Source organism: Devosia nitrariae (genome assembly GCF_030160115.1).
Classification (GTDB): domain Bacteria; phylum Pseudomonadota; class Alphaproteobacteria; order Rhizobiales; family Devosiaceae; genus Devosia; species Devosia nitrariae.
This window is the reverse complement of record NZ_BSNS01000001.1, coordinates 1-108,950: the sequence shown is the minus strand read 5'-3', so window position 1 is coordinate 108,950 and position 108,950 is coordinate 1. Positions and strand designations below refer to the sequence as shown.

118 protein-coding genes and 1 pseudogene are annotated in these 108,950 nt (G+C 63.9%); 68 read left to right on the top strand and 51 right to left on the bottom strand.

Annotated features, from left to right (window positions below; all coding sequences use genetic code 11):
* Window positions 1–47: 47 nt before the first annotated feature.
* Window positions 48–959, bottom strand: coding sequence for a KPN_02809 family neutral zinc metallopeptidase (gene ypfJ, locus QQK18_RS00595; RefSeq protein WP_284338330.1), 912 nt, complete (start codon window positions 957–959; stop codon window positions 48–50).
* Between the two features lie 118 nt (window positions 960–1,077).
* Between ypfJ and QQK18_RS00590 the strand changes: the two genes are divergently transcribed.
* Together QQK18_RS00590 and QQK18_RS00585 are read left to right on the top strand one after the other, a co-directional pair.
* Window positions 1,078–1,827 (top strand): SDR family NAD(P)-dependent oxidoreductase, encoded by a 750-nt coding sequence (locus QQK18_RS00590; protein WP_284338329.1) that lies wholly within the window; start codon window positions 1,078–1,080, stop codon window positions 1,825–1,827.
* A 157-nt stretch (window positions 1,828–1,984) separates the two neighbouring features.
* Window positions 1,985–3,967 carry a bifunctional 2',3'-cyclic-nucleotide 2'-phosphodiesterase/3'-nucleotidase gene (locus QQK18_RS00585; RefSeq protein ID WP_284338328.1) on the top strand — a complete coding sequence of 661 codons (1,983 nt, stop codon included), beginning with the start codon at window positions 1,985–1,987 and terminating at the stop codon, window positions 3,965–3,967.
* A gap of 54 nt (window positions 3,968–4,021) precedes the next feature.
* On the opposite strand, the gene QQK18_RS00580 is transcribed toward QQK18_RS00585, so the two are convergent.
* The 3 genes and pseudogenes from QQK18_RS00580 to QQK18_RS00575 all read right to left on the bottom strand — a co-directional run bounded on the left by QQK18_RS00580 (window position 4,022) and on the right by QQK18_RS00575 (window position 5,568).
* Window positions 4,022–4,273, bottom strand: a complete 252-nt coding sequence (locus QQK18_RS00580; protein WP_284338327.1) for a hypothetical protein — start codon at window positions 4,271–4,273, stop codon at window positions 4,022–4,024.
* An 11-nt stretch (window positions 4,274–4,284) separates the two neighbouring features.
* Window positions 4,285–4,962: pseudogene (locus QQK18_RS27480) on the bottom strand (serine hydrolase domain-containing protein); the annotation flags it as partial.
* Window positions 4,963–5,379: 417 nt separating this feature from the next.
* Window positions 5,380–5,568 (bottom strand): hypothetical protein, encoded by a 189-nt coding sequence (locus QQK18_RS00575; RefSeq protein WP_284338326.1) that lies wholly within the window; start codon window positions 5,566–5,568, stop codon window positions 5,380–5,382.
* 286 nt (window positions 5,569–5,854) lie between these two features.
* Here QQK18_RS00575 and cfa point away from each other — a divergent pair, with 286 nt between their 5' ends.
* Window positions 5,855–6,967 (top strand): cyclopropane fatty acyl phospholipid synthase, encoded by a 1,113-nt coding sequence (cfa, locus tag QQK18_RS00570; protein ID WP_284338325.1) that lies wholly within the window; start codon window positions 5,855–5,857, stop codon window positions 6,965–6,967.
* Window positions 6,968–6,986: 19 nt separating this feature from the next.
* Here cfa and QQK18_RS00565 read toward each other — a convergent pair whose 3' ends face one another.
* Window positions 6,987–8,153 carry an MFS transporter gene (locus tag QQK18_RS00565; protein WP_284338324.1) on the bottom strand — a complete coding sequence of 389 codons (1,167 nt, stop codon included), beginning with the start codon at window positions 8,151–8,153 and terminating at the stop codon, window positions 6,987–6,989.
* A gap of 168 nt (window positions 8,154–8,321) precedes the next feature.
* Here QQK18_RS00565 and QQK18_RS00560 point away from each other — a divergent pair, with 168 nt between their 5' ends.
* From QQK18_RS00560 to QQK18_RS00545, 4 genes are all read left to right on the top strand, one after another.
* On the top strand, window positions 8,322–8,651 hold the full coding sequence (locus QQK18_RS00560; protein WP_284338339.1) for an ArsR/SmtB family transcription factor: 330 nt from the start codon (window positions 8,322–8,324) through the stop codon (window positions 8,649–8,651).
* Window positions 8,652–8,760: 109 nt separating this feature from the next.
* Window positions 8,761–9,525 carry an ABC transporter ATP-binding protein gene (locus tag QQK18_RS00555; RefSeq protein ID WP_284338323.1) on the top strand — a complete coding sequence of 255 codons (765 nt, stop codon included), beginning with the start codon at window positions 8,761–8,763 and terminating at the stop codon, window positions 9,523–9,525.
* A complete protein-coding gene (locus QQK18_RS00550) occupies window positions 9,522–11,054 on the top strand; it encodes a permease (RefSeq protein WP_284338322.1) in 1,533 nt (510 codons plus the stop codon). Before QQK18_RS00555 ends, QQK18_RS00550 begins: the two co-directional genes overlap by 4 nt.
* 13 nt (window positions 11,055–11,067) lie before the next feature.
* Entirely contained in the window at window positions 11,068–11,529 is a 462-nt protein-coding gene (locus QQK18_RS00545; RefSeq protein ID WP_284338321.1) for a GNAT family N-acetyltransferase, read from the top strand.
* A 21-nt stretch (window positions 11,530–11,550) separates the two neighbouring features.
* Here the strand turns inward: QQK18_RS00545 and QQK18_RS00540 are convergent, their stop codons facing one another.
* A complete protein-coding gene (locus tag QQK18_RS00540) occupies window positions 11,551–11,763 on the bottom strand; it encodes a hypothetical protein (RefSeq protein ID WP_284338320.1) in 213 nt (70 codons plus the stop codon).
* A gap of 167 nt (window positions 11,764–11,930) precedes the next feature.
* On the opposite strand from QQK18_RS00540, the gene yddG reads away from it, so the two are divergent.
* Window positions 11,931–12,881, top strand: a complete 951-nt coding sequence (yddG, locus tag QQK18_RS00535; RefSeq protein WP_284338319.1) for an aromatic amino acid exporter YddG — start codon at window positions 11,931–11,933, stop codon at window positions 12,879–12,881.
* 21 nt (window positions 12,882–12,902) lie between these two features.
* Here yddG and QQK18_RS00530 read toward each other — a convergent pair whose 3' ends face one another.
* The gene (locus QQK18_RS00530) at window positions 12,903–13,742 is read right to left on the bottom strand and encodes an aldo/keto reductase (RefSeq protein WP_284338318.1); all 840 of its coding nucleotides are present in this window, start codon (window positions 13,740–13,742) and stop codon (window positions 12,903–12,905) included.
* A gap of 205 nt (window positions 13,743–13,947) precedes the next feature.
* On the opposite strand from QQK18_RS00530, the gene clpS reads away from it, so the two are divergent.
* A complete protein-coding gene (gene clpS, locus QQK18_RS00525) occupies window positions 13,948–14,253 on the top strand; it encodes an ATP-dependent Clp protease adapter ClpS (RefSeq protein WP_284338317.1) in 306 nt (101 codons plus the stop codon).
* A gap of 13 nt (window positions 14,254–14,266) precedes the next feature.
* Here clpS and QQK18_RS00520 read toward each other — a convergent pair whose 3' ends face one another.
* On the bottom strand, window positions 14,267–14,539 hold the full coding sequence (locus tag QQK18_RS00520; protein WP_284338316.1) for a DUF2277 domain-containing protein: 273 nt from the start codon (window positions 14,537–14,539) through the stop codon (window positions 14,267–14,269).
* 77 nt (window positions 14,540–14,616) lie between these two features.
* Window positions 14,617–14,790 carry a DUF1328 domain-containing protein gene (locus QQK18_RS00515; protein WP_284338315.1) on the bottom strand — a complete coding sequence of 58 codons (174 nt, stop codon included), beginning with the start codon at window positions 14,788–14,790 and terminating at the stop codon, window positions 14,617–14,619.
* A 265-nt stretch (window positions 14,791–15,055) separates the two neighbouring features.
* On the opposite strand from QQK18_RS00515, the gene carB reads away from it, so the two are divergent.
* Window positions 15,056–18,367 carry a carbamoyl-phosphate synthase large subunit gene (carB, locus tag QQK18_RS00510; RefSeq protein ID WP_284338314.1) on the top strand — a complete coding sequence of 1,104 codons (3,312 nt, stop codon included), beginning with the start codon at window positions 15,056–15,058 and terminating at the stop codon, window positions 18,365–18,367.
* Window positions 18,368–18,383: 16 nt separating this feature from the next.
* Here carB and QQK18_RS00505 read toward each other — a convergent pair whose 3' ends face one another.
* Genes QQK18_RS00505 through QQK18_RS00495 form a run of 3 tightly spaced genes read right to left on the bottom strand, consistent with a single transcriptional unit; the run spans window position 18,384 to window position 19,789 of the window.
* Window positions 18,384–18,959 carry a TetR/AcrR family transcriptional regulator gene (locus tag QQK18_RS00505; RefSeq protein WP_284338313.1) on the bottom strand — a complete coding sequence of 192 codons (576 nt, stop codon included), beginning with the start codon at window positions 18,957–18,959 and terminating at the stop codon, window positions 18,384–18,386.
* A gap of 9 nt (window positions 18,960–18,968) precedes the next feature.
* Window positions 18,969–19,211: an SDR family oxidoreductase gene (locus QQK18_RS00500; RefSeq protein WP_284338312.1), complete on the bottom strand. Its 243-nt coding sequence runs from the start codon at window positions 19,209–19,211 to the stop codon at window positions 18,969–18,971.
* Window positions 19,208–19,789, bottom strand: a complete 582-nt coding sequence (locus QQK18_RS00495) for an SDR family NAD(P)-dependent oxidoreductase (protein ID WP_284338311.1) — start codon at window positions 19,787–19,789, stop codon at window positions 19,208–19,210. Before QQK18_RS00495 ends, QQK18_RS00500 begins: the two co-directional genes overlap by 4 nt.
* A 286-nt stretch (window positions 19,790–20,075) precedes the next feature.
* Here QQK18_RS00495 and QQK18_RS00490 point away from each other — a divergent pair, with 286 nt between their 5' ends.
* The gene (locus QQK18_RS00490; RefSeq protein ID WP_284338310.1) at window positions 20,076–20,363 is read left to right on the top strand and encodes a hypothetical protein; all 288 of its coding nucleotides are present in this window, start codon (window positions 20,076–20,078) and stop codon (window positions 20,361–20,363) included.
* 32 nt (window positions 20,364–20,395) lie between these two features.
* On the opposite strand, the gene ltaE is transcribed toward QQK18_RS00490, so the two are convergent.
* Both ltaE and QQK18_RS00480 read right to left on the bottom strand, forming a co-directional pair.
* Window positions 20,396–21,430 carry a low-specificity L-threonine aldolase gene (gene ltaE / locus QQK18_RS00485; protein ID WP_284338309.1) on the bottom strand — a complete coding sequence of 345 codons (1,035 nt, stop codon included), beginning with the start codon at window positions 21,428–21,430 and terminating at the stop codon, window positions 20,396–20,398.
* A gap of 61 nt (window positions 21,431–21,491) precedes the next feature.
* Window positions 21,492–22,487, bottom strand: a complete 996-nt coding sequence (locus QQK18_RS00480; protein WP_284338308.1) for a class I SAM-dependent methyltransferase — start codon at window positions 22,485–22,487, stop codon at window positions 21,492–21,494.
* A gap of 475 nt (window positions 22,488–22,962) precedes the next feature.
* Between QQK18_RS00480 and QQK18_RS00475 the strand changes: the two genes are divergently transcribed.
* Complete coding sequence (locus QQK18_RS00475) at window positions 22,963–23,172, top strand: cold-shock protein (RefSeq protein WP_046106902.1); 210 nt, start codon at window positions 22,963–22,965, stop codon at window positions 23,170–23,172.
* 271 nt (window positions 23,173–23,443) lie between these two features.
* Window positions 23,444–23,653: a cold-shock protein gene (locus tag QQK18_RS00470; RefSeq protein ID WP_284338307.1), complete on the top strand. Its 210-nt coding sequence runs from the start codon at window positions 23,444–23,446 to the stop codon at window positions 23,651–23,653.
* Window positions 23,654–23,717: 64 nt separating this feature from the next.
* Here QQK18_RS00470 and QQK18_RS00465 read toward each other — a convergent pair whose 3' ends face one another.
* Window positions 23,718–24,866: a PQQ-dependent sugar dehydrogenase gene (locus QQK18_RS00465; RefSeq protein ID WP_284338306.1), complete on the bottom strand. Its 1,149-nt coding sequence runs from the start codon at window positions 24,864–24,866 to the stop codon at window positions 23,718–23,720.
* Between the two features lie 283 nt (window positions 24,867–25,149).
* Between QQK18_RS00465 and greA the strand changes: the two genes are divergently transcribed.
* From greA to QQK18_RS00445, 4 genes are all read left to right on the top strand, one after another.
* Window positions 25,150–25,623 (top strand): transcription elongation factor GreA, encoded by a 474-nt coding sequence (gene greA, locus QQK18_RS00460; protein WP_284338305.1) that lies wholly within the window; start codon window positions 25,150–25,152, stop codon window positions 25,621–25,623.
* 179 nt (window positions 25,624–25,802) lie between these two features.
* The gene (gene trxB, locus QQK18_RS00455; protein WP_284338304.1) at window positions 25,803–26,753 is read left to right on the top strand and encodes a thioredoxin-disulfide reductase; all 951 of its coding nucleotides are present in this window, start codon (window positions 25,803–25,805) and stop codon (window positions 26,751–26,753) included.
* 67 nt (window positions 26,754–26,820) lie between these two features.
* Window positions 26,821–27,714, top strand: coding sequence for a LysR family transcriptional regulator (locus QQK18_RS00450; RefSeq protein WP_284338303.1), 894 nt, complete (start codon window positions 26,821–26,823; stop codon window positions 27,712–27,714).
* Between the two features lie 17 nt (window positions 27,715–27,731).
* Window positions 27,732–28,241 (top strand): YqhG/Tai3 family protein, encoded by a 510-nt coding sequence (locus QQK18_RS00445; RefSeq protein ID WP_284338302.1) that lies wholly within the window; start codon window positions 27,732–27,734, stop codon window positions 28,239–28,241.
* Here QQK18_RS00445 and QQK18_RS00440 read toward each other — a convergent pair.
* Together QQK18_RS00440 and QQK18_RS00435 are read right to left on the bottom strand one after the other, a co-directional pair.
* Window positions 28,204–29,073 carry an SDR family NAD(P)-dependent oxidoreductase gene (locus tag QQK18_RS00440; RefSeq protein ID WP_284338301.1) on the bottom strand — a complete coding sequence of 290 codons (870 nt, stop codon included), beginning with the start codon at window positions 29,071–29,073 and terminating at the stop codon, window positions 28,204–28,206. The two genes, QQK18_RS00445 and QQK18_RS00440, sit on opposite strands and share 38 nt — an antisense overlap.
* Before the next feature lie 1,092 nt (window positions 29,074–30,165).
* Window positions 30,166–30,720 carry a 2'-5' RNA ligase family protein gene (locus QQK18_RS00435; RefSeq protein ID WP_284338300.1) on the bottom strand — a complete coding sequence of 185 codons (555 nt, stop codon included), beginning with the start codon at window positions 30,718–30,720 and terminating at the stop codon, window positions 30,166–30,168.
* A gap of 309 nt (window positions 30,721–31,029) precedes the next feature.
* On the opposite strand from QQK18_RS00435, the gene QQK18_RS00430 reads away from it, so the two are divergent.
* Window positions 31,030–32,148 carry a hypothetical protein gene (locus QQK18_RS00430; RefSeq protein WP_284338299.1) on the top strand — a complete coding sequence of 373 codons (1,119 nt, stop codon included), beginning with the start codon at window positions 31,030–31,032 and terminating at the stop codon, window positions 32,146–32,148.
* 57 nt (window positions 32,149–32,205) lie between these two features.
* Here the strand turns inward: QQK18_RS00430 and QQK18_RS00425 are convergent, their stop codons facing one another.
* Entirely contained in the window at window positions 32,206–33,408 is a 1,203-nt protein-coding gene (locus tag QQK18_RS00425; protein WP_284338298.1) for a pyridoxal phosphate-dependent aminotransferase, read from the bottom strand.
* Between the two features lie 338 nt (window positions 33,409–33,746).
* Between QQK18_RS00425 and QQK18_RS00420 the strand changes: the two genes are divergently transcribed.
* From QQK18_RS00420 to QQK18_RS00410, 3 genes are read left to right on the top strand one after another with little or no spacing between them, the layout of a single operon-like run.
* On the top strand, window positions 33,747–34,745 hold the full coding sequence (locus QQK18_RS00420; RefSeq protein ID WP_284338297.1) for an ABC transporter ATP-binding protein: 999 nt from the start codon (window positions 33,747–33,749) through the stop codon (window positions 34,743–34,745).
* On the top strand, window positions 34,742–35,545 hold the full coding sequence (locus tag QQK18_RS00415; protein WP_284338296.1) for an ABC transporter permease: 804 nt from the start codon (window positions 34,742–34,744) through the stop codon (window positions 35,543–35,545). Before QQK18_RS00420 ends, QQK18_RS00415 begins: the two co-directional genes overlap by 4 nt.
* Window position 35,546: 1 nt before the next feature.
* Window positions 35,547–36,347, top strand: a complete 801-nt coding sequence (locus tag QQK18_RS00410; RefSeq protein ID WP_284338295.1) for an ABC transporter permease — start codon at window positions 35,547–35,549, stop codon at window positions 36,345–36,347.
* A 65-nt stretch (window positions 36,348–36,412) separates the two neighbouring features.
* On the opposite strand, the gene QQK18_RS00405 is transcribed toward QQK18_RS00410, so the two are convergent.
* The 4 genes from QQK18_RS00405 to QQK18_RS00390 form a co-directional block, all read right to left on the bottom strand.
* Window positions 36,413–36,817, bottom strand: a complete 405-nt coding sequence (locus QQK18_RS00405; RefSeq protein ID WP_284338294.1) for a curlin — start codon at window positions 36,815–36,817, stop codon at window positions 36,413–36,415.
* Window positions 36,818–37,110: 293 nt separating this feature from the next.
* Window positions 37,111–37,497, bottom strand: coding sequence for a curli-like amyloid fiber formation chaperone CsgH (gene csgH, locus QQK18_RS00400; RefSeq protein WP_284338293.1), 387 nt, complete (start codon window positions 37,495–37,497; stop codon window positions 37,111–37,113).
* 86 nt (window positions 37,498–37,583) lie between these two features.
* Window positions 37,584–38,021, bottom strand: coding sequence for a curlin (locus tag QQK18_RS00395; RefSeq protein ID WP_284338292.1), 438 nt, complete (start codon window positions 38,019–38,021; stop codon window positions 37,584–37,586).
* Window positions 38,022–38,144: 123 nt separating this feature from the next.
* The gene (locus tag QQK18_RS00390; protein ID WP_284338291.1) at window positions 38,145–39,248 is read right to left on the bottom strand and encodes a helix-turn-helix transcriptional regulator; all 1,104 of its coding nucleotides are present in this window, start codon (window positions 39,246–39,248) and stop codon (window positions 38,145–38,147) included.
* A gap of 135 nt (window positions 39,249–39,383) precedes the next feature.
* Between QQK18_RS00390 and QQK18_RS00385 the strand changes: the two genes are divergently transcribed.
* On the top strand, window positions 39,384–39,527 hold the full coding sequence (locus QQK18_RS00385; protein ID WP_284338290.1) for a hypothetical protein: 144 nt from the start codon (window positions 39,384–39,386) through the stop codon (window positions 39,525–39,527).
* Window positions 39,528–39,763: 236 nt separating this feature from the next.
* On the opposite strand, the gene QQK18_RS00380 is transcribed toward QQK18_RS00385, so the two are convergent.
* A complete protein-coding gene (locus tag QQK18_RS00380; protein ID WP_284338289.1) occupies window positions 39,764–40,822 on the bottom strand; it encodes a LacI family DNA-binding transcriptional regulator in 1,059 nt (352 codons plus the stop codon).
* A 205-nt stretch (window positions 40,823–41,027) separates the two neighbouring features.
* Between QQK18_RS00380 and QQK18_RS00375 the strand changes: the two genes are divergently transcribed.
* Complete coding sequence (locus QQK18_RS00375) at window positions 41,028–41,228, top strand: hypothetical protein (RefSeq protein WP_284338288.1); 201 nt, start codon at window positions 41,028–41,030, stop codon at window positions 41,226–41,228.
* Window positions 41,229–41,298: 70 nt separating this feature from the next.
* Here the strand turns inward: QQK18_RS00375 and QQK18_RS00370 are convergent, their stop codons facing one another.
* Window positions 41,299–41,883, bottom strand: coding sequence for a TetR/AcrR family transcriptional regulator (locus QQK18_RS00370; protein WP_284338287.1), 585 nt, complete (start codon window positions 41,881–41,883; stop codon window positions 41,299–41,301).
* A gap of 147 nt (window positions 41,884–42,030) precedes the next feature.
* Between QQK18_RS00370 and QQK18_RS00365 the strand changes: the two genes are divergently transcribed.
* A complete protein-coding gene (locus tag QQK18_RS00365) occupies window positions 42,031–42,519 on the top strand; it encodes a hypothetical protein (RefSeq protein ID WP_284338286.1) in 489 nt (162 codons plus the stop codon).
* Window positions 42,516–43,523, top strand: a complete 1,008-nt coding sequence (locus QQK18_RS00360; protein ID WP_284338285.1) for a saccharopine dehydrogenase NADP-binding domain-containing protein — start codon at window positions 42,516–42,518, stop codon at window positions 43,521–43,523. Before QQK18_RS00365 ends, QQK18_RS00360 begins: the two co-directional genes overlap by 4 nt.
* On the opposite strand, the gene QQK18_RS00355 is transcribed toward QQK18_RS00360, so the two are convergent.
* On the bottom strand, window positions 43,520–43,939 hold the full coding sequence (locus tag QQK18_RS00355) for a DUF4864 domain-containing protein (protein ID WP_284338284.1): 420 nt from the start codon (window positions 43,937–43,939) through the stop codon (window positions 43,520–43,522). The two genes, QQK18_RS00360 and QQK18_RS00355, sit on opposite strands and share 4 nt — an antisense overlap.
* Window positions 43,940–44,076: 137 nt before the next feature.
* On the opposite strand from QQK18_RS00355, the gene QQK18_RS00350 reads away from it, so the two are divergent.
* Window positions 44,077–44,394, top strand: a complete 318-nt coding sequence (locus QQK18_RS00350; protein WP_284338283.1) for a hypothetical protein — start codon at window positions 44,077–44,079, stop codon at window positions 44,392–44,394.
* Window positions 44,395–44,516: 122 nt separating this feature from the next.
* Here the strand turns inward: QQK18_RS00350 and QQK18_RS00345 are convergent, their stop codons facing one another.
* Window positions 44,517–44,867 (bottom strand): hypothetical protein, encoded by a 351-nt coding sequence (locus QQK18_RS00345; protein WP_284338282.1) that lies wholly within the window; start codon window positions 44,865–44,867, stop codon window positions 44,517–44,519.
* A 260-nt stretch (window positions 44,868–45,127) separates the two neighbouring features.
* On the opposite strand from QQK18_RS00345, the gene QQK18_RS00340 reads away from it, so the two are divergent.
* Both QQK18_RS00340 and QQK18_RS00335 read left to right on the top strand, forming a co-directional pair.
* The gene (locus tag QQK18_RS00340; RefSeq protein ID WP_284338281.1) at window positions 45,128–45,556 is read left to right on the top strand and encodes a CBS domain-containing protein; all 429 of its coding nucleotides are present in this window, start codon (window positions 45,128–45,130) and stop codon (window positions 45,554–45,556) included.
* 19 nt (window positions 45,557–45,575) lie between these two features.
* Entirely contained in the window at window positions 45,576–45,980 is a 405-nt protein-coding gene (locus tag QQK18_RS00335; RefSeq protein WP_284338280.1) for an OsmC family protein, read from the top strand.
* 4 nt (window positions 45,981–45,984) lie between these two features.
* On the opposite strand, the gene QQK18_RS00330 is transcribed toward QQK18_RS00335, so the two are convergent.
* Complete coding sequence (locus tag QQK18_RS00330) at window positions 45,985–46,710, bottom strand: SDR family oxidoreductase (RefSeq protein ID WP_284338279.1); 726 nt, start codon at window positions 46,708–46,710, stop codon at window positions 45,985–45,987.
* Window positions 46,711–46,851: 141 nt separating this feature from the next.
* Between QQK18_RS00330 and QQK18_RS00325 the strand changes: the two genes are divergently transcribed.
* Complete coding sequence (locus QQK18_RS00325) at window positions 46,852–47,439, top strand: peptidase inhibitor family I36 protein (RefSeq protein ID WP_284338278.1); 588 nt, start codon at window positions 46,852–46,854, stop codon at window positions 47,437–47,439.
* Window positions 47,439–47,837: a GNAT family N-acetyltransferase gene (locus QQK18_RS00320; protein ID WP_284338277.1), complete on the top strand. Its 399-nt coding sequence runs from the start codon at window positions 47,439–47,441 to the stop codon at window positions 47,835–47,837. Before QQK18_RS00325 ends, QQK18_RS00320 begins: the two co-directional genes overlap by 1 nt.
* 295 nt (window positions 47,838–48,132) lie before the next feature.
* On the opposite strand, the gene QQK18_RS00315 is transcribed toward QQK18_RS00320, so the two are convergent.
* From QQK18_RS00315 to QQK18_RS00295, 5 genes are all read right to left on the bottom strand, one after another.
* On the bottom strand, window positions 48,133–48,342 hold the full coding sequence (locus tag QQK18_RS00315; RefSeq protein WP_284338276.1) for a hypothetical protein: 210 nt from the start codon (window positions 48,340–48,342) through the stop codon (window positions 48,133–48,135).
* 108 nt (window positions 48,343–48,450) lie between these two features.
* Window positions 48,451–49,209 carry a LytR/AlgR family response regulator transcription factor gene (locus QQK18_RS00310; protein ID WP_284338275.1) on the bottom strand — a complete coding sequence of 253 codons (759 nt, stop codon included), beginning with the start codon at window positions 49,207–49,209 and terminating at the stop codon, window positions 48,451–48,453.
* The gene (locus QQK18_RS00305) at window positions 49,206–50,429 is read right to left on the bottom strand and encodes a histidine kinase (protein ID WP_284338274.1); all 1,224 of its coding nucleotides are present in this window, start codon (window positions 50,427–50,429) and stop codon (window positions 49,206–49,208) included. Before QQK18_RS00305 ends, QQK18_RS00310 begins: the two co-directional genes overlap by 4 nt.
* A gap of 123 nt (window positions 50,430–50,552) precedes the next feature.
* Window positions 50,553–51,122: a dihydrofolate reductase family protein gene (locus QQK18_RS00300; RefSeq protein WP_284338273.1), complete on the bottom strand. Its 570-nt coding sequence runs from the start codon at window positions 51,120–51,122 to the stop codon at window positions 50,553–50,555.
* 3 nt (window positions 51,123–51,125) lie between these two features.
* Window positions 51,126–51,677, bottom strand: a complete 552-nt coding sequence (locus QQK18_RS00295) for a dihydrofolate reductase family protein (protein ID WP_284338272.1) — start codon at window positions 51,675–51,677, stop codon at window positions 51,126–51,128.
* 100 nt (window positions 51,678–51,777) lie between these two features.
* Here QQK18_RS00295 and QQK18_RS00290 point away from each other — a divergent pair, with 100 nt between their 5' ends.
* On the top strand, window positions 51,778–52,278 hold the full coding sequence (locus QQK18_RS00290; RefSeq protein WP_284338271.1) for a winged helix-turn-helix transcriptional regulator: 501 nt from the start codon (window positions 51,778–51,780) through the stop codon (window positions 52,276–52,278).
* A 352-nt stretch (window positions 52,279–52,630) separates the two neighbouring features.
* Here QQK18_RS00290 and QQK18_RS00285 read toward each other — a convergent pair whose 3' ends face one another.
* Window positions 52,631–53,611, bottom strand: a complete 981-nt coding sequence (locus QQK18_RS00285) for an aldo/keto reductase (RefSeq protein WP_284338270.1) — start codon at window positions 53,609–53,611, stop codon at window positions 52,631–52,633.
* Between the two features lie 315 nt (window positions 53,612–53,926).
* On the opposite strand from QQK18_RS00285, the gene QQK18_RS00280 reads away from it, so the two are divergent.
* The 4 genes from QQK18_RS00280 (at window position 53,927) to QQK18_RS00265 (ending at window position 56,420) form a co-directional block, all read left to right on the top strand.
* On the top strand, window positions 53,927–54,328 hold the full coding sequence (locus QQK18_RS00280) for a hypothetical protein (RefSeq protein ID WP_284338269.1): 402 nt from the start codon (window positions 53,927–53,929) through the stop codon (window positions 54,326–54,328).
* Window positions 54,329–54,534: 206 nt separating this feature from the next.
* Window positions 54,535–54,885 (top strand): ArsR/SmtB family transcription factor, encoded by a 351-nt coding sequence (locus QQK18_RS00275; protein WP_284338268.1) that lies wholly within the window; start codon window positions 54,535–54,537, stop codon window positions 54,883–54,885.
* The gene (locus QQK18_RS00270) at window positions 54,869–55,357 is read left to right on the top strand and encodes an SRPBCC family protein (RefSeq protein ID WP_284338267.1); all 489 of its coding nucleotides are present in this window, start codon (window positions 54,869–54,871) and stop codon (window positions 55,355–55,357) included. The genes QQK18_RS00275 and QQK18_RS00270 overlap by 17 nt, the downstream gene beginning before the upstream one ends.
* Window positions 55,358–55,631: 274 nt before the next feature.
* On the top strand, window positions 55,632–56,420 hold the full coding sequence (locus tag QQK18_RS00265) for an SDR family NAD(P)-dependent oxidoreductase (protein ID WP_284338266.1): 789 nt from the start codon (window positions 55,632–55,634) through the stop codon (window positions 56,418–56,420).
* Between the two features lie 61 nt (window positions 56,421–56,481).
* On the opposite strand, the gene QQK18_RS00260 is transcribed toward QQK18_RS00265, so the two are convergent.
* Window positions 56,482–57,375 carry an NmrA/HSCARG family protein gene (locus QQK18_RS00260; protein WP_284338265.1) on the bottom strand — a complete coding sequence of 298 codons (894 nt, stop codon included), beginning with the start codon at window positions 57,373–57,375 and terminating at the stop codon, window positions 56,482–56,484.
* 98 nt (window positions 57,376–57,473) lie between these two features.
* On the opposite strand from QQK18_RS00260, the gene QQK18_RS00255 reads away from it, so the two are divergent.
* Window positions 57,474–58,409 carry a LysR family transcriptional regulator gene (locus QQK18_RS00255; RefSeq protein WP_284338264.1) on the top strand — a complete coding sequence of 312 codons (936 nt, stop codon included), beginning with the start codon at window positions 57,474–57,476 and terminating at the stop codon, window positions 58,407–58,409.
* 41 nt (window positions 58,410–58,450) lie between these two features.
* On the opposite strand, the gene QQK18_RS00250 is transcribed toward QQK18_RS00255, so the two are convergent.
* On the bottom strand, window positions 58,451–59,593 hold the full coding sequence (locus QQK18_RS00250) for an FAD-dependent monooxygenase (protein WP_284338263.1): 1,143 nt from the start codon (window positions 59,591–59,593) through the stop codon (window positions 58,451–58,453).
* Between the two features lie 88 nt (window positions 59,594–59,681).
* Here QQK18_RS00250 and QQK18_RS00245 point away from each other — a divergent pair, with 88 nt between their 5' ends.
* From QQK18_RS00245 to QQK18_RS00200, 10 genes are all read left to right on the top strand, one after another.
* The gene (locus tag QQK18_RS00245) at window positions 59,682–60,239 is read left to right on the top strand and encodes a TetR/AcrR family transcriptional regulator (protein ID WP_284338262.1); all 558 of its coding nucleotides are present in this window, start codon (window positions 59,682–59,684) and stop codon (window positions 60,237–60,239) included.
* A gap of 366 nt (window positions 60,240–60,605) precedes the next feature.
* Window positions 60,606–61,028: an SAM-dependent methyltransferase gene (locus QQK18_RS00240; RefSeq protein ID WP_284338261.1), complete on the top strand. Its 423-nt coding sequence runs from the start codon at window positions 60,606–60,608 to the stop codon at window positions 61,026–61,028.
* A gap of 61 nt (window positions 61,029–61,089) precedes the next feature.
* Window positions 61,090–61,458, top strand: coding sequence for a MarR family winged helix-turn-helix transcriptional regulator (locus tag QQK18_RS00235; protein ID WP_284338260.1), 369 nt, complete (start codon window positions 61,090–61,092; stop codon window positions 61,456–61,458).
* A 44-nt stretch (window positions 61,459–61,502) separates the two neighbouring features.
* Window positions 61,503–62,207 (top strand): DUF8737 domain-containing protein, encoded by a 705-nt coding sequence (locus QQK18_RS00230; RefSeq protein WP_284338259.1) that lies wholly within the window; start codon window positions 61,503–61,505, stop codon window positions 62,205–62,207.
* Window positions 62,208–62,604: 397 nt separating this feature from the next.
* Window positions 62,605–62,985 (top strand): VOC family protein, encoded by a 381-nt coding sequence (locus QQK18_RS00225; RefSeq protein ID WP_284338258.1) that lies wholly within the window; start codon window positions 62,605–62,607, stop codon window positions 62,983–62,985.
* 170 nt (window positions 62,986–63,155) lie between these two features.
* Window positions 63,156–65,756, top strand: coding sequence for an excinuclease ABC subunit UvrB (gene uvrB / locus QQK18_RS00220; protein ID WP_284338257.1), 2,601 nt, complete (start codon window positions 63,156–63,158; stop codon window positions 65,754–65,756).
* A gap of 491 nt (window positions 65,757–66,247) precedes the next feature.
* Window positions 66,248–67,345, top strand: coding sequence for a DUF262 domain-containing protein (locus QQK18_RS00215; protein ID WP_284338256.1), 1,098 nt, complete (start codon window positions 66,248–66,250; stop codon window positions 67,343–67,345).
* 5 nt (window positions 67,346–67,350) lie between these two features.
* Complete coding sequence (locus tag QQK18_RS00210) at window positions 67,351–68,049, top strand: MAE_28990/MAE_18760 family HEPN-like nuclease (protein ID WP_284338255.1); 699 nt, start codon at window positions 67,351–67,353, stop codon at window positions 68,047–68,049.
* A gap of 385 nt (window positions 68,050–68,434) precedes the next feature.
* Window positions 68,435–68,917: a pyridoxamine 5'-phosphate oxidase family protein gene (locus tag QQK18_RS00205; RefSeq protein ID WP_284338254.1), complete on the top strand. Its 483-nt coding sequence runs from the start codon at window positions 68,435–68,437 to the stop codon at window positions 68,915–68,917.
* A 128-nt stretch (window positions 68,918–69,045) separates the two neighbouring features.
* Window positions 69,046–69,417 (top strand): SH3 domain-containing protein, encoded by a 372-nt coding sequence (locus QQK18_RS00200; RefSeq protein ID WP_284338253.1) that lies wholly within the window; start codon window positions 69,046–69,048, stop codon window positions 69,415–69,417.
* A 447-nt stretch (window positions 69,418–69,864) separates the two neighbouring features.
* Here the strand turns inward: QQK18_RS00200 and hemH are convergent, their stop codons facing one another.
* From hemH to QQK18_RS00180, 4 genes are all read right to left on the bottom strand, one after another.
* On the bottom strand, window positions 69,865–70,884 hold the full coding sequence (hemH, locus tag QQK18_RS00195; protein ID WP_284338252.1) for a ferrochelatase: 1,020 nt from the start codon (window positions 70,882–70,884) through the stop codon (window positions 69,865–69,867).
* A gap of 394 nt (window positions 70,885–71,278) precedes the next feature.
* Window positions 71,279–72,913, bottom strand: coding sequence for a HoxN/HupN/NixA family nickel/cobalt transporter (locus tag QQK18_RS00190; protein WP_284338251.1), 1,635 nt, complete (start codon window positions 72,911–72,913; stop codon window positions 71,279–71,281).
* Window positions 72,914–72,941: 28 nt separating this feature from the next.
* The gene (locus QQK18_RS00185; protein ID WP_284338250.1) at window positions 72,942–73,841 is read right to left on the bottom strand and encodes a LysR family transcriptional regulator; all 900 of its coding nucleotides are present in this window, start codon (window positions 73,839–73,841) and stop codon (window positions 72,942–72,944) included.
* Window positions 73,838–74,635 (bottom strand): creatininase family protein, encoded by a 798-nt coding sequence (locus QQK18_RS00180; RefSeq protein WP_284338249.1) that lies wholly within the window; start codon window positions 74,633–74,635, stop codon window positions 73,838–73,840. Before QQK18_RS00180 ends, QQK18_RS00185 begins: the two co-directional genes overlap by 4 nt.
* A gap of 146 nt (window positions 74,636–74,781) precedes the next feature.
* Here QQK18_RS00180 and QQK18_RS00175 point away from each other — a divergent pair, with 146 nt between their 5' ends.
* Both QQK18_RS00175 and QQK18_RS00170 read left to right on the top strand, forming a co-directional pair.
* A complete protein-coding gene (locus tag QQK18_RS00175) occupies window positions 74,782–75,204 on the top strand; it encodes a hypothetical protein (protein WP_284338248.1) in 423 nt (140 codons plus the stop codon).
* A gap of 63 nt (window positions 75,205–75,267) precedes the next feature.
* Window positions 75,268–75,816, top strand: coding sequence for an SH3 domain-containing protein (locus QQK18_RS00170; RefSeq protein ID WP_284338247.1), 549 nt, complete (start codon window positions 75,268–75,270; stop codon window positions 75,814–75,816).
* Window positions 75,817–76,058: 242 nt separating this feature from the next.
* Here QQK18_RS00170 and QQK18_RS00165 read toward each other — a convergent pair whose 3' ends face one another.
* Window positions 76,059–76,985: a DMT family transporter gene (locus QQK18_RS00165; RefSeq protein WP_284338246.1), complete on the bottom strand. Its 927-nt coding sequence runs from the start codon at window positions 76,983–76,985 to the stop codon at window positions 76,059–76,061.
* A 171-nt stretch (window positions 76,986–77,156) separates the two neighbouring features.
* Window positions 77,157–77,474 carry a hypothetical protein gene (locus QQK18_RS00160; RefSeq protein ID WP_284338245.1) on the bottom strand — a complete coding sequence of 106 codons (318 nt, stop codon included), beginning with the start codon at window positions 77,472–77,474 and terminating at the stop codon, window positions 77,157–77,159.
* 107 nt (window positions 77,475–77,581) lie between these two features.
* Here QQK18_RS00160 and QQK18_RS00155 point away from each other — a divergent pair, with 107 nt between their 5' ends.
* The 3 genes from QQK18_RS00155 to uvrC all read left to right on the top strand — a co-directional run bounded on the left by QQK18_RS00155 (window position 77,582) and on the right by uvrC (window position 81,848).
* On the top strand, window positions 77,582–78,673 hold the full coding sequence (locus QQK18_RS00155; protein ID WP_284338244.1) for a DUF1176 domain-containing protein: 1,092 nt from the start codon (window positions 77,582–77,584) through the stop codon (window positions 78,671–78,673).
* A 515-nt stretch (window positions 78,674–79,188) separates the two neighbouring features.
* On the top strand, window positions 79,189–79,950 hold the full coding sequence (locus QQK18_RS00150) for an SDR family oxidoreductase (protein ID WP_284338243.1): 762 nt from the start codon (window positions 79,189–79,191) through the stop codon (window positions 79,948–79,950).
* Window positions 79,947–81,848, top strand: a complete 1,902-nt coding sequence (gene uvrC, locus QQK18_RS00145) for an excinuclease ABC subunit UvrC (protein ID WP_284338242.1) — start codon at window positions 79,947–79,949, stop codon at window positions 81,846–81,848. Before QQK18_RS00150 ends, uvrC begins: the two co-directional genes overlap by 4 nt.
* Window positions 81,849–81,854: 6 nt before the next feature.
* On the opposite strand, the gene nuoF is transcribed toward uvrC, so the two are convergent.
* Complete coding sequence (nuoF, locus tag QQK18_RS00140; RefSeq protein ID WP_284338241.1) at window positions 81,855–83,159, bottom strand: NADH-quinone oxidoreductase subunit NuoF; 1,305 nt, start codon at window positions 83,157–83,159, stop codon at window positions 81,855–81,857.
* Between the two features lie 452 nt (window positions 83,160–83,611).
* On the bottom strand, window positions 83,612–84,319 hold the full coding sequence (msrA, locus tag QQK18_RS00135; protein ID WP_284338240.1) for a peptide-methionine (S)-S-oxide reductase MsrA: 708 nt from the start codon (window positions 84,317–84,319) through the stop codon (window positions 83,612–83,614).
* Between the two features lie 377 nt (window positions 84,320–84,696).
* Between msrA and QQK18_RS00130 the strand changes: the two genes are divergently transcribed.
* The 3 genes from QQK18_RS00130 to proC all read left to right on the top strand — a co-directional run bounded on the left by QQK18_RS00130 (window position 84,697) and on the right by proC (window position 87,524).
* Window positions 84,697–85,770: a 3-deoxy-7-phosphoheptulonate synthase gene (locus tag QQK18_RS00130; RefSeq protein ID WP_284338239.1), complete on the top strand. Its 1,074-nt coding sequence runs from the start codon at window positions 84,697–84,699 to the stop codon at window positions 85,768–85,770.
* Window positions 85,771–86,202: 432 nt separating this feature from the next.
* Window positions 86,203–86,703, top strand: coding sequence for a type III secretion system chaperone family protein (locus QQK18_RS00125; RefSeq protein ID WP_284338238.1), 501 nt, complete (start codon window positions 86,203–86,205; stop codon window positions 86,701–86,703).
* Between the two features lie 8 nt (window positions 86,704–86,711).
* On the top strand, window positions 86,712–87,524 hold the full coding sequence (proC, locus tag QQK18_RS00120; RefSeq protein ID WP_284338338.1) for a pyrroline-5-carboxylate reductase: 813 nt from the start codon (window positions 86,712–86,714) through the stop codon (window positions 87,522–87,524).
* A gap of 20 nt (window positions 87,525–87,544) precedes the next feature.
* On the opposite strand, the gene QQK18_RS00115 is transcribed toward proC, so the two are convergent.
* Window positions 87,545–88,063 (bottom strand): MarR family winged helix-turn-helix transcriptional regulator, encoded by a 519-nt coding sequence (locus QQK18_RS00115; RefSeq protein WP_284338237.1) that lies wholly within the window; start codon window positions 88,061–88,063, stop codon window positions 87,545–87,547.
* A 137-nt stretch (window positions 88,064–88,200) separates the two neighbouring features.
* Between QQK18_RS00115 and QQK18_RS00110 the strand changes: the two genes are divergently transcribed.
* On the top strand, window positions 88,201–89,091 hold the full coding sequence (locus QQK18_RS00110; RefSeq protein WP_284338236.1) for a branched-chain amino acid aminotransferase: 891 nt from the start codon (window positions 88,201–88,203) through the stop codon (window positions 89,089–89,091).
* A gap of 394 nt (window positions 89,092–89,485) precedes the next feature.
* On the opposite strand, the gene QQK18_RS00105 is transcribed toward QQK18_RS00110, so the two are convergent.
* From QQK18_RS00105 to QQK18_RS00090, 4 genes are all read right to left on the bottom strand, one after another.
* A complete protein-coding gene (locus QQK18_RS00105) occupies window positions 89,486–89,932 on the bottom strand; it encodes a molybdenum cofactor biosynthesis protein MoaE (RefSeq protein ID WP_284338235.1) in 447 nt (148 codons plus the stop codon).
* A 2-nt stretch (window positions 89,933–89,934) separates the two neighbouring features.
* The gene (gene moaD, locus QQK18_RS00100) at window positions 89,935–90,186 is read right to left on the bottom strand and encodes a molybdopterin converting factor subunit 1 (protein ID WP_284338234.1); all 252 of its coding nucleotides are present in this window, start codon (window positions 90,184–90,186) and stop codon (window positions 89,935–89,937) included.
* A complete protein-coding gene (gene pgsA, locus QQK18_RS00095; RefSeq protein WP_284338233.1) occupies window positions 90,183–90,749 on the bottom strand; it encodes a CDP-diacylglycerol--glycerol-3-phosphate 3-phosphatidyltransferase in 567 nt (188 codons plus the stop codon). Before pgsA ends, moaD begins: the two co-directional genes overlap by 4 nt.
* Before the next feature lie 149 nt (window positions 90,750–90,898).
* Complete coding sequence (locus QQK18_RS00090; RefSeq protein ID WP_284338232.1) at window positions 90,899–91,702, bottom strand: family 16 glycosylhydrolase; 804 nt, start codon at window positions 91,700–91,702, stop codon at window positions 90,899–90,901.
* 292 nt (window positions 91,703–91,994) lie between these two features.
* On the opposite strand from QQK18_RS00090, the gene QQK18_RS00085 reads away from it, so the two are divergent.
* The 9 genes from QQK18_RS00085 (at window position 91,995) to QQK18_RS00040 (ending at window position 103,410) form a co-directional block, all read left to right on the top strand.
* A complete protein-coding gene (locus QQK18_RS00085; RefSeq protein WP_284338231.1) occupies window positions 91,995–93,479 on the top strand; it encodes a lipopolysaccharide biosynthesis protein in 1,485 nt (494 codons plus the stop codon).
* Between the two features lie 58 nt (window positions 93,480–93,537).
* A complete protein-coding gene (locus tag QQK18_RS00080; RefSeq protein ID WP_284338230.1) occupies window positions 93,538–94,563 on the top strand; it encodes a polysaccharide pyruvyl transferase family protein in 1,026 nt (341 codons plus the stop codon).
* A gap of 116 nt (window positions 94,564–94,679) precedes the next feature.
* The gene (locus QQK18_RS00075) at window positions 94,680–95,525 is read left to right on the top strand and encodes a galactosyl transferase (RefSeq protein WP_284338229.1); all 846 of its coding nucleotides are present in this window, start codon (window positions 94,680–94,682) and stop codon (window positions 95,523–95,525) included.
* Window positions 95,526–95,635: 110 nt separating this feature from the next.
* Window positions 95,636–96,457, top strand: coding sequence for a family 16 glycosylhydrolase (locus QQK18_RS00070; protein WP_284338228.1), 822 nt, complete (start codon window positions 95,636–95,638; stop codon window positions 96,455–96,457).
* Between the two features lie 658 nt (window positions 96,458–97,115).
* Window positions 97,116–97,793: a hypothetical protein gene (locus QQK18_RS00060; RefSeq protein WP_284338227.1), complete on the top strand. Its 678-nt coding sequence runs from the start codon at window positions 97,116–97,118 to the stop codon at window positions 97,791–97,793.
* A 177-nt stretch (window positions 97,794–97,970) separates the two neighbouring features.
* Window positions 97,971–98,624, top strand: coding sequence for a Spy/CpxP family protein refolding chaperone (locus tag QQK18_RS00055; RefSeq protein ID WP_284338226.1), 654 nt, complete (start codon window positions 97,971–97,973; stop codon window positions 98,622–98,624).
* A gap of 200 nt (window positions 98,625–98,824) precedes the next feature.
* Window positions 98,825–100,057, top strand: coding sequence for an aminotransferase class V-fold PLP-dependent enzyme (locus tag QQK18_RS00050; protein ID WP_284338225.1), 1,233 nt, complete (start codon window positions 98,825–98,827; stop codon window positions 100,055–100,057).
* A complete protein-coding gene (locus tag QQK18_RS00045) occupies window positions 100,054–100,983 on the top strand; it encodes a DMT family transporter (RefSeq protein WP_284338224.1) in 930 nt (309 codons plus the stop codon). Before QQK18_RS00050 ends, QQK18_RS00045 begins: the two co-directional genes overlap by 4 nt.
* 129 nt (window positions 100,984–101,112) lie before the next feature.
* Complete coding sequence (locus QQK18_RS00040; RefSeq protein WP_284338223.1) at window positions 101,113–103,410, top strand: Tex family protein; 2,298 nt, start codon at window positions 101,113–101,115, stop codon at window positions 103,408–103,410.
* 33 nt (window positions 103,411–103,443) lie between these two features.
* Here the strand turns inward: QQK18_RS00040 and QQK18_RS00035 are convergent, their stop codons facing one another.
* On the bottom strand, window positions 103,444–103,923 hold the full coding sequence (locus QQK18_RS00035) for a c-type cytochrome domain-containing protein (RefSeq protein WP_284338222.1): 480 nt from the start codon (window positions 103,921–103,923) through the stop codon (window positions 103,444–103,446).
* Between the two features lie 344 nt (window positions 103,924–104,267).
* On the opposite strand from QQK18_RS00035, the gene QQK18_RS00030 reads away from it, so the two are divergent.
* Entirely contained in the window at window positions 104,268–104,849 is a 582-nt protein-coding gene (locus QQK18_RS00030; protein WP_284338221.1) for a hypothetical protein, read from the top strand.
* Window positions 104,850–105,220: 371 nt separating this feature from the next.
* On the opposite strand, the gene QQK18_RS00025 is transcribed toward QQK18_RS00030, so the two are convergent.
* Window positions 105,221–105,844, bottom strand: coding sequence for a glutathione S-transferase family protein (locus QQK18_RS00025; protein WP_284338220.1), 624 nt, complete (start codon window positions 105,842–105,844; stop codon window positions 105,221–105,223).
* Window positions 105,845–105,976: 132 nt separating this feature from the next.
* On the opposite strand from QQK18_RS00025, the gene QQK18_RS00020 reads away from it, so the two are divergent.
* Window positions 105,977–106,099 carry a hypothetical protein gene (locus QQK18_RS00020; RefSeq protein ID WP_284338219.1) on the top strand — a complete coding sequence of 41 codons (123 nt, stop codon included), beginning with the start codon at window positions 105,977–105,979 and terminating at the stop codon, window positions 106,097–106,099.
* Between the two features lie 94 nt (window positions 106,100–106,193).
* On the opposite strand, the gene QQK18_RS00015 is transcribed toward QQK18_RS00020, so the two are convergent.
* The gene (locus tag QQK18_RS00015) at window positions 106,194–106,859 is read right to left on the bottom strand and encodes an SDR family NAD(P)-dependent oxidoreductase (RefSeq protein WP_284338218.1); all 666 of its coding nucleotides are present in this window, start codon (window positions 106,857–106,859) and stop codon (window positions 106,194–106,196) included.
* A gap of 187 nt (window positions 106,860–107,046) precedes the next feature.
* Here QQK18_RS00015 and QQK18_RS00010 point away from each other — a divergent pair, with 187 nt between their 5' ends.
* Entirely contained in the window at window positions 107,047–107,994 is a 948-nt protein-coding gene (locus QQK18_RS00010) for a helix-turn-helix transcriptional regulator (RefSeq protein ID WP_284338217.1), read from the top strand.
* 302 nt (window positions 107,995–108,296) lie between these two features.
* Window positions 108,297–108,812 carry a hypothetical protein gene (locus QQK18_RS00005; protein ID WP_284338216.1) on the top strand — a complete coding sequence of 172 codons (516 nt, stop codon included), beginning with the start codon at window positions 108,297–108,299 and terminating at the stop codon, window positions 108,810–108,812.
* The last annotated feature ends 138 nt before the right edge of the window (window positions 108,813–108,950 follow it).

The window sequence follows — 108,950 nt, the reverse complement described above, 5'->3', positions numbered from 1 at the left end:
CGCGGTGGCGCCCCTGCGGTTCATACCGTAAACTGTCGTTCAGTTACTCACACATCGCGTGAGAACGTGTCGCACGCGTCGACATCGCCGGTCTCGAAGCCGCGGGAGAACCACTCGCGCCGCTGGGCCGACGTGCCGTGGTTGAAGGTCTTGGGCACAGCGAACCCCTGCATGCGCTTTTGCAGGGTATCGTCGCCGATCTGGTTGGCCGCGTTGATCGCCTCCTCGGCATCGCCCTGGTCCAGCAGGTTCTCCTGGCCGGCGTAATTGGCCCAGATTCCCGCATAGCAGTCGGCCTGCAGCTCGATACGCACCGAATAGGCGTTTGCCTGCCCGGGGGTCAGGCTGGCCCGGCGGCGGTTGAACTCGGGCAGGACGCCCGTCAGGTTCTGGATGTGATGACCGATTTCGTGCGCCAGCACATAGGCCTGGGCAAAATCGCCTGGCGCCCCGAACTCCCGGTGAAGCTGATCATAGAAACTGAGGTCGATATAGACCTTCTGGTCGGCCGGACAGTAGAACGGGCCAGTCCGCGCGTCCGCCAGTCCGCAGCCGGAATTGACGCTGTCGGTAAAGAGCACCACGGTCGGTTCCGGATAATCCTCGCCGATGGCTGCGAACTCTTCGGTCCACAGGTTCTCGGTCTCCTTGATGACGACGCCGACGAAATCGGCCAGCTCGTCCTGGCCTTCGCTGGGCAGTTGAGTCGAGCTGCCGCTCGCAGGCGAGGTCTGGCCACCACCGGCGAGCATCTCGAGCGGATTCTGGCCGGTTGCCACCCAGATGATGCCGAGGACAACGAGAATCGCTATGAGCCCACCCGCTCCGCCGGTGGTACGCCCGGTAGGGATGCGGATGCCCCCGCCCCGGCCCATCCCCATGCCGCCGAGCCCGCCGCCGGCCCGCTGTCCGCGCCGGTCCTCGATATTGCTGCTGCGCTCGCGTCCGCGCCACTTCATGATACACCTCCGAGGCCCGCCTCAATCTATCACAAGCCCGATGCGATGGAACGGTTCCCCCTTGTGTGAACCGCGCTCCTTCCCGACCGTTGATACGGCAACCGCCAAGGAGGAGCAGATGGATTTTTCCGGCAAGACAGCCATCGTGACCGGCGCTGCCGCCGGCCTGGGCCGCGCCATAGCCCAAGCGCTCCATCAACGCGGCGCCAACCTGGCGCTTGCCGGCCTGCACGAAGATACCGTCACTGCGTTCGCCCGCGAACTCGACCCACAAGGCCAGCGCACGCTCGCCATCGGCGCCGACGTCTCCGACCATCGGGCAATGCACGCAATGGTCGACGACACTCTCGAAAGGTTCGGCGGCCTCGACTATGCGGTCAACAATGCCGGCATCACCGGTCCCCATGGGCACGATACCGCCGACTATCCGATCGAGGACTGGAACCGGGTCATCGCCGTCGACGTCAACGGCACCTTCTATGCGATGAAGGCCGAACTGGCCGCCATGCGCGAGACGGGGCACGGCGCCATCGTCAACCTCTCCTCGGCCAACGGTATCGTCGGTATTCCCGGTACATCCGCCTACACGACCGCCAAGCATGCCGTCATCGGCCTCACCCGTACGGCCGCGCTCGAATACGCCAAGGCCGGCATCCGCATCAACGCCATCGGACCCGGCTATGCCGCGACCGAGCGCATGCTCGAAACGCCCCGGGAGGTCCTCGATATGTTTGCACAGACTATGCCAATGGGGCGTCTCGCCAAGCCCGCCGAGATTGCCGCCTTCGTCTGTTTTCTTCTCTCGGACGAGGCCTCCTTCGCCACCGGCGGCTTCTTCCCGGTGGACGGCGGCTACACTGCGCAGTGACCGGCAAAGAGAATATTTGACCGTTTGATCAAACCTCAATAGCGTCCATGCACTGCCGTCATCGGGTCGTCACCTGTCGACGGCATGAGGGAACATCGACGCTTGCGACAGGATGCGTGCCGCAGCCGGGCGCAGGCCATTCCAGGGAGACCACAAAATGAATCACACGCCGAAAATCACACGGCGCACCTTCCTTGCCGGCACGGCCAGCGTCGGCGCTATCGCCGTCATGCATCCCTTTGCTGTGAGCGCCCAAGCCAACCAGGCGCACCTGCGCATTATGGAAACGACCGACATCCACGTCGCGGTTGTGCCTTATGACTACTATGGCGACGCGCCCAACGACACCATGGGGTTGGCGCGCACCGCTGCCATCATCGAAGAGATCCGCTCGGAAGCCGGCAACTCCGTTCTCTTCGACAACGGCGATCTCATTCAGGGCAACCCGATGGGCGATTACTATGCCTATGAGCGCGGCCTCGACCAAGGGGACGTCCACCCGATGATCGCCGCCATGAATACCCTCGGCTATGAGGCGGCAACGCTGGGCAACCACGAATTCAACTACGGTCTCGAATATCTTGACAAAGCCCTGACCGGCGCCAGTTTCCCCTTCTTTTCTGCCAACCTCGTCAAGAGCGCCGAACTCGGCGCCGATCCGCTCGCCGACGAGACCTATTTCGAGCCTTACCGCATCATCGAGAAGGAACTGACCGACGGCGAAGGCGCCACCCACACCATTCGCATCGGCGTCATCGGTTTCCTGCCCCCGCAGATCCTCACCTGGGATTCCACCCACTTGACCGGCAAGGTCGCTGTGCGCGACATCGTCGAGGCGGCACAGGCCTGGGTTCCGAAGATGCGCGAGGAAGGCGCCGATATCGTCGTCGCCCTCTCCCACTCCGGGATCGTGGCAGGCGATCACGTGCCGGGCATGGAGAACGCCTCCCTGCAGCTTGCCGCCGTCGATGGCATCGACGTGGTGCTGACCGGCCACCACCACCTGGTGTTTCCCGGCCCCAACTACGCCGACATCGAGGGCGTCGACATCGAGGCCGGCACCCTCAACGGCAAGCCCGCAGTCATGCCCGGCTTCTGGGGCAGCCATATGGGTCTCATCGACCTCCTGCTCGAGGTCGACGCCGATGGCAAGTGGTCGATTGCCTCCCACACGTCGGAAGCGCGCCCGATCTCGGAACGCGTCGACAACAAGGTAGTACCGACGGTCGAATCGGTTGCCGAGGTGGTGGCTGCAGTCGAGACCGCGCACGAGGAGACGCTTGAATATATCCGCCGCCCGGTCGGCGAGACCGCGGCAGCGTTGCATTCCTACTTCGCCCTCGTTGCCGACGATCCGTCCGTGCAGATCGTTTCCCAGGCCCAGACTTGGTACATCCAGCAGATGATGAAGGGTACCGAATGGGAAAGTCTGCCGATCCTCTCGGCGGCCGCCCCGTTCAAGGCCGGCGGCCGCGGTGGTCCGGAATACTTCACCGACGTGCCCGTCGGTCCCGTCGCCATCAAGAACGTGGCCGACCTCTACCTCTATCCCAACACCATCCAGGCGGTGAAGATCACCGGCGCCGACGTCAAGAACTGGCTCGAGCGCTCGGCCGGCATCTTCAATCAGGTCGAGGCCGGCGCCGCCGACGCCCCGCTCATCAATCCGGACTTCCCCTCCTACAACTTCGACGTCATCGACGGGGTCACCTACAAGATCGACATCTCCCAGCCCTCGAAATACTCCTCGGACGGCAAGGAGACGCTCAATCCCGATGCCAGCCGTATCGTCGAGCTGATGTACGACGGCGCCCCCATCGATCCCGGGCAGGAATTCATCGTCGCCACCAACAACTATCGCGCCGGCGGCGGTGGCACATTCCCGGGCATCGGGCCTGACAGGATCGTCTTTATCGGCCCCGACACCAACCGCGACATCATCGTGCGCTTCATCATCGAGAACGGCACCATCGACCCGAAGGCTGACAGCAACTGGTCGCTCGCCCCCATCGGCGGCACCGTGCTGTTCGAGACCGGCCCGAAGGCCGCCGAGCACGTCGCAGACGTCTCGGCCGTCACCATCGAGCCGACCGGCGAGACCAACGAAGCCGGTTTCGGCCTTTACCGCATCACGCTCTGAGCCATTGCGGCGCCGGGATTACCCGGCGCCGCAAACGCGCCGTTGCCTTACCCGTCACGGGGTTTGCGCAGAGGGGATGCTGTTCCAGGCGCCATAGAGGGTGGAGTGCAGCAACTGGTACTGCTCACCGGCTCGAAATACGACCAAATCCTCGTTCGGCATTATGTACAGCACCTGCCCGTTTTGGCCCACGAAGTAGGTAAACGGCCCTTGCAGGTCCTCGCCCGGCCTGTCGAGCACGTTCTGAAGCGTATGGTTGCCGTAGTGGTCGTCCTGGCGATCGGCGAGCGACACATCAACGCCCAAGAACTCCTATCCGGTAAGAATGGATTTTCGGGAGTTCCATTCGATTCAAGGAACATGCCGATGCGGATCCAGTCACGCGCGGTCGCATAGAGGCAACAATAGGCGGAAACGCTGGCATCTGGCCGTGGCTTGCGCCAGGCAGCAGTCGCTGCGCCCGCCGGTGCCCAGATCTTTTCCGACAGAAGTTGCTCCAACGGTTCTCCGTAGGCCCTCTCCAACACCGCACCTAGAAGGGCCGTATTCACGTTGTGGTAGTTGAACTCGTCGGAAGGGACTTGGTCCATGGTCAAGCCCGCCTCGATGACCTCCAGACCCTGAAAGTGCAGTCGTGCCAAAGGCCCAAACGGATTGGGGAATGTATCGTTGTCCTTCACGCTGCCGGGGCCGCCAAAACTGGTTGTGCGGCTGTCGAAATGCACGCCGGCGCGCATGGTTAGGAGACGACGCAGACTCAGATTCTTAAGTCCGGGTGCTTCGGGCAGCAGCTCGCCCAAGGTTTGATCGAAGCTGTCGATCCTGTCCTCTGCGACGGCTTTGAAAACGAGTGCTCCAACCAGACTCTTTACCATCGAGAAGGAGTTATGGCGTGTCTCCACCGTGCTGCCGGCTGCATAGCGCTCAAGCTCGAGCTGGCCCCTATGGGCGACCAGAAGCGCAGTTCCCCCGCTATCGTGAAAGAGCGATTCCAACCTGCCCTTTCGGCTGGCTGGCCGAGGGCCATCGGCTCCGAGACTCCGATGACATCGGCGTAATGTCCGTTTTCAGACCAGACGAGCGCGGGTGAACCTTCCAGGAGGAGTTGCGGTAGGTGCGGCGCGAATGCGACCACCACGACAAAAGCGCCTAGTGCCAACACTCCAATTACAGCCATTGACCGGCGCATTGTGGATCTTCTCGGGTCGGTTGAGGTTCGGAAAGTGCCGGCAAGCGGGCTCTGTCGATGTCCCGCCCAGACGGTTAGCTACTTCAGGTTTCGTCCGCAGGCCATCCGCGCCTCCTTGTCGAGCCCGGCGGTCCCGTTCGTCGCCTGGGAGCTCGGCCCGGCGTATCCCGCCACACGAAAGGAGCGGCCCGCTTGGGCCGCTCCTTCCTGCCTTGGGCTAGATCTATTGATTGACGCCGGCCGGCTCGACGACCACCTGGGGCGCCTCCGCATTGCCTATGTTGCCGCTGTCCCCGCCGGCGAAGAAAACGAGATATCCGACCAGCAGTACCGACACGGCAAAAGCAATGGCCGCAAATATGGCCAGCGGATCGTTCTTCCGCCGGATGGCCATGGTTTCACGTTCCTGCATGTCAGCCTCCCTTGGCTGTGTTGGCGCGACAACGGTTGATTGCCCGCGCCGGTTCCGAAATATAGGCGCTCGAGAGCCTGATGGAACCCCTAGAGCGCGATGAGATTTGATGGAATCAAATCGCGCGCTCTAGGTTTTGTTGTCGCGGGATTCTTCGCGAAAAACCGGTTCCCACTTTTTCGCATCCCGCTTTAGCCGCGATCTCCGCTGACCGCTTGAAATCCAAGGACAAACTTGCTCTTGTTGCGCCAACTCGTCGCAACCGCAACAACCCGCAAGTGCCGCCATGGATGCCAAGTCGACCCTCGTTCGCCTGCTTGCCGAAGCCGGGATCACCCCCAACGGGCCGAACCCGTGGGACCTGCAGGTCCATGACGACCGCCTTTGGAACCGATTCGTCGCCGAAGGCACGCTCGGCCTCGGCGAAGCCTACATGGACGGCTGGTGGGACGTTGAAGACATGGCCGAGTTCTTCAACCGCGCCATCGGCCGGACCATCGACAAGCAGTTCCGCCCGCCACTCTCCCTCATCTGGCAGCACGTGCAGGCGCGATATCTCAACATGCAGACGGTCCGCCGCTCCCGGCGCGTGGCCAAGATGCACTACAACGAAACCGACGCCTACAGAGCCTCGCTGGACGACCGCATGACCGGCTCCTGCGGATACTGGCCGGAGGGCGTCACCAACGTCAACGAGGCCCAGGAAGCCAAGCTTGACCTCGTCTGCCGCAAGATCGGTTTGAAGGCGGGCCAGACCGTCTGGGATATCGGCTGCGGCTGGGGCGCCTTCATGGGCTTTGCCGCCGAGAAATACGGCGCCAATTGCGTCGGCGTGACCGTTTCGCCCGACCAGGCCGAATATGGGCGCGCCCGCTACAAGGACCTGCCCGTCGAGTTCCAGGTCAAGGACTATCGCGAGTTCACCGGCAAGGTGGACCACGTCGTCTCGATGGGCATGTTCGAGCACGTCGGCTACAAGAACTACCGCAACTACTTCGAGGCCGCCCGGCGTGCCATCGCAGATGATGGCCTCTTTATGCTCCACACCATCGGCAGCCAGTGGACGACCCGCACGATCGATCCGTGGATCGAGAAGTATATCTTCCCTGGCGGCGTCATCCCTTCGATGGGCCAGGTCGGCGAGGCCATCGACGGAATCTTCACCGTCGTCGACGTCCACAACATCGGGCCGCACTACGACAAGACCCTCGTCGCCTGGTACGAGAATTTCGAAAGGAACTGGCCGAAGGATCGTGATGCCCAGGGCGAACGCTTCTACCGCATGTGGAAGTACTATCTCCTGTGCTGCGCCGGGGGCTTCCGCGCCCGGGCCATCCAGGTCTGGCAGTTCGTGCTTTCACCCAAGGGAGTTCCCGAGGGCTACATCACCCAGCGCTAAATCTCGATGGCTGTCGCGGTCAGGCCGCCGCTACGACGGGGCGCGCGCGCCCCGTCAGGTGGATTGCCAGCGAGACGATACCAAGGATCGCCGCGATGATGCCGAGGTCCTTGACCGAGCCGATGGTGAGATAGGCGCCGCCGAGGCCCGAGCCCAGCGCCACGCCGAGATAGATGGCCGAAGCATTGAGCGCCAGCGTGAGCGGCGCGGCTTCCGGCGCCAGCGATACGATGTGGCTGCCCTGGGCCGGCGGGAAACCCCAGCCGACGACACCCCAGAGGGCCATCGTCGCAATCAGCGCCCAGCCCGCAACGCCAGCCGGCAGCAAATAGGCTTCGAGCGGGAACGCCAGCATGATCACAGTCGTCACCACGATCACCCAGCGGACCGTGCGCGCCGCTCCGAACTTGTCGGCGAGTATCCCGCAGAGATAGTTGCCGACGAATGCACCGGCGCCGAAGGCGAGCAGCAGCACAGGCACCAGTGTCTGCCCCATCCCGATTTCGCCCGCCAGGACCGCCACATAGGTGTAGACCGCAAAGGCGCCGGCAAGGATGAAGACCGAAACCAGCAGTGCCCGCCCGATACCCGGGCGGGTGACGACCAGCAGGCGGCTGCGCAGCGAGAGCTTGGTTCCATCCAGGTTGTCCGGCAGCATCACCTGCAGGGCCAGCGCCACCGCCAGGGATACGAGGCCGATGGTGATGAGGGCTGCCCGCCAATCCATGACATTGGCGATGATCGCTCCGATCGGTGCGCCCAGCGCCACCGACAGCGTCGTGCCGCCGACGATGACCGCGATGGCCCGCGTGCGCGTCTGCGGCGTCGAAAGCAGCACTGCTGTGCCCTGCGCGGTGGCTGCGTAGAGACCCGAGGCGGCTGCCATGATCACACGTGTTGCCATCAGCACTTCGTAAGAGGGCGCGAGCCCGCTTGCGACGTTGGCCAGCCCGTAGATGGCCATGGCCACAACGAGCACCGGTCGGCGTGTGAAGCCTCCGGTCAGGGCCGACAGGATCGGCGTGCCGACCGCATAAGCGACGGCGAAAGCCAGGACCAGCATGCCGCCCTGCGAGACGGCAACCTCGAGGTCTGCCGACAGCGCCGGCAACAGGCTGGCGATGACAAAGGCGCCGGTGCCCACCGCAAAGGTGCCGAGCGCCAGCCAGAACAGACGGAGGTCCATGACGATATTCCCTAGTTCAACAACGTTTGAACTTCTACGGCGGGCCTGCCGAAGCAGTCAACGACTAATTCAATGATCATTGAACATTGAAATCTGTCGCGCGCCAGGCTATCAAGCCGAATGGCTACCATCTCGCACCCAAAACTGGATCAGATCGCATTGGCCAACGTGCTGTCCGCGCTCGCCGACGACACGCGCCTTGCCATCATCAGGTTCCTGGCCGACTGTGAGGATCGGCAGGCCATGTGTGGCTCATTCCTGCACATCACCACCAAGAGCAACCTGACCTATCACGTCGGCAAGCTGCGCGAAGCCGGGGTCGTGCGCGTCACGCCCGAAGGAACCCGCCGGCTGATTTCGCTGCGCCGCGGCGAACTCGACGCGCTCTTTCCCGGCCTTCTCGACAGCATCCTTGCGGGCATTCCCAAGGGCACCGGGGAGACAGCGCTGCGCGAGCTGGCGGCTGAACACCGCGAAGTGGCGGCGGCCTCGAACTAGCCAGCATCGACGCGCCTCCATCCGCCGAGTGTTTTGACAGGTTTCGATTCACGACCCTTCAACGCCTCGCGGCTATCGTGCGTCTGCCAAACCGCCCCCGGAACGCGCCATGCCCGTTTCTGTCCACCCGCCGGCGCTCGTCATTTCCGGCCTCGCCAAGAGCTATGACCGGCCCGTGATCACCGGGCTCGACCTGACCGTCAATGCCGGTGAGTTCTACGCCCTTCTCGGCCCGAATGGTGCCGGCAAGACCACGATCCTGCGGATGGTCGCCGGCCTGCTGCAGCCAGATGCCGGCACCATCGCCGTCTTCGGCACCGATACGGCGCGCGATCCCCTCGCTGCCCGGCGCGTGACCGCCTGGGTCTCGGACGAACCCATGGTCTACGACCGCCTGACACCCCTGGAATATCTCGAATTCGTTGCCGGGCTCTGGCAGATCCCAGCCGGAGACGCCCGCCGCCGCGCCCGCGACCTCATCGAATGGCTGGGCCTTTCGCAACATGCCGATGCCTTTTGCGGAGGCCTCTCCAAGGGCATGCTGCAGAAGGTGGCGCTGGCCGGTGCTCTCGTTCACGATCCGCGCCTCATCATCCTCGACGAGCCGCTGACCGGTCTCGACGCTGGCTCCGCCCGCCAGGTCAAGGACGTGCTCATCGAGAAGGTGCGCGGCGGCGTCACCGTCATCATGACCACCCACATTCTCGAAGTCGCCGAACGCATGGCCGAGCGCATCGGCGTCGTCTCCCGCGGCCGCCTGGTCGCCGAGGGAACGCTCGCCGAGTTGCGCGCGCGTATCGGCCGCGGCAACACCAGCCTCGAAGAAATATTCCTCGATCTGGTGGCCGCGTCTCCCGAGACCGCCGCCGCATGAGCCTGGCGCCTGCCACCACCTTGTGGTTTGCCCGCCACGAGTTGACCCTCGCCTGGCGCGAATTCGTCGGAATGCTGACCGGCGGGCGGCGAACGCGGGGCATTGCCATCGTCGTGACCGTCGCCATTGCCGCCCTGACGCTGCACCTGCTCGCCATTGGTCTTGTCTCGCCGTGGGTGGCGGCCGGCATTGGTCCCGACAAGCCGACGCTGCTGCTCGTCTCGGGCTTTGGCATGCTCTTTTTCTCGGCGATGCTCTCCCAGGGCCTGGAATCGGTCACCCGCGCCTACTATGCGCGCTCGGATCTCGATCTGATCCTCTCCTCGCCCGCCTCCGCCCGCCACCTTTTTGCCGTGCGCACCGCGGCCGTCGCCGGCTCGACCATGCTGCTCGCCTGTCTGCTGGCGAGCCCCCTCATCGATGCACTCTGGCTCCTCGATGGACCCCGATGGCTCGCCGCCTATGGGGTTCTGGCCGCCCTCGGCGCGCTCTCGGCCGCCATCGGCATCCTCGTTACCATTGCCCTTTTCCGCATAGTCGGACCCAAGCGCACGCGTCTCGTCTCCCAGATCGTGGCCGCCGTCATCGGCGCCGGCTTCGTCATCGGTGTTCAGGCCGCCGCCATCCTCTACTACGGCAGCTATTCACGCCTCACCGTCTTCCAGTCCGCCGACGTCATCGCCGGCGCACCCGGGCCCTCCAACCCCCTCTGGATACCGGCCCGCGCCGCCATGGGAGACCCGCCCGCCCTGGTGCTGATGCTCGCTTCAGGCCTCGGCGCGCTGCTCGTCGTTATCGCCCTCACCGCTTCGAGTTACGGCCGGCATGCCATCTCGGCGGCCGGTCTCGGCGAAGCGCGGACCCGCCGCGGTTCCGCAGCGGTCCGTTTCCGCTCCGTTTCGGTGGGAGAGACACTGCGCGCCAAGGAATGGAAGCTCCTTGCCCGCGATCCCTGGCTGCTGTCGCAGACCTTGATGCAGATCCTCTATCTGCTCCCGCCGGCGCTCCTGCTGTGGGTCAATTTCGGCGAAACCTCCGGCGCCCACGTCGTGGTCGTCCCCGTGCTGGTCATGGCCTGCGGACAGCTCGCCGGCGGGCTTGCCTGGCTCGCGATCTCGGGCGAAGACGCGCACGATCTCGTCGCGACCGCTCCGGTCACCCCGCGTACGGTGCTCGCGGCCAAGATCGAGGCCGTTACCGCCGTCGTCGCCGTCATCCTTGCCCCGCTGCTCGCCCTGATGGCCCTCAGCAATCCGACTGCAGCGGTCATTGCCGGCATCTGCGGCGCACTCGCGGCGGCCTCCGCCACGGCAATCCAGCTCTGGTTCCGCACCATTGCGCGGCGCGCCATGTTCCGCCGCCGGCAGGTCGCCTCGCGGACCGCCACCATCAGCGAGGCTTTCGTCTCGATCCTCTGGGCCGGGACGGGTGCTGTCTGGGCAGCCGGCTCCTGGCTCGCCATCGTCGTAGCGATTCTGGCTGTTCTCGTTCTCGGATTTGCGCGATTGATTGCCCCCCGCCACCCCTGATTCCGGGCATTCAATGACCACGCTCGTCTTTCGTGACGCGACCCCCGCCGATATCCCGGCGATCCTGGCCATCTGCGACGCAGGCGCCGCGGAGGGACCGCGCGATGTCGATCCCTCGACCTACACCGATCCGCGCTACCGGGCCGCGTTCGATGCCATCGCCGCCGACCCCAACCACCGCCTCGTCGCCGTCGAAAGCGAGGGCGAGGTGATCGCAACCCTGCAGCTCTCGTTCCTCCCCGGACTGTCCCGCCTCGGCATGTGGCGCTGCGTTCTCGAGAACGTTCACGTGCGCGCCGACCGGCGCGGTGGCGGCATCGGTTCGAAAATGGTCACGTGGGCGATCGAAGAAGCGCGGGCGCGGGGCGCCGGCATGATGCAACTGACCTCCAACAAGGTGCGCACAAACGCCCACCGCTTCTATCGTGCCTTGGGCTTCGAGCAGTCGCACGAAGGCTTCAAGCTGATGCTTTGAACGAAAGCCCGCGTTGACGCTTTATTGCCGCCAGGCGCTCTCGGACTTCTGCTCATAGTGCTGGAAGGCGGTCTTGAGGCCCGTCAGCACCTCGGCCGACGTCTCAAACATTGCCTTGAACTGCGGCTCATCTACTTCTTCGATATCCTCACGCAGGTGGTCGATCAGCTCCTGCAACCGTTGCTGCGTGCGTTGCGTATGATATCGCGGATCTCTGCTGGTTTCATTTGCCATGGGTCATCTCCGTTGCTGGCTTGAGAGCGAACGGATGATCCAATCGCCAGTTCCCAGGACCGGTCGGCGACAGTCATGAGTTGATCGTTCGCCACCCATCTCGTTTGCAACGCTGGAACCCGCCCTCGCGAAGAGGTATCTGACCGACTCACCTGCTGGAGCTCGCAATGCGTCCCTCTCGTCCCGCCGCCACGTTGATCGGCATCGCCGCCATCCTGCTCTGGTCGACGCTTGCGGTGCTGACCGCGATAAGCGGTTCAGTACCGCCGCTTCAGCTCAACGCCATGACCTTCGGCATAGGCGGGCTTGCAGGTCTCGTCTTCCTGAGCGCGCGACCGGGAGCGACACGGGCGCTGCGCCAGCCGCTTCCGGTGTGGCTGTTGGGCGTCGGCGGCCTCTTTGGCTATCACGCCTTCTACTTCACCGCGTTGCGCAATGCGCCGCCGGTCGACGCCGGCCTCATCAACTATCTTTGGCCGATCCTGATCGTGCTGTTTTCCGCCCTGCTGCCGGGCGAGCGCCTGCGCGCGCATCATATTGCCGGTGCCCTGTTGGCACTCGTCGGCGCCATCCTGGTGGTCACCGGAGGCGCGAGCCTTGCGCTCAGGACCGAACATGCCTTCGGCTACGCCGCTGCCGGCCTGGCCGCCCTGACATGGTCGAGCTACTCGGTGCTTTCGCGCCGCTTCGCCGGTGTATCAAGCTATGCCATCACCGGTTTCTGCCTGGCCTCCGCCCTGCTCTCGACCATATCCCACCTGGCGCTCGAGGTGACGGTCTGGCCGACAGGCCTGCCCGAGTGGTTGGCCATCGTCGCCCTTGGCCTGGGGCCGGTGGGCCTTGCCTTCTATGTGTGGGACATCGGCGTCAAGCATGGCGATATCCAGGTGCTCGGTGCCGCCGCGTACCTGGCACCCTTGCTTTCGACCTTGCTGCTCGTCGCGGCTGGCTACGGGCAGTTCACTCTGGTCGTTGCCCTCGCCTGCGGGCTGATCACACTGGGTGCTTTGATCGCGGCCAAGGATCTGCTGTTGAAAAGGAGGCGCGATCTCGGGCCGGCGAGGGGATTGAAGGATGGAATCGCCTCGAAGACGGCGCCGCAAGTCGCGGATCCATGATACCGTCGAAGAGCCTCGACGTCAGAACACGTTGTTCATCCGCTCAGGCTGCGGCAGGGTCTTGCCGTCTTCCTGGTCGAGCGCGTCGATGCGGGCCATGTCGTCGGGGCTGAGCGTAAAGTCGAAGACGTCGAAATTCTCCGAGATCCGCGCGGGTGTCGCGGTCTTGGGCAACACCACGAGCCCCTGTTGCAGATGCCAGCGGATGATGGTCTGGCCGACGCTCTTGCCGTATTTGCGGCCGATCTCAGCGATCGTTTCGTCTCCGATCACTGCTCCGCTGCCGAGTGGCGAATAGCTTTCGATAACGATGCCCTTCCCGGCATGATAGTCGCGCACGTCACGCTGCTGGTAATAGGGATGCAGCTCGATCTGGTTGACGGCGGGCGCGACGCCCGTCTCGCCGATGATCCGGTCGAGATGGACGGGCAGGAAGTTGGAAACGCCGATGGAGCGGACACGCCCCTCCTTCTGCAGATCGATGAACGCCTTCCAGGTTTCGGCGTATTTGTCCTGGGCCGGCACCGGCCAGTGGATGAGGAAAAGGTCCATGATGTCGAGCCCCATCCGCTTGAGGCTCGCCTCGAACGAGCGCCTGGCGTTGTCGTAGCCTTGGTCACCGGTCCGGAGTTTGGAGGTGACGAAAAGCTCCTCGCGCGGCACCTCGGCTTCGCGGATCGCCTGGCCGACCCCCGCTTCGTTGTCGTACCCCTGGGCGGTATCGATGTGCCGGTAGCCCACCCGGATCGCTTCTCCCACGATCGCCGGCGCGTCCCGCTCCTCTAGCCGCCAGACGCCGAAGCCGATCTGCGGGATGCCGTTGCCGTCACTGAGCGTGATCCAGGGCTGGTCGAGCGCCATCGGTCGTCCTCCATTGCGAGTGCTGGTGGGGCAGATGCGGTGCCGCCGGACGCGGCTTGCCCCTGGGGGCCAAAGGCCTGAGTAGATAGGGTGACTATAGCCGGATAACGATAATACGAAAACCCCGGCCGGCTGCGCGTCGTGCACCAGTCGCAGGAATATGCTAGTCTTGAACTCTCTCTATATTGCAGGGAGCCGTCTTCCGATGTCCGAAATCGTTACCAAACCCCGCATCCGGACCCGCAGGAAAGTGGCGCGGCCGCCGCTCTACAAGGTCATTCTCGTCAACGACGACTTCACCCCCCGCGAGTTTGTCGTGCGGGTGTTACAGGCCGAGTTCCGCATGAGCGAGGACCAAGCCCACAACGTGATGATCACCGCCCACACCAAGGGCGCCTGCGTCGTTGCCGTTCTCGTCAAGGACGTCGCCGAAACCAAGGCGACCCGCGCCACTGACATGGCACGCGGCGAGGGTTATCCGCTGCTCTTTACCACTGAGCCCGAAACCTGAGGTCAGCGCTTCCTCAGGCCGTCCCGTAGCGCAGCCTGGCCTTCTCCCGCGCTTTGGCGGCCACCACTTCCCGGTCCCTGGGTGGCGCATCGGTGTCGAGTGCGTTGAGAAGCTTGCGTACGTTCGCCTCGATCTCCTCGACCGCCGTGTGGAAGGCCGCCTCATTGGTCTTGGATGGCTGCCGGAAGCCCGAAATCTTGCGCACGAACTGCAGCGCGGCGTCGTGTATCTCGTTGCGCGTGGCAGGCGGCTCGAAATTGAACAGCGGCTTGATGTTGCGGCACATGCGGCACCTCCTCGTCACGTTCACTCATCGCTTCCTGCAAGACTTACGCCTGACGGCCTCCCGATCAAGCCTGCAAATCAGGCGATGAGGGCAATGCCCATGAACATCAGGATCAGCACGATGACGATGCCGATCAGGATAATGCCGAAGACGATCTTGGCCAGGGTCGCCGCAACGCCGGCAATGCCGGTAAACCCGAGCGCTCCAGCGATCAACGCGACGACGATGAGGACGATGAGGAGTTCGAGCATATTGCGCTCCTGCTGATCCGTTCACAATTGAATGCGCGACATGCCTGCCCGTTCCGACAGCAAGCTCGAATGCGCCGTCCAACAACAATGATGAGCGCCTCGTCGCATTGAACGCCAGCGCTTTGCGCCCCGCTTCCACATTGGCGCTGTTGGCCCCTTCCCTTTCCCCACCGCTTCCGTTAGGAAGCCCGCTTAACCACTTCGCCCGAGCCCAGACCCCGCGCGGCAGCGCCCCGTTGCCGTGCGCCCAGATCAGAGTGAGCGCATGCCAAAACGCACCGATATCAATTCGATCCTTATCATCGGTGCGGGACCCATCATCATCGGGCAGGCCTGCGAGTTCGACTATTCGGGCACCCAAGCCTGCAAGGCCCTGAAAGCCGAGGGCTACCGGATCATCCTGGTCAACTCCAATCCGGCCACGATCATGACCGACCCGGATCTCGCCGACGCCACCTATATGGAACCGATCACGCCCGAGGTCGTCGCCAGAATCATCGAGAAGGAGCGTCCCGACGCGCTCCTGCCGACCATGGGCGGTCAGACCGCGCTCAACTGCGCGCTCTCCCTGCGGAAAATGGGCGTGCTCGACAAGTTCGGGGTCGAGATGATCGGGGCGACCGCCGATGCCATCGACAAGGCCGAAGACCGGGAGCTCTTCCGCGATGCGATGAAGAAGATCGGGCTCGATACGCCCAAGTCGATGCTCGCCCACAATTCGATCGAGGCGCTGCAGGCGCTCGAGGTCATCGGCCTTCCGGCCATCATCCGCCCGTCCTTCACGCTCGGCGGCACGGGCGGGGGCATCGCCTACAACAAGGAAGAATATCTTGCCATCTGCGAGGGCGGGATCGATGCCTCCCCCACCAACGAGGTGCTGATCGAGGAGTCGGTTCTCGGCTGGAAAGAGTACGAGATGGAGGTGGTGCGCGACAAAAACGACAACTGCATCATCATCTGCTCCATCGAGAACCTCGATCCGATGGGCGTCCATACCGGCGATTCCATCACCGTCGCCCCGGCGCTCACCCTGACCGACAAGGAATATCAGGTGATGCGCGACGCCTCGATCGCGGTGCTGCGCGAGATCGGCGTCGAAACCGGCGGCTCGAACGTCCAGTTCGCCATCAATCCGGCCGACGGGCGCATGATCGTCATCGAGATGAACCCGCGCGTCTCGCGCTCCTCGGCGCTCGCCTCCAAGGCGACGGGCTTTCCTATCGCCAAGGTCGCCGCGCGCCTGGCCGTCGGCTACACACTCGATGAACTCGAGAACGACATCACCGGCGGTGCGACCCCTGCCTCGTTCGAGCCGACGATCGATTATGTGGTCACCAAGATCCCCCGTTTTGCCTTCGAGAAGTTCCCCGGCGCCGACAACCGGCTGACGACCTCCATGAAATCGGTGGGCGAAGCCATGGCCATCGGCCGCACCTTCCAGGAATCGCTGCAGAAGGCCCTGCGCTCACTGGAAACCGGTCTCACCGGCCTCAACGAAATCGGCATTCCCGGCCTCGGCGAGGGCGAGGACAGGAACGCCATCCGCGCGGCACTGGGCACACCAACGCCCCAGCGCCTGCTCTACGTCGCCGAGGCGATGCGGCTGGGCATGAGCCTCGAGGAAATCCACACCGCCTGTCGCATCGATCCGTGGTTCCTCGAGCAGATGCAGGGCATCGTCGACGTCGAGAAAAAGATCCGCGAGCTTGGCCTGCCGGACGATCCCGAAACGCTCCGGATGCTCAAGTCCATGGGCTTCTCCGACGCGCGGCTTGGCGAGCTTTCCGGTTCCTCGACCGCCAATGTCAGGAAGCTGCGCCGCACTCTTGGCGTGCGCCCAGTCTATAAGCGCATCGACACCTCAGCCGCCGAGTTCGCCTCGCCGACCGCCTATATGTACTCGACCTATGAAGCACCGTTCGCCGGCGTGCCCGACGACGAGGCGCGTCCCTCCGACCGCAAGAAAGTCGTCATCCTCGGCGGCGGGCCCAATCGCATCGGCCAGGGCATCGAGTTCGACTATTGCTGCTGCCATGCCGCCTTCGCGCTGGCCGAAGCCGGCTATGAAACCATCATGATCAACTGCAACCCCGAGACGGTCTCGACCGATTACGACACCTCCGATCGCCTCTACTTCGAGCCGCTGACCGAGGAGGACGTCATCGAGATACTCGAAACCGAGAAAGAGGCCGGCACCCTCCATGGCGTCATCGTCCAATTTGGCGGCCAGACGCCCCTGCATCTGGCCGAAGCCGTCGAGAAAGCCGGCGTGCGTATCCTCGGCACTCAGCCGGAGGCCATCGATCTCGCCGAAGACCGCGACCTGTTCAGCAAGCTGCTCAATCGCCTCGAGCTGACCCAGCCCAAGAACGGTATCGCCTATAGCCTCGAGCAGGCCCGGCTCGTTGCCGAGCGCCTCGGCTACCCGCTCGTCATCCGCCCCTCTTACGTTCTCGGCGGGCGCGCCATGGCTATCGTCCACTCGCCCTCCGATTTCGAGCGCTACGTGCAGGATACCCTCACCGGTCTCGTGCCGCCCGACATCCTCGCGCGCTACCCCAATGACAAGACCGGCCAGATCAATTCGGTCCTCTCCGATAATCCGCTGCTGTTTGATGCGTATCTCTCGGGCGCAACCGAAATCGATGTCGATTGCCTCTGCGACGGCAAGGACGTGTTCGTCGCCGGCATCATGGAGCATATCGAGGAGGCAGGCATCCATTCGGGGGACTCGGCCTGCTCGCTTCCCCCACAGAACCTCTCGCCCGAGATCATCGAGGAATTGAAGCGCCAGACCCGTGAGCTGGCCTTTGCTCTCAAGGTCGGCGGCCTGATGAACGTGCAGTATGCCCTCAAGGACGGAGTGATCTACCTGCTCGAGGTCAACCCGCGCGCCAGCCGCACGGTGCCCTTCGTCGCCAAGGTCATCGGCCACCCCATCGCCAAGATCGCCAGCCGCATCATGGCCGGCGAAAGCCTTGCAAGCTTCGGCCTGACCGAACGAAAGCTCAACCACATCGCCATCAAGGAAGCCGTCTTCCCCTTCAACCGCTTCCCCGGCGTCGACACGGTGCTCGGCCCCGAAATGAAGTCGACCGGCGAGGTCATCGGCCTCGACACCGACTACGCCATGGCCTTCGCGAAATCGCAGATGGGCGCCGGTTCCAAGGTGCCGACCAGCGGCATCGCCTTCGTCTCCGTGCGCGACAGCGACAAGCCGGCGATTGTAGATGCCATCCGACACCTCGAAGCCGCCGGCTTCGCCATTCTCGCCACCGGCGGAACGCAGCGCTACCTCACGGAGAACGGCATTGCCGCGACCCGCATCAACAAGGTGCTGGAAGGTCGCCCGCATATCGTCGATTCGATGAAGAACGGCGGCGTGCAACTGGTCATTAACACCACCGATGGTGCCAAGGCCGTTTCCGACAGCCGCGACATCCGCCGCACCGCGCTCTATGCCAAGATACCCTACTATACCACCGTCCCCGGAGCGGTGGCCGCGGTTGAGGGCATCATCGCCTACCAGCAGGGCAATCTCGGAGTGAAATCGCTCCAGGAGTACTTCGCGGCGTAGGTTGCCGCGTCACGATCTAAAGCGCCTCGATCCAGGACTTCAGCCGGCGCCCTTCACGCTCAAGAAGGGCCGGGTCGCGAAAGCTTTGGGTCATCAGCGACGCTCCCTGCAGCGACGACTGCAACTGCAGGGTGAGATCGGCGGCGGCGTCGGCGTAACCGAGGGCCGAAAACTGACGCTCCATCCAATCCATCGGCTTGGCGAAGAGCGCGTTTGAGCGCTCCGCCAGCTGCCCCCCGTCCTTCAGAAGCTCGGCGCATAGCGAGCCCATCGGGCAACCGTGCTTGGCCACGGTTGCTGCGTTCCTCATTGTCATATCCACGAACGCCACGAGGCGCGCCTTCGGGGTCGGCAGCCCATCGAGATGCGCGCGCATCGCCTCGAACTCGCTTTCCCGGTGCTGAACAATGGCCTCACCGATATCGTCCTTGGTCTTGAAGTAGTAGTAGACATTGCCGAGTGGCACCTGCGCCGCCTCAGCCAGATCGGCAAGTGTGGTCTTGCGGTATCCTTGGCGGTGCGCAAGCTCCACCGCCGCCGATACCAGCCGCTCTTGTTTGCCGCGAGCAGCAGCCTTTCCGTCTTTCGCCAATTATCGCTCCTAACTCACAAAAGTCGTACTCTTGCGCATCATATTTCCGGTCATCGCCCGCACCAATCCATGCGGCACGAGCCTGTTCATAATGCGGAAGAACAGACCCGGCATGATGATCATCCTGTTACGGTTCAACCCGTCCAGCCCCTCGCCGACACACTGTTCGACCGGCATCGGCTTCATCGGCATGGCCGACCCATCAAGTCCCATTTTCTGAACGAGCGGCGTGTCGGTCGGTGTCACGATCAACACGCTAATCCCGACGCCCGACCGCTTGAGTTCGGATGAAGACTGCGGCCAAGCGTGTTGACAAGCCCCTTGGCTGCAGCCGGAACGGCATGAAAGGGAATGCCGCTGTCGGCGCCCAGTGCGGAAACGAGTAAGGTGCCGCCCCTGCCGCGTCGCGCGAATCTCTGGCTGAAATGGTGGGTCAGCAGCAAATGCGATAACCCGTTGAGATGTACGATCTCGCGCAACTGCTCGCTCTTGAAGGCAAGAAATGCGCCGGGCTGTCCGGTTCCCGCACTTGAAAAGAGCAGTCCCGCATCGATGTCCCCGGTCCCCTCGATAACCGCTTTCTCGGCGCCGGATTGCGAAAGGTCAGCCTCTATGACCCTGAACGCGATCCCGTGGCGCGCGGCCAGTTCCTCTCCAAGACTGGCAAGAACCTCTCTCCGCCTGGAAACCAGCACCAGATTGATCCCGTTCGCGGCAATTTGGCTTGCCGCCTCCCGTCCAATACCCGAGGACGCCCCTGTCACCACCGCCCAGGGTCCGAACCTGCCAGCATCGATTTTCGCGTGCCTTGTCTCCCAGCAGTCTTGCATTCCCAGTCTCCATTCAAAAATTTAGTTAGCTAACTAACTCATTTTTTTGGCGGCGATGTCAAATCCCTTCCGGCCCGCCTGCCTATGAGGCCGCCATCGCGCCCTATCGCAAGGCGAAGGATACGCTACAGAGCACGCAGACCCTCTGCCGCTGGACGTGATCGCCATGGTCGCCGAGGCGCGACTCAGGGAACTCGGTACCTCCCCGTCGTCCTGATGGAATAGGCCGCGTTCCCATCCGTCTCCCCTGCCGAGGCCCTCGCGGGCCGCAATCGAGGAGACGGAAATGAACCGCAAGACCATCCTTCCCATTCTCGCCGCCACGCTTATGGCCGGCCTGCCCCTGCCGGCCTCGGCTCTCGATCTGCCGCGCAATGGCGCCACCTTCCTACTCGCCGAAGATGATGGTGGCATCTACGGCTACTGGCGGCGGATCGACGGTCGCTGGATGCCCTTCTGGGCGGTCCACCGCAACGATCGTTTGGACGACGATGATGATGATGATCGTTGGGACGACGATCGCTGGGACGATGACGATGGCGACGATAATGATGAAGACGACGACTGGGGATGACTGAGGCCCTTAGCGGTGCCCGGGCGGCTGCCTCAGTTCCCCTGCCGGGCGTCGAAGAACCGGCCGACCATCCCCAGCGCCGCATCCACCGCGGCGTCATCGATATCGAGATGCGTGACCCACCGGTGCTGACCGTAGCGGCCGGTTATGCCGACGCCGTTGGCGGCAAGGTGCTCCCCGAGGGGTTCGCCGATAGCGGCGTCGCTGTCGACGAAGACGATGTTGGTGTCCGGCATCTTAACCGCGAGCGCGGGATAACGCGCCAATCCCTCGGCGAGCCGCCGGGCGCGCGCATGGTCATCCGCCATCCGCTCGACATTATGCTCGAGCGCGTAGAGTCCCGCCGCCGCCAATATGCCGGCCTGCCGCATGCCGCCGCCCAGCATCTTGCGGATGCGTCGTGCCCTGGCAATGAGCTCGGCGCTACCTACCAACACCGAGCCCACCGGAGCGCCGAGTCCCTTGGAGAGGCAGACCGACACCGTATCGAACGGCGCAACCAACTCGGCCATGTCGATCCCGAGCTTGATCGCCGCGTTGAACGCACGGGCGCCATCGAGATGAAGACCGAGCCCGTGCTGTCGCGCCAGTGCCGCCACCTCGCCCATATAGGCGATCGGCAGCACTTGCCCGCCGGACGTATTCTCCAACGCGATGAGACTGGTTGGGGCGAGATGCGCGTCGCTGCCGCCGGTGATCGCGGCCGCGACCTCCTCGATCGGCAGTGTGCCGTCTGCCGCGTGCGCGATGGGCTGCGGCTGCAGCGAGCCCAGCACCGCCGCTCCCCCTGCCTCGTAGCGGTAACAATGGGCGTCCTGCCCGGCAATGAAGGCCTCGCCGCGCCCGCAATGGCTCATGAGCGCGGCAAGGTTCGATTGCGTGCCCGAGGGCACAAAGACCGCCGCGGCCTTGCCCAGCCGCTCGGCGGCCACGGCCTCGAGCCGGCTGACCGTCGGATCGTCGCCGAAGACGTCGTCCCCCACCTCCGCCTCGGCCATCGCCCGGCGCATGCCTGCGCCCGGGCGCGTGACGGTATCGGAGCGGAAGTCGTAGCGGATGACGGTCATGGCGGGCTCTTGGGATAAAGGGTGTCTACTAACCGCCGCCTGCATCGTTGTCACCGGCCGATCAATTGATGGCTTCCGGCTCCATGTCGGCGATGACGGTCTCGCCAGCCAGATCCAGCACGACCGGCGCCGCAGGCGGCTTCTGCGCAACAATCAGCAGACCTTCGATCGGCGCCCCACGGTCCTGTCGCAGCGCCGCCCGCTCAAACCTGAGGATGTCGAGCCCGGCATCGGCGATCGCCTGGCGCGTGGGCTCGGGTGCGTGCGCATAACGCAGCGATGGCCGCAGGAACTGCGGCTCGGGACCGTCATGGGCCTCGAGCGAGAAGGCGAGAAGCGCCCCCGGTCGCATGACCCGCGCCGCCGCTGCCAGCACCGGCGGCAAGACGCCACAATAGATGAAGACGTCGGCCGCCGTGATGAGATCGACCCCGGTGCCGTAGTCGTTGAGGAACCTAACGAGCTCGGCCTTTGCCAACCGGTCGTAAATGCCCTTGCGGCCGGTCTCGGCGATCATGGCCGCTGAAAGGTCGACACCTTCGAGAAACGAGACCTTGCTGCGCAGCCGTTCGCCCATCAGTCCGGTGCCGCAGCCGAGATCGATGGCCTCCGCGAAGGCCGCGATTGATTTTTCGGCCATCACCTCACCAATGAACCCATCGAGCCGCTCGGGTACGCGATAGCCGAGGCTCTGAACGAGCGCGCGCTCGAAACGCGGCGCATATTGGTCGAAGAGCGCCTCGACATAGCCGACTGCCGTGCTATCGCCGGCGCTCGCCGCGCCATGGGCAGCGAGCTTGAGCTGAGCTCCGAAAATGCCGGCATCGTCGAGCGCTTCGAGGTGCCGCCAGGCCGATATGGCCCCGGCGATGTCGCCGGCTTTCTCGCAGTAGAGCCCGAGGAAGTCCCAGCCGGCCGTCCAGACGGGCACAAGCTCGAGCGCCTGCTCGATAAGTTCGGCCGCGCTGCTGAAGTCGCCGGCTTCAGCGAGGCGCCGGGCATAGTCCGCGCGCCGGTCGGCGACCATGTCGCCGGAGGAATGAAACGCCTTGATCAAGACGAGGATATCCAAGGAAGGACCGGCAGGACGCCGGCACGCGCGGATGTGCCGTAAACAGCGGCGAAATGCAAGTGGTGCCGGCGTACGCCTGCCGTGCGACATTGCGCACACTAGCGCACGGGCCAGACTCGTCTTAGAAGAGAAGCATTGTCCGGCGCTTTGCCGTGACGGTATTGCGGCTCCGCCGCCTTCTTCTGTGCCGGCGCCTCGCTCGCGTGGTCCGGTCCGAAATTTGGTCCCCTCTTGTTCTCGCCCGACTGCTGGTCAGCGCGGGTGCGAAGCTGTGCGCAAACGCAGTTGCCCATGGAACCATTTCGAGGTAAGACTTCCGCATCGAATATTGCGGCCGACCGAAATGCCTTGGCGAACTCTTGCCGACTGCTGACGTCACTATCCGATATTTCGATAGCCAAACCGAACATCGGCCCGGGGGGCCGGAGTTCACAACAGCAGACTGCACGAGGGAATGATCATGGCGACTGGTACCGTTAAGTGGTTCAACGGCCAAAAAGGTTATGGCTTCATCCAGCCGGACGAAGGTGGGGCGGACGTATTCGTCCACATCTCCGCCGTCCAGCGGTCGGGCCTCAACGGGCTCGACGAAGGCCAGAAGGTCAACTACGAGATCGTCAAGGACAAGCGCACCGGCAAGTCCGCTGCCGACAACCTGTCGGCGGCCTGAGCCGCTTCGCTTCTGCCAGCTTTGAAGGGCGCGCCCGGCCGGGCGCGCCTTTTGCATTTTAGCCATCGGTGCCAGTGTCTTGCCGCGAATCAGGGATATTGAAGGCGTCAAGTTTTCAGTCTAGAAATTCACGGTCGAATATTTGCGGCAGACCGATGGACGAAGCGCGGGGCCAAGCGCGTGCAATCGTTGAACCGGAAATTCGATTGAAACTGGGAGGGAGCGGCACCGCACCAGCCCAACACATGGACTTGTATGAGGGACGCATCAAATGGCATCTGGCACCGTTAAATGGTTCAACGGTCAAAAAGGTTACGGCTTCATCCAGCCGGACGAGGGTGGGGCGGACGTTTTCGTTCATATCACCGCCGTCCAGCGCTCGGGCCTGGACGGGCTCGATGAGGGACAGAAGGTGAACTACGAGATCGTTCAGGACAAGCGTACCGGCAAATCCACAGCCGATAACCTGACCGCGCTCTGACGGGAAACGCGCTTGGAACGAAAAAGGCGCGGCCCTGCGGCTGCGCCTTTTCCTTTGCCGCGCCCTAACCTGCCGGCGCGATGCGATAGATCGGCCCCGGGCTGTCGTCGATCACCGCATAGATCGCCCCGTCCGGTCCCGTCTTGATGTCACGCACCCGCCCGACCTGCCCCTCGAACAGTGGCTCGGTATCGGCGACGGTATCGCCTTCGAGGTCGATCCTGACCATGGTGCGTCCGCTGAGCCCTCCGGTGATCAGATCGCCCTCCCATTCGGCAAAGAGATCGCCGCTGACGAAATCGAGGCCTGAGGGGGAAATCGAGGGGTCCCAATAGTGAAGCGGCTGTTCCAGCCCTTCCTTTTCCGTCCCCTCCCCGATCGGCAGGCCCGAATAGTCGACACCGTAGGTGATGACCGGCCAGCCATAGTTGGCGCCTGGGCGCGGCATATTGACCTCGTCGCCGCCGCGCGCACCGTGCTCGACGATGAATAATTGACCATCGCTCGCACGGATCGCCGCGCCCTGCGGATTGCGGTGCCCGATGCTCCACAGCTCCGCGGCCCAGCCTTCCGGCTGCGGATTGTCGGCCGGCACTGAGCCGTCGGGCGCGATGCGTGCGACCGCTCCGGCAAGGTCCGCCGGATCCTGCGCCCGCTCCGCATCCCCGCGCTCGCCGAGCGTGACGAAGAGATTGCCGTCATTGCCGATAGCGATACGCGAGCCGAAATGGCGGTTGCTGGGCGTATAATTGTTCATGCGGAAGATGACCGACTGGTCCGAGAGCGATCCGCTTCCGGTCTCGTCGAGGTTGAGGGTCGCGGCCATCACCGCCGTTCCCGAGCCGCGCTGCCGGCCGGCGCTCGAGGCCGGTTCAGAGTAGGAAAGGTAGATGCGCCCGCTCGTTTCGAAATCGGGGGCGATGGCGAGGTCCAGCAGCCCGCCCTGCCCGCGCGCTCTCACTTCGGGCACGCCCGCGACGGGTTCGCCCACGTCCCCGTCTGCAACGATCCTCATTGTGCCGCTACGCTCCGTCACCAGCATGCGCCCGTCCGGCAGGAACTCCACCGCCCAGGGATGGTCGAGCCCGTCAGCCACAACGGTCGCCTCCAGTGTACCGATGCTGCTCTCCATCGTCTGCGCAGATGCTCCAGCGGCCATCAGTGCAATGACGACTGTTGAGGCTATCCGTTTGCCAGATCGCAGGAATTTCATTCCACGGCTCCCTTGTACCTTGTGGATCACTTGCATTGGCCTGGGATGACACTATGTCATCGGCGTGTCCCGGCTTGACCGCAACGCGCGGGAAGGGCAACTTGGGACCGATTTCCCGAAAAAGTTATCCTGACTCGGATGTCGAGCATCCAAGGCAGGGGGCTTTTGCATGTATGGCGTCCATCCGCGACCGACTGGGTGCGGTCACGGGCGCCGCCACGAAACGTCGGGGCCGGCAGGCGGCGATGAGACCGCACCGGCTGCGAGCCTATGGAGGCAGATGATGGAAAAGATCCCCATGACCGCCGCCGGTCACACGGCTCTCACGGCCGAGTATCAGCGCCGCACGTCCGAGGAGCGCAAGCGCATCATCGAGGCGATCCAGGAAGCGCGCGCCCATGGCGACCTGTCCGAGAACGCCGAATACTCGGCCGCCAAGGAGGCGCAGAGCCTCAATGAGGGCCGCATCCAGGAACTCGAGACCATTCTGGCGCTCGCCGAGATCATCGACGTGACCAGGCTCAACGGCTCGTCGGTCAAGTTCGGCGCGACCGTGACCTTCGTCGACGAGGATACCGAAGAGGAAAAGACCTACCAGGTCGTCGGCGACCCCGAGGCTGACGCCTCGTCCGGCCGCATCTCGATCTCCTCGCCCATCGCGCGGGCGATGATCGGCAAGGGCGAAGGCGAATCGTTCGAAGTCGCCGCTCCGGGCGGTGCCCGCAGCTATGAGATTCTGCGCGTCCAGTACGTCTGACGCCGCCTCCGTCGGCACATCCTGCCCAACCTTTGGGCAGGTGGTGCTGACGGTGTGACTTTTCAGTGAGTCTGCGGCCCTCGCGCTCGTCCGCCACAAGACTTTGTCTTGAAAGACCCTGGTGATGCCCATTATCTAGTTGCGGGGCTTGATCTCGCAATTCACGAAAAGGCGTCGCCATGCACGCAAAGGTCATCATCATCGGCTCTGGGCCGGCCGGCTACACGGCCGCCATCTATGCAGCGCGCGCAATGCTCGAACCGGTGATGATCCAGGGGATGCAGCCTGGCGGGCAGCTGACCATCACCACCGACGTCGAGAACTATCCCGGCTTCGCCGATGTCATCCAGGGCCCATGGCTCATGGACCAGATGAAGGCGCAGGCCGAGCACGTCGGCACGAAGATCGTCAACGACATCATCGTTTCGGTCGATCTCGATCGGCGCCCTTTCACGCTCACGAGCGACAGCGGCACGGTCTATACGTGCGACAGCCTCATCATCGCCACCGGCGCCCAGGCCAAATGGCTGGGCCTGCCGTCCGAGCAGCATTTCCAGGGCTTCGGCGTTTCTGCCTGTGCAACCTGCGACGGCTTCTTCTACCGTGGCAAGAATGTCATCGTTATCGGCGGCGGTAACACTGCCGTCGAGGAGGCCTTGTTCCTGACCAATTTCGCCCAGAAGGTCACCGTGGTGCACCGGCGCGACGAGTTCCGGGCGGAGCGGATTTTGCAGGAGCGGCTCTTCAAGAACCCAAAGATCGAAGTTGTCTGGGATACCGAGATCGTCGACATCAAGGGCACGGACATGCCCCGGTCGGTCGAGGCCGCGGTGCTGCGCAACCGGCTGACCGGTGAGAAATACGAAATGCCTGTCGACGGAGTATTCGTTGCCATTGGCCACGCCCCCTCGACCGAGATCTTCGCCGGCAAGCTCGACATGAAGCCGGGCGGGTACCTCCTGGTCAAGCCCGGTACCAGCCAGACCAATATTCCCGGCGTCTTCGCGGCGGGCGACGTCACCGACGACGTCTATCGCCAGGCAGTTACCGCTGCCGGCCTGGGCTGCATGGCTGCGCTGGACGCCGAACGGTTCCTCGCCGAACACGATCTCGCCGAAGCGGCGGAATAAAAGAACAGGCGTAGGCCGTCCTCGGATCGGGGGCGGCACCACGTCAAAGAGGGGGAAGCGTCGTAACATGCTCGATTGGGACAAGCTCCGCATTTTTCACACCGCGGCCGAGTCGGGCAGCTTCACCCATGCCGCCGAGAAGCTGGGCATGAGCCAGTCGGCAGTCTCCCGCCAGATATCGGCGCTCGAGGATGATCTCGGCTTGAAGCTCTTCATCCGCCACGCACGGGGCCTGGTTTTGACGGAAGTCGGCGAGCAGCTCTTCCGTACGGCCCATCGCATGCACTGGGAGCTCCAACAGGTCGAAACGCAGATGTCCGAAAGCCAGGACGCGCCGACGGGCCCACTCATCGTGACCACCACCGTCGGTATCGGCTCAACCTGGCTCTCCTCGCGTATAGACGAGTTCCTGCGGCTCTATCCGCAGATCCAGCTCGAGATCCGCCTCAACGACGCCGAACTCGACCTTGCCATGCGCGAGGCGGACGTGGCGATCCGGCTGCACCGGCCCAATCAGTCCGAGATGATCCAGCGCAAGCTCTTCACGGTGCACAATCACTTCTACGTCTCGCAAAGCTATATCGACGAAATCGGCACGCCCAAATCCATCGAGGACCTCGACAACCACCGCATCATCTCGTTCGGCGAGCCCGTGCCCTCGTATCTGGGTGATATCAACTTCCTTGAGCGCCTAGGTCGTCCCGACAACAGTCCGCGCCGCGCCGCTCTCAGGGTCAACGCGATCTACGGCATGATGCAGGCCGCCCGCGCCGGCATCGGCATCGCCATGCTCCCGGACTATGTGACCGAGAAGGAGGACGGGCTGGTGCGGGTTCTGTCCGAGATCGAAATCCCCGAATACGAGGCCTATTTCGTCTACCCGCCGGCCCTGAAAAGCTCGAAGCGCGTGGGCGTCTTCCGGGACTTCCTAGTCGGCAAGGCACGCGAATGGAGCTTCTGACGCAGGAGTCCGTCAAAATGCGGCTGTCTTCCGTCCTGATCACCCTCCTCGCATCCGCCCCGGCGTTTGCACAATCCCCACCCTCCGGCCCCGCCATGATCGGCGAGATGTTCTGTATCGGTCTGGTCGGCGGTGACATGGAAGCCGTGCGCTCGGCGATGACCACGGGGCTCAATGCAGCGATCGATGCTGCCCTCGAGCGCAACGACGCCCTCCAGACCGCGCAGCCGGACGAGAAGCCACCACTGGGCGATGGCGTGCCCTGGTCGGGAGCTTCCGACTATAGCCCGCAGTGCACACCAGCCGTCGCGAGCCAGTCGGCCGACACCGCGGAAGTGACGGTGCGGCACACATTTCCGGACGAGCCGGTGGGCGACTACGAGGACACCCTGTTCCTGGTGACGGTCGAGGGCCGCTATGGCGAGACCCTCTGGCGCATCGATGACATTGCCTATGATACCGGCGGCGATATCGGCTACGAGCCAGGCTTCACGCTGAGGAAGACCCTGGTGTCCACGTTCGAGTGACTGCTCCTACCTCTGCGTCGAGCCCGACGAGTTTGCGCGTCATCTCCACCAATTGCCGGCGTACCTCTACGTCCTGCGCCTGCGCATGCGGGCTCGCCCGGCTGAGCCCGTTGAAATAGGCGCCGTTGAGCTCGGGCGGAATGTCCATCTCGACGAGATTCATCACGGCCGCCACGCCCTGGGCGACACTGCTCATCGGTACGCCCCATGCCTGACGCACCATGGTGGTGTTCATGAATGGGGCCGGATGCAGCGACACGACCGTCACGCCCTGCGGTCCGAGTTCGGCGGCCAGCTCCATGGTCCACATGATCATGGCAAGCTTGGCCTGCCGATAAGCCCGCGAGCCGCTGTACCCTTCAGTCAGCATCAGGTTGGAAAAATCGATGGGATGCTGGCCGGCTGAGGCGACGTTTATGACCCGCGATGGCGGGCGGGCGAGGATGAGTGGCCTCAGCAGTTCAGTGAGGAGGTAAGGCGCCAAATAGTTGACCGCCAGCCGCAATTCCAGCCCGTCCACGCTCGTCTGCCGGCGCTGCAGCGGCGGTCCGAAGCCGATGCCGGCATTGTTGATGAGCAGATCCACCCTGTCCACCTCGCGGCCGATGGTCTCGGCCAAAGCCCTTACCTCGGCCAACGATGCGAAGTCGGCGCGGTGGAACTGCGCTTGTGCCCCCTTTTCCACCGCTCCGCGGCGCACCTCTTCGCCCCGTTCGAGATCGCGCCCATGCAGAATCAGCCGCCTACCAGGGGCGGCCAGTTCCAACGCAACGGCCCGGCCCAAGCCGTCCGTCGAACCGGTGACGACAATGGTCGTGAAGGAATGGTCCACGGGTCAAGCTCCATGGCTGCAATTCCGGTCCGCGCATGGCTACTCAGACACTATAGGTAACCGAAAACCGCGATGTAACCCTGCCGCTGCGCGAGGACGCCGGACGCCGGACGCCCCTGTCCCGAAAACTGCCGTCATGGGCGTCAATCGTACCGCAGAATTCTGACTGCACTGCGGAAGACCTAATAAAATCAATTGGTTATCCAATAGCCATGCAATCGGCGCATACCTGACATGTCAGTGACGGGATTGCCGACTTGGCGAGTCGTGAATACATACCCCCTCACACAGCGAGCGCTTTCCTCCTCCCTCCCTGGCGTTTGCTGCGTTCCCTCCTTGTGGGGCGCAAGCTCCACAACCTTTAGGCCTCGCCTCCCCTCAGGCGAGGCCTTTATTTTTCCAGCATAGCGAATCTGCGGCAAGCGCATGGCTGACATGTGACCCCCTCTCTTGCAGATCGGGGGTAGTGGTCCCATATTGGTCTTGTCGCTGAGACGCCATCCGATTCCTCCTCCCTCGGATCGCTGGTTTCGCGGCACGGGTTCAGGCCGATCCTCCTCCCTCGGCAAGGACCCCGGCAGATGGCGCGACCTCCTCCCTCGCCTCTGCCACCACTTTCGATTTGGCTTCGGCCGGTCACCAGGCTCCACTCGCAGAGTGGAGCCTTTTTTCTTGTCGCGCGTTACCCGGAGCGCTTTCAGCCAAGAGCCTGTCCCAGACTTATTCTCGGATGGACATCACTTTTGCTGTTCGAACGTGCGACAATCCAGGAGCCCGTTCTGGTTCAGAATTGCAGAACCGCCCCACTGACGGTCTGACACAGCGGGCGCGCAGCTGTTGTGCACCCGGACAGAATGTCGCTGCAAGAAGCGCATGGCTGACATGTATAAACTTGTATTGCTGACCAGTCGGTCAAAATCTATATCTCCCATTGTCGCTGCGGCGCCCTCCGTATCCTCCTCCCACGGACTCGCGCTGCGCCGACACCGGGTTCTCACCGTTTCCTCCTCCCTCGGTGCAGAGCCCAACCGGCAGACGGCGTATCCTCCTCCCTCGCCTCTCTGCCATACTTTCGATTTGGCTTCGGCCCAGTCATAAGGCTCCAGTTTCGGCTGGAGCCTCTTTTTTTGTGCCGAGCGCCATACTGCGCAGCACGGCAACGGGCGGGAACTGCACAAGCTCGAGTCGACTGCCCGACACCGGACGCGGCGGCGACCAAAGTGTTTTGGCGATCGCTTCAGCCTGCTCGGGCATGTCTCCGTGCTGATAAAGCGTTACGTGCGGCACCCAGACATCAGCTCGATAGTGCGGATGGACGCATTCTTCCGGTAGGCTGGCCATAAGCATCCGGTGCAAGCTCGCCAGATGTGCACCCCTATCAGCGGCTAACCACACCACCGACGTTCCCTCGAATCGCCGAACCTCACCGAGCTGCAATGCGACCGGCGATCCTTTATCCAGCACATCGAACGCCGCTTCGACGACGGCCGTCGGCGTTTTTTCGTCGACGATGGCCAGCGTCAGATGTGGCGGATAATTGAGACGCAGCATGTAGTCGCCGATGCCGGCGTCCGCCACCGCCTGCCAAATGCCCCTGACGTCGGCGTCCGCGGCGGTATCAAGCCGCAGCGTTATTGCATATTCCATCGCCTCCCCCGTTTGTGCATGGCAGCGTTTCCCGCTTCGCGTTTGTGTGCAGAGCCGGGATAAAAGATACTGCAATTCATCAGATCGCAGCGCGGGTTACCGCCTGCCCCGACTGGTCAGCCGCTGCGGCGGTTGGACCGTAAGGCCCTGCCCATCCCCTCGGGCAGGGCCTTTTTGCTTACCGGCGGAACTTGCCCGGCACCAGGCAAATATTGCCCCCATGCTGGTGCCATGCTCCCCGATTTTCGGCCTCTCGCTACGGCACGCTCCTTGCATCGCAACGGATAGCCGCCGCCGGAGACCACGCTCATGTCCGTCGTAAACACCGCCTATAAGGCCGCGAACTACTATACCGCCGCCCAGAATTCGGCCAATACCAGCCCGCTTGCGAGCAGTTCGCTCTCCTCGGACGCCGGAAAGAGCGATCTCGCCACGACCGTGACCCTCTCACAGGCCGCACAGGCGGCGCTCGAGGAAAAGGACTTCACCACCGTCGTCGCGGAGGCCCGCGCCAAATTGCGCGGCCTCCTGAGCGAGGCCAAACGGCAATCTCCGCTTGAAGACGGCAAGCTCGCCCTCGATTTGGCCAGCCTCGATCATCGCGAACTCTATGCCATTTCCAGCAATAGCGAGGACCTCTTCACGCCCGACGAGCAGGAAGCCGCCAGCCTCGAGATGCAGCGCCGCTTCGAGGCCGCCATGGCGGGGCCTGCGGCGGTCGCCGAAGTCACCGGCTCCTGGCTCGGCCTCTATAAGGCGGCGGCGGCCTATCTCGACGGGCTCGGACCCGAAGAAAAGAGCGAGGACGATTGGAAATCCGCCCGGGCCGCACTTACCCAAGCCATCAAGCAGCTCTCGGCCGATCCAAAGACACTCCCCGCGATCGAGGACGACCCGGTCGCGCTTTATCTTGCGCTGCGCGAGGCAGAAGAGACCGTGCCGCCGCGCGATTTCGGCGACGTCGCGGACGACGCGCGCAATGCCTTGGACGAACTCTATGGCGAGGCCATCGCCGGTGGCCGCGCCCCCACTTTCAACAAGAACACCACCATCGGCGCCTATATCGATCTTAGCGCCTTCGACAGCCGCATGCTCTCGGCAATCACCCTTAACGAAGGCGGCAAGTTCTCGAGCGAGGAGGTCCGGGCGGCTGAAGGAGGCCTGCGTGCCCGCAGCGGCGCCGCGCTCAACGCGGCCTTCCAGAATGCCGCCAGAGCTGGCACGCCCACCGCCTTCAGCCACAACATCATCAGTCTCTATGCCGCCATGACCCCTGAGGAGCGGCAGGCCTCCGGCTGGAGCGAGGCCTTCTACCAGACGGCCGTGGCCAGTTACGAACAGACCAACAAGCTCATGGACATGCTCGCAAGCGCGACGGGCGGCGCATCGGGATCGGCGAACTGGTTCAGGTCAGTCACCTCCCTGTAGTCGGCTCCGCCCTCACAGCGACCAGACCACCCGCCCGTCCGGTCGGTAGCGATCGATCTATCGGATACCTGCGCAAAACTGCTGGATCCGCGCAACTGCCTCGGCAAGCTCTGCGTCCGATGCCGCATAGGAAAGCCGCATATGGCCGGCAAGGCCAAATGCCGTCCCGTGCACCAGCGCGACACCGGTTTCCTCGAGCAGCGCCAGCACGAAATCCTCATCCGTCTCGAGCTTCGCTCCGCCAGCGCTGGTCTTGCCCAGCAGCCGCTTGACGCTCGGAAAGACGTAGAACGCCCCCTCCGGCGTCAGGCAATCGAGCCCGGTATTGGCGTTGAGGCCCGAAACCACTAGGTCGCGCCGGCGCTGGAAGACCTCGCGCCAGTCCTTGAGAAAGTCCTGCGGTCCGTTGAGCGCCTCGACCGCAGCCCATTGCGAGATGGAAGATGGATTTGTCGTCGACTGCCCCTGAAGCTTGGTCATCGCCGCCAGCAGCTCGCGCGGGCCCGTGCAGTAGCCGATGCGCCAGCCGGTCATGGCGTGTGACTTGGAAACGCCGTTCATGGTCAGCGTGCGCGCTATGAGGCGTGGCTCGACCTGCGCGATCGTCGTGAACGTGCCGCCGTCATAGACCAACACCTCGTAGATGTCGTCGGTGAGGATATGGACGTGCGGGTGCCCGAGGAGCACGTCGGCCAGCGCCCGCAACTCCTCGGCCGTGTACGCGGCGCCCGAGGGATTCGACGGCGTGTTGAGGATCAGCCACTTGGTTCTCGGCGAGATCGCCTTGTCCAGCGCCTCGGGCGACAGCTTGAAGCCGGTCGAGGCGTCCGCAAGCGCGAGCACCGGTTCGGCGCCGCAGAGCCGAACGATTTCCGGATAGCTCACCCAATAGGGCACCGGCACCACGACCTCGTCGCCCGGATTAAGTGTCGCCAGCAACGCATTGAAGATGATCTGCTTGCCGCCCGAGCCGACGAAGCAGTCGGCCGCCGTGACCTCCAGCCTGTTGTCGCGCCGGAACTTGGCCGCCACCGCTTCCTTCAATTCGGGAATGCCGTCGATATTGGTGTATTTGGTCTTGCCCTCGGCCATGGCGCGGATCGCGGCCTGCTTGACGTGCTCGGGCGTATCGAAATCGGGCTCACCGGCCGAGAGCGCGATCACGTCCTTGCCCGCCCGGGCCAGCTCCCGTGCCTTTTGGGAAATCGCCACCGTCGCTGACGGCGCCACGCGTCCCAACGCGTCCGACAGGAACCCCATTCTCTTCCTCCGCTTTTCAAGCCCGGGGAGTGATAGGACCTGACAGGAGCCAACACAAGCACCACGGCAGTGAACACAGGAAGACCCCTCACCCGCCGGCTTCGCCGTCGACCCCGGATCAAGTCCGGGGCAGGCTCTCTCCCCGGAGGGGCGAGGTGAATCCGGTGCGTGTTGGGATAGTGCGCATCCACAGGGTCCCCTCGCCGCTTCGGGGGGAGGGACGGGGTGAGGGGGCCTTTCACACCCAACTAACCTGCCGCCAATGAACGAAAAACGCCGCTCGCCTATGCCCACCACCGCAGAATCGATTATCCTGTCTGGCTCTGGGGATCCGGCAAATGCAAAGCATCATCAAAGCCGAAGGCGTGACCAAACGGTTCCGCCAGCCCAAGCGCTATTCGGGCCTTGCCGGCTCGATCAAGGGCCTCCTCAGCCGCGAGTTCACCGAAGTGCGCGCCGTCGAGGATATTTCCTTTGCCATCGGCGCCGGCGAGGCCGTCGGCTATCTAGGCCCCAACGGGGCCGGCAAGTCGACGATGATCAAGATGATGACCGGCATATTGGTGCCGACCAACGGCAGTCTTGCCGTTCTCGGTCGCACGCCGCACGCTGAGCGGATGACCAATGCGCGCGAGATCGGCGTCGTTTTCGGGCAGCGCAGCCAGCTTTGGTGGGATCTGCCGGTACGCGACAGCTTCGATCTGCACCGGCGTATCTATGACATCCCCGAGCGACGCTATCGTGACAATCTCGAGCATCTTTGCGCCATGCTCGGCATGGACGCCTATCTCGACCGTCCCGTGCGCCAGTTGAGCCTCGGCCAGCGCATGCGCGCGGAAATCGCCATGGCCCTGCTGCACGACCCGAAGATCCTCTTCCTGGACGAGCCCACCATCGGCCTCGACGTCGTCGCCAAGGACGCGGTGCGCAAGTTCCTATCCGAGGTCAACCGCGAGCGCGGCGTCACCATCATCCTCACCACCCATGACCTGCAGGACATCGAGGAGATCTGCCCGCGCCTCATCATGGTCGATGACGGCAAGCTGCTGTTCGACGGCGAGTTGAAGCGGCTGCGCTCAGCCCTCGGCGCCCGCCGCCGCCTGACGCTCGACTTCGCCACCGATCCCGGGCCGATCACCCTCTCGACCGCACGCCTCGTCTCCGACGACGGTGCGTCAAAGCATTTCCTCATCGAGAACGAAGAAACGTCCCTCGTCGACGTGCTCACCGAACTCGGTAACGGCCATGGTCTCAAGGACGTGGCGCTCGACGAGCCGGACATCGAGGAGGTCATCCGCACCTTCTATCAGCAACGCCCGGTATTGGTGCCGCAATGAGCGCCGCGAGAATGTATCCGGCGTTCGCCGCCAACGCCTTCCAGACCAAGCTCGCCTATCGCAACCAGGTCTTTTCGAGTTTCTTCGGTGAGCTGGTGATGGTCTTTGCCCGCATCGCCATCTGGACAGCCGTCTATGCCGGAACCGCCAGCGTCGACGGCATCACGCTTGCCGACATGGTCACCTACGCCATCCTCGCCGGCACGGTGATGGCCGCCTGGAACCCGTCGCATCTGATCCGCGACATCGGGGAAGCCGTCAAGACCGGGGACGTTGCCGTCTTCCTGCTGAAGCCCCTGCACTATCCGCTGTACCTGTTTTCATCCCAGTGCGGAATCCTCGTCTTCAACGTCCTGACGACCGTCATTCCGGTGACCGCCATCCTCGCCCTGACCTACGGCATCATGCCGCCGGCGAGCCTCTTCCACGCCCTGTTCTTTCCCGCTTTCTGGGCGCTCTCCTTCGTTATCCTCTTCCTGCTCGGCGCCGCCTGCGGCCTGCTGGCCTTCTGGCTGATGACCGCCCATGCGCTCGAATGGTTCCTGACCGGCATCCTCTCGCTGTTCTCGGGCAATCTCTTGCCGATCTGGTTCTTCCCGCCCGTGCTTGCCGTCGTCGCCCGCTACCTGCCTTTCGCCTGGATCGGCTTTTATCCGACCGCCGTCTATCTCGGGAAACTGAGCCCGGGCGAGACGCTCCTTTTCTTCGGCATCGGTCTTTTCTGGGCGTGTCTTCTGGCGCTCGGGGTGGCTCTCCTGTGGTCGGCCACCCGCCACCGGCTCGTCGTGCAGGGAGGCTGAGATGGTCGCAACACTTCGTGTCTTGCCGTTTCTGGTGCACATGCACGTGCGCTCGATGATGGAGTATCGCGGCGGCATGATCCTCGGCTGGGTGGCCATGGCCTTCTCCTATGCCAGCGTCTACACCGCCATTGCCCTCATCGTGCTGCGCTTCGAGCAGATCGGTGGCTGGAACTGGGCCGAGGTGGCACTGCTGTTGGCCTTTCACCTGCTTGGCTATTCGCTGGGCGCCTCGTTCAGCTTCGTGCAGTTCCGCGTGATGGAGGATCTCGTTCAGCGCGGCAACTTCGATACGCTGCTGGTCAAGCCGATCAGCCCCTGGGCCTATATCGCCTTTTCCGGCTTCAACATCGGCTATGTCGGGCACGTAGTGCTTGCCGTTGGGCTGATGGGGTGGGCGTTGAGCCAGACGGCCGTCGAGTGGACCCTGGGGCTTGCCCTCTATCTCCTCGGCGCGCTCGCCAGTTCGGCCATGATCACCGCTGCCATCCTGACCATGGTCGGCGCCACCGCCCTCGTCTGGGTGCGCTCGCGTCACCTCTACTGGATCTATTTCGGCTTCTGGGAACTGGCGCGCTATCCCCTGAACATCTTCCCGGCCGTCATCCAGGCCGTTATGGTGACGGTGATGCCGCTCGCCTTCATGAGCTATGTCCCCGTCGCCGTGCTGCTCGGCAAGCAGGTGCCCTTGCTTGGCGCCTCTGCCGGTCCTCTTGCGCTGCTGGCTGGTCCGGTGACTGTCCTTGTGGCGATGGCCTATTGGCGTTTCTGCATGCGCAACTATCAGGGTGCCGGTGGCTGAAAAGGCTTCGGCGGCGCCCGTAAGGGACGCCGCCGCCGTGAACATGATCGGCTGAACCGGATGGATCAGAACCCGAACACCACCGTTGCGCCGGCTTCGCCATTGCCGTTCTGGATGCATTCGGCGTCCGTCGCCTCGCCGAACTGGAAGAGGCCGCAGGAATTGTTGTTGCCGGTCTGCTGAATGGTGCCGTTGTGCCCGTTGCCTTCCTGGACAACGAGGCCGTTATTGCCCGAGCCCCACTGGCCGATCCCGGCCGAATTGCCCGAGCCGTTCTGCATGACGTTGGCGCCGCTCTTGAGGCCGTTGACCAGCCCGAAGACGGTCAGCCCCGTCGAGAGCATCTGCGCCTGCTCGGGATCGGTCGGTGCGTAGTTGATCGCAAACTGCCCTCCGGCCATGGCGGGAAGCGTGAGGCTCGCCGAGGCGATGATGGCGGCGGCGATTGTGGTCAGGGTCTTGGCGGTCATCTCAGTCTCCTGTTGGTATGGGGTTGGCTCTCAGCCACTGACCGCACTTTGCAGCGCCGCCTCTGAACCCATCCGGAGCGGCACGTTCAGACAGCGTTCAGCGTTTTCGCTCCCCTTGTGGGTTCCTCTGGGCAGGGGAATTGCATCTGGCACGGTGTCCGGTTCGGTGCCATATGCGGTAGCCCTGCCATAAGAGGGGGAGAGATGCAGGAGCCGATGCGCCGACAAACTGTACCGACGAACAAGAAGGGCCCCGGTCCCCCGGAGCCCTTCCCTGTCGCTTGACGGATCGCTCACCCGACGCGCTGGTCGCAGGTGACGCTCTCCCCGTTGGCGTCGATGTCCAGCTTGACATCGTAGCTCGCCCCGGCGCTGCCCAGCATCACCTTGCCCAGCGTCGCGGGCTTTCCGGCTTCTGCCGTGAAGCCGCCGCCTTGGCGGATGTTGGAATTGCCCGAGGGCCCGCGGCTCTTCACCTCGAAGCTGTAGGAGCCGCTGATGGAAGTGTCCGCCAGCACCACACCCTCGATTTCCACCATCTGGTTCTTCGGGTTGACGTCGATGGCGCAGGTCAGCGGCCCCTGCGTCTGGGCCACGCCCGCATCGATCGCGAGCGCCGTGCCACCGAGGCCGGCGAGTACCGGAAGGGCGAGCGCGGCAAGGCCTTTGATCCTCGTCATGTCATCTCTCCTTGTCTTTCCCTGAAACGGGAAGGCCGAGGGAGCCGGGCGCTCCACTCGGCCGGTTGCGATGGGTCGGCTCGTGCTTACGGGCAGACCTGAACGAACGCTGCAGTGTTGCCGCCGCCGGTCTGGGCGACATTGGCGTTGCAGTCATTGCCGACCTGCACGCCGGCCGCGACGTTGCCGTTGCCGTCCTGGGTCAGGATCGCGTCGTGGTTGGAGCCGAACTGGCCAACGCCGGCCGCGTTCCAGTCGCCGTTCTGGTGGGTCTCGGCCTCGTTGTTCCAGCCCTGCTGGCCAACGGCGGAGGTGTTGTGATCGCCGAACTGCTCGGTGACGACATCGTTGAACACGCCGTCCTGGAAGATGCCGATCACGTTGTCGTTGCCGACCTGCCCGCCGCCGGCAGAGTTGCCGAAGCCGAACTGGTCGATCCAGATATCGTTGCCGGCCATGGCGGGAGCCGAGGCGAAAGCGACGACGGCGGCGATAGCGGCGGTGGCGATGAACTTGATGGTCATGGGTCTGGTCTCCTGTCTGATGCGGTCCCTCGAACCGCGTTGTCGATGACAGGAGGTTTAGTCGCGCCGTTTGGAACCGACGCTGAACCCTGTATTCAGATTTCGTTCACGCTCGCCTCCGGGTCAATCACCGTGCCGCATGGTGGTGATGATGCGTACGAGGTCGGTCTGGCGCCGCACTTCCATCTTGGCCATGGCGGCCTTCAACTGGTTACGCGCAGTATGAACGCTGACATCCTGGAGTTGAGCGATTTCCTCGAGCGTGCGACCATCGGCCAGATGAAGCGCCACATCCGTCTCGCGGCGCGTCAAATGGAACTGCGTTCGCAGGCGTGCCGGCAGATTCGCGTCCTGCTCTCGCTGGGACAGTGTTAGAAAAAAGCAGGCCTCTCCCGATCCCAAGAACGTTCTGAGCGGCGACGAGTCCAGCTCATCAGGTTCGAGACGCGCCGTCCGGCATACGAAGCCCACCCCGTCAGGGACGAGAAATGTGTGCGGCTGGCGAAGGGGATGCGTGTTCCAGCAAACCAAGGCATCCTGGAATTGCCGGTCGACCGACCAATCGGCAAATCGTATCCGCCGTTGGAGATCCCGCCGGATCGCCGTACCTGCCTCGAGCATGGCGTTGCCTGCGTTGTTGGCGAAAATAATCCTGCGGTGCGCGTTCACCACCAGACATCCGGGAGCAGCCGCGCTGCTCGAGGCCCGAAGCGCCCATCTTTCAAGCTCCTGTCCGGCCAGCACCCGCGCGATTTCCAGTGCCTGACGCAGGTGCGGGGCGAGATGCGCCATCAAGCTAAGCCAGGGCCGCTGCAGCTTTTCAATGTCTTTTCGCCTGATGTTGCCGCCCATGACGAAAACCCGGCGGTTCTCCTTAAAGAGGACCACACCTCCGCCGCCGAGGCAGTCCTCCTGCGGGCGCAGCCAATCACGGTAGAATTCGGTTCGAACCAACCGGTCTTCCTCCACCACCTGCTCATACGAAAGGGGAGTGGAGATCGGAAAATCCAGGACGCCTTTTGCAAGGACGTTGAGGTTACAATAGTAAGACGTGAAATCGTCCACGAACTCTGGCCCGAAGCCGGCAGATCGCAAGCCGAAATTGGTGTGACTCTCGAAATCCTGTCCGAACATGTGAGTCATCACACCGCCGCTGGCCGATGTCAGTCGCACGAGAAAATTATCCCAACCCTGCGGATCGAGAGCGCCAGAATAGGCTAGAGTCACTAGCCGGCTCACCTCCTCTGGTCCAATCTTCATCTTGCCGCGCCCCCCAAACAGCAACTTCTGCAGTATTCGCGCTTAATGCTCGCGGTGCAACTCCGCCGCGTCTGATAGGAGATCTGCCCTCTTTGGTCCATTTTGGATCATGCCGCTGCCGGCGACTTCACCGGCACCTATGGCTGCAAGTTCTTCGGGCCCAATGGCGAGGAAGTTGGCGGTGTCCTTTCCATCACCGGCGACGGCGCGGTCGGGTCCGGGTTCCTCTCAGCCAACCAGGACTGATCGTGGGCTATGTGATGGAACGGGAGGGGCCGGCGGCAGCAGCAGCCGGCCCCTTTTACTTTGCAAGACGGAGCCTGGCTGTCTCGATCGGCGTGACCGCCTCCCACCGGGAGATCAACCTAGGCGGCTTCATACCGCAGGTGACCTACCAGTACGCGCGTCAGTTCTCCATGTCGGCTTCTTCGACTACGATAGCCACGATGTGAACCTGGGCCTCTCCAAGCGGTTCTGACCGTCTACCGCGGCGGCGGCGCCGTCGATTCCCGCACGATGAGCTCGACCGGCAGCGTCACCCGCTTCACCTCCCCGTCGTCCTCGAGAATGGCCTTGACCGCCTGCCGGCCGATCTCGGCGATCGGTTGGGCCATGGTGGTCAGCGGCGGCTTGCAGAACGCGCCTTCGGGGACGCCGTCGAACCCCATGACGGAGACGTCCTGCGGCACCCTCAAGCCCCGTTCCTGCAGGCGCTCGATGGCTGCGATCGCGATGCGGTCGGACATGCAGAAGATCGCCGTCGGCGGCGCATCGAGCGACATCAGATAGTCGATGCCTTGCCGCGCCGTCTCCTCCTCGCCCTCGGTCTCGTAGATCGGGATCGCGTCGACATCGATGCCGAACTCCTGGAGCACGAGGAAATAACCGGCAACGCGCGAGCGCGAATCCGAATAGATCGCCGTCGGAACCTCTGAGAACGGGATCGGGCCCGAGCGATTGTCGAAGAACGGCATGGCCAGCACCCCGTAGCGCTGGTGGCCGAGCTCGGCCAGATGCCGCGCCGCCTGCTTGGCGCCAGCGAGGTTGTCGACGCCGATACCCGAGATCGTCGGATCGTTGATGCCGAGTTCGAGCGCAACGAAGGGCAACTGCCGCTCGCGGGTCAGGTCCACCAGCCTGGGCCCACCTTCGATGCAGAAGAGAATGAATCCGTCGACCAGCGCGCTCTGGATGTTCCAGGCCAGCTTCTCGTCGTTCATCGCCGAAACCAGCGATATGCCCGCGCCGTGGGCGTCGCATATCTCGGTGATGCCCGACATTACCACGCGGGCAAAGGGATCCTCGAAGAAATAGGAGAGCGGCTCGGCCGTCGCCACGCCAATGGCGTTGACCTTGCCCGCGCGCAGCAGCCGACCCTTTGGATCGGGGCCGGTATAGCCCAGCTCCCTTGCCGTCGCCATCACCCGCTCACGCACTTCCTCGCGCACCACCTCGGGCCGGCTGAAGACGTTGGACGCCGTGCCCTGCGACACACCCGCCGCCTTGGCTACATCCGCCAGCTTCACAGCGCTCCTTGCCATCCCTGCTTCCCTTGGAAAATCCTTCGCCCGATCGGTGCGCAGACGCGAGGTCGCACGCTTTGCGCAGTCCATACTTAACATCTTTTTGTATCGGTTCAAATTCTGCTTGACATTTGCCCTGCAAGGCGTACATTTGAATCGTTTCAATCACGGAGATGTGCTCCTGGATTGAATCGGTTCAACGCTAACCTCAGGAGATATAAAGATGATTCCCGCCAGCTACCTGTTCAAGGACGTTTATCAGCGCGAATGGCTGGACCCGGAGGTGGAGATCGACGTCGCCGCCGCGCGCCAGCGCACCGGCACGCCGCGTCATACGTTCAGCGCGCTCACCGGGTTCCTGCGCCGGCTCTCCGCCCCGCAGCACCACACGAGCGGCCATTGGTCCCGCACGCCCGCCGAGTAGCACCATGGACCTCTCGGCACGATGTCGGCAGCGCCGGCAACATTCCTTCCACCAATGAACGCCGCGGGTTTCAGACCTGCGGCGTTTCACTCTCCAGGCCCTCGGAAACGAACGGCGCGCACGCCTCGCCCGGCAATCCTTCCAGCACCAGTCGCCGGAAGTAGGCATCCACATCCCCCGCCGGTGCCTGCATCTTTTGGTCGAGCCACCACAACAGGACGGTATTGAAGGTCGAAACCATGTGACGGACGGCGAGCTCGCGCGGGAATCCGCCGAACCCGCGCACAGGAAGCACCCGCCTCAGCACACCCGCCAGAACCTCATCGACCGCCTCGCGTACCACTGCCGCTCCGCGCCCGCCCGCCAGCGCGAACTGGATGTCGCCGAACTCGGCCACATGTTCGAAGAGCGCACGAGTGGGATCGCGGCCGCCCGCCTCTGCCGCACTCAACAGCAGCGCCCGCAGCCGCTCGAGGCTGCGCTCCAGCAGGTCGTCCTTGGACGAGAAATGCGCATAGAAGGTCGAGCGCCCGACGTCGGCCTGCTGCAGGATGTCGGCAACGGTGATGGCGTCGTAGTCCTTGTGCCGGATCAGCTCCAGCAGCGCTTCGAACAGCGTTTCGCGGGTACGTGCGACTCTGCGGTCGATAGCCATGGTCTCCCCACCCGATTTTCCCGCACGGAGCACCGGGTCATGTTCACTTGCGAACTTTTCCCGCCGCCCAGTCCGGAAACTTTCCGGACACGTTGTTCGGTAACGTGCTAGCCGGCGACTGTCGTGTCAAGCTCACGGAGACCTGCGATGTCATCGACCGATGGGATCCCCTCGGCTAAGCCCGCTTACTATCTGTCTGCCGGTGCCTGGGCCATCGCTGTGCTGGCGATGACCGCCGTCCACCACGCCTATGGCGCCGCCCTCTACCAGACAGCCTGGCGCAATCATGTCCTGTTTCTTGCCCTGCCGGCCGCACTGCTGATCCTCGCCCTCCTCTATATCGGCTGGACTCGGCGGCGCTCGCGGCTTGGAAAGCTCACAACAGCGGCGGCCGCCATCGTCATCCTCATCGTCCCGGTCGCTGCCATCGGCGTTTACGAGGGCGGTTACAACCACCTCACCAAGAACATAGTCTTCTTCCTTGGCGGCGAAGCCCGCGCGCTGGCCATGTTTCCTCCGCCGACTTACGAGATGCCCAACGATCTTGCCTTCGAGCTGACGGGCATCGCCCAGTTCCCGCTGGCTGTCCTGGCCGCCGCCTATACCCTTCGCCTGCTATGGGTCAGCCGCGCATGAGCACCATCCTCATTGTCGGTGGCTATGGCGCCGTCGGCCGGCTCGCTGCCGGCGATCTGGCCAGCCGCGCCCATCGCGTTGTCGTCGCCGGCCGCCGACTCGATGCGGCCACAGCCGCCGCCGCAGAGCTCGGTGTCGAAGGCCGGCGGATCGATCTCGACGAGCCGACCACCTGGCAGGAAGCCTGCGAGGACGTAGATCTCGTCCTCATGTGTATGGACCAGCGCGAGACCGCCTTTGTCGAATTCCTCCTCGGCAGGGCCATCCACTATGTGGATATTGCCGCCAACGATGACTTCTTCCTCAGTCTGGAGGCCCTGCCGGCGCCCCGGCGGAGCGGCGTGTTGCTCTCGGTGGGCCTGGCACCCGGGTTGACGAATGTGATGGCCGCCTCCTGCGCGGCGGGCCTGCGAGGTCCGCTGGATGTCGGCATCGGCCTCCTCTTCGGCCTCAACGACGATCACGGCCGGGCCGGCGTCGAATGGACCGCCAGCAAGCTGTTTGCCGCCGATCGCAAACCCGGCTCGACCATCTTCGATTTCGGACGCGATTGGGGCACAAGGCGCCTGCACCGGCTCGACTTCTCCGACCAGCACGCCCTGATGCGCACCTTGCCCCAGGCTCGGGCAGCCACTTATCTCGGCTTCGATTCGCGCCTCGCGACGTCGCTCGTCTTCGCCCTTGCCGGGCGCTTTGCCGGCAGCAGGCTGGCCCGTGACTTCGCCGTCGCCGCGTTCCGCCCCATCGGACTCGGTACGCGCGCCTGCGACATCTCGGTTTCCGTGACGGGCGGGCTCGAGGGTCGTCGGGTCACACGCGCCATGCGCTTCCACGCATCCGGGGAGTCCGCGACCACCGCGAGGCTGGCGGCATTGATGACCTCGATCTTCCTTGAAGATCCGGTGCCCGGCATCTGGCACAGCCATCAGGTTCTCGATCCCGCGACGGTTCTGGCCGAAGCCGAACGCCGGGGCATCGGCACGTTGGAGACGGTTGCCCTCTAGATGGCGACGCCTTCCTCGCGCCGCAGCGCAACGCCGAAGACGCGCCAGCCATCGGTTTCCTGACGCATCTCGTAGAGCGCTTCGTAGAGACCTTGGTCAGGCCCGACGACCAGCACGATCTGTACGGCGCTGTCCGCGCCGACCCGCTCGAACTCCCCGAAGGTGTGCGAGCGCGAGTCCATGATCGGGCCGTAGCCGGCCGCCAGGATCGCCTCATAGAAGAGCTGCGGATCGCTGAACTGCGCCCTGAACCCCGCGCTGGCGACGGCCAGAGCCCCCGCGCCGTCCTGGGCACGGAAAGCTTCGATCTGGCTTGAGATCGCCGCCTGCCAGGGTGCGGCGGGCCGCTCCTGGCCGGACGAGAGGTTCGGCATCAGACTCAGAACGGTAAGGACGACAACGGCGATGAACCGCATTTCCTTCTCCCGGGGCATCGCGAAGGCGAACGTAGCGGCGCAGCGGCCACAGTTCCGCCGCCAAATCGTACGCGCTTTTCCCTGCCGGGCGCACACTCCATCCGCATTCGGATGGTTTGCTGGGGATCGTTATGAGGATGAGTGACGACGATCCCATGTTGCTAACTACGCTGAAGCGGCCAAAAGGTTTCATCCGTTACGCGCTCGTCACCTCCGCGATCGCGCTTGCGAGTGTCACGGCTGCCCTGGCGGCAGGTGTCACTCCTGCCGAGGCTGCCAGCTTCGTTCACAGGCCCGACGCACAGGTCCTGGTGTTCATGGCGCCGCTGACGCTCCTGTTGGTTGCAATCCTTTTCGAGGTTGCCCGCATCGCCTTGCGCGGCGCCCTGCCGGCCCAAGCCCCCACCGGCCGGCCCCCTCGCCGCCCCTGGTCTCCCGGGCGCGGCGAGGGCTGATCTCCTCCTGACCGAGAAGACCTGTGGGCCGGCCACCGCCGGCCCCTTTTTTTGCGGCATTCCAAAATGAAAGAGGCCCCGCGAACGAGGCCTCCCCAAGCATCGGTTTCAGTGTGCCGACCTCACTCGGTAGCGCTCTCCTGTTCGGCGTCGGTAGAACTCTCCTGTTCGATCTCTGCGGAGCTCTCCACCTCGATCTGCGCGGAGCTTTCCTGCTCGATGTCGGTAGAGCGCTTCTGCTCGATAAGGTCGCCCACGTTCTCGAATTCGTCGGGATAGGCGTCGACGATTGCCTTGGGATTGCCCGCGGCTAGTCCGTTGTCGCGTTCGCGCAGATACTGAAACATCGCACCGGCATTTTTGTGCACGGTGCCGTCCAGGAGCGTCATTTCCTTGGGGCCTTGCGCATAGGTGGGCGCTAGGCCGGCGAGGGACAAGGAAGCGAGGGTGGCGATAAGAACGGTACTCTTCATGGGGCCAATTCTCCAGAGTTGGCGTTTCTTCACCTGGTCTACCCTCCCCCGCTACGAGGGCAGCCAGACTCGGAACCTAAGGGACCGATATTGGCCGAACTGTGGACCGCGCCTTCACGATCCCACCCGACCGTCCGCACCGGCGTCTCCATGGTATTAATGCCGCACCAGCAGCACGGCTCCCGCCGCGTGCAACCATCGGCCTATTGTGGCGGCCCCCGATGGGGTGCACACTCATCTCTCTGGAGAAGGAGGAGAAAATGTTTATCGATGCGATCCTTCAGTCCAAGGGCGTAGTCGTCCACACCCTGCCCCACACCGGCCGTCTCGCAGACGCGGTGGCCGTGCTCAACCATCACAATATCGGTGCGGTGGTCATCACCGGCGCCGACGACGCCGTGGTCGGGATCCTCTCCGAGCGCGACATCGTGCGCCGCCTGGACAAGGATCCCGCCGGCGCGCTCGAGTTGCCCATCGCCTCGGTGATGACCAGGAACGTTGCCACCTGCACGCGCGACACCACGATCGCCGAGGTCATGGAACTGATGACCAACCTGCGGGTGCGTCACATGCCTGTGGTCGAGAAGGGCGAGCTTATCGGCATCATCTCGATCGGTGACGTCGTCAAGCGCAAGATCGAGGAGGCCGAATTCGAAGCCGCAGCTTTGCGGGAGTACATCGCGTCCTGAGGGACTCCAAAGGAGCGTCATGGCGGCGGTCACGGTTGAGCTGCGCAGCACCGACGGCACCGAGGCTGCCATGGGTTGGGCCGGCGCTCACACGCTCGTCGTCGACCGCGCGGAAGGCAAGGCCGGCGGACGCGGCCTCGGCTTCAACGGCGCCGAACTCCTCGGCCTCACCATCGGCGGGTGTTTTTGCAACGATTTACGTTATGTCGCTCACGACATGGGCATCGCACTCGACGCCATTTCGGCAACCGTCACCATCGAGCTTTCCGGCGACCCGATCATCGCCACTGGCGCCAGCATGCGGGTCGCCTGCACCACCAGTGACGGATCCGATCCCGCTGCGGTCATCGAACGCGCCCGAGCGATCAGCATGGCCGCCAACTCGCTGCCGCGCGGCATACCCGTTTCCGTCGAGATCGCTTGAAACTCTACCGCGCCGAAAACCCGCCATCGATGACGAGTGAGGTGCCCGATATTGCCGAGGCGCCGTCGCCGAGCAGGTAGCAGATCGCCTCGGCCACCTCGTCGGGCTCGACGAACCGTCCTATGGGAATGCGCCCCAGCACCGGCCCGGCTTTTTCCGGATCGCTCCAGGCTTTGACCGCCATGGGCGTCAGCGTCACGATCGGGTTGACCGTATTGACCCGGATTCCGTGCGAGCCCAGCTCATTGGCCATCACCCGGCTCATCGCATCGAGCGCGCCCTTGCTCGCGCAATAGGCGGCGTGATCGGCAAAACCGGTCGTCGAGGAGATGGACGAGACATTGACGATCGCGCCTTTGACCCCGCGCGTGATACATGACCTGGCATATTCCTGCGCCACGATCATCGCCGCACGCACGTTGACCGCCATGATGTGGTCGAAGGTTTCGGCCGGCACATCGAGGAACGCGTCGAGGGTCGTGGTACCGGCGCAGTTGACGAGGAAGTCCGCCGGCATCGCGCTTCTCGCTGCCGCCCGTGCCGCCTCGGCATCGGCAAGATCGACCTCGAATGGCACCGCCCCGAGTTCGGTCTTCAGGTCATCGAGATCCTCGCGCGAGCGGGTCATCGCCTTGACCGCGGCGCCGCGGGCGGCCAGCATCGCCGCCACCGCCCGCCCGATCCCCTTGCCCGCCCCGGTGACGAGCACGCTCTTGCCGGAAAAGTCCATTATTCCCCCCGTTTGCCCTAGCAGCGCATATTCAGCCAGCCAAGGTGCTTGGGCAAGACCTGCGGCAGGCTCACGACTGAGCTTGGAACCTTTGCCGACTGGGATTAGTCTTACCCGGGCAATCGAGGGAGTTGCACCATCATGACCTTACGCCGTCTCCTGCGTGCCGCGCTGGCCATAGCTGCAATCGCCGTCTTCCCGCTCCTTGCCGTTCCCGCCCATGCCGATGGCTCGGCCCGTGAGGGCACCCCGGCCTGGGCCCTCGTCGACCTGGCGCTGCGCGAAGGGCCTGGCGCCGCCTATGCCGTGATCGGCTCCGTGCCCGAGAACTCGCGCATCGCGGCGCTCCGCTGCGCCCCGCGCTGGTGCCTGGTGCGCATGGGCCATAGCCTCGGCTGGACCTCGCGTGATGCGGTCGGCTTCGGGCGCCTGCCCCTGGGTCCGTTCGAGGGCCCACGCCTCAGCTACGGCAGCGGCGGCACGGTCTGTTTCTACGAGGGCACGCACTTCACCGGCCCCTCTGTCTGCCACAATGGCGGTTTCATCGTGCACGACCTGAAGCTCTACGGTACCGACAACCGCTACAGGTCCGTGTCGATCGAGGGCGGCGGGTCGGCGTCGGTTTGCCGCGACCGCAACTTCCAGAGTTATTGCACCCGCATCGTCACCTCGACGCCGGTGCTCAACACCTACCTGTTCGGCAGCGTGTCGTCCTACCGGGTGCATTGATGGACTTGCCCGAGGGAGTGCGTCTCGAGCGCTCTCCCTTCCCCGCCAATGCCGACCTCTCTGCCCTCTGGATCCGTGCCTGGGGCGATTCCGGCCCCGCCGACTACCGCCCGGTCCTCGATCGCGGTCTCGGTCACGTCTGCGCCTATGCGGACGGCAGGCTGATCGGCTTCGTCAACGTCGCCTGGGATGGCGGCCAGCACGCCTTCATCCTAGATACCTGCGTCGACCGTGACTGGCGCAGGCGCGGCATCGCCACGGCCCTGGTGGCCGAGGCGACCGCGCTCGCCCGTGACGGTGGCGCCGGCTGGCTCCACGTCGATTTCGAGCCGCACCTCGAATCCTTCTACCGCGCCTGCGGCTTCCGCCCGACGGCGGCCGGACTGATCCGGCTTTAGTGAGTGTGGGTCCCCGTAAGGCCCCTCACCCGCCGGCTTTGCCATCGACCTCTCCCCGAAGGGGCGAGGTGAACTCGGTGCCCGTGATTTGATCGAGCGCATCCACAACATCCCCTCGCCCCTCCGGGGAGAGGGATGCCTTTTCCGCGTTCAGCGGAAAAGACGGGTGAGGGGCGCGATGGTGCCAAGCGCACGACGTCCGATGGGTCCCCCTGCTCCTTCGGACACCCTCAAGGGCAGCAAGCCACGAACGAATGCCGGCGTTCGAGGCGTGCCGCCAGATGCCCACCAACCCTCACACCAGCTCCACCCGCGACCGCGCATCGGCGCCCGCCACCACTTTCGCCTCGATGATCGGCATCGGCAGCGCCGGCCTCGTCGCGATCCGGGTTGCCGGGCGCTCGACGTCCGACCAGGTCGTCTCGACGGTCAGCACGCCGACCGCCACGCCGTCGCTGGTGACGACGAAGGTGCGCTTGAGGATAGTCCGGTTCTCGTTGGTCATCTCACCCTCCTTTGGGTTGGACCGCCGCCCATCAACTGGCAAGCCGGTCCCGTGGCGCGAAGCGGCATGCCCGCGCCTGTTGGTCAAATCCGTCGTGGTTTCGGTCGCCTACATGGCGCGGAACAGCGTCATGTAGGGCTGGCTGACGCTGAGCCGTTCCGGCCGCGTCTTGAGTTTGATCGTGCCCTTGCCCGTCTCGTCCCGGCTGACCGAAGCGACCGCCCGCATGTTGACGATGGTCGAGCGATGCACCTGCTTGAACAGGTTCGGGTCGAGCTCGGCGATCAGTTCCCGCAAGGGCTTGCGCAACAGCATCTCGCCCTCGGCGGTCATGGCCACCGTGTATTTGTTGTCGGCACGGAAGTAGGCGACGTCCTCGACCATCACCAATCGCGTCTCGGTGCCGCTGCTCGCCGTGATCCAGGTGAGCGGCGCGCGGCCGCCCGGCAGCCCCGCGAGAAGCTGCGAGAGCCTTGCCAGCGCCGCCGCATCCGCCTCCCCGCCAACCCGCCCCTTCAGCCGCGTGACCGTCGCTTCCAGCCGCTCCCGGTTGACGGGCTTGAGGAGATAGTCGACCGCGCCCTTCTCGAAGGCGTCGATGGCGTACTGGTCGTAGGCGGTGACGAACACCACCTGCGTTGCCGGCGACAGCTCGATGCTCGCCGCCGCCACCTCCAGCCCCGTCATCCCCGGCATGCGGATATCGAGGAAGGCGACGTCCGGCTTTTCGGCCGCGATCGCTTCGGCCGCCGCCCCGCCGTCCTCGGCCTGCGCCACCACCGTCGCCTCCGGCCAGACCTGACCGAGAAGCTCGATCAGCGACCGGCGCAGCAGTTCCTCGTCCTCGGCCACCACGCACCGGATCATCGCACTGCCTCCCCAGCCGGCACCGAGAGCGTCGCGGCGACGCCGTTCGGGAAGTTGGCGGTGATCGTGAACCTTGCCGCCTCGCCGTAGATCAGGCGCAGCCGGTCGCGCACGTTCTTCAACCCGATCCCCGTACCCGAGCTCTGCGCGCCGAGGCCCCGTCCATCGTCGGCAACCGTCACCTCGAGCTGACCCTCGACAAGCCGCGCCGACAGCCAGATAGTCCCGCCGCCGGGCTTGGCCTCGAGCCCGTGCTTGATGGCATTCTCGGCCAGCGTCTGCAGCATCATGGCCGGCAGCGGCACCGCCTCGAGCCCCGGCGCGACGTCGGCGACGACGTTGAGCCGGTTGCCCATGCGCACCTTGAGGATGTCGAGATAGGCTAGCGTGCGCTCCAGCTCGGCGCCGAGCGTTTCCATTTGCCTGTCGCTCTTGGGCAGCGAGTTTCTGAGATAGGTGATGAGGTTGCCCAGCATCTCGTCGGCCCGCGCCGGATCCGAACGCACCAGCACCTGCGCGCTGGCCAGGGTGTTGTAGAGGAAGTGAGGTTCGACCTGTGCCGTCAGCAGCCCCAGGCGCGCCTCGGCCAGTTCCTTTTCGGTCTCGGTCTGCCGGCTGCGGTCCTCCTCGCGCCGCCGCCGCTCGGCGACACGCCGCGACAGCGCCCGGCGGATCGCCTCGCCCGTCTCGTAGTTGCTGGCATCGTCCACCGACAGCCAATCGCTCCAGCCGCCGATGTCCGGTTCGCACACCACTGTCACGCTGCTGGTCCCGTCTCCTGGGGCAACGGTCGCCACCACGAGATTGGATCGTGCCGCAAACCACAGCAGGGGATTGAGCAGGATGTGCCAGTCGCGCTCGAAAGCGCCGACCCGCTCGATGCGCGCACGCATCGATAGTGTCGAAACGGCGCTGTCCATGTCGGCGACATGGGGAAGCGCGCCGATGACCGCCTCGACCAGATCGAAGGCCTCGCCGGCCTCGAGTGGCATCTCGATGCGCAAGCGCTGCCGGCTGGAGAGCACGTTCTTGTCGAGCTTGCCCGCCACCAGCCGCGCCCGCCGCAGATGCGCGATAGAACCCGTCACCACCAGCATGCCAATGACGAGCGCGACCAGCACCATCCACGGGCCCACCACGTTGACCCCGAAGATGATCGCGGTTGGGATGATGAGCAGCGCCCAGCTGCACAGCTTGCGAAGGACGAAGAAGAAGGCCATCAGGCGCGGGTCCGTTGTAACGATCGTGCGGACCATAACCCAAGGAGCGAGCGCGTGTACCGTCCCTGCGACGAAACCGCAGATGCGGTGACGAAATCCCGGCTCGCGGAGACCAACCTGCCCTCAGGCCTTCTCGTACCGCGTCAGCACCGCGCCGGTGTCCATCGCCTTGGCCTCGAGGAGCCTCAGCTTCTGGCGCGGATAGCCCCCGTCGAGGAGCCGCGTCCCACCGCCGAAAAGCATGGGGAGGGTCAGCAGCCAGATCTCGTCGACGACTCCAGCGCGGAGCGCCGTCTGCGCGAACTTGGCTCCGGCAAAGATCACCATGTCCTTGCCCGGTTTCTGACGCTCGGCGGCGACCGTTTCCGCGATTCCCGCCGTCGCCAGGGTCGAATTGGCCCAGGCATCAGCGTTGTTGAGCGAGCGTGAGAAGACGATCTTGCGCGCGCGGTTCATGAACCGCGCCACGCTCTGCTGTGCAGGACCGACCTCCGGATTCCCCTCCGCTTCCGGCCAGAACTCGGCCATCCCCTGCCAGGCAGTGCGCCCGTAGAGGAGCGTGTCGAAGCGTTCGATCATACGATCGGTCCACGCGTCGAGATCCGCCGACCAGTCCGGCCCTATGAACTCGCCGCCCGGCCCTTCGATATAGCCGTCGAGGCTGACGAACATCGAAAGCACCAGCTTGCGCATGGGTCAGCCTCCCACCGCATAGGTCAGGATCACGCCACCCGACTTTAGGGGGCGGGCGGATTCAAGGCGCAAGGGGACCATGTCGTCCTGCGGCTTGAACAGCGGCGTGCCTCCGCCCAAGATCCCCGGGGCGACGCACACCCGGTATTCGTCGACGAGCCCGGCCTTGAGCAGTGACGAGAGCAGGTCGGCGCTGCCCATGGCGTAGACATCCTTGCCGTTCTCGGCCTTGAGGCCCTTGACCGTCTCGACCGCGTCGCCCTTCAGGAGCCGTGTATTGTTCCAGTCCGCCGCTTCGAGCGTGTGGCTCGCCACCGCCTTCTCGACGGCATTCATCTTCTCTGCGACCGCCCCGGTCTCCTTGGACCAGTAGTCAGCCATGCCTTCATAGGTCCGGCGGCCGAACAGCAGCGTGCCGATTTCCTCCAACTGCTCCAGCGAAAACGTCTCGAGCTCGTCACCCCAGACCGTCTCGTGGAAGTCGAGATCCCACGGCTTGCGGCCTTCGAAATAGCCGTCGAGCGACATCACATTCCAAACTACCAGGCGTCTCATCACGTCTATCCTCTCAAAAAACCAGTTGCGTTTCACAACCGGTTGTAAGATGCATCAACTGATGCGATATTGCAACCGGTTTTTTTGAAGAGAGTTTCGCATGCGGGAAGATCAGCGATCGGGCTGCCCGATCAATCTGAGCCTCGAGGTCTTCGGCGATCGCTGGAGCCTGATCATCATCCGCGACATGATGTTCGGCAACCTCCGCCATTTCCGCGAGCTGCTGTCGCACTCCGAGGAAGGCATCGCCTCCAACATCCTCTCGGCACGTTTGAAGCACCTGCTCGAGCTCGGCATGGTCACCAAGGCCGACGATCCCAGCCATAAGCAAAAAGCGATCTACAGTCTGACCGAAAAGGCGATCGAGCTCGTGCCGGTTTTCGCCATGCTCGGCGCCTGGGGCCGCCGGCACCTCCCCGTCAGCCGCGAGCTCTCCATCCGCGCCGAGCTTCTGGAAAAAGGCGGACCGGAGATGTGGGAAGCCTTCATGGAAGAACTGCGCACCCAGCATCTGGGCACGCCGAAAAAACCCGGCGCGCGCTCGGTCTTTGCCGAGCTGCGCGCGGCTTATGAGAAGGTGCTGGCGGAAGAGGCGGGGTGAGTCCCACCCTTCGACGAGAGCGTTAGGATCACGGGCGGTGGGAGAGCCACTGAACCATCCCACCCCTTATCCTGTGCGGGTGTCGACACCGCATCACCCCCTCCTAGCCTCCCCCATCAAGGGGGAGGTGGCATCCGTGCACTGACGGAATCGGCGCCATACCCATGGGTGGGGACCATAGTGCTCGTGGCACAATCCCGCCGAGACCTCCGAACCGGCACCTCCCCCCTTGTGGGGGAGGTTGGGAGGGGGGTATCCTCAAGTCGGAAGGATGGCACCATCCAACTCCACCCACCGGCTGTCATCGTGTTTACCGCAGGAGTGGTGGCAGACTCGGACCTGCGGATCCCTCTCAAGAGAACCCGGAAATACTGCGCGTCCGGTACGGCGCCTCGAGCCGGCCGATCTCCTCGTCGGAAAGCTTCAAATCCAGCGCCTTGATGGCGTCCTCGACATGGCTCAACTTGGAGGCCCCGACGATCGGCGAAGTGATGACGTCCTTGGACAGCAGCCAGGCGAGTGCCACCTCTGCCATCGAGACGCCCCGCGCCTTGGCGACGGCCTCGACCGCTCCGACGACGTCCTGATCGTTAGCCTCGGTGATCTGGTACATGTTCTTGCCGTGCCGGTCGGTCGAGACCCGCTTGGTCGTCTCGCCCCACGGCCGCGCCAGCTTGCCGGCACCGAGCGGCGACCACGGGATCACGCCGATGCCGTCCGCCTTGCACAGCGGCAGCATCTCGCGCTCTTCCTCGCGGTAGATGAGGTTGACCTCGTTCTGCATCGAGACGAACTTCGTCCAGCCGTTGATTTCGGCCGCGCGCTGGTATTTGAGGAACTGCCAGGCGTACATCGACGATGCGCCGATATAGCGGGCCTTGCCGGCCTTCACCACGTCGTTGAGCGCCTCCATTGTCTCCTCAAAGGGCGTATTCGGATCGAAGCGGTGGATCTGGTAGAGGTCCACATAGTCGGTGCCGAGGCGTTTGAGGCTCTGGTCGATCTCATAAAAGATGATCTTGCGGCTGAGCCCTGCCCCGTTCGGTCCCCGCCTCTGATGGTTGAACCTGACTTTCGTCGCCAGCACGATATCCTCGCGCGGCGCCAGTTCCTTGAGCATGGCGCCCGTCACCTCCTCCGAGGTGCCCGCCGCATAGACATTGGCGGTATCGAAGAAGTTGATGCCGGCCTCCCACGCCCGCCGGAACATCGGCCGCGCCTCGTCGAGCCCCAGTACCCACGGCCGCTCGTCATCGGGCGTGCCGAACGACATGGTGCCAAAGCACAGCCGGCTGACCTGCAGTCCCGCATTGCCCAAGCGCACATAATCCATAGCCAATCCTCCTGGCAGCCTTCGTCGGCGATTTCGGGAAATCTGATGACGCCAGCCTAGGTGCCGCGCCGGCGATGGGTCAACCGGCAAGGGTGCAATGGGCTTTTCAGATGTGAAAAGGCCGGCACAAACCGCCCATGCCAACGAAACGTGGGGACATCCCATTCCCTCGCGCCCGCAAAAGCTGGTGAATGACCAAAGATCCCCCACGCGTCGCCCCTTCCCAGCCTTCGCGCACAGGAATAATCTCCTGCCATGATCGCGAGCGGCACCAGGAGGGGACAGCCGCGTTTCTGCGGTCGAGGGGAGAATGGAATGCCAAGAATCGCTGAGCTCTTTTTCAAGACCGCCATCGTCTTTCTCGTCATCGGCATCGGCATCGGGCTGATGATGGCCATCAGCCAAAATCACGCCGTCATGGGCGCCCACGCTCACATCAACCTTCTGGGCTGGGTAACGAGCGCGCTCTTTGGCGGCTATTATGCCCTCAACCCGGCCAAGGCCGAGGGCCGGCTGCCCATGACCCACTACGCCGTCTACACCATCGGCGTCGTGGTGATGACCGCCTCGCTTTACATGCTGCTCTCGGGGAACACCGCCTTTGAGACGCCCGTCGCCATCGGCTCGATGATCACCTTCCTCGGCGTCCTCATCTTCGCCTGGATCGCCTTCGCGCCCGCAGGCCAGCGCGCCGCCCGGCCCATCGCCGCCGAATAAGCGCAGGGCTCCCGCCGCGACGGCGGGAGCCATACACCTGCCGATGTCGCCTTTCTTCCCCTCGCCCCTCTGGGGAGAGGGATCGATTCTCCGCGTTCAGCGGAAAATCAGGGTGGGGGCCGCCGTGCTCGCGACAGGACCCGGCTTGACAAGGACAACCTTTGTCACCTATTCAACAACTCTGTTTATAAACAACTGTGTTGAATATGTCCGTCACCGACCCCCTCTCCGCCACCTTCTCGGCCCTCGCCGACCCCACCCGTCGCGCACTGCTGGCGCAGCTGACCGAGGGCGAGGCGAGCGTCAATCAGCTGGCCGAGCCCTTCGACATGACCCTGCAGGCGGTGTCGCGCCATCTGAAGGTGCTGGAAGCCGCCGGCCTTGTCGCCCGCAGCCGCAACGCCCAATGGCGGCCCTGCCGGCTCGATCCCGCGCCGTTGCGCGAGATCGACGGCTGGCTCGCCCGCTATCGGACCTACTGGCTGGGCAGCTTCGACAAGATGGACGCCTATCTAACCGAGATCACCCGCGGAGATCCTGATGCGCCAAAGAACTGATGACCTTAGGGATGACGAGCTCCTCATCACCCGCGTCTTCGAGGCGCCTGTCGCCGTCGTCTGGCGGCTGTGGTCGGAGCCCGAGCACTGGTTCCGCTGGTCGGGGCCGCAAGGGTTCACCGTCACCGACCTCGACCACGATTTCCGCGTCGGCGGCCAATGGCGCACCGGCATGAAATCCGCCGCCTATGGCCGCAGCGTCTCCCACGGCCAGTTTCTCGAAATCGTGCCGCACGAGCGCATCGTCATGAGCTTTGCCTGGGAGGAAGGTTCGGGCGAGACGACGCAGACGACCATCACTATCACCTTCGAGGAAGAGGACGGCAGGACCGTCCAGCACTTCCACCAGACCCCGTTCAGTTCCCGCGACTACCGCGACAGCCATGTGATGGGCTGGAACTCCCAGTTCAACAAGGAGGCGGAATATGCCGAGGCCCTCGCCCGCGGTGTTCAGCTGGCGCAGTTGAGTTGAGGAGCGGGGATGGGGCGCGGCCGACAGGACGCCGACCTGGTTCACCCCCCTCCCCGCCTCCCCCACAAGGGGGGAGGTGACGCATCGTGCCTGTGGCACCGTTTCGCCAAGCGCACTGACCTACACCTCCCCCCTTGTGGGGGAGGATGGGAGGGGGGCGAATTGAGTGTGAACCGCCTGACTCAGTGCGTGAACATTCTGACTCAACACGTGAACACCCGGACTCATCGCACGAACCCGCTGACTCAACGCGTCAACAAAGGAGGATAACCCCATGCTGCTCAAGGATAAGGTCGCCATCATCCATGGTGCCGGCGGCAAGATCGGTGGCGCCACGGCGCGTGCCTTCGCCCGCGAGGGCGCAAGGCTCTATCTCGCCGGCCGCACGCTCGACAAGGTCAAGGCCGTCGCCGATGAGATCACGGCAGCCGGCGGCACAGCCGAGGCCACCGAGGTCGATGCCCTCGATGAGGCGGCGGTGCGCGCGCATGCCGACGACGTGGCCAAGAAGGCCGGCCGCATCGACCTCACCTTCAACGCCGTATGGATCCGCGGCGACCTGCAGGGCACCCGCCTCATCGACATGCAGGTCGAGGACGTCCTCACCCCGATCACCGTTGCCGCCCGTACCCACCTCATCACGGCCGTCGCCGCCGCCCGTCACATGGTCGAGCAAGGCTCGGGCACCATCCTCACCCTTTCCTCCTCCGGCTCGCATCTCTCCGGCCGCGACCAGATGAAGCACGCGCCCGGCGGCTTCGGCATCGCCTGCACCACCATCGAGGCCCTGTCGCGCACCCTCGCCGGCGAACTCGGCCCCAAGGGCATCCGCGTCGTCTGCGTCCGCTCCGATGCCATTCCCGAGACCTGGTCCACCGACCCTGCCCACGCCGAGCAAATCAACGACTTCAAGACCTACATGACCGCCGGCACCGTCCTCGGCCGCATGCCGACTCTTGCCGAGGTCGCCGACGCCACCGTCCTCGCCGCCAGCGACCACGCCCGCGCCATCACCGGCGCCATCATGAACGTGACCTGCGGCTCGGTGCTGGATATGGATTAGAGCTCTTCCCGCGCCGAATGAATCGGAGCGGGAGCTCCAAGTCACTTTTGCTGAGAACGCTCTAGCCGGCGATCGCCTGCGGCGGCTGGTTCAGCACCGACCAATCGGCCTTGCGCGCCCAGGCCTCGAACGAGCGCCAGGCGACTTCGGGGAAGGCCTTGTGCAGCGCGGGGATGTCGACGTCGTAACCGACGCGATCGAACCACTCGAACATGATGGCGCTTTCGGCGTCCTGTTGGCGGGCCGCCTCGAGCGGGATCTCCTGGTAGCGGATCGGCCGGCCGATCGCCTGCGCAAGGATGGCGGCCTGCTCGGTGCCGGTGAGCTCGTCGCCGGCGATGTCGAAGCGCTGACCGAACACCGACGCGCCACGCCCGATCACCGCCGCGGCAAAGGCACCGATATCGGCAACGGCGATGAGCTGGAGCTTGCGCTCAGGCGGGAGCCCGAAGGCGTAGGTCCCCTGGCTCAACGCGCCGATCGACCATGGCGCAGTGACGTTCTCCATGAAGCCGGCCGGGGCGATGATGGTGTGGGCAATGTCCAACTCGGCGATTGCCTCCTCGACCCGATACTTGCTCTCGAAATGCGGGATACCGGTCGCCTTGTCGGCATCCGCCACCGAGGAAAAGACGAGATGTCCGACGCCGGCGGCCTTTGCAGCCTTTGCGGCGGAGACGCCCTGCTGCGTCTCGCCCTCGGCGCCCGTCTCCCAGAAGTTCGTCACGAGGAACATGGCATCGGCGCCACGGGCGGCGCGCTCGACCGAGCCGGGGTCGCTGAAATCGCCGGTGTGGATTTGCGCGCCGGCGGCGGCGAGCGCTCGTGCAGCGGCGCTGTCGGGGTTACGCGTCAGGGCTCGTACGGGGTAGCCCTGGCCGAACAGGGCGCGGGCGACGGAGCCGCCCTGTTGGCCGGTCGCGCCGGTCACGAGAACTGTTGGCTTGGTGGTCATTTGTCGATCTCCGTGTGGGTTGCAACGGAGATTTCGGGATTGGCCGATTGAACCGCAATGCGCTATAGTTGGGAAACATCGTACCGCAGGAGGCTACAATGCTCGACCTCAATGACATCGCCATCTTTGCGCGGGTGGTCGAGGCGGGAAGCTTCACCGGCGCCGCGCGGCAGCTCGGGCTGCCCAAGACCAGCGTCAGCCGGCGCATCGCCGGGCTAGAGCGGGAGGTGGGGGTGCGGCTCTTGCATCGCACCACCCGCAGTTTGCGCCCCACCGATGCCGGGCGCGTCTACTATGAACAGAGCAGCGTGGCGTTGAGGAGCATCGAGGAAGCAAACCAGCAGCTGGCCGCGGCACGGGCCGAGCCGTCGGGCACCATCCGCATTTCGGCGCCGGTTGGCTTTGCCGAATTCTTCCTTGCCGAGGCGGTGTTCGCGTTCCTTGCGAGCTACGCAAGCACTAGGGTCGAGCTGCTGTTGACTGACGATAAGCTCAACCTGGTGGAGGCGGGGATCGACGTGGCCTTCCGCACCGGGGCGCTGACCGATTCGACGCTGGTGGCGCGAAAGCTGGGGCCGTCGCACAAGGTGCTGTGCGCGAGCCCCGCCTATCTGGCGGAGCGGGGAATGCCGGAGCGGCCGACCGACCTGTCCGACCACGATTGCATCATCGCCGGGCAGCAACTGGCTGGAGCACAGTGGGTACTCGAGGGGCCGAACGGCACCGAGACCGTGGCGGTGAGCGGCCGCATCTCGGCCAACACGATGGAGATCGCCGGGCGCGGCGCGCTCGAGGGCTTCGGCATCGCGCAACTGCCGGCCTCGGCCGCCGCTCCCGCGATAGCGGATGGCCGACTGCGGCGGGTGCTGCCGGATTACGCGACGGCGGTGGGCGGCGTATATGCGGTCTATCCGTCCAGCCGGCACCTGTCGCCGACGGTGAGGACCTTCGTCGATCTGGCGGCGGAACGGCTGAGCCGGGCCCAGGTAGAGGCGAACTGCGCCGTGGACAAGCTCGTACCGGCGGCCGAATAGTTTCGGCGCTAGAATCCAGCCGCGGGTGCAGTCGCCTGCCCTCACCGATACCCCGCCAGCGTCAGCGCCGCCTTCACGCGAACGACGCCAAGGGCGGATGCTGCCTGGATGATCCGGTTGCGCACCCAGCGCATCGCGGGATTGGTCAGCGTTGCCACCCTGGTCAGGCGGTCGGTCATCTCCAACACTTCCTCAGCCGACGCCCGCCGCTCGCCTGCATAGGCGTCGAGGGGAGCCGGGCTGCCGGAGCGCAGCGTTTCCGCCAGCGCGGCAGACAGCGCCTTCGCATCCCGCAGGCCCAAATTCATCCCCTGCCCGCCGGCCGGACTATGCACATGCGCCGCATCGCCCACCAGCAGGAACGGCCCGTCGCGGAAGCGATCAGCGAGCTTGTGATGCACCTGAAAGCGGGATCCCCAGAGAAGCTCGCGCACCTTGGCACCCCTGCGCGGGCCACGGGCGTCGATCACTGCCTGCACGTCGGCTATCGTTGGCTGCGACGGCGCACCCGGCATCTGCGCCACGACGCGGTACCGGTCCTTCGACATCGGCGCTACCACCAGAGTGCCGGCTTCCGAGAAGAATAGCGTCACCTCATTCCGCTCGATCGGCCAGTCCATGCGCACGTCAGCGAGCAGGAACGAGCCGTAGGTATGCCCCGGAAAACCGATGCCGGCGGCCTCGCGCACCGTGCTCTTCTCGCCGTCCGCGCCGACGATGTAGCGCGCCGTGAAGCTGCGACTCCCCTCCTTCCCGTCCGCGGTCACGCTGACCCCGTCGGCGCCGCGCTCGACGGATACGACCCGCACGGGCCTCTGCACCTCATGGCCGAGCGCGCGCAGCCGCTCGATCAGGATGACTTCGCTTTCGTCCTGCGGGATCATCAGCGTATAGGGCGTCGGCGATTTGAGCTTCGAGAAGTCGGTGTCCAGCAGCACCGAGTCGCGGTCGCGGACGCGAAAGTGCGGCACCTTGATGCCTTGCGCGATCATCGTCTCAGTCACCCCCAAACCGCCCAGCGCCTCGAGCGTTGCCGCGTGCAGGACTGCGGCCCGCGAGGTGTTCTGCGCTTCGGGCAGCGCATCGAGGACAACGAAGTCGATGCCCTGCTGCGCCAGGCCTATGGCCGTGGCGAGCCCTGCGGGCCCTGCCCCCACGATCAGTACGTCCGTCTCTTCTGCCATTGCCTTTCTCCATTCCAGCGTTGTAAACATGTGTTTACATAGGCTGGGGCAACCAGCGAAGTCAACACGTGTTTACATGAGACCCGCGATGGCACGAAACGCCGACGAAACGCGCCGGAAGCTGGTGGCGGCGGCCCGCCAGTACTTTGCCGAGCACGGCTATGAGCGCACCACCGTGCGGGCCATCGCCGCCGAAGCCGGGGTGAACCCGGCACTGATCAACCGTTATTTCGGCGGCAAGGAGCAGCTCTTTGCCGAGTCCGTCTCGATCGACCTCGGCTTTCCCGATCTCTCCGACGTCCCGCGCGACCGCCTGGGCGAGACTCTGGTCCGCTTCTTCTTCGCCCGCTGGGAAGGCAATGCCGAGGACGACCTGCTGCGCGTCCTCATCCGCACCGCCGCCACGAATGCCGAAGCCGCCGAGCGCATCCGCACCGTCCTTGCCGAGCAGGTCGTCGGCCTCGTCACGCAACTCGGGGCGCCGGGGGACGCCCGCCACCGCGCCGCCCTCGTCGCCAGCCAGATGCTCGGCCTCGCCTATACCCGCTACGTCCTCGGCCTCACCGATGCCGACCTGTCCAGAGAGACGGCCGTCGCCGCCATCGGCGCGACGCTACAGCGTTATCTGCTGGGGGAGCTGACTTGAGGCGCGCTTGGCTTCTGAAACGGCCGGCTCTTGCCACGGGCGCTCGCCCCACCCACCGGATGTCATCCTCGCGCAGGCGAGGACCCAGCCTGAGGTGTAGCGCCAGCCGCAAGGTGTGTGAACAGGGCATCCACCCTCAATCCCTCCCTTCAAGGGGGGCGGTTGCACAACCAACCACCCCTTTCCGTGCCTCGTGATGCGTTCAGGGCTGGGTCCTCGCCTGCGCGAGGATGACATTCGGTGGCTGTTAAGTGGAGGGTGCCCGCGCCCCGGGCGCCGGGCATGAAAGCCATTGCAACTCCCCGGCTGGTCAGCTTCGCGCGACCATCCTAACCTCGCCCGCGACCGTTCCTCCAAGGTGCCCCCATGCCTGCCCTTTCGCCCCGCCTTGCCGCCATCGTCGATGCCCTGCCGCTGCGCCCCGGCCTGCGCGTGCTCGAGATCGGCTGCGGTCCCGGCGCCATGGCCCGCGAGATCGCCGCCCGCATCGGCGACGGCCACGTGCTCGCCGTCGACCGCTCGGCAACCGCCGTAGCCCAGGCTGAGGCCGGCTGCGCTGACGAGATCGAGTCAGGCCGCATGAGCGTGCGCCAATCCGCCGCCGAAGACTTCGAGCTTCTTCCCGGCGAAGCGCCTTTCGACCTCGCCGTCGCCATCCGTGTCGGTGCCTTCGACGGCCGCTATCCGCAAGCCGGCGAGAAAGCCCGCGCTCGCCTGCGTGCCGCCCTCGTTCCCGGCGGCAAGCTCTATATCGACGGCGGCGATCCGCTGTACGAATTCGCCATCTAATGTCGTCCGGCCATCGACGTTTCGCTTTGCAACGGATTTAGGTGCATATACACATAATGTCATGGACGCCGTCGATTTCACCGAGTGTCGGGATTGTGCCTGCCTCTCTGCCCGCCGGACGGCCGCGCGGCTCACGCGCCTCTACGACGAAAAGCTGCGCCCGCACGGGTTGAGCATCAACCAGTTCTCGCTGCTGACAACGCTCATTCTCGCCGGTCCCACCACCATCTCAACCCTCGCCGACCTCCTCGGCATCGAGCGCACGACCCTCACCCGCAATCTCGGCCTCGCCCTGGGGAAGTCGCTGGTGCAGATCAGGCCTGGCAAGGATGCGCGCGAGCGCATCGTTTCCGTCACTCGCCTCGGGCGCGAGGCCGCGGCCGCGGCCCTTCCCGCCTGGAGACAGGCGCAGGCGGAGGCGAGTGCCTGAACATTTGCACGTAAACGTGTATCTACACTTAAAAAGGTGATGAAATGCTCGACTTCTTCGGTTTCTGGTTGCTGGTCCTGGCGGTCGCCGTCACTTATGGCGTCACCCTCTTTCATCTCGATGTTCGGCCCACGACGCGCGTTGCCCTGCTGGCGATCTCGGGGGCCTGGATCGGTCTGCAGGTGGCACTTGCCGCCACAGGCGCCTTCGGGCGCGATTTCGCCCTCGATTTGCCCGTTATCGGCATCATGGTCGCGTTTCCGCTACTGGCGGCGGGAGCGTCCGCACTCGTTTCGCCCGGCGCGCGCCGCGCCCTTCTGGGCATACCGCTCGCCACCATCCTTGCCCTCAACATCCTGCGCGTCTTCGGAGCCTTCTTCCTGCTGCTCGCCGCCGCGCAGGCGATGGCTGGTCCCTTCCCGTTTTCGGCCGGGTGGGGCGACGTCATCACCGGCGTCGCGGCCGCCGGCCTGCTGCTGGTCCCGCGCCTTGCCGCAGCGCCCTTTGCCATCGCGGCCTGGAACGTTTTCGGCGCCCTCGATCTGCTGCTCGCCGTCGCCCTCGGCACCTTGTCGTTCAACGGCTACGCCTTCCAGCTCATCCACGCCGGCCCGGGCTCGGACGCGATCCAGACGCTGCCGTGGAGCCTGATTCCAACCGTACTGGTGCCGCTCTACCTCATCCTGCACGCCGTCGTCTTCGCCCGCCTGCGTTCGGGTATCCGGGCGGGGGCGCGGGCCCGCGCCTGACACGCGCCCAACTCCGAACGCTTCAGCGGACACAAAAGCAAGATTTGCACGCGTTCTGTGCCTTATTCACACACCTTGCGGCTGGCGATGCCTCCCAGGATGGGCCCCGACCTCCGTCGGGGTGACATCGGGGGAGTTGAGGCGGTGATCCAAAAGCCGAAGCCGCAGCAGGAATGATGTTGTGTGCATCTGGGGTGTCGGTGCTTGGCACCGCAACGCCCACAACCTCGCTGTCATCCCGACGAAGGTCGGGATCCATCCCGAGATACCACCACAGCCGCAAGGTGTGCGAACAGGAATTGCCGGCGCCACCCCGTTCCCTTTTTGTTCTCTCCATGGTAAGAGTCGTCTGCGACAGCCTTCAGTTCAAACGGCCCACCATGCACGAGGTCAATCGATGCTCGGACATCTCTCGATCTGCGTCAAAGACATCACCAGAGCCGCCACCTTCTATGACGCAGCCCTCGCACCCCTCGGCGTCGTTCGCATGTGGACCGACGCTGACGCCATCGGCTATGGGCCTGCCGGTCGACGCAGCGAACCGCTCAAGATCATCGAGACATCAGGCGCGGCGCCTCCCGGTGAGGGGTTCCATCTCGCCTTCAACGCCCCCGACCATGCGGCGGTGGACGCCTTTCACGCGGCGGGCATCGCCAACGGAGGGACCGACAACGGACCGCCAGGGCTAAGGCCGCACTACTCGCCGACTTTCTACGCCGCATTCGTCATCGACCCTGACGGCTGGCGGCTCGAAGCGGTGCATCAGGTGCACGATTAGCGCGGGACTTTGCGCCCGGCTTGCCGCAAAATGCGCGACTTCGACAGCTACGAATTTCGAACTGGGATACAACCCGATTTTACCACGCTGCTGCTGACAGGATGTGACACGGCACCTATCTATGGTGCCGCTCACCCCATTCCGCCCGACCGTTCCGACGAGACCTGACCATGGCTTCCTCTTCGCGCCCCGGCAAATCCGAGTTTTCCATCGACGACTTTCTCGGCGAGATCGAGAAGGCCGAGGACATGGCCGCCAACAAGCGCCTCCCCCAGGAGCGCCTGAAGAACAAGCGCGCCCTCGACAAGGCGGACCGCCAGCGCGCCGAAGCCGAAGCCAAGGCAGCCGAGAAACCGAAGAAGCCCAAGAAGCAGCAGCGGTCGGAAGCGACGGGCATGTCTCTCAAGGCACCCAAATCCAAGGCCAATTCGGTCGAGCGTGTCGATTTCGAGGGGATGGGCGAAGCCCCGCAGGCTGGGTTCGGCCACGTGCCTTCCCAGCGGGTCACCGCCCGCGACATCTCCCGCGCCGCCGCCAAGGACCCCGAAGTGCTCGGCGAATTGCGCGGCACGCTTTCCAAGGCCCGGTCCAAGGTCACCGGCGGCGACGGCAAGACCATCGCCGGCGCCCAGACCGTCGGCATCTCGGCGACCGTCAAGGCGCTGGAGGAGATCATCCTGCATGGCCGCAAGGAGGTGGAAGGGTCCGCCCCCTGGGTGCCGCACCGGCCCGAGCGCCCGGCCAAGACCGAAGGCGGCAAGGCCTTCAATCTCGTCACCGACTACGAGCCGCGCGGTGACCAGCCGACCGCCATCACCGAGCTGGTCGAAGGCATCGACAATGGCGAAACCGACCAGGTGCTGCTCGGCGTCACCGGCTCGGGCAAGACCTTCACCGTCGCCCAGACCATTCAGCGCACCCAGCGCCCTGCCCTGATCCTCGCACCCAACAAGACGCTGGCCGCCCAGCTTTATGGCGAGTTCAAGTCGTTCTTCCCGGAGAACGCCGTCGAGTACTTCGTCTCCTACTACGACTACTACCAGCCCGAAGCCTATGTGCCGCGCACGGACACCTATATCGAGAAGGAATCCTCGATCAACGAGCAGATCGACCGCATGCGCCACTCGGCGACGCGCGCCCTGCTCGAGCGCGACGACGTCATCATCGTCGCCTCGGTCTCCTGCATCTACGGCATCGGCTCGGTCGAGGGCTACTCGGCCATGATCATCGACCTCAACAAGGGCCAGAAGATCGACCAGCGCGAGCTCCTCGCCAGTTTCGTCGCCATGCAATACAAGCGCAACGAGGCCGCCTTCACCCGCGGCACCTTCCGCGTGCGCGGCGACACCATCGAGATCTTCCCCGCCCACTACGACAGCGCCGCCTGGCGCATTACGCTCTTCGGCAACGAGATCGAGAAGATCGTCGAGTTCGATCCGCTGACGGGCAAGACCGTCGGCGAGCGCAAGTTCATCCGCGTCTACGCCAACTCCCACCACGTCACGCCGCGCCCGACCATCGTCCAGGCGATCAAGGAGATCAAGAAGGAGCTCGCCGCCCGCCTGCAGGAGCTGAACGGCGCCGGCCGCTTCCTCGAGGCCCAGCGCCTCGAGCAGCGCACCTTGTTCGATCTCGAGATGATGGAAGCCACCGGTTCCTGCGCCGGTATCGAGAACTATTCGCGCTACTTCTCCGGCCGCCGGCCCGGAGAGCCGCCGCCGACCCTGTTCGAATACTTGCCCGACGACGCCCTGGTCTTCGTCGACGAGAGCCACGTCACCATCGGCCAGCTCGGCGCCATGTATCGCGGCGACCTGCGCCGCAAGGCAACGCTCGCCGAATACGGCTTCCGCCTCCCCTCCTGCATGGACAACCGGCCGCTGCGCTTCGAGGAGTGGAACGCCATGCGCCCGCAGACGGTCTACGTCTCGGCCACCCCCGGCTCATGGGAGATGGAGCAGACCGGCGGCGTCTTCGCCGAGCAGGTCATCCGCCCGACCGGCCTCATCGATCCGCCGGTCGAAGTGCGTCCGGCGACCAGCCAGGTCGACGACGTGGTCGACGAGATCCGCGGCGTCAGCAAGGCCGGCTACCGCACCCTGGTGACGACGCTGACCAAGAAGATGGCCGAGGACCTCACCGAATATCTGCACGAGCAGGGCATCCGCGTGCGCTACATGCACTCGGACATCGACACCATCGAGCGCATCGAGATCATCCGTGACCTCAGGCTCGGCGCCTTCGACGTGCTGGTCGGCATCAACCTCCTGCGCGAGGGCCTCGACATCCCCGAATGCGGGTTGGTCGCCATCCTCGATGCCGACAAGGAAGGGTTCCTGCGCTCGGAGACTTCCCTCATCCAGACCATCGGCCGCGCCGCCCGCAACGTCGACGGCCGCGTCATCCTCTATGCCGACAACATGACCGGCTCCATGGAACGCGCCCTCGCCGAAACCAACCGCCGCCGCGAAAAGCAGATGGCCTACAACGAAGCCAACGGCATCACCCCGCAATCGGTGCGCTCCAACATCCACGACATTGTCGACAGCGTCTACGAACGCGACCACGTCACCATCTCAATCGGCAAGGGCCGCGACGGCAAGGAACAGGTCAAGGTCGGCGACAATTTGGCCGCGGTCATCAAGGACCTCGAGGCGCAGATGCGCGAAGCGGCGACGAATCTTGAGTTCGAGAAGGCAGCGAGGCTCAGGGACGAGGTGAAGCGATTGCGGGAGATGGAGTTGGATACGCTGGAGGGGGAGATCAGCTGATCGAGGCCATGGGCCTCTATCCGAGGGACTGGGGAAATGGAGCCCATTGTCGTCGAGGTGCACGGCAAAGGACTGAGATCGACCTTTCGAACCTTCGAGACTTCAAACCTCCCCGCGAAGCAATATTTTCCGACGGAGAGATCTAGGTGAGAAGGCCATGAGAGCTACGATCGAATGGCAGCGCGACCCCTGGAAGTCGTGAAGCGGCTGCGGCTGATGGAGCTAAATACCCAAAACGGGTACATCATTTCATTGATCCACCTCACGCGCTCGACAGACGCAGGTTTGTGGGAGGCGCAACTCTAGACAAGTGGAGGAGGTTGTCGACCCCCGCCGCTCTCAGCGCGGCATGAGAGGCACGCACGCAGTCCCACAACCCTGGTTTCCTTGCGAGCTAGATAAGGCAACTACATTCACTTCATAGGCAGATTTGTAGTTGCAAACCCGGAAAAACCTGATCCATTACCACAATCCTGCTTGAGGAGTGATCTGTGGCCGATATCGACGACACTGAAATCGAAGAAATTCAGGAAACCTTAGACTTCTGGACCCAGAAACAACGAGAGCTTGTAACGGCCTCCGTCGATTACAACCTAAGCACCCTCCAAACTCTCACCGAGGACGGTGTCATCGACCTTTCGCCTTCATTTCAGAGGCGAAATCGGTGGGATTTGAAACGTCAGTCTAAGCTCATAGAGTCGTTTCTTATCAATGTTCCCATTCCGCCAATTTTTCTAAACGAAGATGAGCTTGGGACTTATTCCATAATCGACGGAAAACAGCGACTAACCGCGATAACATCGTTTCTTAGTGATAGATTTTCTCTGTCTGGATTAGAAGTTTTCAGCGACGTCAATGGGAGGAAGTTCTCCGAACTTCCACGCCAGTTGCAGATAGTACTCAAAACCCGACCAACTATAAGGGCCGTTATAATATTAAAGCAGTCAGACGTTGACGTTAAGAACGAGGTATTTCAACGACTAAATACTGGCGGGGCGGCAGCAAATCCACAGGAAATAAGGAACAACGCATATACAGGTCCGCTAAACAATTTAATTATGAAACTGGCGGAGAGTGCTGATTTCCATAGAGCTTTAAATATAAAATCGAAAGAATCTTCGGCCATATACAGAGAAATGAGAGACGCGGAGTTTGTACTTAGGTTTTTCACTTTTAAGGACGATCTTCAGTCTTTTTCCGGGGGTGTGCGGCTTACGATGGATAGATATATGTTGGCACATCGGAAAGCAGATGACGCTCAACTCCGGCTCTTAGAAGATAGTTTTGTGCGCGCCCTGCGCAAAGCCAGAATGGTATTCGATACCCACACATTCCAAAGGTGGCAGCCGGAGAAAGTCGAATGGCGCAAGCAGGTTTTAGCGGCGCTTTTTGACGTGCAGATGTTCGGATTTATGGATTTTGAGGAAATAGATCTCCTGAACAATAAGGACGCGATCGTTTCCGCGTTTAAGGACAAATTCGAAGATCCAATCTTTAGAAAATCCATCGACGCCGCAACGAACACGCCCAGCTTGTTCAAGGAACGGGTAAATATTTTTCAAGAAATGGTACAAGAAATCATTAATTAAAACTGATGATCAGAAAACGAACGAAGGCACTAGCGAACCTTCGCACCGATCTGAAGCGGTCCGAAAGGCTGCTGAAGATTGAGAGGTCGACATTCCCCGATCCTCCGAAAACGACATACCAACGAATTGGGGTCGAGGGGTTGCGCGGTGGCGCCGTAGTACTGATGGCCGCAACATTCGAGGCCTACTTAAAAGATGTTTTCCTCGAGGTCGTCCAGGAACTTGAAAATAGGCGCGGCACGAGCAAAAAAGTCACACTGAGTTCTGAGTTTATCCTGGCTCATGATTTCGATGGATTAGAGGCGGTCATGCGAGACAAACAAGGTAATAAAAGTACGAGACATAGCGACTTGCGAAGAGTAGCACGGGCCATCGCCCGGGGGGAGCTTGTCGGAGACGGTTTCGCAAGAACCGAGGCGAACCCAAGACCAGAGGTCGTTTCGAAGATGCTCAAGCGTTTTGGCGTTAACGAACCATTCAAGGAGCTAGCGACCAAGGCGGCGGCGGCTGGACTTACTCACAGCGAGACATATCTTCGAACAAAACTCGACGAAATATTGGACCGTAGGAACGAGGTTGCCCATCAAGGCGTATCACTTAATGTGACCCGACTACAGCTAGCGGAATATGTAAGCTTCATCTCTGATCTTTGCACAGTAATTGACGCGGCTATAGTAGATAGATTTAAAAAGATTTGCCTATAGGACCTTGGGGTCGAGCTCCACTACACAGCGGCGGACAAGTTGCATGCCGCCCGCGTATCCCTGCAGTCCTTCCGTGCGCCGGCGAGAACGAACAATCAAGAACATTCAACGCCCCGTCGATCACGCCAGCCTACACCACCACCCTCACTATCTGCACCCGTGCGCGAGTTCACCCTGACCCGCTAGGAAGCTGAGCCTATGGCCACTGAGGGTTTCCGCTTTGCCGTTACACCCGTGGAATATAGCCGCGTCCGCCGCTGTCAACCCTGTGAGCTGGTGATAGTCCCCTAACCATCTGCCGCTTACCGCGATCACATCCCCACCCCCCCGCAACCACCCCTCCCCCCACCCGTTCTCCGGACAACCGCCAACTCCGGAGAGCCCCATGTCCGATTTCACCCACGAGCACGACAAGGTCTGGGACCTTGTCGACGACATCACCATCTGCATGTTCATCACCCATGACGGCCAGCGCCACCGGGCCCGGCCGATGGCCGCCTATGTGCGGCGGGACGAGCATGCCATCTATTTCCTGACGAACGCCGAGAGCGCCAAGGCGCACCAGACGGAGCGCGACCATGACGTCACCCTCGCCTTCGCCGACAAGGGCCACAACGATTACCTGACCATCAGCGGCCCGGCGCGGGTCAGCAACGACCGCGACAAGATCCGTGACCTGTTCAACGCGTTCGCCCAGGCCTCGTGGCAGAGCGCCGATGATCCGGACATCCGCCTGATCACCGTGACGCCCGAGGAGGCCGAGTACTGGGACAGCCCCGGCGGGCCCGTCGCCCTGGTCAAGATGATGGCCGCCGCTGCCACCAACCGCCGACCGGACCTCGGCGACAACGAGAAGGTCAATCTGTAGGGCCTAATGACAAAGGCTTGATCGAGCCCGGCGGTCGCACCCGCCGGGCGCCTCCGTACGCCCACACGGTCGCCTTGAAACCGCCACCGCCTCCGCGCACTAAGACATGGACTGGAGATTGCAAAGCCGTGCGTAGGACCCGCTCCGCCATCGTCGTTATCGCCACTCTCGCTGCGGCCATTCTCGCAGGCCCGGCGCTTGCCGAGCCGACCGCGCGCGCCTCCGGCAATGCGACCGTGCACGCCGGCCCGGGCCGGGACTATCCGGCCATCGCGCACTTGGTCGACGGCGAGCGCTACCCGCTCGAGCGCTGCACCACGCCCTCCCGCGAGGACGAGTTCGGCCGCCGCTATGCCGATTGGGGCGGCGAGAGCTGGTGCTATATCGCCGCCGCCGGGGGCTGGGTCGATGCCAGCTACCTGGTCGGCTCCCCCGCCAAGGTCAACGTCACTCCGCACGTCGTGCCGTTCGACCCGCTCCCTTATGGGATTTTCAGGTAGGCTGTACTGCGGGAAACTTCCGCCGCGCCGCCGCCCAGGGCTCCGAGCACCCCCCTCCCGACCTCCCCCACAAGGGGGGAGGTGCCGGTTCCGAGTAATCGGCGAGATTGTGCCATGAACACCATGCGCCCAAATCCGGCGGGCGTGGCGCGACATCGCCAATCGCGCGAAGGCCACCTCCCCCTTGATGGGGGAGGCCGGGAGGGGGTGACGCGATGCGGCACGCTACACAAGGTCAGGTGCGTTTTGCGCCAGCCCTGAAATCCTCGACGCGCACGGAAAGAGCGGCATTGCGCCGCCCTGCCCTTCACCAACACCTTGCGGCTGTTGAGAAATCTCAGGATGGGCCCTCGCCTGCGTGAGGGTGACAATCGGGGGTGGGTGTGGATGGGTGCAAGAGCCGGAGCGGTGATGAGCGCTATTCGCTATTCGCTATTCTCTACCCCCTCAAATCCACCCCGCCAGCTCCCGCCGCACCACCGCCTCGAGCATATCCATCCCCGCCTCGCTATCATTGAGGCACGGGATATAGGCGAACTGTTCGCCCCCGGCTTCGAGGAAACTCTCCCGGCCGGTGATGGCGATCTCTTCCAGCGTCTCGATGCAGTCGGCCGAGAAGGCCGGCGCCAGGATGGCGATCTTTGTCTTGCCTTGCTTCGGCAGCTCTTCCAGCGTCTCGGCCGTATAGGGCTTCAGCCATTCGGCCCGGCCGAAGCGGCTCTGGAAGGTCACCATCAGCTTGTCCTCGGGCCAACCGAGATATTCGCGCACCAGCCGCGTCGTCTCCAGGCACTGGTCGTAATAGGGGTCGCCCTTCTCGTAGTACTCGACCGGCATGCCGTGGTAGCTGGTCAGCACCACGTCCGGTTCGAAATCGAGGCCCTCGACGCCCTGGCGGATGCTTTCAGCCAGGGTCTTCACATAAGTCGGGCTATCGAAATAGGCCGGGAGCGTGCGCACGGCTGGCTGCCAGCGCATGTCCTTGAGGGCATCGAACGCCTTGTCGTTGGCCGTCGCCGTGGTCGTTGCCGAATATTGCGGATAGAGCGGCGCCAGCAGGATCTTGCGGCAGCCGGCCGCCTGCATCTTTTCCAGCACGCTCTTCGTCGACGGGGTGCCGTAGCGCATGGCCCAGTCGACGACGATGTTGTCCATGCCGCTGAGACGCTCAGCGAGCTTCTCGCTCTGCGCCCGGGTGATCACCCGCAGCGGGCTCTCATTGGTCCGCTTGTCCCAGATCTGCTCGTAGGCGTGCCCGCTCTTCTGCGGCCGGAACGACAGGATGACCAGGTTGAGGATCGGCCACCACAGCCATTTCGGCGTCTCGATCACCCTGGGGTCCGAGAGGAACTCCTTGAGGTAGCGCCGCACGCTCCAATAGTCGGTCGCATCCGGCGTGCCGAGATTGAGCAGCAGCACCCCGATCTTCTCGGGCGCGGTCTTGGGATGGTCGGCGGGCACGGACATGGTGTTTCGGTCTCTTTGCAGTCGGCGCACCATAGCCGAGCGCGACTACGCCGCAAGGCGGCGTTGGGTCGCGGATCGGGGGTGAGCGGTGAGCGATTAGCTGGTCGTGAATAGTGAGTAGCGCTCGTCACGGCTTTGGTTCTCGGGCGGATCGGCTCCATCACCATCGCCGCCCCACCCACCGGATGTCACCCTCGCGCAGGCGAGGGCCCATCCCGAGATTTCCCAACAGCCGCAAGGTGTTGGTAGCGAGCACTACTTTCCCCTTGAGGGAAGGAAGGGGCATCCTGCCCGACCGCTCTTTCCGTGCCCGCTGAGGTGTTCAGAGCTGGGTCCTCGCCTGCGCGAGGATGACAGCCGGTGGTTGGTGGCAGATTGTGCCACCGCACAGGCCCTAAAGCGACGCCAGAAGCAGCATCAACCCGAACAGCAGCACCAGCACCGCGCCCGCCAGTTCCACCCACCAGACGATGCTGCGCGCAAGGCCAGTATCGGTGCCGCCGATCCGCCTGGCGATATCCTTGGCGAACACCGCGAGCGTCGCCAGCACCGCCACGGTGATCCCCGTCCCCAGCCCCATCAGCAGCGTCGCCAGGATACCCGCCAGCAGCACGCCCTGCGACAGCGCGAAGACCAGCACCACAAGCGCGCCGGAACAGGGCCGCAGGCCCACCGCCAGCACCACGCCCAGCTGCTCTTTCCAGCTTCGGGTGGCCACATCCGGCGTCACCACATGGTGGTGGGCGTGCTCCGCCTCGTCGTGGTGATGGTGTTGGTGATCGTGATGATCGTGCCCCTCTCCCTCGTGCAGATGCGCGTGCGCCTTCGCCTTGAGGTCCGGCGCCTCATGGTGGTGATGGCCCCAGCCGAACACCTTGCGCGCCACCAGCCACAGGCCCAGCGCCGCCATCAGCGCATAGGCGACGACACCCACCCAATGCGCCGCATCGCCCATGGCGAGGCTCGTCATGCCGAGGATCCCGGCCGCGATCAGCACGAAGGCAATCGCCACGACGGACTGGATCAGCGCCGTAATGAAGCTCAGCGCAATGCCCCGCCGTGCCTGCATCTCGTTGGCCAGCACATAGGAGGAGATAACCACCTTGCCATGCCCGGGCCCCGCCGCATGGAAGACGCCGTAGAGGAAGCTGAGGCCGCCGAGGATCCAGAAGGCGTTGAAATCGGTGCGGAACGCCGCCAGCGCCCCGGTCATCGCCATATAGAAATCGCGCTGCTGCTGCTGCAGCCAGCCGAAGAACCCGGTGCGCGGCAGGTTGAGCCCCGGCTCGGGCGGCGGTCCGCCGAACGGCGCCGGGCGCGACTGGGCCACGGTATTGACCGCATCGAGTGCCGTCGCCGGAGTGGCGCCGGTGCAGGAAACGACGATCTTGCCCTGGGTGCCGCGCACGGCCGCGGCCAATTCCGGCGGCAGCTCCACCACGTCGGGACCGATGGAGAAGAGCTGCTCCTCGATCTCGGGGGACATGGGCGTCGGCGGTACCAGTTCGAGCCCGCACGCGTCCGGCGCGTTCGCGAGCGTCACTGTTGAGCGGTCGGCAAAGGTGATCGCCACATAGTATTCGGGATCGTTGACCGCCAGCTCGAGCTGCCCGACAGGCACGCTTTCGGTCGGACGGATGCTGTACGCTAGCGTCGTCAGCCCGTCCTCATGCGTCATCACCTGGTCGCCGACCGGCTCGAAGGAGAGCTCCCGGCCGTCGACGCCGGCATAGGTATAAAAGCCGTACTCGGCGAGCCCCACCATGTTCTCGTCGGCCAGTTCCTGCAGCTCGGCGCTGCTGGTCACCCCGTCGCCGTCGGTGTCGAGCCCCTGCACCTGCCAGGAGGAGAAAGCGGCATCGAACGTCCATTCGTGATGCAGCTGCGCCACCGCGCCCTGGTCGTCGAAAGTGACGGTGACCTTCGCGTCTATGAAGATGTGCGGGTGCGCCTGCGCAGCCTCCACAAAGGCGAGCAGCATGACGATGCCGGCAAGCATCGTGAAGATGGCGTGCCGCAGCGTCAGCATGGACTATCGGGATGCACTGCGAGGGACCTCAGCTTGCGGGATGCGTACCGAACCAGGCGACCAGGTGGTCGATCAGCGCACGCACCTTGCCGGCGAGGTGCCGCCGGTGCGGATAGACCGCCTGCAGCGTTTGCCCCGTAGGCACGAACTCGGTCAGCACCGGCACCAGCGCACCGGCGGCGACCACAGGGTCGGCGAGGTAGGACGGCAATGCGGCAAAGCCAAGGCCGGCAATGGCGGCCGAGCGTGCCGCTAACGGAGAGTTGACCCGCACCTGGCCCGTCACCGGGATGGAGATGGTCTTGCCGTCCTCGACGAACCGCCAATTGGCCTGTCCCTGCATGTTGGTGTCGACGATGCACGGCAGGTTGCGCAGCGCCTCGGGGTGCTCGGGCCGGCCAACGGTCTTGATCAGCTCGGGCGCGCCGCCGATCACCAGGTGCATGTCGGCGATCTTGCGGGCGATCAGTGAGGAATCGGCCAGCGTGCTGATGCGCAGTGCCACGTCGACCCCCTCCTCGACGAGGTCGACGTAGCGGTCCTCGAGCCTGAGGTCCAGGCTGACCTTGGGGTATCTCTTGAGATAGGCGAAGATCGCCGGGGCGAGCGTGTCCTCGCCATAGTTACGCGGCGCCGAGACCCGCAAAAGCCCGCGCGGCTCGGAGGTCTGGTCGGCGATGCTGGCGTCGAGGTCGTCGAGCTGGGCAAGAATCGCGCTCGCCTCGCGGTAATAGGCCTCCCCCGCCTCGGTGAGGCTGAGCTTGCGTGTGGTGCGGTTCATCAACCGCACGCCGAGATAATCCTCGAGATCGGTCACATACTTGCTGAGCAGTGCCTTGGAGCGCCCGTGCTGGCGCGCCGCGGCGGAAAAGCCGCCGGCATCGAACACCTGCACGAAAGCGCGGATGCGCCCGAGGTCCTGGCTCATGGGGCATCTCCCAGTCGCTTGAGATCGAAGGCGGTGACGTCCTCCAGCAGTTCGGCAAACCGCGCCAGGGCATGGCGGGCACTGGCAGCACCCTTCTCGGCACTGGCCGCCGTCGCGTCTCCCACGGCGCCGGCCGCATTGAGGTCGCGCGTCAGCCATCCGGGTCGGGTGCGCCCATGGACCTTGAGATGAAAACTCTCGCCATCCCATTCGCGCGCAGCCGAGGCGAAATCGTCGAGACGATCGCGCCGCACCGCCTCGGGCCGGTAGTGCAGCATCAGCGATGTCTCGACGGCGCCGCCATGGATGCCGTAGGCGAGTTCGTCGGGTTCAAACAGGCCCTCAGGCTGGCCGAAGCGCAGCCAGGCGGCGGTAACCGCGAGCATACCGTATTGGGCGCGCAGGCGCGTTGCCAGGAGCGCTGCCACTTCCGAATTTCCGCCATGGCTCGAAACGATCACCAGCCGGCGCCCGCCCGCCAGCCGGAACGGCGCGACGACGTCGTCCCAGGCGGTCAGCAGCGTCTCGGCGGAATGGGAAAAAAGCCCCTTCTGCCCCTGATGCTCGATGCTGTGCCCAATGGCCTGCAGGGGCAGCACCAGCACGTCGAGATCCTCGCGCACCACGTCCGCAAGCCCGGTCAGATGCCCGCGCGCGATGTCGCTGTCGGTCGAAAGCGGCAGGTGCGGTCCGTGCGGTTCGATGGCGGCGACCGGCAGCACTCCGATGGTGGCGGCGTCGACGAAGGCGCCGAATTCCGTGGCGGTCAGTTGCTCGGCGAACAGCGTGGCCACGCGCGCTCCTTCGACTTTTGCACCTTTGGCAAACGCATAACTCATACGCGTAAAGTGAACAATGACGGGTCTTGGTGCGTCCACGATTAACGCTAGGATACCGGGACCATCGACGCGAGCCAGGAGTTCGGCCTATTTTCCCGCCTATGTCCCGCCCCTCCTCCCGATCCACCATCTACCGGCTGATCGAAGCCGGCCAATTGGCGCGCAAGGCCTTGCTGGTACCAGTCCTCGAGCGAGGGCTGGAGCCGGGGGACGATGCCGTGCTCTTCGTTCTCGCCCGCTCGGGCACCAGCGAAACCGATCTGGCAGCCGAGCTCGGCCAGGCGGACGGCCAGCTGCAGACACGCATCTCACGGCTTCTCGAACGCGACCTGATCCGCCGCCAGGCGGTCGGGCCCGAGCTGACGCCGGGCCTCGCGCTGACCGAGCGAGGCGTGCGCATCCGCAACGCGCTGGCCGAGCACTGGAGCGAGCTGGAAGAGGCGTTGCTCGGCGATCTCAAGAAGAAGAAGCGCGAGGCGCTCGGCGACACGCTGCAACGCTTCATCGACATCCTGCGTTTTTAGAACGTGAAAAAGTGCTTTGGGCACCTGCCGCTAACCTGAAGCGTTCATTCAGGTTCGGTTCAGATGGAGGGTGATTATCTCTGTGCAAAGGCGCCCTCGCGCCTCATGCTCAACAGGAGTTCAGTCATGGCCATCCGCACCAAGATCATCGCCGGAACGCTGGCTGCGCTGGCGCTTGCCGCTACGACGGCGAGCGCGCTTGCGGCCCCGGCCTATGCCACCGCCAACGTCAACGTCCGATCGGGCCCCGGCACCGGCTACGGCGCCATCGATGTGCTTCAGCGCGGCGAACAAGTCGACGTACAGGACTGCCGCGGCAGCTGGTGCTTCGTCGAGAAGCGCGGACCCGACGGTTGGGTTTCCGCCAACTACCTCTCGCGCGGCGGTTACGACCGTCCGCGTCCTCCGAGCTGGGACCCGTATCCCCCGCGCCCGCCGGTCTACCATCCGCGCCCGCCCCGTCCGCCGCACTGGGGCGGCTACCCCCGCCCGCCGCATTGGGGTGGCTGGAATCCTCGCCCGCGCCCGCCGATCTATCACCCGCGGCCGCCCCGTCATGACAGCAGCGTCTGCTTCAACAGCCCGAACGCCTACTTCTGCGTCGGGGACTGAGCAACGCGCGCAGACAAGCATCTGGCGCCGCCCTGAGAGGGGCGGCGCCATTGTCAATGTAACGTTGCGTTCGCCAGAGCGTGATGCGCATCCCGCACCAGGGTGTGTTGGGATTCAGGTCAGGCCGAGGCGAAAATGGCCGTTTTCGAGAACCGGAGCGCAGCGTACCTTTTGGTACGTGAGCACCGGAAGCGCAGAAAACGGGCGTTTGCAGACCGGCATCACCTGAATAGCAACACACCCTACTCCTTGCCCGGCAGCGGCGGATCGGCCGCCACCCCGACGCGTTTCATCCGCTCGCGCGCCATGACCACCAGACCCGCCGCGACGACGACGGCCGCGCCGACCATCGACATCGGATCGATGAGGTGGCCGAAGACGAAATAGCTCAGTGCAATCGCCCAGGGCAGGGAGAAATAGTTGAACGGCTGCAATACGCTTGCCGGCGCCTTGGAGAGCGCCAGCATCATCACGCCGTGGCCGGCGCAGGTGGTGACCATGACCACGCCGACCAGCGCCAGGTCGTTCCACCCCATCGGCTGCCAGAAGGAAAAGCCCACGACGCTCGACAGCACCAGGCCGACGATGCTGGCATAGACCATGCTGGTCGCCGTCGAGTCGATCTGGCTGACCTTGCGCGTGACGACGATATAGAGCGCGTAGAACGCCGCCGAAGCCAGCGTGAACAACACGCCCCAACTGAGCGGCACACCGCCCGGCCGCACGATGATCATGGCGCCGGCGAACCCGGCAAGCACTGCCGCGATGCGGAAGACGCCGACCTTTTCGCCGAGAATGGGTACGGCGAACAGAGTGACGAGCAACGGATAGACCAGGGTGATCGCCTGCATTTCGCCGAGCGGCATGGTCTGCAGGGCGAGCGCGAAGAACCAGATATCAGCCATCAGCAGCAGGCCGCGCAGCACCTGCCATCCCGTCGCCTTCGAGCGCAATGCGTGCCGGATCGGAGCCTGCCGCGACACCAGCCACAGCGCGAACAGGGCAAAGGCCCAGTAGCGCATCATGGTGATCTGGAAGGGCGAGTAGCTCGCCACCAATATCTTGGAGACCGCGTCCTGGACGCCGAAGGTGATAATCGTCGTCAGCGTCAGGCCGATGGCCTGTCCCACCATGTCGCGGGAGGAAGCGGCGGAAACAGGCGTAGTCATCTGGATTCTCGACTAGAGCGTCTTCAGCAAAAGTGAAAACCACTTTTGCGGCTCGAAAACGCGACAATTCAATAACTTCGAGCTCCGATCCGATGTTATCGGAACGGGAACAGCTCTGGACACATAAAACCCGGACCCGTGGGCCCGGGGTACCTGGTAATCTGCCTGAACTCAGGCCTTGGCGGTCATCGACTTGACGAGGCCGGCGATGACCGTCAGCAGCCCGCCACCGACGAGACCGGTCACGCCCTGCCCGACCAGCGCGCCGATATCGAGGCCGCCGGCGGCAGCCGCAGCGGCCGTGCCGCCGACCAGGCCGCTGAGCCCTGGTATGTAGCCGGCAAGCCAGGTGGCGGCAACGCCGCCGACGGCCCCGGCGATGGTATTGCCGGTTGTACCGAGGCTGAACTGCTTGGCAACCTGTCCGATGATATTGCCGCCGGCACCGCCGGCGATCAACTGGACAATGAGTCCGACAATGACTTCCATTGATGGCTCCCCCTACTGGCGCCCCTCGTGAAGCACTATGCTTTCACGCGCACAGTAAATAATACTGTCGAATCAATAGAACTAAAAGGACAGAGGGACTGACGGAAGTGACCGAACATCTCCCCGTTTTGCGGGCATTTCAGCCGGCCGCCGCCAAGCGTGCAGTTCTTTTTGCAGGTTTCTTTGCACGTTTTGCCCGTCTTGCGCTCGGCCTTCTTGCAGCAGTGATTCTCCTGCCTGCCGCCGCGACTTCCGGTCAGGAGGAGCGGACTTTCGGCACCTGGACCGCTTCCTGCGCGCCCGACTTCGTCTGCCGCGCCGTCACCGGCATTGAACCGCGGCTCCGCCTCGAGCGCCATCCGCTGCAGAGCTTCTGGGAACTCGCCATCGAGGTCAGCTCGCCGCCTCCGCCCTACGAGCAGGACCCGACGATCGACATCGACGAGACCTCCGAAACCTTCGGGTGGTACGATGAGTCCGGCCCTTACGGCGCGGCCAACCGGTTTTATTTCATGGGTGCCAAGGCGCAGGCTGTGCTCGACCGCATGGTCAACGGCCAGAGCGCCACCATCCATCTTGCCGATGCCGATCGCCAGCGGCAGGCGTACTCTTTCTCGCTCAGGGGATTGGCTGCGGCGCTGCTCTGGATCGATGAGCAGCAGTACCTCGTCGGCAACGAGCGGTTGACCGGTGTGCCGCCCTATGGACTGCTGCCGGCCAATATCGACATGGACCCGTCGATCGTCGTTCCAGCAGCCCTCGTCGAGGCGCACCGGGCTGACGAGACCTGCGAGCCGCTCGAGGACCTGCCTAACGGCCGCGACAGCCAGGTCGAGCGGCTCGACGACGAGCGGCTCGTTGCGATCCTGCCCTGCGGGGCAGGCGCCTACAATTTCAGCTCCAAGGTCTATGTGGTGACGGGCGGCGAGTTCAAACTCCAGCACTTTGCGGAATTCGCCGACCACCAGTCCTGGCACACCAGCGATCAGTTGGTGAACGCGTGGTACGATCCGGCCTCGCGCGAGCTCGTCAGTTTCAACAAGGGGCGCGGCATCGCCGACTGCGGCAGTTCCGGGACGTGGCGCTGGCGTAATTTCTTCCGGCTCGAGGAGTACCGCTACAAGGGCGAATGCGACGCAACCGGTGATCCCGGCGAGTTTCCGGTGGTCTACACGGCGCCGCCGATGCCTGAGTATTGAGTGGTCCCGTCGCCGCCTTTCGACGTCGGAGCCTGGCACTAATTTTTCCCACCCACCGCTGTCATCCTCGCGCCTCGACGCGAGGACCCAGGCCGAGTGCGCAAAGTGATCGGAGGATTGGAGGCGGTAGCTGTTGAGCGCCCTTCGGGGAACCGCCAGAACAGCACTCCCTCAGCTACCGCATCCCACCGTTCGAGCACATTGCACGCCCCGCCTGGGTCCTCGCGTCGAGGCGCGAGGATGACAGCGGTGGGGTGATGAGATGGTGGCAGAGCACAGGCATTGCTCCGCCCACCCGGCCCTAACGGGGAGAGGAGCGTCCCCTGCGAAAACTTGATGCCTCCTTTGCAGGAAACTGCGCAAGAACAGCAGCTTAGAGCGCCCGCTTGAATCAATATGACCGCGCCGCCCCCGGAACATTTGCCGAACCGGCCTTCACCGCATAGCTATAGGGTCGATCGCACAGCAACGATTCCGCTCGCTCACAACCCATGGCCCCAACCGCTTCCTCAACCATGACTACCCGGCCCGTCGCCCTCGTCACCGGCGCCGGCGACCGCATCGGTGCGGCCATCGCGCGGCGTCTCGCCCGTGACGGCTGGGCCGTCGTCGTCCATTATCGCAATTCCCGCGACAAGGCCGAAGCGGTGGCCGCCGGCATCCGCAAAGGCGGAGGCCGGGCAGATATCGTGGCGGCCGATCTTGCCGACCGGAGCGAGCGCGGCGGCCTGATTGAAGCCGCTTCGGCGTTGTTCGGGCCCCTCACCCTCCTCGTCAACAATGCCTCGCTCTTCGAGCGCGACGCGGCCCACGACCTCGACGAGGGTCTGTGGGACGCGCATTTTGCCGTGCATGCCGAGGCACCGGCCTTCCTCGCGCGCGATTTCGCCGCCCAACTTCCGGCCGATGTCGCAGGTAACATCGTCAATATCATCGACGAGAGGGTGCTGGACCTGTCGCCCGCCTTCTTCAGCTACACCCTGAGCAAGTGCGTGCTGTGGACCATGACCCGCACCCTGGCGCAGTCCTTCGCTCCACGGATCCGCGTCAACGCTGTCGCGCCCGGCCCGACCGTCCCGCCGCCCGACGTCTCGCCCGAGATCCACGCGCGCCGGATCGACGAGCTGCCTTTGGGCTATAGTGCGGACCCCGACGGCATCGCCGATGGCGTTGCCGCGATCCTTGCGCTGCCGGCCATGACCGGCCAAATGATTACTCTCGACGGCGGCGAGCACATCGAGTGGCCTGCACGCCGCGGCCCGACACCACGCAGATGACTGAAGAAACGCAAACCGAAAACCAGACCGCACCCGTAACTGGCCCAGAGGCTATCCGCGGCTTCGTCAGGACGCTCCCTTCAGCGCCCGGCGTTTATCGCATGCTCGATACCAATGGCGAGGTCATCTATGTCGGCAAGGCGCGCAGCCTCAAGGCGCGCGTAACCAACTACACCCGGCCCGAAGGCCTGCCCGTGCGCATCCAGCGCATGATCGCGGCCACCCACACCATGGAGTTCGTGCGCACCGAGACCGAGAGCGAGGCGCTCCTGCTCGAGGCCAACCTCATCAAGCGCTTGAAGCCACGCTTCAACGTGCTGCTGCGCGACGACAAGAGTTTCCCCTATATCCTCATCACCCTCGATCACGAGGCGCCGGAGATTTCCAAGCACCGCGGCACGCGCCGCCGCAAGGGTCATTATTTCGGTCCCTTCGCCTCGGTCAGCGCCGTCGAGCGCACCATCGCCTCGCTGCAGAAGGCGTTCCTGCTGCGCAACTGCTCGGACAGCTTCTATGCCGCCCGCACGCGGCCATGCCTGCAGTTCCAGATCAAGCGCTGCGCCGCCCCCTGCACCCGCGAGATCTCGCTCGAGGACTATGCCGGCCTCGTCGAGGAGGCCCGCCAGTTCCTTTCCGGCAAATCGCAGACGGTGCGCGACCACATGCAAGCCGAGATGAACGAGGCGGCCGAAACCCTTGATTTCGAACGCGCCGCGCTCCTGCGCGACCGGCTCTCGGCCCTCGCCGCCATCCAGAGCCAGGGCGATGCGACCGCGCGCAGCGTCGAGGAGGCGGACGTGTTCGCCATCCATCACGAGGGTGGGCAGTTCTGCGTGCAGGTGTTCTTCTTCCGCGCCCACCAGAACTGGGGCAACTACGCCTATCGTCCGCGCGCCGACGCCTCGCTCACCGATACCGAGGTGTTGGAGGCCTTCATCAGCCAGTTCTACGAAAACCGTACGCCGCCGCGTCTGGTGCTCCTGAGCCACGCGCTCTCCGAAAACGCGTTGATGGAGGAAGCGCTCTCGAGCCGCGCCGGAAGGCGGGTCTATGTCGAGGTGCCCCAGCGCGGCGAGAAGCGTGACCTCGTCGAGCACGCCCTGGTCAATGCCCGTGAGGCGTTGAGCCGGCAGCTTGCCGAAGGCGCGTCGCAAAGGTCGCTGCTCGAGGGCGTTGCTGAGCGCTTCGACCTCGAGGAGACGCCGCGACGCATCGAGGTTTACGACAACTCCCATATCTCGGGCACCAATGCCGTCGGCGCCATGATCGTTGCCGGCGAGGAAGGGCTCTCCAAGAAGCACTACCGCACCTTCAACATCAAATCGACCGACCTCGCCCCGGGCGACGATTTCGGCATGATGCGCGAGGTGCTGACCCGCCGCTTCACCCGGCTGGCGGCAGAGAGCGCCGAAGACGCCGAGGACGAGGCGACCGGCATGCCCGACTGGCCCGACGTCGTTTTCATCGACGGCGGCGCCGGCCAGCTCAACGCCGTCCGGCAGGTCATCGCCGAGCTCAACCTCTCGCGCCAGGTGACGTTCATCGGCATCGCCAAGGGCGAGGAGCGCGACGCCGGACGCGAGAAGTTCCACATGGAAGGTCGCGAGGCGTTCATGCTGCCGCATCGCGATCCGGTGCTCTACTACGTGCAGCGCCTGCGCGACGAGGCCCACCGCTTCGCCATCGGCACCCATCGCGCCAGGCGCAAGAAGGACATCGTCAAGAACCCCCTCGATGAGGTCGACGGCATCGGTCCGAACCGCAAGCGGGCCCTGCTCAACCATTTCGGCTCGGCCAAGGCCGTCTCACGCGCCTCGCTCGACGACCTCGCCGCCGTCCCCGGCATCTCCGATCAGATGGCGCAAACCATCTACGATCACTTCAACAGGTCGAACTGAGCGCCGCTACTCGGCGGCGATGGACGGGACGAAATCGTCGTCGGATCGATAGGTGTAGCTGTCGATCCGGTCTTCGATTGTCTGACGGAAATTCCGGATCAGTCCCTGTACGGGCCAGGACGCCGCTTCTCCCAGACCACAGATCGTATGGCCTTCGATCTGTTTGGTCACTTCGAACAGCATGTCGATCTCGCGTTTCTGGGCCCGTCCTTCGACCATCCTCGCCAGCACGCGTTCGATCCATCCCGTGCCTTCACGGCAAGGCGTGCATTGCCCGCAGCTTTCATGCTTGTAAAAGGCGCTGAGACGCCAGATGGCGCGGATAACGTCGGTGGATCTGTCCATGACGATGACTGCCGCGCTGCCCAGCGACGAGCCGACCTCGCGCACCCCGTCGAAATCCATTCTGGCATCCCGCATCTTTTCTCCGGTCACGCACGGCATCGATCCGCCGCCCGGAATGACGGCGAGGAGGTTGTCCCAGCCCCCGCGGACGCCACCGCAATGCCACTCGATCATCTCGGCGAACGGCACGCCCATCTCCTCTTCGAAGACTGCAGGCGTGTTCACGTGCCCCGAGACGCAAAAGAGCTTGGTTCCCGCATTGTTGGGCCGCCCCAGCGCATTGAACCACGCCCCCGAGCGACGCAGGATTTCCGGCACGACGGCAATCGACTCGGCGTTGTTGATCGTCGTCGGATTGCCGTAGACGCCCGCACTGGCAGGGAATGGCGGCCTCAGACGCGGCTGGCCCTTCTTGCCTTCGAGCGATTCCATCAACGCCGTTTCTTCACCGCAGATATAGGCGCCGGCTCCGTGGTGGACGACGATATCGAAATCCCAGCCATGGATGTTGTCCTTGCCGATGAGCCTGGCTTCGTACGCCTCCGCGATTGCCTGCTCGAGGCGCTGCCGCTCGCGGAAGAACTCGCCGCGCACGTATATGAACGCCAGATGCGCATCGATGGCACGGCCGGCCAGCAGACACCCCTCGACCAGATGGTGGGGATCATGCCGCATGATCTCACGGTCCTTGCATGTACCGGGCTCGGACTCGTCGGCATTGACCAGCAGATAGTGCGGACGACCATCCGAGACCTTGGGCATGAAGGTCCATTTGAGTGCAGTCGGAAAACCGCCTCCACCACGCCCGCGCAGACCCGAGGCTTTCACCTCAGCGGTGATCCAGTCGCGCCCGGCCTCGATGAATTCCTTGGTTCCGCGCCACGCCCCGCGTTGCCGGGCTCCATCGAGGCGCCAATCGTGATGGCCATAGAGATTGGTGAAGATGCGGTCCTTGTCGGCAAGCATGGCTCTTCCCTAAACCCCTGAGAATGCTGGGGAGTAGAGCACATCATTTGCCGTTGTTCTATGGCTGGCTGTGTGAGCCATTGTGGAGAGCGCAGCGCGGCTTGGGACCCGTAAGGGTCCTTGGAGGCTGGGTGAGGATCAGCCTGGCCACTTCACCACTCGCAAGTGTAAGTCCGCTCACGATTCCCATTCGCAGACCTTGCGGCGAACGCACGATCTCAGGCTGGGCCCTCGCCTGCGCGAGTGTGACACCGTGGTGGTGGAGGTATGGGCGACAAGCCGAAGCGGCAATAAGGCGCTACGCCACCCAACCCACCGGGTGTCATCCTCGAAACACGCAGGCGAGGACCCAGTCTGAGATTTTTCCACGGCCGCAAGGTGTGCGAACGGGAGTGCGGAACGCGTGCAAATAGCGACACGTGGTCAGCCCGATAGCTGCGCCGGGGGCGCCTTCAGTTCGCCGCCATCACCAGCACCGGATCATCCCGGTAATAATCGGCGAACACCGTCTTGAGGTTCTCGATCTTGGGCAGGTCGAACCGCACGATGTAGGGGTAGTCCGGGTGCAGGGTCAGGAAGTCCTGGTGATAGTCCTCGGCCGGATAGAACGCCTCGAACGGCTCGATCGTGGTCACGATCGGATCGGGATAGACACCTGTCGCATCGAGCTCCTTGATATAGGCCTCGGCCGCCGCCTTCTGGTCCTCGCTCATCGGAAAGATCGCCGAGCGATACTGCGGCCCGTGATCCGGGCCCTGGTAGTTGAGCTGGGTCGGATCGTGGACGACGGAGAAAAGAATGTGCAGCAACTCGCCATAGCTGATCACCGACGGATCATAAGTGATCTCCACGGCCTCCGCATGACCCGTCTGGCCGGTACCGGTGGCCTCGTAATTGGCCGTCTCGGCCGAACCGCCCGAATATCCGGAGACCGCCGAGGTGACACCGGTCACATGCTGGTAGACGCCCTGCACGCCCCAGAAGCACCCGGCCGCGAACACGGCCTGGGCAAGACCCGTCTCGCCGGTCACGTCCGCTGAAGGCGGCGGGATGATGAAGGGTTCTTCTTCGCCGATGGCCGGGGCCGCGAATGCGAGGCCGAGGACCGCGGTCGCGATGGCGGCAAGTTTGCGTGACTCGATGAGGAAGGTAGTGATCATTGCTGTGCTCCCTTGGGCGCTGGGCCCTTCGAAGGAGCTATACGTTCGCATAACGGCGTTTGTTACGCATGTGCCGAAATCGTGAAGCCCACCGGCGCCAAGATTCCGACGTGACAATCCCGCCCGACTGCGCTATCTCGTCCTTCATGATCAAGTCCGCCGCAACCTTCTCGTTTTGGTACTTTAGCTATCCGCATCCGGCGGAGGCTTATGCGCGCTTGATCTGATCACACCCGAAAAGACCAAACCGACAAGCAGCCGCCCGATCTTCGAGGCGGCTTTTTCATTGGCCGCCGTGGGCAAGACCCAAAGTGGCGTTTCCAGGAAAAATGACCGGTTCTCCGTTCGGAAACGCGACAGACAAACGGAGCCGACCAATGTTGAAGTCTACCGACGATTTGCGCATCAGCGCGATCCGGGAACTCGTGACCCCGATCGAGGTCATGCGCGAGTTCCCGCGCAACGACGCCGCCACCCGCACGGTCATCAGCGCCCGCCACGCCCTGCATTCCATCCGGCACGGTCAGGACGACCGCCTCGCCGTGGTCGTGGGCCCGTGTTCCATCCACGATCCGGCAGCGGCCATCGATTACGCCCGCCGGCTCGCGCCGTTGCGCGAGAGCCTCGGCGACCGGCTCGAGATCATCATGCGCGTCTATTTCGAAAAGCCCCGCACGACGGTCGGTTGGAAGGGGCTGATCAACGATCCCAATCTCGACGGCTCCTTCGAGATCGACAACGGCCTGCGGCTCGCCCGCAGCCTGTTGCTGGAGATCGCCAATCTCGGTCTGCCTGCGGCCTGCGAATTCCTCGACCTGACGACGCCCCAATACATCGCCGACCTGGTGAGCTGGGCGGCCATCGGCGCTCGCACCACCGAAAGCCAGATCCATCGCGAGCTCGCCTCCGGCCTTTCCTGCCCGGTCGGCTTCAAGAACGGCACTGACGGCAATGTGCGCATCGCGCTGGACGCCGTGCAATCGGCCTCCCATCCGCACCATTTCATGGCAGTGACCAAATCCGGCCATTCCGCCATCGCAGCGACCACCGGCAACGACGACTGCCACATCATCCTGCGTGGCGGCAAAGCTCCGAACTATGACGCAGCCAGCGTCGAGGCGGCTTGCGCAGAGGCGGTGAGGGCCGGCCTCGATCCCGTGGTGATGATCGATGCCAGCCACGCCAACAGCGGCAAACGGCCCGAGAACCAGCCGGGGGTGATCGACGACATCGCCGGCCAGCTCGAAGCCGGCGACAAGCGGATCATGGGCGTGATGATTGAGTCCAACCTCGTCGGAGGGCGCCAGGATCTGGCGCCGGGCAAGCCCCTTGTCTATGGCCAGTCGATCACCGACGGCTGCATCGACTGGGCGACGACGCAGACGGTGCTGGAGCGGCTTGCCGACGCGGTTGCGGGCCGTCGCCGTGCCACGCGTCAGGAGGTTGCGTAGCTGGGCTCGTATGCGCATTTGCGCTCGCACCGGCATCGCGTCACCCCCTCCCGGCCTCCCCCATCAAGGGGGAGGTTGGGAGGGGGGTATTCGAGGGCACGGGTGAAACCGTTGTTACCTGAGCCGCTCGACGCAACGGCCTCGCCCATTCGCCCGATCCGCCGCCATATGTCTCATTTGTGACCAGGAAAATCGTCTGGCGGGCCAGTCCGTTAAGGTCTTGTTAACAATGCGGGCCCGATCATCCACAAGAGAATCCAGTGGCTTGCTGATCCCACGGTCCCGGGAATCAGCGCGGGCGTGTAGGGTCATCAGGTCAGGACGATTCGTAGGCTCTAAGGCGTGCGGCAAGTTCAGTAGTACCCTTGCGTAAGCCGCCGGATCGTCTGTATCCGGCGCTCCCACTCATGAGTTGCCAAGGCGGGACCGTCAATGTCACTTCTCCAGATCGAACCGGACCGGACTGTCCACCCGGTGGACATCATCGAACACATCGCTTCCATCAACGACTGGACTTTCGAGCGGCAGGACGCCGACGAGATCTCCATTTCCGTGCGCGGCGCCTGGAGCGATTATCACGTCTCCTTCAACTGGATGGAGGACCTGGAGTCCCTGCATATCGCCTGTGCCTTCGACCTCAAGGTGCCCGAGGGGCGCCGCAACGAGGTCAAGCAGCTGATCGCGCTGATCAACGAGCAGCTCTGGATCGGCCATTTCGACATCTGGAACAAGGAAGGCGTGGTGCTGTTCCGCAATTCGCACCTGCTGACCGGCGGCGCCGAGGTCAGCCCGCAACAATGTGAGGCCCTGCTGCGTTCTGCCACCGACAGCTGCGATCTTTACTACCAGGCGTTCCAGTTCGTCGTATGGGCGGGCAAGTCCGCCGCGGACGCGCTGAGCCATGTGATGTTCGAGACAGTAGGGGAAGCGTGACCCAATCGATGACCGCCATCGGCCCCGTGATGCTTATCGGGGCCGGCAAGATGGGAATGGCGCTGGCGCAGGGCTGGTTGAAGGCCGGCCTGGCGCCCAGCAATCTCGTGCTCGTCGACCCCAAACCCAGCGAGGCGACGCTTGCGCTGGCCGAGGACTATGGCCTGACGCTCAACGCCGAGGCGGTCGGGATGCACCCCAATGTGCTGGTCATCGCGGTCAAGCCGCAGGTCGTCGATCCCGTGCTCGAGGCACTCCGGCCGGTGGTAGGCCCGCAAACGATCGTCCTCTCCATCGCCGCCGGGATCGGCATCGCCCAGCTTGCCCAGGGGCTCGGCACCGACCGCATCGTGCGCACCATGCCCAACACGCCCGCGCAGGTCGGCAAGGGCATGACCGGCGCGGTCGCCGGACCCGGTGTCGACGATGCAAACCGCCGGACGGCCGACCAGCTGCTGACGGCGGTGGGCAAGGTCGCCTGGTTCGAGAGCGAAGGCGATCTCGATGCGCTGACCGCCGTTTCCGGTTCAGGCCCCGCCTATGTCTTCCATTTCGTCGAGGCCCTGGCGGAGGCCGGGCGGCGGCAGGGACTGACCGACGCGATCGCCATGGAGCTCGCCCGGCAGACGGTCGTCGGCGCTGCCGCGCTGATGGAAGCCGACCGTGCCAGCGCCAGGACCCTGCGCGAGAACGTAACTTCGCCCAACGGCACCACGGCCGCCGCACTCGCAGTGCTGATGGCGGAACCGGGCCTGACGGACCTGCTCGAGCGTGCGGTGGCTGCCGCCCGCCAGCGCAGCGAAGAGCTCGGGCGCGGTTAGCGCAAGATAGACGGCGAGGACTACAACCGCTCGGTGAGCTTGAGGCGATCGAGGAGTGCGCGATCCTCCGGCTCGACCATGCCGACGAAGAACCGCCGAACGATGCGCCCTGCATCGGGCGGCAACGCGGCGATGGCCGCATCGATCCGGCTCGCCTGCGTCTCGGACAGGGTCTCGAAGAACTCCCGACCCTTTTGCGTCGCAAAGAGCAGACGCTGCCGCCGGTCGGCATCGCCCATCTGCTGCTCGATATAGCCGTTGTCGATCAGCTGCCGCAGCACCCGCGCCAGGCTCTGCTTGGTGATCTTCAAGATGTCGAGCAGGTCCGCCACCGGCATGCCCGGCTTCAGATTGACGAAATAGAGCACGCGGTGGTGCGCCCGCCCGAATCCCTGGCGAGCAAGCAGCGCGTCGGCATCGCCCACGAAGTCCCTGTAGGCAAAGAAGAACAGGCCCATGACGTCGAGCGGCATGTCCGGATGGTCGCCGGAACCGGAATTTATGTCAGCCTTATTGACATTTATTTTGGTAACTGCCATTGTCCGCCTATCAACAACGCCCGCGACTGTTATCCCAAAGCCGATCTGGTTTGCCAAGGGCTGGGGGCTCATGCATGATCGGACGTAATCCTTTCCGGCGCTGACCGGACGCATGAAATGGATTTGGGAGAGGATCGATGGCAGGCCTGCCGATGGACCAGCGCGAAGGCTGGATCTGGTTCGATGGTGAACTGGTGCCCTGGAAGGACGCCAAAATTCACGTACTGACCCACGGGCTGCACTACGCAAGCTGCGTGTTCGAGGGCCAGCGCGCCTATGGCGGCGAAGTATTCAAGCTGCGCGAGCATACCGAGCGCCTGATCGCTTCGGGCAGGACCCTGGATTTCACCATCCCCTGGTCTGCCGACGAGATCGACGCTGCCTGCCGGCAGATCCTGGCAAAGAACAACCTCGTCGACGCCTATGTGCGCCCCGTCGCCTGGCGCGGCTCGGAGGAGCTCTCGGTCCCCGCCCGCAACAACACGGTGCACCTGTCCATCGCCGCCTGGGTGTGGCCGAGCTATTTTTCGGTCGAAGAGAAGCTCAAGGGCATCCGCCTCGAATGGTCGAAATGGCGCCGCCCGGCGCCCGAGACCATCCCATGCAAGGCCAAGGCCGCCGGCCTCTACATGATCTGCACCCTCTCCAAGGATGCAGCCATGGCCAACGGCTATGCCGACGCGCTGATGATGGACTATCGCGGGTTCGTGGCCGAGGCGACCGGCGCCAACGTCTTCTTCGTCAAGGGCAAGGAGATCCACACGCCCCTGCCCGACTGCTTCCTCGACGGCATCACCCGCCGCACCGTCATCGCCCTGGCCAAGGCCAACGGCTATACGGTGACCGAGCGCCACATCAGCCCGGAAGAGCTTGGCAAGTTCGACGAATGCTTCCTGACCGGCACGGCGGCCGAAGTCACCCCGGTGTCGGTGGTCGGCGACTACAAGTTCACCCCCGGCGAAGCCTGCCGCGCCATGATCGACGCCTATGCGCGCGAGGTGCAGCCGAAACGGGTGGCGGCGGAGTAGGTAGAGGCGAGTGATTTGAGAAAGGCCGGGCCGGGTGCCCGGCTTTTTTGTTTGGGGTTGGTCCGCTCCGCTAAGGGCCCACAAGGTCAGTTGGGCACCATCTTTTTCCACCCACTGCTGTCATCCTCGCGCCTCGACGCGAGGACCCAGACCGAGTGCCCAAAGTGATCGGAGGATTGGGGGCGGTAGCCGCTGAGCGCCGTTAGAGAACCGCCAGAACGACACTCCCTAAGCTACCGCATCCCACCGTTCGAGCACATTGCACGCCCCGCCTGGGTCCTCGCGTCGAGGCGCGAGGATGACAGCGGAGGAGTGGTGAGATGGTGGCAGAGCAAAGGCATTGGGAAGGGTGGTCCCGCACATCGCGTCGGGTCGGGATGGAGCACGCGGCCCCCTACTCCCACCGCTCCCGCGCCGCATCGTCCTCTTTCTTCGCCTCGACCCACCGCTCGCCGGAAGCCGTCACTTCCTTCTTCCAGAACGGCGCGTCGGTCTTAAGATAATCCATGAGGAACTGCGCCCCCCGGAACGCGTCCTCGCGGTGCGGGGCGGCGGTCATCACCTGCATGATTGGCTCGCCGGGTACGAGACGCCCGTGGCGGTGGATGACGGTGGCATCGATCAGCGAGAAGCGCCTGGCCGCCTCGGCGAGGATCGCCGCAATCTGACTCTCGGCGAGCTCGACATAGCATTCGAGCTCGAGGGCGAGGATCGGGTCTTCCGCTTTCGAGCGCACGATACCGGTGAAGGTCACGGCCGCGCCCGCGCCGGCCGTGCGCGCCATGAACGCATTGGCCTCCTCGCCTGGATCGAAGGCATCGGCGGTGACGATAACCTCCATCCTCACCCCCCGGTCATCGGCGGGAAGAGCGCTACCGTTGCTGCACCTGCGATGGAGGTCTGGTGGTTCGCCAGCCTGCCGTCGACGGCGGCACGGATGAGGTGGCGCTTCTCGAAGGCAAGGGTCGCCGCCTCGTCGCTTTCGGCAAGCCAGTCGATGAGATCGCCGACGGTCGTGACCTCCGCGGGTGGCGCCACATCCTCCTCGTTCCTGTTGAGGCGCTCGCGCAGCCAGGCGAAGTAGAGGATCTTCATTTCTCCTCACCCGACAGATGCGGCCAGGCCGCCATGAAATACTGACCGCCCGTCCACAGGGTAATAGCGCCGGCGAGCCAGAGGACGATGTCGCCGGCAAGCCGCAGGTTCGGCAGGATGCCCTCGAGGAAGATGACGATGACGGCAACGAGCTGGATGGTCGTCTTCCATTTGGCCAACAGGCTGACCGGCAGCACGACCTGGGTATTGCCCAGGAACTCGCGCAGGCCCGGGATGAAGAACTCCCGGAAGAGGATGGCCATCACCGGCACCAGGTCGAGCGCCGAGAGGCTCCCGTCCCAGGCGAGCGCCGCGAGCACCATGCCGACGAGCAGCTTGTCGGCGATCGGGTCGAGCATGCGGCCGAGCGGCGAGACCTGGTTGAAGCGCCGGGCGATGAAGCCGTCGACCCAGTCGCTACCCGCCGCCACGGCGAAGATGACGACAGCGACGACCCGCAGGCCAATGTCGCCCGTCGTCAGCAGCCAGACGATAACCGGTATCGTCGCGATGCGGGCGACGGTGATGATGTTGGGCAGATTGAGGTTGCTGACGCGTGCCATGCGCGGAGACAACAGGATTGGCCCGTGGCGGTCAAGCGGCAGCCGAACAGCGGGACCGCCACGCCGCTGCCCCGCGTCTTACCAACGGCGCTCCACGACTCGCAAGCACCCTTGCGCAGGCAGGTCCAGAATTCAGCCGCCAACCAGTCCTACTGCGCGCAGAGCACCGATTCGTCGAACGCGCACTCTTCGCCGAGCGCCGTGAACGCCACCCAGTCGACCTGCATGGCGATGGGTTCGACCGGACGCTCGAACTCGCCCATCCAGTCGGTCAGGGTGTCGGTGCCCCAGAGGCTGAAGAAGACGCGCATGGGGTTGGTCGGAATGGTGTGCGGCTCGGTCATGGTGCGCACCAGTTCCTTGTTGATGTAGAAGTCGATCTTGTCCGGCGTCCAGGTGACGGCGAAATCGATGAAATCGGAATCGGACGAATAAGGCAGCTCATGATGCTCCCCGCTGCCGACCTCGCCGTCACCGCTGACGCCATTGACGAAGGTGGTCGTCTGCACCTCGCTCGTATTGCGCAACAGGATCTCGAAGTCGATCTCGTCATGCGGGACGCCTTGGGTCGGACCGATATAGGTAAAGAACGCGGCATTGAGGCCGGAGCCGGAGGGTGTCTTCAGGCGCGCCTCGAACGTGCCGTGGCCGAACGCCTGCCGCGTCTGCAATTCGCCGCAGCTGTTGTCGCGTTCGCCGGCGGGCACCGGCGCGTAGCCTACATTGAGAACCCCGCCTTCGGCCCTCACCACATCGTCCGACCAGGTGCAGTTCTGGAATTCGCCGTTTGCCCAGCCGTCGGAGACGTACCAGCGCTTGAGATCGAGACTATCGAAGCCGTCGAAGAAGCTGGTGCCCTGGGCGAATGCAGGCCCAGCCGCAACCACCAGCAACAGGGACGCCGCTCCGCCCAGTACCTTTGCTAAACGCCAGTTCGCAATCTTCGCGGTCATAGCATTATTCCTCACTGAACGGTACGCAGATGAATGGCCCCTGCATCAACGCAGCTAAGGTCACACGAGACTGTGGCGGAGAATGGCCCTCACGGAGGGTATGTCGTGTGCCCCGCGCATGGCTGCTACCCGCGGGCGGCGGTTGCATGTCCACACTTAAGGCCGATTCCGCACGGATCGTGCCGAAAGGTACTCGAGGCGGCTGACAGGCTTGCATCTATTCGCGAATGAGGCTGCTGCGCGCACGACTTGCCGGGCCGGCGCACCGCGACCATCGTAGGTTTGGCATGACATGACCAGCATCACCGTGCGGCTCATCAAGGGAAGCATGTGGCTGAGCCTCTCCCGGGCGGTCGTGAACGGGCTGTCGACGCTCAGCATCGTCGTCCTGGCCTGGTATCTGGCGCCCTCGGATTTCGGCCTCGTCGCGCTGGCGACGACCATCCTGGTGATCGTTACCTCCGTCACCGACCTTTCGCTCAGCCAGGCACTCATCCGTCACAGGGCACCGACAGAGTCGCATTTTTCTGCCGCCTGGACGCTCAACGCCACGCGCGGACTGCTGCTTTGCCTCTTCTTTGCCGCCTTCGCCTATCCCGCCTCGGTTTTATACGAAGAACCGAGACTGTTCGATGTCATGCTTGCGCTGGGGTTGAGCCTCCTGATGGGCGGCTTGACCAATCCCCGCCTGGTCCTGCTTCAGCGCCAGCTGATCTTCTGGCAGGAGTTCGTCCTCAGTGTCTCTCAAAAGCTCACCGGGTTCGTTGCAGCGGTGGCGATTGCGGTGATCTTTCAGAGCTATTGGGCGCTGGTGATCGGCACGTTGGTGAGCCAGGCGACGATGATCATCGTTTCCTATCTCGTGCTCCCGTTCCGGCCGAGGATCACGTTCGCGCACATGAAGGAGCTCTTTTCCTTTTCCGCCTGGCTCACGGCCGGCCAGATCGTCAACACGCTCAACTGGCGGTTCGACTATCTTTTGATCGGCAAGGTGCTCGGCGGAACGCCGCTCGGCTACTATACGGTGGGCAGCAACCTGGCGCGAATTCCAACACGCGAAGCGACCGTGCCGCTGACCCAGGCGATCTATCCGAGCTTCGCCAGTCTTCAGGACGATCCGGCACGCCTCGCGGCCGCCTATCAGCGCGTGCAGGCGCTGGTCACCGCCATCGCACTTCCCGCCGGCATCGGGCTCGCGGTGGTCGCCGATCCGCTGGTCAGGCTCGCATTGGGAGAGAAGTGGCTGCCCATCGTCTTCATCATTGAGGCGCTGGCCTCGGTCTACGCGCTGCAGACGCTGGGCTCGCTGGTGCAGCCGCTCGGCATGGCAAAGAACCAGAACAAGCTGCTCTTCATCCGCGACACGCAGATGCTGTTCGTTCGCGTGCCGATCATCTTTGCCGGGTTGATGCTCTTCGGACTTCCGGGGGTGATCTTCGGCCGCGTGCTGACCGGGCTGATGGGTGCCCTGGTCAACATGGTCCTTGTGCGGCGGCTCATCGACGTCCCGGTGCTGAAACAGCTCGGGGCGAATGCGCGCGCGCTGATGAGCGTTGCGGTGATGGCAGCAGGCGTGATGCTTGCCTCCAGATATATGCCCGAAGCCGCTGATCGGGGCGGGCTCTTCGTCGAACTGATCCTGCAGGTTGCCTTGGGCGCCCCTTTGTATTGCGGATCGACCTTCCTGCTCTGGATGGCGATGAAACGACCTGCCGGCCCCGAGACGGAGGTTCAGAAGATCCTTACCGGGGTGTTGTCGAAAATTCGCCGCGCATGAGGGCTACCTGCAATCTCGCCCAAAAGCCGGCCGTGTCAGTCAGTTGGAGTGTGAGGAAATGCCGACGGTTTCAAATCTGGTCCTGATCGACAAGTTGAAGGACATGATTGACGCGTGCCTTAGCGACTATATCCGCGCCGACGAGCCGGTGGCGATCCTCGACTTTCCCGACATCCGCAACTGCGGCGACTCTGCCATTTGGCTCGGTGAAATCGCTTATCTCAAGAACCGGCACGGCAAGGAGCCGGCCTATGTTTCGCGCACCCATGACTTCTCACCCGAAGAGCTCGAGCTTGTCATGCCGACCGGCCCGATCTTCATCCACGGCGGCGGCAATTTCGGCGATGTTTGGGGTGTGCACCAGGATTTCCGTGAGCGTGTGCTTGAGCTCTTTCCCCACCGCCAGATCATCCAGTTTCCCCAATCGATCCACTATAAATCGCCGCAACGCATGGAAGAGAGCGCCCGGCGGATCGGGCGGCACAAGAACTTCGTCCTCCTGGTCCGCGATGAAGAATCCAGGCACTTTGCGCAAAAGCACTTCGATTGTGAGGTGCGGCTCTGCCCGGATATGGCCTTCGCTATCGGCGCGCTGCAGCCCGCTGCGCCCGAATTGCCCGTGCTGGCAATGCTGCGGGCAGATCTCGAACAGGCGGTTGAGTTTGACCGTGCGGCCTATCCCGACCTTCCGATAGAGGACTGGATCACCGAATCCGCCAGGAGCGTGCGCATCTCCAAGGCGCTCGGCGCCGCATCGGCGCTGATGACGTTGAAACCCGCCGAGATGCGGTTGCGCAAACTCGACGCGGCGGCCCACAACCGCTTCCGGCGCGGCATCCGGCAGATTTCCCGAGGGCGCGCCATCGTCACGGATCGCCTGCACGTCCATATCTGTTCGCTGCTGCTCGGGCGGCCTCATGCCGTCCTCGACAACAGCTACGGCAAGCTGCGGCGGTTCATGGCCGCATTTTCGGGCGGAACCGAACTCTCATACAAGGCGGCATCGCTCGATGATGGGATCGCCTGGGCCCGGGCGCAGACGAACCAAAGTAATCGGGATAGACACGAAGCCCTGGAAGTCTAGGCTGCGCCGGATCGTCTGCATTTTCGTTCGGGCGAAACATCAATTTGCAATGTAAATCGAACAAGGATCTAGGCGCAGATTTATTGAGCCGAAAACTCGGCCAAGAGAGGAATGGAATGACGGGCAGCTTGCTCACATTCGTGATCCCGGTGAGGCATCAGGACAACGCGGCCGATTGGGGGCTGCTCACGCAGCGGCTGCAGCAAACCATCCGCTCTGTTTCCGCCCAGGATACGCCTGGTTGGCGCGGCGTCGTCGTCGCCAACGAGGGGGCGGACTTGCCGGCGATGCCGCCAAACTGGGACGTCGTCCGGGTGGGTTTCCCTCCCAATGTGCTGCATGAACGGGGCAGCGCCGACAAGGAAACCTTCTACGACGCGTTTCGCCTCGATAAGGGGCGGCGGGTGTTGTCGGGGATGATGGCCGCCCGCGACAGTGCGTATTTCATGATCGTCGACGACGATGACTTTGTCAGCCGCCGCCTGACCGGCTATGTCGGCGCCAATAAAGGGCAGATCGGCTGGCAGATAGCTGTCGGGTACCTCTGGGAGGACGGATCAAGGATCGTCTTCCTTCACGATGAGTTCGCGAGGATCTGCGGGACATCGCACATCATACGAAACGATATCTATGAACTTCCCGAGAGCTTCGCGGACGCCAGCGAAGACTATATGAAGTCCATGTTTGGAAGCCACGTCGAACTGCCCGCCAAGCTCCAGCAGGCCGGCATGCCGCTTCCTAAATTGCCATTCCCCGGGGCCGTCTATCGAATTGGCCACGCCGGAGCGCACAGCAAATCTACGGGGCTGATGGCCCAGATATTCTCCAAGGACAGGAATCTGCTGCAGTCAACCGTCCGGCTGTCGCGAATCCGACTGCGGACGCGGTCATTGCGCGACGAGTTCTTTGGGGGGTCGGTGGCCGCTCAGCCAAATGGACAATTGGAGCAACAATCACGCTAGAGCGGATGGGTTTGTGTTCACGCCACCGGTTCTCGCCATCGCTGGGCCTCATTGAGGCCTTCCGTCGGGTCTAAAAATCGGATCGATGCCGTCAGTGCGAGGAATGAAGCATGCCCCACCTTAAGCTAGGTACCGGTCCCAGCCGGTTTTGGCGCCTCTTCGTAATAGCCGCCGGCCTTTCTGTTCAGCCCGCGTTGGCGCAGCAGGCGAGCTTCGTCGACAATTTCGATACGCTCGATACGTCCCTCTGGAAGGCTTCGGACGGGTGGGCAAATGGTGCGTACCAGAATTGCGAGTGGAAGAGCAGCGAAGTCGAGGTGATAGACGGCATGCTCAATGTGGGTTTCTCTCCCGAAGCGACCGAGACGCGCGACTATCGTTGCGGTGAAGTGCGGACCCAGGAGACGCTCGGATATGGGACGTTGGAAGCCCGGATCAAGACACCTGCAGGGTCGGGTCTCAACGCTGCGTTCTTTACCTATATCGGACCCGAGAACCAGAAACCGCATGACGAGATCGACTTCGAAATCCTGCTCAAGGACACCGGCGTGATGCAGACCACGACCTTCGTTTCCGGCAAGAGCGGAGACGGAACGCCGGGCAACGGCAATGGGGAACACCACGTTCTGCCCGTTAAATCGGATGCCGGCTTCATCGACTATGCGGTGACATGGACGCCGGAAAAAATAACGTTCTATCTCAACAAGCAGCCCATCCGGACGATCACCGAGGCAGGGGAAATCCCGACGACGCCTCAGCGGCTGTTTTTCAGCCTTTGGGGCACCGAAGAGCTTTCGGACTGGATGGGCCCGTTCAAGGCGCCGACAGAGCCCATCGCCATGCAGGTCGACTGGGTCGCCTACACAGCAGAGGGCGAAGAGTGCCAGTTTCCGGAGTCGGTATTGTGCGCTGAGCAGGCCTCTCTGAACTGACAAAGGCATAGAGCGTCACCAGCAGGTCCCCAAGGCCTGGTGCCATCATCATCACCGACCGGGCAAGCCCTCCCATGTGCTGATGGCTTATGAGGCCACGCATCGGGATTGCCCGCGCCGGATCGCCTTGTCTTGAACGATCTCCTGGACACAAACGCCGCCTCCGAGCCTCGCAAAACCGGCGATGGCGGGGCGGACGCCAATGTTGTCGCGTGGATCGGCGCGGAGCATTCGGCGCACTTTTTCATCTCGGCGATCATCATGCGCGAGCCGGAGCGCGGCGCGCCGTTGCCTTGGTCGATGGCAAGTTCCGCCACATGCACATGATGCCAGCGTTTGCCGGCCGGCTCGCCCACCTGAGGCTGCCAGAATTGAAGGCCCAATGGAATAAGAGCGCCGCTGCGCCGTCAACGCTGCATGGTAGCGAACACGGCGAGTGACCTCCGCGATTCAGTCAGAACGCCCGGCGCTGGTGTCCTTAAAGCCGTAGCTTCCAACCAAAACGCAGTCATTCCGCGACCCTTGACCCGGGCGAACACCGGCTTTTTGGCGATGCCAACGCAATTCCAACGCAATTCTGGTTTGGCTTGGGGGAGTTCATGACAGTTTTGTGACATTGCGGTCCTTGAGAACGAAAGAAATTATGAGCCGAGAGAACATGACGTTTTTCGCCGCGACATCTGCCGGTGTGATCCTGCTGTTCACCATCGGCCTGTCCAGGCACGATTGGTTGGTCGAAGACGGACCGGTAGAGAGCTTGGGCGCCGCGGGCTTTGCGGCAGCCTCACTGCTCGCGCTGAGTACGGCCTTTCGAAAGAGCGTCCTTCTGACCGGCACTGAAAGGCGCCTGCTCGTCGGAACGGGCGGGCTGTCACTCATAGTCTTCCTCAGTGAGATCAGTTTTGGTGCCCGCATCTTCGGCATCCAGATGCCGCCGATGAGAGGTGGCGGCGAGTTCGACGGCGGGCATGACATCGTCATTGTCCTCGTTCGCCATGTGAAAGACGCAGGAAGCACGGGTGTGCTCCTGGCGGTCGCAGGCGCGGGGCTGCTGCTGTCCACCGCAGTCGCACTATTGTACCTGTTTCGAAAACGGGCTCTGGCGATCGTCAGCCATGTTCTTTCGCGGGCGTTCGAGTTTCGCCTGGTCGTGGCAGTTGGCATACTCGCAAGCGCCGTGATCCTCGATCTCACAACGTCGCATAAGGCAGCGGTCTTGGAAGAAGTGCTCGAATTCTCCGCCAGCATCGTGTTGATCCTGGCGGTGTCCGCGCTTCTTCGGCCAAATGCTGGAGCAAGGATCGCAAACCCGACGCGCTCTTCCGGCAGCTACTGACCAGGCACGACGCCGGTTTGCGTGGATCCCCACCGGCAGGAAACCGGCTTCCGCGGGCAGCCACACCTTACCAACCCTACGAACCTTTCATGCGCCCGCAATGATCGGAAGAACCGGCCGGGGATAGCGTCATGGTGCTGGAACCAACCAGCTCCCATGCAAAGGACGAGACCCCCCATGAAGACGATCTCCAAGACCGCCCTTGTGGCACTGATGACCGCTAGTGTCGGCGTTGCCGCTCTTGCGCCCGCTGCCTACGCGCAGACCGTACCGGCACAGCAGGTGGAAGTACCCCAGGCGCATGGCGAGATGGCCAAGCGCTTTCCCCACGGCGACCACGACGGCAAGTTCGAACGCCGCATGATGATGATGCGTCACATGGGCGGCCTGGGCGGTCACGGTCCGCATGGCGCCGGCCTTCTCAACTTCGGCAGCGCCGAGGCGCTGGAGATTGCCTTCGTACGGCTCTCCTACGCCATCGACATGTCCGATGAGCAGCGCCAGCTGTTCGACACCTTGAAGACCGACGCGCTGGCGGCTCAGGCCGATTTCGCCGCCGCCACCGAGGGCCTGCGTCCCGACCGTGAGGCCGAGCCGGCGGAACTGCCGGACATGCTGACGATGTTTGACAACCGCATCACCCTCGAAACTGCCCGGCTTGAGGCGATGCAGACCGTACAGCCCGCGTTCGAGGCCTTCTTCAACAGCCTGACCGACGAGCAGAAGGCTGAACTGGCGCCGCGCCGCATGCATATGCAGCGTCCGGGTATTCCCGGCGGACCGAACGCGCCCGAACTTCCCGCCCCGGACGCGCAATCGACGCAAGGCTGATCGCAACTCGTTCCGCCGCGCCGCCACCGCCCTAAACGACCCTCACCCGGCGGCGCGGCGAACGGCGCGGACCGAGAACGTTCTCCTGTATCGGGCCGCGCCCGCCCCGGTGTTCCGCAAGGACGCCGGGGCGTTCTCTTGCCGCTTGCGGCACGCGGGCGTCTCGCATACCAATCGGCGCTCTTTTCGATTGGATCCCGATGACCGCCCTGCCCCTCGATCCGGCTCGCATCCGTGCCGCCTTCCCCGCCTTCGCCGAACCTTCGCTCGAAGGCCAGGCCTTCTTCGAGAACGCCGGCGGCTCCTATACGGCCCTGCAGGTGCTGACCCGCCTCGAAGGCTTCTATCGGCGCACCAAGGTGCAGCCCTATGGCGTCTACCCCGCTTCGATCGCGGCGGGCGAGGCAATGGACCTCGCCTTCGAGCGCATCGCTGCTGCCATCAACGTGACGGCCGACTGGATCCATTTCGGCCCGTCGACCTCGGCCAACACCTATGTGCTGGGCCAGGCGTTCGGCGAATGGCTGAAGGCCGGAGACGCGATCGTCGTCACCAACCAGGACCACGAGGCCAATACCGGCGCCTGGCGGCGGCTTGCCGCCAAAGGCATCGAGGTGCGCGAGTGGCGCGTGGACGCGCAAACCGGCCGGCTCGACATCGCCGGGCTTGAGGCGCTGCTCGACCAGAAGGTGAGGCTCGTCGCCGCCCCGCACTGTTCCAACATCGCCGGCGAGATCAATCCCGTCGCCGGGATCGCCGCGCGCGCCCGCGCCGTCGGCGCGGTGACCGTCATCGACGGCGTAAGCTATGCGCCGCACGGCCCGCCTGACCTCGCCAGTCTCGGCGCCGACATCTATTTCTTTTCCGCCTACAAGGTCTACGGGCCGCAACAGGGCATCATGGCCATCCGCCCGTCGCTGGCCGCGCAACTGCCGAACCAGGGGCACTTTTTCAACGACGACAAGCTGCGCTGCCGGCTGACGCCGGCCGGCCCCGACCACGCCCAGATCGCCGCCTGCGCCGGCATCGCCGACTATCTCGAGTTCGTCGCCGAGGTCGCCGGCGAGGCGGTCGACGGGGCAACGCCGTTCCGCCGCGCCCATGCCGCCATGCGCGCCCAGGAGATGGCGCTCGCCGAGCCGCTCTTCGCGTTCCTGCGGGCAAGGACCGATCTGCGCATCATCGGGCCCACCGACGCCGCGATCCGCGCACCCACAGTCTCGCTAGCTCTCGACAAGCCGGGCGCGCAGGTTGCCAAACGCCTGGTAAGGCACGGCATCATGGCGAGCGGCGGGCACTTCTATGCCTACCGCCTGCTCGAGGCGATGGGCATCGATCCGGCTCACGGCGTACTGCGCGTCTCGTTCACCCACTACACCACCCCCGCCGAGATCGAGCGGCTGATCGTGGCCCTGGAGGCCGAGCTTGCATGACCAGCATGCGTCTGAGCCGGCCCGTCGCAACCCTGCTGCTGCTCGTCACCACGGCCATCTGGGGCTTTGCCTTCATCGCCCAGAAGACGGCGATGGACGTGATGGGCCCGCTCACCTTTTCGGCCCTGCGCTTCCTGCTCGGCGGCCTGGTGGTCCTGCCGTTCGCCGTCTGGGAATATCGCCAGCGCAAGGCGCGCGTCACCGGCCGCCGATGGGTGCTGATCGCGATCCTCAGCGCTGCCTTCTTTGCCGGCTCGGTGCTTCAGCAGGTGGGGCTGACCGTCACCACCGTCACCAATGCCGGGTTCCTGACGGCACTCTATGTGTTGTTCACGCCGCTCCTCGCCGCTCTCGTGCTGCGGACCTGGCCGCATCCGATCATCTGGATCGGCGTGCCCATGGCGCTCGCCGGTGTGTATCTTCTCAACGGCGGCCGGCTAGACGCGCTCAATGCCGGTGACATGCTGATGATCGCCTGCGCCATGTTCTGGGCCGTGCAGGTCTTCACCCTCGGCATCGTCGCGCGCCAGACGGGCCTGCCGGTCTTCATCTCAGCCATCAGCTTTACCGGCTGCGGCATTCTCTGCGCGCTGCTCGTGCCCTTCTTCGAGGTGCCGGACCTTTCCGGCATCGCGCTCGGATGGGTCGAGATCGTCTACGCCGGCGTGCTCTCGACCGCCCTCGCCTTCAGCCTCCAAGCCATCGGCCAGCAGCACGTGCCGCCCGCCAACGCCGCGATCATCCTCTCCAGCGAAAGCCTGTTTGCCGCATTGGGTGCGGCCCTGCTGCTCGGCGAGCGGCTCGCCGCCATCGGCTATCTCGGCGCCGCGCTGATTTTCCTCGCCATCGTGCTCGTCGAGACCATGCCGGTGCTCTTTGCGCGGCGCATGCCGGGTTTAGCGGCGGAGACCGCATCGAGGCCATAGGGCGCGCCGCTCGCTCCGGGCATTGAGCCCGTCGCCATTCCGGCAATTTGAGGAAATCGTCCCGCGCTGGGTGTGAGCTTCGCCCCGAGGCGAGTATGGTCGCGCCAGCTGAACCTAAGAAGTAGAGTCATGTCCGAACTCGACACCCGCATCGCCGCCCAGCTCGCCACCGAGGTCGCCGCCCGCCCCGAGCAGGTGCGCGCCGCCGTAGAACTTCTCGATGGCGGCGCGACGGTGCCATTCATCGCACGCTACCGCAAGGAAGCGACCGGCGGGTTGGATGATACGCAGTTGCGCCTGCTGGCCGAGCGGCTGACCTATCTGCGCGAACTGGAATCCCGCCGCGCAGCGATCCTCAAATCCATCGACGAGCAGGGCAAGCTCACCCCGGACCTCACCGCCGCCATCATCGGCGCCGCCACCAAGGCAGAGCTCGAAGACCTCTATCTGCCATTCAAGCCCAAGCGCCGCACCAAGGCCGAAATTGCCCGCGAGCGTGGTCTGGGCCCGCTGGCCGAAGGCATCCTTGCCAATCGCAGCGCCGATCCCGTGCTGCTTGCCGAAGGCTACATCACCCAGGAGGTTCCCGGAACCAAGGAAGCGCTTGAAGGCGCGCGCGACATCGTCATCGAGGGCCTTGCGGAAAACGCCACCCTGCTTGGCCAGTTGCGAGCTTATATGCGCGACAAGGCCATGCTCTGCGCGAGGGTGCTCAAGGGCAAGGAAGAAGCTGGCGCCAAATTCTCCGACTACTTCGACCATTCCGAACGCTGGAACAAGGTCGCCGGCCACCGCGCACTCGCCATGATGCGCGGCCGCGACGAGGACATCCTCAGCCTCGATATCGAGGTGGATACCGACGTCACCGATCCGATCAAACCCGCCGAGCGTCTCGTTATTGGCGCACTCGATGCGAAGGGCAATGGCGTGGGCGACAAGTGGCTGCGCGAAGTGGCTGCCTGGGCCTGGCGCACGCGCCTGCGAATCTCGCTCTCGGTCGACCTCATGGTCGAACTGCGCGAGCGCGCCGAAGTCGAGGCCATCGGCGTTTTCGCCCGCAACCTGAAAGACCTGCTGCTGGCGGCCCCCGCCGGTGCCCGCCCCACCATGGGCCTCGATCCCGGCATCCGCACCGGCGTCAAGGTCGCGGTGATCGATGCCACTGGCAAGGTGCTTGATACTGAGACGATTTACCCCTTCCCGCCCCGCAACGACGTGATGGGATCCCAGGCAGCCATTCAGGCGCTCATCAAAAGGCATGGCGTGCAGCTCATCGCCATCGGCAATGGCACCGGCAGCCGCGAAACCGAAAAGCTGGTCGCCGACCTCATCGAGCGCCTGCCCGCGCCCAAGCCGACCAAGGTCATCGTTTCCGAGGCCGGCGCATCGGTCTATTCAGCGTCCGAGCTGGCGGCGGCCGAGTTCCCCGATCTCGACGTGTCGCTGCGTGGCGCGGTCTCCATCGCCCGGCGTCTGCAGGACCCCCTGGCGGAACTCGTCAAGATCGAGCCCAAGGCCATCGGCGTTGGCCAATACCAGCACGATGTCGACCAATACCGCCTTGGCCGCTCGCTCGACGCCGTGATCGAAGACGCGGTGAACGCCGTGGGCGTCGACCTCAACACCGCCTCCGCGCCGCTGCTCGCGCGCATCTCGGGCCTCGGACCCTCGGTTGCCGAAGCGATCGTTGCGCACCGCGACGCCAATGGCCCGTTCCGCTCCCGCAAGGCGCTGCTCGACGTGGCGCGCCTCGGCCAGCGCACCTTCGAGCAGAGTGCCGGGTTCCTGCGCATCACCGACGGCACCGAGCCGCTCGATGCGTCCTCGGTGCACCCTGAAGCCTATGGCCTCGCCCGCAGGATCGTTGCCGCCTGTGGGCGGGATCTGCGTGCCATCATGGGCGACAAATCGGCCCTCTCAGGCCTCGATCCCAGAACCTTCGTCGACGACCGCTTCGGACTGCCGACAGTGCGCGACATCCTCACCGAACTGGAAAAGCCCGGCCGCGACCCCCGCCCCGCCTTCAAGACCGCGACATTTGCCGAGGGCGTCGACGATATCAAGGATCTCAAGCCCGGCATGATGCTGGAAGGCACCGTCACCAACGTCGCCGCCTTTGGAGCGTTCGTCGATATCGGCGTGCATCAGGACGGGCTGGTGCACATCTCCCAGTTGGCCGACAAGTTCGTCAAGGATCCCCACGAGGTCGTCAAGGCGGGCGACGTGGTCAAGGTGCGCGTCGTCGAAGTCGACGTGCCGCGCAAGCGCATCGGCCTCACCATGCGCAAGGAAATCGAAAACACCGCACCGCGTGAACGCCCCCGCGACCAGCCCCTCCGCGCCAACCAGCGCGCACCCAAAGAAGTCCCCCGCAGCACCGGCTCCCTTGGCGACATACTCAACCAAGCCATGCGCAACAAGAAGTAGCGGGCAATACCGCAGGTCCCTGCCCCCTCCAGCCTACTTGTTCGACTCTTCGGCCAAGGCAGGGGCGGGCAACGTCTTCGTTGCAGAGACCGTCTCACCCTCAGGCAGCCCCGCCTCGATCCAATACTCGAGCAAAGCAATCTCGTCTGCTTCCAACGGGTAACCCAGGAACGGCATCCGCGGTTGGCTCTCGCCGAGCACGCGGCGCATCAACTCGCTGGAAGCTGCGTCGCCGGGGATAAGTACGGGACCGTTCTTGCTGCCTGTTGTGGCGCCTTCGTAGCTGTCCAGGTGCAGCTCGACCGCTGCATGCTCACCGGAGTGGCACATGACGCAGCGCTCGACAAAGAGCGCGGCAATAGCGGGCCAGCCGGGAGGCGCCTCCTGGGCGAGCGGTGCGCTTCCTGCAATGGCGATGAAAAAGGTAAGGACGGCCGGGCAAGGGCCAATGTGACGCCAGCCGCGCCTCGACATCCTTGGGACAGCGGTGGCGGACGGGAGTGCGCAGGTCATGGGCGTCCACCTTCTCGGTTGCGTCCACAGGCCCATGTCCGTCTCTCCTGGAGCAAGCGGTCAGCATTTTGCGGTTCGAACACGCGATAATTCAAAGACTTGAGAAGCGCGCGTTCCGATCCCATCGCAACGCGAAATGCTCTTGACGGCCGCAGCACACTATCACGAAAACCCGGCCTAAACATGGGTCCTCATGTTACCTCCGCATAATCACGACAGAAAGGTTGACGCATTATTTGAATGACGAAGTTGTTTTCCTTCGTCGATTTCGTGTGGATCGCCACTCTACTTGTATTATGATTTAAAGTGCGGGCCAATGCGGTCCGTACAGGGAGGACCACCAAATGAAGACGGCAATAGTTTGCGCCTTGTCGCTCGCTCTAGCGTTGCCTACGGCAGTGCACGCCGAAGACGTCGACCTCGATCAGCTGCGCATCGCCTTTGAGAAGTACCAGGACGTGGATGTCGCATTGGCAGAAGGTTATATCACGCCCGACAACCACTGCGTCTCAGCCGAAGGCGAGGGGCTTCCGGCCGAGCTTGGGGCCATGGGTATCCACTACATCCATCCCGGGCTTCTACAGATCACCGCGACCGATCCGCGGGTGGACGGCACCGGCACGCATACCGACTGGAACAGCCCCGCCATCCTGATCTACGAACCGCAGGCGGACGGCTCGCTCGTGCTTGTGGGCATGGAGAACCTCGTCTTCGAGGCCGCCTGGAAAGCGGCCGGCTATGCTGATGCGCCCGTGCTCAACGGGCGCACATGGGACCATATGGCCGACGATCCCGCCACCCCAGGTGACGAGGCGCACGGATTTTCACCGCACTGGGATCAACATGTCTGGCTCTGGCGCGACAACCCCTCCGGCATGCTCATGCCCTTCAACGCGGCCGTCAGCTGCGTGCACGCCGCGCACTGAGTGATGGCCCTCGCAAAAGCGAGCCGCAGCTGAAAAGCGTCCCGGCGGGGCGCTCGCTGGATGCGCTCCGCCGGAGGTTCCGCGCGCCTTTATGCTGGGGACCTGACCGCATCCGATCATCTGGATCGGCGTGCCCATGACCCGGTGTACCTGCCGGTGCTCTTTGCGCGGCGCATGCCGGCTCTAGCGGCGGAGGCGGGATCCAGGCCGTAGTCCTCATAGGCGCGCCGCTGGCCGCTTTCAGACAGGAAGTTTTCAGGCACGGGCGGGTAGCCACGGGCCGTCAAAGCGCAATCACTGCACACGATTGACTTGGCTGATCGGGCACCAACCAGCAAGGGTGCTACATCGCTCGAGACTCTCGCAGCGGTTTAGCCGGTCGGAAACTTGCTCGGCGGCCAGGTCAAATCTCTGGCCCGCTGAAACGCCGGCCGCTTCATGATCCGGCGCGAATAGTCCCAGATTGCTTCTTTCTCCGGGATCAGCTTGTTGTACACTACCGCAACGACGATCCCCCCAATCATCACGTCTGCGGCGGTGAACCAATCGCCCAGCAGCCATGGTCCGGGCGACGTCAAAGTATCTGCGAGCCGCTTCTCCACATGATCGATCCCGTCCCACGTCTGTTCTTTGAGCGGCTCCTTAAGCCCCGTGAGATGCACTGCAATCGCCGGATCGAGCACTCCGGTCGCGTAAGTCAGCCACTTGAGATACGGCCCGCGCTCCGGCGCCTCGATCTTCGGCGCCAGCGTCCCGTAGCCGAACCGGTCCGCGAGCAGTCCGATGATCGCTGGCCGCTCGGTGACCACGACGCCATCGATATTGATCGCGGGCACCCGCGCGTCCGGATTGATCGCGAGATACTCCGGCCGCTTCTGCTTGCCTTCGAGTAGATCCGTGTCGACTACGCGGTAGGGGACCCCGAGCTCCTCGAGGATCCAGTATGCCGCGATCGAGCGCGACGCTATCGAGGCGTAGAGGATGATTTCTGCCAAAGCCCGAGGCCTCCTGACCCGAACATATCAGGAACGAAACAAAGGGCAACCGGCCGACGTCCGGGGATGCAGCACCCTCTGCGGATTGGTGCCGTTTTTCGAGGTGCCGAATCTTTCTGTGCTCACGCTCGGATGGATCGAGATCGCCTACGCGGCGTCCTCTCGACCGCCGTCGCCTTCAGCCTCCAGGCCATCGGCCAGCAGCATGCGCCGCCTGCCAACGCCGCCATCATCCTGTGCAGCGAGAGCCTCTAAACCGGACAGCAGTGCGTCGAGGCGAGAGGATGACATCGCGGTGGTGGAGCTTTATAGCCAAAGCCGCCGCAGCGCCGGCGGACACTTGCTTCGACTACCAGGGGTAGGTTTCGTTGATCGACCCCGTGAATGTACCGGTCGGGCCGTCGCCGCCGAGGAGAGCGACGCGGACGGCTTCGGCGGCACCCTGCTTGACGGTTTCGGTGCCCTCGTAATTGTTGAGGGCGGTGCGGGTGAAACCGGGGGTCACGGCGTTGACCTTGATACCTTCGGCCTCAAGATCGATGGCAAAGGCCAGCGTAATGGCGTTGAGCGCGGTTTTGGACGCGCCGTAGCCGGGGTTGAAGGTCGCTCGGTAGGGATTTGGCGTAGAGTTGATGGTGAGCGAGCCGAGGCCGCTCGAGACGTTGACAATGCGTGCGCCTTGCGACTTGCGCAGCAGGGGCACAAAGGCCTGGGTCACGACGAGGACGCCGAAAACATTGGTTTCCCAGATGGTGCGCACCTCGTCCATCGAGATAAGTGTGGCCCGCGAGCGCTGGATATAGTCCTGCATGGTCTCGCTTTCCTGGCCATTAGCCCGGGAAATGGCGGCATTGTTGACGAGAATGTCGAGGTGGCCAAATTGCCGTTCGACTTGCGCGACAGCAGCGCGGATCGACGCCTCGTCGGTGACGTCGAGTTGGATGGGATGAACATCGCCGTCAATGGTTTGAGCTGCCGATTTGCCGCGGTCGAGATTGCGCGAGGCGAGCAGCACGGTAAGCCCGTGGCGGCGAGGTCGGTCGCGATCTGAAGCCCGATGCCTGATTGGCGCCGGTAACGAGTGCGATGCGTGAGTTTTCAGTCATGGCATGATCCTGTTCTTGATTGGCCGAACAGGAGATGGTCATGATGGTTGGACGTTCTATATTTAAATGTCCAAGATTTTTTCGAGTGAGTCCAGAATGGCTGATCCCCTTGCGCAGATTGTTGGCTTGCTGCAGCCGGGCGCACCGTTTTCCAAATGCGTCACTGGATCGGGGGCATGGCGTGTGCGGCGGACGCAATCGCCTAATCCCTATTATGTCGCGGTGCTCAAGGGGAGCCTGCGTTACAGGGATCACCAAAGCGGCGAGGTCATCGTCAATGCTGGCGATTTCATCCTGATCCCCTTCGCGCAGGACTTTATGATGTGGAGTGACGTGCCTAGCGGTGACAATGACATGGTGATCGATCCGGTCATCCTGCCCGGGGGTGGCTATCGCGTCGGCAACATTGATGGGCCGATCGATATGCGGGCGCTTGTGGGCTACTGCGCTTTCCAGTCCGACGATGCGACCTTGCTGTCGTCGCTGCTGCCCGGACTGGTGGTGGTGCGGGGCGAGCATCGTCTGGCCATGCTGATGGAATTGTTGGGCGACGAGGCAGTGGGCAGCAAGCCGGGGCGGGAAGTGGTGTTGCAGCATCTGCTGGAAGTGCTGCTGATCGAGGCGCTGCGGTCGACAGCCGAGCTGGGCGACTCACCGGGTTTGCTGCGCGGCCTGTCGGACGATCGGCTGGCCGTGGCGATCAGAGGCATGCATACCAGGCCCGAGCGCAGCTGGACGGTGGCCGAATTGGCGCGGGAGGCAGCTTTGTCCCGGTCGGGTTTCCATGCGCGGTTCCGGAACGCAGTGGGTATGGCGCCGATGGAATATCTAACGGCGTGGCGGCTGGCCCTGGCCAAGGACCTGTTGCGCAAGCGAGAGGGGAGCGTGAGCGAAATTGCCCGGCAGGTAGGATACCGCTCGGCCAGCGCCTTCAGCGTGGCGTTCACGCGCGACGTCGGCATGTCGCCGGCGCGCTATGCGCGCGACACGCCAACGGCTTTGCCCGGCATGGCGGCAGAGGAATTTGAAGGCGCCATCGCCTGATCAAGAAGCAGCCTTCTGTGCGCGTCGGCTCTGATCGTCCACTGCCACGAGCACGCCGACCGATCGCCACCCCACGCTAGACATCGGCAGAGCAGCTATCGAATGGCAGCTTTCGGGACGATGGCTGAAGCGTTCGAAATGACCGAAATGGGGCGCGTTGCCGTCCGGCAGCTGCCGACCCCTTGACGGCCATTCCTCGCAGGAAGCGAGGACGCTTAAAGCGGACGTTGCGGAGTGCTGTTATCTTGATCCACGAATTTCTGAGAATGACGATATGTTGTCGATAATTTCTGAGGTCGAGGATGAAAAGCGTACCGGTCATGCGCATCGCAATCAGCGGCATTTGCGGTTTACTTTCTGGCGTGGGAGCAGCTGTAGCGATGCCGATGGACATGACCGTGGACCGCCTTCTCGATATATGTGAGGCGCGCACTGTAGAGGCGGCCTCAGCGAAGGGGGACGAGCTTGGCTGGCAGCGCCTTGCCGACACTGAAACAGAGGAATGGCGTACGAATTTTGTCGCCTATAATGGCGGCACGGTTGAACTTGTCGGCTGGCGGCGAGAGCAGGCTGGTGGAGACGAGTCCCTGTCGTTTTGGATAGCGGCCGGTCCAAACGAACACAAAGCATGCGCGTATTCAACAACGGAACCTGCCGGGGTTCTGAGTGCCCTGTCGGAGCGTCTCGGTGAGCCGGACAGTCTCGAGGAGAATGATGCCATAGAAATGATATCGGCTTGGTGGACACGAGGGAAACTCCAATATTCCCTCACTCAAGTAGGCTCGTCCGCCACCATCAATATCGGACCCAGCCTATGAGATGAGCTGATAACCTGGTCCAAAAGTGTCTTTGTCAGCTTCTGTCACTCTTTACGCCGAATCTAACCGTTATCCACCGGTGAGTTCAACCGGTCATCGCAACACCTCTAATCTGAGAGGATGGGGAGGTGTCGCATG

Bases quoted from the DNA above. Each gene is read 5' to 3' on its own strand.
- QQK18_RS00300 (WP_284338273.1), bottom strand. From the start codon at position 51,122: ATGCGCAAGCTGGTGCTTTCGATGTTCGTCAGCCTCGACGGCTATATC.
- QQK18_RS00115 (WP_284338237.1), bottom strand. From the start codon at position 88,063: ATGGCAGTTACCAAAATAAATGTCAATAAGGCTGACATAAATTCCGGT.
- proC (WP_284338338.1), top strand. From the start codon at position 86,712: ATGACCGCCATCGGCCCCGTGATGCTTATCGGGGCCGGCAAGATGGGA.
- msrA (WP_284338240.1), bottom strand. From the start codon at position 84,319: ATGATCACTACCTTCCTCATCGAGTCACGCAAACTTGCCGCCATCGCG.
- QQK18_RS00380 (WP_284338289.1), bottom strand. From the start codon at position 40,822: ATGGCAAGGAGCGCTGTGAAGCTGGCGGATGTAGCCAAGGCGGCGGGT.
- QQK18_RS00450 (WP_284338303.1), top strand. From the start codon at position 26,821: ATGCTCGATTGGGACAAGCTCCGCATTTTTCACACCGCGGCCGAGTCG.
- QQK18_RS00495 (WP_284338311.1), bottom strand. From the start codon at position 19,789: ATGCAAGACTGCTGGGAGACAAGGCACGCGAAAATCGATGCTGGCAGG.
- QQK18_RS00040 (WP_284338223.1), top strand. From the start codon at position 101,113: ATGTCCGAACTCGACACCCGCATCGCCGCCCAGCTCGCCACCGAGGTC.
- QQK18_RS00550 (WP_284338322.1), top strand. From the start codon at position 9,522: ATGAGCCTGGCGCCTGCCACCACCTTGTGGTTTGCCCGCCACGAGTTG.
- QQK18_RS00030 (WP_284338221.1), top strand. From the start codon at position 104,268: ATGAAGACGGCAATAGTTTGCGCCTTGTCGCTCGCTCTAGCGTTGCCT.
- QQK18_RS00405 (WP_284338294.1), bottom strand. From the start codon at position 36,817: ATGACCGCCAAGACCCTGACCACAATCGCCGCCGCCATCATCGCCTCG.
- QQK18_RS00360 (WP_284338285.1), top strand. From the start codon at position 42,516: ATGAGCACCATCCTCATTGTCGGTGGCTATGGCGCCGTCGGCCGGCTC.
- QQK18_RS00555 (WP_284338323.1), top strand. From the start codon at position 8,761: ATGCCCGTTTCTGTCCACCCGCCGGCGCTCGTCATTTCCGGCCTCGCC.
- QQK18_RS00240 (WP_284338261.1), top strand. From the start codon at position 60,606: ATGCCTGCCCTTTCGCCCCGCCTTGCCGCCATCGTCGATGCCCTGCCG.
- QQK18_RS00190 (WP_284338251.1), bottom strand. From the start codon at position 72,913: ATGCTGACGCTGCGGCACGCCATCTTCACGATGCTTGCCGGCATCGTC.
- QQK18_RS00270 (WP_284338267.1), top strand. From the start codon at position 54,869: ATGCGCCAAAGAACTGATGACCTTAGGGATGACGAGCTCCTCATCACC.
- QQK18_RS00020 (WP_284338219.1), top strand. From the start codon at position 105,977: ATGGATCGAGATCGCCTACGCGGCGTCCTCTCGACCGCCGTCGCCTTC.
- QQK18_RS00070 (WP_284338228.1), top strand. From the start codon at position 95,636: ATGCCCCACCTTAAGCTAGGTACCGGTCCCAGCCGGTTTTGGCGCCTC.
- QQK18_RS00415 (WP_284338296.1), top strand. From the start codon at position 34,742: ATGAGCGCCGCGAGAATGTATCCGGCGTTCGCCGCCAACGCCTTCCAG.
- QQK18_RS00250 (WP_284338263.1), bottom strand. From the start codon at position 59,593: ATGGCAGAAGAGACGGACGTACTGATCGTGGGGGCAGGGCCCGCAGGG.
- QQK18_RS00445 (WP_284338302.1), top strand. From the start codon at position 27,732: ATGCGGCTGTCTTCCGTCCTGATCACCCTCCTCGCATCCGCCCCGGCG.
- QQK18_RS00585 (WP_284338328.1), top strand. From the start codon at position 1,985: ATGAATCACACGCCGAAAATCACACGGCGCACCTTCCTTGCCGGCACG.
- QQK18_RS00530 (WP_284338318.1), bottom strand. From the start codon at position 13,742: ATGGCGCTCGACCAGCCCTGGATCACGCTCAGTGACGGCAACGGCATC.
- QQK18_RS00285 (WP_284338270.1), bottom strand. From the start codon at position 53,611: ATGGATTATGTGCGCTTGGGCAATGCGGGACTGCAGGTCAGCCGGCTG.
- QQK18_RS00565 (WP_284338324.1), bottom strand. From the start codon at position 8,153: ATGGACCTCCGTCTGTTCTGGCTGGCGCTCGGCACCTTTGCGGTGGGC.
- QQK18_RS00420 (WP_284338297.1), top strand. From the start codon at position 33,747: ATGCAAAGCATCATCAAAGCCGAAGGCGTGACCAAACGGTTCCGCCAG.
- QQK18_RS00055 (WP_284338226.1), top strand. From the start codon at position 97,971: ATGAAGACGATCTCCAAGACCGCCCTTGTGGCACTGATGACCGCTAGT.
- QQK18_RS00545 (WP_284338321.1), top strand. From the start codon at position 11,068: ATGACCACGCTCGTCTTTCGTGACGCGACCCCCGCCGATATCCCGGCG.
- QQK18_RS00125 (WP_284338238.1), top strand. From the start codon at position 86,203: ATGTCACTTCTCCAGATCGAACCGGACCGGACTGTCCACCCGGTGGAC.
- QQK18_RS00325 (WP_284338278.1), top strand. From the start codon at position 46,852: ATGACCTTACGCCGTCTCCTGCGTGCCGCGCTGGCCATAGCTGCAATC.
- QQK18_RS00375 (WP_284338288.1), top strand. From the start codon at position 41,028: ATGATTCCCGCCAGCTACCTGTTCAAGGACGTTTATCAGCGCGAATGG.
- csgH (WP_284338293.1), bottom strand. From the start codon at position 37,497: ATGACGAGGATCAAAGGCCTTGCCGCGCTCGCCCTTCCGGTACTCGCC.
- QQK18_RS00305 (WP_284338274.1), bottom strand. From the start codon at position 50,429: ATGGCCTTCTTCTTCGTCCTTCGCAAGCTGTGCAGCTGGGCGCTGCTC.
- QQK18_RS00225 (WP_284338258.1), top strand. From the start codon at position 62,605: ATGCTCGGACATCTCTCGATCTGCGTCAAAGACATCACCAGAGCCGCC.
- nuoF (WP_284338241.1), bottom strand. From the start codon at position 83,159: ATGCTTGCCGACAAGGACCGCATCTTCACCAATCTCTATGGCCATCAC.
- QQK18_RS00470 (WP_284338307.1), top strand. From the start codon at position 23,444: ATGGCATCTGGCACCGTTAAATGGTTCAACGGTCAAAAAGGTTACGGC.
- QQK18_RS00355 (WP_284338284.1), bottom strand. From the start codon at position 43,939: ATGCGGTTCATCGCCGTTGTCGTCCTTACCGTTCTGAGTCTGATGCCG.
- QQK18_RS00010 (WP_284338217.1), top strand. From the start codon at position 107,047: ATGGCTGATCCCCTTGCGCAGATTGTTGGCTTGCTGCAGCCGGGCGCA.
- yddG (WP_284338319.1), top strand. From the start codon at position 11,931: ATGCGTCCCTCTCGTCCCGCCGCCACGTTGATCGGCATCGCCGCCATC.
- QQK18_RS00435 (WP_284338300.1), bottom strand. From the start codon at position 30,720: ATGGAATATGCAATAACGCTGCGGCTTGATACCGCCGCGGACGCCGAC.
- QQK18_RS00130 (WP_284338239.1), top strand. From the start codon at position 84,697: ATGTTGAAGTCTACCGACGATTTGCGCATCAGCGCGATCCGGGAACTC.
- QQK18_RS00295 (WP_284338272.1), bottom strand. From the start codon at position 51,677: ATGAGACGCCTGGTAGTTTGGAATGTGATGTCGCTCGACGGCTATTTC.
- QQK18_RS00515 (WP_284338315.1), bottom strand. From the start codon at position 14,790: ATGCTCGAACTCCTCATCGTCCTCATCGTCGTCGCGTTGATCGCTGGA.
- QQK18_RS00085 (WP_284338231.1), top strand. From the start codon at position 91,995: ATGACCAGCATCACCGTGCGGCTCATCAAGGGAAGCATGTGGCTGAGC.
- QQK18_RS00160 (WP_284338245.1), bottom strand. From the start codon at position 77,474: ATGGAAGTCATTGTCGGACTCATTGTCCAGTTGATCGCCGGCGGTGCC.
- hemH (WP_284338252.1), bottom strand. From the start codon at position 70,884: ATGTCCGTGCCCGCCGACCATCCCAAGACCGCGCCCGAGAAGATCGGG.
- QQK18_RS00345 (WP_284338282.1), bottom strand. From the start codon at position 44,867: ATGAAGAGTACCGTTCTTATCGCCACCCTCGCTTCCTTGTCCCTCGCC.
- QQK18_RS00105 (WP_284338235.1), bottom strand. From the start codon at position 89,932: ATGGAGGTTATCGTCACCGCCGATGCCTTCGATCCAGGCGAGGAGGCC.
- QQK18_RS00260 (WP_284338265.1), bottom strand. From the start codon at position 57,375: ATGACCACCAAGCCAACAGTTCTCGTGACCGGCGCGACCGGCCAACAG.
- QQK18_RS00175 (WP_284338248.1), top strand. From the start codon at position 74,782: ATGTCCCGCCCCTCCTCCCGATCCACCATCTACCGGCTGATCGAAGCC.
- QQK18_RS00170 (WP_284338247.1), top strand. From the start codon at position 75,268: ATGGAGGGTGATTATCTCTGTGCAAAGGCGCCCTCGCGCCTCATGCTC.
- QQK18_RS00490 (WP_284338310.1), top strand. From the start codon at position 20,076: ATGAACCGCAAGACCATCCTTCCCATTCTCGCCGCCACGCTTATGGCC.
- carB (WP_284338314.1), top strand. From the start codon at position 15,056: ATGCCAAAACGCACCGATATCAATTCGATCCTTATCATCGGTGCGGGA.
- QQK18_RS00050 (WP_284338225.1), top strand. From the start codon at position 98,825: ATGACCGCCCTGCCCCTCGATCCGGCTCGCATCCGTGCCGCCTTCCCC.
- QQK18_RS00350 (WP_284338283.1), top strand. From the start codon at position 44,077: ATGAGTGACGACGATCCCATGTTGCTAACTACGCTGAAGCGGCCAAAA.
- QQK18_RS00590 (WP_284338329.1), top strand. From the start codon at position 1,078: ATGGATTTTTCCGGCAAGACAGCCATCGTGACCGGCGCTGCCGCCGGC.
- QQK18_RS00425 (WP_284338298.1), bottom strand. From the start codon at position 33,408: ATGGGGTTCCTGTCGGACGCGTTGGGACGCGTGGCGCCGTCAGCGACG.
- QQK18_RS00540 (WP_284338320.1), bottom strand. From the start codon at position 11,763: ATGGCAAATGAAACCAGCAGAGATCCGCGATATCATACGCAACGCACG.
- QQK18_RS00430 (WP_284338299.1), top strand. From the start codon at position 31,030: ATGTCCGTCGTAAACACCGCCTATAAGGCCGCGAACTACTATACCGCC.
- QQK18_RS00245 (WP_284338262.1), top strand. From the start codon at position 59,682: ATGGCACGAAACGCCGACGAAACGCGCCGGAAGCTGGTGGCGGCGGCC.
- QQK18_RS00290 (WP_284338271.1), top strand. From the start codon at position 51,778: ATGCGGGAAGATCAGCGATCGGGCTGCCCGATCAATCTGAGCCTCGAG.
- QQK18_RS00230 (WP_284338259.1), top strand. From the start codon at position 61,503: ATGCTCGACTTCTTCGGTTTCTGGTTGCTGGTCCTGGCGGTCGCCGTC.
- QQK18_RS00475 (WP_046106902.1), top strand. From the start codon at position 22,963: ATGGCGACTGGTACCGTTAAGTGGTTCAACGGCCAAAAAGGTTATGGC.
- QQK18_RS00185 (WP_284338250.1), bottom strand. From the start codon at position 73,841: ATGAGCCAGGACCTCGGGCGCATCCGCGCTTTCGTGCAGGTGTTCGAT.
- trxB (WP_284338304.1), top strand. From the start codon at position 25,803: ATGCACGCAAAGGTCATCATCATCGGCTCTGGGCCGGCCGGCTACACG.
- ltaE (WP_284338309.1), bottom strand. From the start codon at position 21,430: ATGACCGTCATCCGCTACGACTTCCGCTCCGATACCGTCACGCGCCCG.
- QQK18_RS00395 (WP_284338292.1), bottom strand. From the start codon at position 38,021: ATGACCATCAAGTTCATCGCCACCGCCGCTATCGCCGCCGTCGTCGCT.
- QQK18_RS00370 (WP_284338287.1), bottom strand. From the start codon at position 41,883: ATGGCTATCGACCGCAGAGTCGCACGTACCCGCGAAACGCTGTTCGAA.
- QQK18_RS00090 (WP_284338232.1), bottom strand. From the start codon at position 91,702: ATGACCGCGAAGATTGCGAACTGGCGTTTAGCAAAGGTACTGGGCGGA.
- QQK18_RS00410 (WP_284338295.1), top strand. From the start codon at position 35,547: ATGGTCGCAACACTTCGTGTCTTGCCGTTTCTGGTGCACATGCACGTG.
- QQK18_RS00575 (WP_284338326.1), bottom strand. From the start codon at position 5,568: ATGCAGGAACGTGAAACCATGGCCATCCGGCGGAAGAACGATCCGCTG.
- QQK18_RS00315 (WP_284338276.1), bottom strand. From the start codon at position 48,342: ATGACCAACGAGAACCGGACTATCCTCAAGCGCACCTTCGTCGTCACC.
- QQK18_RS00255 (WP_284338264.1), top strand. From the start codon at position 57,474: ATGCTCGACCTCAATGACATCGCCATCTTTGCGCGGGTGGTCGAGGCG.
- QQK18_RS00235 (WP_284338260.1), top strand. From the start codon at position 61,090: ATGGACGCCGTCGATTTCACCGAGTGTCGGGATTGTGCCTGCCTCTCT.
- greA (WP_284338305.1), top strand. From the start codon at position 25,150: ATGGAAAAGATCCCCATGACCGCCGCCGGTCACACGGCTCTCACGGCC.
- QQK18_RS00330 (WP_284338279.1), bottom strand. From the start codon at position 46,710: ATGGACTTTTCCGGCAAGAGCGTGCTCGTCACCGGGGCGGGCAAGGGG.
- QQK18_RS00045 (WP_284338224.1), top strand. From the start codon at position 100,054: ATGACCAGCATGCGTCTGAGCCGGCCCGTCGCAACCCTGCTGCTGCTC.
- QQK18_RS00005 (WP_284338216.1), top strand. From the start codon at position 108,297: ATGAAAAGCGTACCGGTCATGCGCATCGCAATCAGCGGCATTTGCGGT.
- QQK18_RS00210 (WP_284338255.1), top strand. From the start codon at position 67,351: ATGATCAGAAAACGAACGAAGGCACTAGCGAACCTTCGCACCGATCTG.
- QQK18_RS00275 (WP_284338268.1), top strand. From the start codon at position 54,535: ATGTCCGTCACCGACCCCCTCTCCGCCACCTTCTCGGCCCTCGCCGAC.
- uvrC (WP_284338242.1), top strand. From the start codon at position 79,947: ATGACTGAAGAAACGCAAACCGAAAACCAGACCGCACCCGTAACTGGC.
- QQK18_RS00320 (WP_284338277.1), top strand. From the start codon at position 47,439: ATGGACTTGCCCGAGGGAGTGCGTCTCGAGCGCTCTCCCTTCCCCGCC.
- QQK18_RS00310 (WP_284338275.1), bottom strand. From the start codon at position 49,209: ATGATCCGGTGCGTGGTGGCCGAGGACGAGGAACTGCTGCGCCGGTCG.
- pgsA (WP_284338233.1), bottom strand. From the start codon at position 90,749: ATGGCACGCGTCAGCAACCTCAATCTGCCCAACATCATCACCGTCGCC.
- QQK18_RS00465 (WP_284338306.1), bottom strand. From the start codon at position 24,866: ATGAAATTCCTGCGATCTGGCAAACGGATAGCCTCAACAGTCGTCATT.
- QQK18_RS00335 (WP_284338280.1), top strand. From the start codon at position 45,576: ATGGCGGCGGTCACGGTTGAGCTGCGCAGCACCGACGGCACCGAGGCT.
- QQK18_RS00075 (WP_284338229.1), top strand. From the start codon at position 94,680: ATGACGGGCAGCTTGCTCACATTCGTGATCCCGGTGAGGCATCAGGAC.
- QQK18_RS00080 (WP_284338230.1), top strand. From the start codon at position 93,538: ATGCCGACGGTTTCAAATCTGGTCCTGATCGACAAGTTGAAGGACATG.
- uvrB (WP_284338257.1), top strand. From the start codon at position 63,156: ATGGCTTCCTCTTCGCGCCCCGGCAAATCCGAGTTTTCCATCGACGAC.
- QQK18_RS00060 (WP_284338227.1), top strand. From the start codon at position 97,116: ATGACGTTTTTCGCCGCGACATCTGCCGGTGTGATCCTGCTGTTCACC.
- QQK18_RS00520 (WP_284338316.1), bottom strand. From the start codon at position 14,539: ATGTGCCGCAACATCAAGCCGCTGTTCAATTTCGAGCCGCCTGCCACG.
- QQK18_RS00150 (WP_284338243.1), top strand. From the start codon at position 79,189: ATGACTACCCGGCCCGTCGCCCTCGTCACCGGCGCCGGCGACCGCATC.
- moaD (WP_284338234.1), bottom strand. From the start codon at position 90,186: ATGAAGATCCTCTACTTCGCCTGGCTGCGCGAGCGCCTCAACAGGAAC.
- clpS (WP_284338317.1), top strand. From the start codon at position 13,948: ATGTCCGAAATCGTTACCAAACCCCGCATCCGGACCCGCAGGAAAGTG.
- QQK18_RS00110 (WP_284338236.1), top strand. From the start codon at position 88,201: ATGGCAGGCCTGCCGATGGACCAGCGCGAAGGCTGGATCTGGTTCGAT.
- QQK18_RS00165 (WP_284338246.1), bottom strand. From the start codon at position 76,985: ATGACTACGCCTGTTTCCGCCGCTTCCTCCCGCGACATGGTGGGACAG.
- QQK18_RS00365 (WP_284338286.1), top strand. From the start codon at position 42,031: ATGTCATCGACCGATGGGATCCCCTCGGCTAAGCCCGCTTACTATCTG.
- QQK18_RS00280 (WP_284338269.1), top strand. From the start codon at position 53,927: ATGCCAAGAATCGCTGAGCTCTTTTTCAAGACCGCCATCGTCTTTCTC.
- ypfJ (WP_284338330.1), bottom strand. From the start codon at position 959: ATGAAGTGGCGCGGACGCGAGCGCAGCAGCAATATCGAGGACCGGCGC.
- cfa (WP_284338325.1), top strand. From the start codon at position 5,855: ATGGATGCCAAGTCGACCCTCGTTCGCCTGCTTGCCGAAGCCGGGATC.
- QQK18_RS00265 (WP_284338266.1), top strand. From the start codon at position 55,632: ATGCTGCTCAAGGATAAGGTCGCCATCATCCATGGTGCCGGCGGCAAG.
- QQK18_RS00340 (WP_284338281.1), top strand. From the start codon at position 45,128: ATGTTTATCGATGCGATCCTTCAGTCCAAGGGCGTAGTCGTCCACACC.
- QQK18_RS00205 (WP_284338254.1), top strand. From the start codon at position 68,435: ATGTCCGATTTCACCCACGAGCACGACAAGGTCTGGGACCTTGTCGAC.
- QQK18_RS00035 (WP_284338222.1), bottom strand. From the start codon at position 103,923: ATGACCTGCGCACTCCCGTCCGCCACCGCTGTCCCAAGGATGTCGAGG.